The sequence below is a fragment of the Pseudotabrizicola algicola genome (assembly GCF_010915705.1).
Classification (GTDB): Bacteria; Pseudomonadota; Alphaproteobacteria; order Rhodobacterales; family Rhodobacteraceae; genus Pseudotabrizicola; species Pseudotabrizicola algicola.
Genome location: NZ_JAAIKE010000001.1, coordinates 1 through 111,580 on the forward strand (window position 1 = coordinate 1; position 111,580 = coordinate 111,580).

Consider the following 111,580-nt stretch of genomic DNA (forward strand, 5'->3'; position numbering starts at 1 on the left):
CACCCGGCAGGTGCTGATCAACGACGATCTCGACGCCTTCACCCGGATCCCGGCCATGTACGGCAACTCCATCGCCCAGCTGGAAAGTGACGTGGTCTGGGGCATCATCACCGCCAACCCGGCCATGGCCGATGGCACGGCGCTGTTCCACGCCAACCACAAGAACCTGGCGGGCACCGGTGCAGCGCTGGCCGTCGATGCGGTGGGGGCGGCCCGTGCGGCGATGGCGCTGCAGACCGGTCTCGACAAGAAGACGGTGCTGAACATCCGTCCCGCTTTCCTGATCGTGCCCGCCGCGCTGGAGCTGAAGGCCGAGCAACTGGTCGCCCAGAACCTGGTGCCCGCCGCGACGTCCAGCGTGGTTCCCCAGTCGATCCGCACGCTGGCGCCGATCAGCGAGCCGCGCCTCGACTCGGCCAGCGCCACCGCCTGGTATCTGGCCGCAAGCCCGAACCAGATCGACACCATCGAATACGCCTATCTCGAGGGTCAGCAGGGCGCCTATATCGAGACCCGCAACGGCTTCGATGTCGACGGCGTCGAAATCAAGTGCCGCCTCGACTTCGGCGCCAAGGCCATCGACTGGCGCGGCCTCTACAAGAACCCGGGCGCGTGACGCCCGCTTCCTGAACCCTGACACGCGGGCGGTCCTGATGGGCCGCCCTTCGTCTTTCCACGAGGATCACCCCCATGAAAAACTTCGTCCAGCCCAGCAATACCATCACCTTGACCGCACCCTATGCCGTCGCCTCGGGCGATGGCCTGCTCGTCGGTTCCATCTTCGGCGTGGCGGCAGGCGCCGCCGCCCTCGGCGAGAGCGTCGAGACCGCGCTCACCGGCGTCTTCGACATCACCAAGATCGGCTCGCAGGCCTGGACCGCGGGAGCCCGGATCTACTGGGACGATACCAACAAGCGCACCACCAACGTGGCCACCTCAAACACGCTGATCGGCGTCGCCACCGAGGCGGTCGCGGGCGGGGCCGGTGACACCATCGGCCGGGTGCGATTGAACGGCGCGTTCTGATGAACGCTTTCGCCGCCGCCGTCAGCGCGCTCTTTTCCGATCCGAACATCGGCAGGGATGCGGCCTACACGCCCGAGGGCGGCGCGCCCGTGCTGGTGCGCGTCGTCGCCCGGCGCGCTGACGCCATCACCGACTTCGGCGATGCGAGGCTCTGGTCCGAGACCACGCGGATCGACCTGCGCGTCGCCGAGGTCGCGAACCCGCGACCGGGCGACCGGATCGAAGTCGAAGGCGAGGCCTTCCTCATTCAGGGCGAACCCGTCCGCGACCGTGAGCGGCTCGTCTGGACCGTCGATCTGAGGTCCGCGTGAAACTGAAGCTCAACATCGATCCCGACATCGTCGCGATGATGCAGGCCGAGGTGGCGGCGGGGGAACGCGCGGTGACCGCTGCCATGCGCGAGGCCGGGACCGGGTTGAAGGCCGCGTGGCGCTTGCAAGTCACCGGCGCAGGGCTTGGCACACGCCTTGCCAACACGATCCGAAGCCAGACGTTTCCGAAGGCTGGCGAGAGCCTCGACGCCGCCGCGCTCGTCTGGTCCCAGGCCCCGGTCATCGTCGGTGCGCATGACACCGGCCCGCTGATCCGCTCGAAGACCGGCTTCTGGCTAGCCATCCCGCTGCCCGCCGCAGGCAAATCTCTGCGCGGCGGCCGGATCACCCCCGGCGAATGGGAGCGGCGACGCGGGCTGCGCCTGCGCTTCGTCTACCGCCGCACCGGCCCGAGCCTGCTGGTGGCGGAGGGACGGCTGAACACGAAGGGCCAGGCGGTGGTATCCCGCTCGAAGACCGGGCGCGGCAAGGTCACCGCGCCGGTCTTCCTGCTGGTGCCGCAGGTCAAGCTGCCGAAGCGGCTGGATCTGGCGCGGGATGCGGACCGGGCGCTCGACAGCGTGCCGGGGCTGATCGTGGCGAATTGGGTGGACGCGAAGCTATGACTAGCGCCCAAACAAGAGCAGCCTCAGGTCAAGCCCATGGACGCCAGCGCGACACCGGCCAGCGCGCAGCCCGCAAGGACCGTCACGGCGCCCAGCCTGAAGCGGAACACCGCCACAAGCGCGGCAAGCACCAGTGCCGCAGCCGCGAGGTTCACCGTCGACCAGACGGGCACATCCAGATCGAGGCCGTACGCTGTAACGGTCCGCACCTCGTCGAAGACGACATGCAGACCGAACCAGACGGCAAGGTTCAGGATGACGCCCACCACGGCCGCGGTGATGGCGGTCAGGGCGGCGGTCAGCACCGCGTTGTCGCGCAGACGCTCGATGAAGGGCGCGCCGAGGAAGATCCACAGGAAGCAGGGAACGAAGGTCACCCACGTCGTCAGCAGCCCGCCGAGCGTTGCCGCCATCAGGGGCGACAGGCCGCTCGCCTCGCGGAAGGCACCCATGAAGCCCACGAACTGCGTCACCATGATGAGCGGGCCGGGCGTGGTCTCCGCCATGCCGAGCCCGTCCAGCATCTCGCCGGGAGCAAGCCAGCCGTAGTACTGCACCGCCTCCTGCGCGACATAAGCCAGCACCGCATAGGCGCCGCCGAAGGTCACCACGGCCATGACGCTGAAGAAGCCCGCGATCTGCGAAAACACGTTCTCCGGCCCGAGGGCCGCGAACAACAGCGCCACAGGGGCAAGCCAGAGGACGAGGAAGACGCCGGAAATCCGAAAGGCCCACCCCCGGTTGACCTGCGTGTGAACCGGCGATTCCTCACCCAGCAGGGTGTCGGCGTCGTCGACCTGGACCGTGCCGACCTTGCCGTGTCCGTCGCCGCCATGGAATGCGGGCAGGCCCGCACGCGCGCCGAAGAACCCGATCAGGCCAGCAACGAGGATGATGAGCGGAAACGGAATGGCGAAGCCGAAGATCGCCACGAAGGAGGCGGCGGCGATGGCGACCATCGCCCCGTTCTTGAGCGCGCGCGATCCGATGCGGATCACCGCCTGCACCACGATGGCCAGCACCGCCGCCTTGAGCCCGAAGAACAGTGCCTCGACCGGGCCGACATTGCCGTAGAGCGCATAGATCCAGCTGAGCGCCATGATCGCCACGACGCCGGGCAGCACGAACAGGACGCCCGCGATGATGCCGCCGAGCGTGCGGTGCATCAGCCAGCCGATATAGACGGCGAGCTGCATTGCCTCCGGCCCCGGCAGGAGCATGCAGTAGTTGAGCGCATGGAGGAACCGTTTCTCGCCCAGCCAGCGCTGCTCCTCGACGAGGATCCGGTGCATGAGCGCGATCTGTCCGGCCGGACCGCCGAAGCTCAACAGGCCGATGCGGGCCCAGATGCGGGTGGCCGCGGCCAGCGTGGGGTATGCGCGGTCCTGCATCAGTCTGCCTTCGGCTTGTTGGTGGGCCAGTTGTGGGTCTCGTCGGTGGCGTCCCGCGCCCAACGAAAGAAGGCGTCGTAAAGCAGCATCCCGGCCTCCAGCTGCTCCAGATCGTCGGAATACATCCGCGACAGGCCGAGCGACGCGGCAAGCAGACCGGCCGCCTCGGGCGCGAGGTCGAGCCGGGCGGTATCGGCGCCGCGCACGATTGTGGCGAGCCGGTCGAGGGCGGGAATGCTCAGGCCGAACTCGGCCAGCATCACGTCGAAGGTGCAGAGGTCGTCCCGGTGGCTCCAGAACACGCCTTCGATGTCGAAGGGCGATGCGTTGTAGCGTTCGGCGACGCCGATCACCTCGGCGGGCGCCACGAACAGGATGATCGCCCGGGGATCGAGAAAGCGCCGGATCAACCAGGGACACGCGATGCGGTCGATCTTGGGGCGCGAGCGGGTGACCCAGATGGTGCGGCCCTGCGCGTCGCGCGCGGGCAGCTTCACCGGATCGATCAGCGGCAGGCCGGCGGAGCGCCATGCCTCGAACCCGCCCTCGAGATACTCGGACGGGCAACCTTCGGCGCGAAGCAAGGCGGCAGTGCCCTGACTGCGCCGGTGACCGGCCTGACAAACGGCGATCGAAGGCTGGCTGCCGAGCTGTGGCGCGAGGGCGGCGAGCGCCTGGTCGTCGATCCGGACAGAACCTGGGAGCAATCGTGGATCGGCGGCGAAATCTTCCTCGGACCGCACGTCGAGCAAAAGCGGTGCGCGGGGGGTTCCGATGATGCGGGTGAGCTTGTCGAACGAAATGGCATTGGGCGCAGGCATGTGCGTTCCTCCGTCGCCGGGGTTGAACAGGAACGCGATCTTCAGCTGGCGCCTCGTGGGGAGCTCGCAATCCCCATGGGTCCAGTTACCGGAAGTGCTCTGAAACTGTCAAGAATTGCAAAGGTCAAGCTGCCCATGTTCGGGCGCTTCGGACATCGAAGAGACCCTCCATGCCCACCCCTCGTGAAACCATCCTCGCCGCGCTGCATGCGCGGCTCTCCGCGCTGCCCGCCACTGTCCTGCGCGGCGAGGTGCTGCCCGAGCGCGTGCCGGCCGAGGGCCTGCTGATCCTGCGCGACGGCGAGCCGGGGGAGCCCGAAGTTACTCTGTCGCCGCTCGCCTACCACTACCAGCACCGCGCCGAAATCGAGGCGGTCGTGCAGGGCGCCGCCCGTGACATTGCCTTCGACACGCTGACCGCCAGCATCGGCGCGGCACTCGCCGCCGACCGCACGCTGGGCGGGCTCTGCGACTGGGTCGAGGCGGAGGCTCCGCGCCCGGTCGATCTGCCGGTCGAGGGCGCGGCCAGCCTGAAGGCCGCGGTGATCCCGGTCGTGCTGCACTATTCCACGGCCGACCCGCTCGGCTGACCCCGACAACCCGAGGAGAACACCATGGCACGAGCCCAAGGGGCGCGGGCGCAGATGGCGCTTGCGTTCGAAACGACCTATGGCACTCCGCCGGCAGGCGGCTTCACGAAGATGCCCTTCGCCAGCACCACGCTCGGCGCGGAGCAGCCGCTCTTGAACTCGGAACTGCTCGGCTACGGCCGCGACCCACTGGCACCGATCAAGGACGCGGTCACGGCCGACGGCGACGTCGTCGTGCCGCTCGACGCGGAGGCCTTCGGCTTCTGGCTGAAGGCGGCCTTCGGCGCGCCGACGACGACGGGCACCGGTCCCTGGACGCACGAATTCCGGTCCGGCGCCTGGACTCTACCGAGTCTCTCCATCGAGACCGGCATGCCGGAGGTGCCGCGCTACGCCATGTATTCCGGCTGCGTGCTCGACCAGATCACCTGGCAAATGCAGCGCTCGGGGCTGCTGACCGCCACGGCGCGCTTGGTTGCGCAGGGCGAAACGGTCGGCACGACCACCAGCGCCGGCACGCCCGCCGCGCTGGAGCTGAAGCGCTTCGGCCATTTCAACGGGTCGATCACTCGGAACGGCACTGCCCTCGGCAATGTGGTCTCTGCCGACATCACCTACGCCAACAACCTCGACCGGATCGAAACCATCCGCTCGGACGGGCGCATCGATGGCGCAGACCCGTCCATCGCGGCTCTGACCGGCTCCATCGAGGTCCGCTTCGCCGACAGCACGCTGGTCACGCAGGCGATCAATGGCGATCCTTGCGAGCTCGAGTTCGCCTACGTCCTGCCGTCCGGCGAGAGCTTCACCTTCACCGTGCATGCCGTCTACCTGCCGCGCCCGCGCATCGAGATTTCTGGGCCGCAGGGCGTGCAGGCGACCTTCGACTGGCAGGCCGCGCGCGACAGTGTGGTCGGCCGTATGTGCACGGCAACCCTGATCAACGACATCGAGGTATACTGAGAATGCTGACGCTCGACCTGACCAATGCGCCCCGCTGGCATGACCTCGCGCCCGGTGTGCGCGTGCAGCTGCGCCCACTGACGACCGCGCTGATGGTGACAACGCGCAGCGATGCCGCCGTCGAAGCGGTGTCCGAGGAGGCTTCCGACGAGGAACGTGCCGTCGCCTTCGCCAAGGCGCTGGCGCGGCGGGCGGTGCTCGCCTGGGAGGGTATCGGCGATGCGGACGGCAAGCCGATCGATCCCAGCCCTGAGGCCATCGACGCGCTGCTCGACATCTGGCCGATCTTCGAGGCGTTCCAGTTGACCTACGTCTCCAAGGGTCTGCTTCTGGAGCGGGAAAAAAACGCCTCCGCGCTCTCGCCGAATGGTCCTTCGGCGGGGGCGAGCGGTACTGCGAAGCCTGTACGCAAGCGTGCGAAGACTGCCCGGCGCGGCTGAACCGCCCGCTCACGTATGAAGGCTGGCAGGTCTGGGACCTGGTCGGCCGTCTCGGCGGCCAACTGCGCGTCCTGCCCGGTGCGGTGATCGGCTGGGACATGTCGGCGGCACTAGCGCTCGGTGACGCCCTCGGCGTGCCGCCGCTCGCCATGGCCGAACTGCTGCCCGTCATCGAAGCGGTGATGGTCGCCAAACTCAACGAACAGATGGAACGCCCCAATGGCTGAAAAACGCGTCAGCGTCCGCCTTGCGGCAGTCGGTGGTCGGCAGGTGCGCGCCGAACTGGAAGGCGTCGGCGAAGCCGGTGCTCGAGGCCTCGGACGGCTGAGCCGCGAGATGGAAGCCGCAAACGCCCGGCTCGCAGCCTTCTCGCGCCGGGTGCGTGTGGCCGCCGCAGCCGCCGTGGCAGCGGCCACCGCCGCTGGCGTGGCGATGATCCGCTCCGGCCTCCAGACCGTCGATGCGGAGGCCAAGCTCGCGCAGTCGCTGGGGACCACCGTCGCCTCGATCCAGACGCTGGAGCGCGCGGGCGAACTGGCGGGCGTGTCCATGTCCGGCATCGAGCAGGCCACCAAGGATCTGACGCGCCGTCTCAGCCAGGCGGCCGCCGGGACCGGTCCCGCCGCCGATGCGCTGGACCGGCTGGGTCTTTCGGCCAACGACCTGATCGCGCTGCCGCTGGACCAGCGCGTCGGCGCGATCAACGCCGCCATCGAGAATTTCGTGCCTGCCGCCGAGCGTGCGGCCGTCGCGGGTCAGCTTTTTGGCGAGGAAGGCTCCATCGCCATGTCGCGCATCGACACTGCGACACTGCGCCAGGCGACCGAGGACGTGCTTGCCTTCGGCGTCGCCGTTTCCGAACAGGACGCCGACCAGATCGAGCGCACGAACGATGCCATCTCCCGGCTTGGGCTGATCTGGCGGGGGCTGTCGAACCAGCTGGCCGTTGCCGCTGCCCCCGCGCTGGAAGCCGTCGCCAACGCCATGGCGGCGGTCGCCAGCCGGACCGGCCCGCTCGGTATCGCCATTCGTGGCCTCTTCGACAATATCGGCCGCCTGACCACCTATGCCGTGACCTTCGCGACCTTCCTCGCGGGCCGCTGGGTCGCCGGGCTGGCCGCCGCCGCGCTGTCGGTCCGTGGGTTGGCCACCGCGCTCGTCGTGTTGCGCGGGGCGCTGATCCGCACCGGCATCGGCGCTCTGATCGTCGGCGTCGGGGAGCTGATCTATCAACTTTCCCAAATCGTCGCCCGCGTGGGCGGGGTCGGCGAAGCGTTCCGGCTGCTCTCCGATCTGGCCTCCGAGGTCTGGTCGCGCATCGGGCTCGCGCTCGACGCCGCGCTGGCCCGCATGGCGGCGGGATGGGAAGGGCTGAAGGCCGCCGCGCTCTCGGCGCTCGACGGCGCCGTCGCAGGCGTCGTGGGTTTCGGGGATCACACCGTCGCGACCTTCCAAGGGGCCTATGACGGCGCGGTGGCGATCTGGGGCAGCCTGCCGGGGGCTATCGGCGATTTCGCCTACCAGGCCGCGAACGGTCTGATCGGCGGGGTGGAGGCCATGCTGAACGGCGTCGTCACCCGCATCAACAGCTTCATCGAGACCCTGAACGCCGCGCTGGCCCTGCTGCCTGAATGGGCGACCGGCGAAGGCGGCGTGCGGATCGGCACGCTCGATGCGGTGGACCTGAGCCGGATCGACAATCCGTTCGAGGGGGCCGCGACGGCGGCGGGTACGGCGGCGGCCGATGCGTTCTCGGCGGCGCTTGCCCGAACCTACATCGCGCCGCCCGATCTCGGTCTCGGCGCCATGTCGGAGGACGCACGCGCCCGGGCCGATGCCTATCGCGAGGCCGCGGGCATGCTGACCGATGCCGCGACCCGGCCCCTCGCCGCCTGGCAGGCGCTGAAAGATGCCGTGACCGGGTCCGGCACGGAGGCCGAGGCCGCGCTGGCGGATGCCGCGACCTCCGCCGATGCGCTCGCGACCGGGCTCGACGGCACCACTGCCGCTGCCAATGGCGCCGGAGGTGTTGCCCGCGATGCCGGAACCGCCGCTGGCGAAGGGGCCGAGCGTGCGCTGACCGGATGGCAGGCGGTGACGGCGGCGCTCTCGGACTATGCCAGCCGGGCGCGGGAGATCGGTGGCGATATCGGCCAGAGCCTTGTCAGCGCGTTTCAGTCGGCCGAGGACGCGGTCGGGGAATTCGTGAAGACCGGCAAGCTGAACTTCCGCGATCTTGTGACCTCGCTTATCGCGGACCTCGCGAAACTGGCGGCGCGGCGGTTCATCCTCGGCCCCATCGCCAACGCGCTCTCGGGCGCGCTCGGTAGCACGGGCGGGATCTTCGCCAATATCCTGCACGCGGGCGGCATCGTCGGATCGTCCGGCCCCTCGCGCATGGTCCCGGCCATGGCCTTCGCCGCCGCGCCCCGGATGCATTCAGGCGCTGCGGTCGGTCTTCGCCATGACGAAGTGCCTGCAATCCTGCAAAGGGGCGAACGGGTCCTCTCGCGCCGCGAGGCGCAGAGCTACGGCACGAGCGGCGGGGTCAACGTCACCATCATGGCCCGCGACGCCGAGAGTTTCAGGCAATCCCGGACGCAGGTCGCGGCGGACATCGCACGGGCGGTCTCGCTCGGGCGGAGGGGGATGTAAGCCATGGCGTTCCATGAGGTCCGGTTCCCGGACAACATCAGCCGAGGCGCGCGCGGTGGGCCCGAGCGGCGCACGCAAATCGTCGAGCTGGCCTCGGGCGACGAGGAACGCAATGCCAGCTGGGCCAACTCGCGCCGCCGTTACGACGTCGCCTACGGCATCCGACGCGCCGACGATCTGGCGGCGGTCGTGGCCTTCTTCGAGGCGAGGAACGGTCGCCTCCATGGCTTCCGGTTCAAGGACTGGGGCGATCACAAATCCTGCCTGCCCTCGGACACGCCTTCGCCGACCGATCAGTCGATCGGCACCGGCAATGGCGCGACGACCGCCTTCCAGCTGGCGAAGCGCTACGCCTCGGGCAGCCAGACATGGGTGCGGACCATCGCCAAGCCGGTCGCAGGTTCGGTCGCGGTCGCCTTGAATAGCGCGCCCCAAGCGTCCGGCTGGTCCGTCGATACCACGACCGGCGTCATCACCTTCACCACCGCGCCGGGTTCTGGCGTCGCGGTCACCGCAGGCTTCGAGTTCGATGTCCCGGTCCGCTTCGACACCGACGTGCTCGACGTGACGCTCGACCTCGAGCGGCTGGGCTCGATCACCTCCATTCCGCTCCTGGAGATCCGACGATGAATGACGAAACCGGATTTCTGGCGGCGGCGCTGAAGGAACTGCTCGCCTCCACGGCGGTGATCCTCGCCGCCTGGGGCGCGCTCGGGGGCGCGACCAACGCGCTGACCACGAAGATGCGGCTGCGCGACGCGCTGCGCCACATCCTGCTCGGCGGGCTGATCGCGGCCGGGATGGGCAGCCTCTCGATGGCGATCATCACCCGCTGGCTTGGCCTGCCGCCCGAGGCGATCCCGGCCGGGGGCGCGGCGGGTTCGGCCGCCTATCTGGTCGGCGTCTTCGGTCCCGCCTTCATCGAGGTGCTGCTCGCCCGTCTGCGCCATGCCGGGAAAGGCGATGGCGATGCATGACCTTCTCCGTCTCGCGCGCTCCCTGCGCTGCGACCCGGCCGATCCCGGCCAGGCCTTCCGCCACCGCCTGGGCATCGGCATCGCCGTCGCCGCGCTGATCCTGATCCTCTCGCTTCTGGGGTAACTTCCATGCAGATGACTGACCGGGGCCTTCTGGCCCTCGTCCGGCACGAAGGCATCGTGCCCGGACCCTACCGTGATGTGAAACAGGTCTGGACCTTTGGCATTGGCCACACCGCCGCTGCCGGGGCACCCGATCCGGCCGCGATGCCGCGCGGCATGCCCGCCAATCTAGATGCAGGGATCCGCGAGGCTTTTGGGGTCTCCCGCGCCGACCTCGCGCGTTACGAGGCCGCCGTCCTGCGCGCCGTGAAGGTGCCGCTCAAGCCGCACGAGTTCGATGCGCTGGTTTCGTTTCACTACAATACAGGCGGCATCGCCAAGGCTGCGCTGACCCGGCACCTGAACGCGGGCGACCGGGTTGCAGCTGCAGCGGCTTTCATGGGCTGGCTCAAACCCGCCGCGATCCAAGCGCGGCGTGAGGCCGAGCGCGACCTCTTCGCCACGGGCCGCTATCCCGCCGGCACCATCCCGGTCTGGTCGGTCGACCGCAACGGCCGGGTCGATTTCTCGCGACCGATCCGGCGTCTGACCGAGAACGAGGCGCTGGCGCTACTTCGGCCGTCGACTGCGTCGGTGCCGACGCAATCCGTTGTCGCTCCGCCGTGGTGGCGGAGGCTGTTGGACCACTTCAAAGGAAAGGCAACATCATGAACTGGAACCTTGCGCGTGGGCTGATCTACCTTGCCTGTCTGGCGGCCTCTGGTCTGGCGATGGCCGGGCTGGCGGATTTCGATCTGGCGACCGGCACCTTCGACTTGAGGCCCTTCAACATCTACGCGCTGACCGGCGCTGGCGGCGGTGTCGTCTCGTCCGCACTGGCCTCTCTGGCGTTGCTTCGCGGCTGGGGGCGGAAGTGAAATCCCTCTCGCCCGAGCTTCAGGCCCATCTCGACGAGGGCACGACGACGCTCGCCTGGTGCTGGCGGATCACCCGGGCCGATGGCGTCACCTTCGGCTTCACCGATCACGACCGCACGCTCAGCTTCGATGGCACGGACTTCGAACCCGAGAGCGGGCTGACGGCGTCCGAGGTGCGCTCGGGCTCGGACCTGTCGGTCGATGCGCAGGACGCGGAAGGCGTGCTGACCTCGGACCGCATCACCGAGACCGACATCCTCGATGGCCGCTGGGACAACGCGGCGGTCGAGGTCTGGCGCGTGAACTGGGCCGACACCGGACAGCGCGTGCTGATGCGGCGCGGAGCCATCGGTCAGATCCGGCGCGGGCGGCTGGCCTTCGTCGCCGAGGTGCGCTCGCTCGCCCATGTCCTCGGCCAGACGGTGGGGCGGACTTTCCAAGCGACCTGCGATGCCGCGCTCGGCGATGCGCGCTGCGGCGTCGATCTGGCGGAACCGGCCTTCAAGGGAACCGGCGCCGTCATCGATCTTCTGCGCGACCGCGGGTTCACCGCCTCCGGTCTCGGCACCTTCGAGGTTGGCTGGTTCACATTCGGCACGCTGGACTGGACGAGCGGCGCGAATGCTGGGCGGCGCACCGAGGTGCTGGGCCATGACGTCACGGACGGCATCGCGGTCCTGACCCTGCTCGAGGCCCCGGTGCGGGCCATCGCCGAGGGCGACGCCTTCACCATCCGCGCGGGCTGCGACAAGCGGATCGAGACCTGCGGGGCGAAGTTCGCGAACACCACCAACTTCCGCGGCTTTCCGCACATCCCCGGACAGGATGCGGTCCTGCGCTACGCGACGAAGGATGGCGGGCATGACGGGGGTGTGCTGTGAGGCCGGCCGACCCCGACAGGGTGATCGCGGCAGCGCGGTCGTGGCTAGGCACGCCGTACCATGACCAGGCGAGCCTCAAGGGCGTTGGCTGCGACTGCCTCGGGCTGGCGCGCGGCGTCTGGCGCGAGGTTGTCGGTCCCGAACCGTTCCTGATCCCGCCCTATAGCCGCGACTGGGGCGAGACCGGCCCGCTCGAGGTTCTGGCCGAGGGCGCGCGCGCCATGATGATCGAGGTGTCGCCCTCCGAGGCGGGTCCCGGCGCGTTGGTCCTGTTCCGCATGAAACCGCGCGCCATCGCCAAGCATGTCGGCATCCTGACCGGGCCAGACAGCTTTCTCCACGCCTACGAGCGGCTCGGCGTGATCGAGGAGCCGCTGACCCAAGCCTGGCGGCGGCGCATCGCCTTCGCCTTCCTCTTCCCGCAACGCTGAGACCTCGACATGGCCACCCTCATTCTCGGCGCCGCCGGTGCCGCCATCGGCGGCTCGATCGGTGGCGCGATCCTCGGCGTCAGCGCCGCAACCATCGGCGGCTTCATCGGCTCCACCATCGGCTCGGTCGTCGACAGCTGGATCGTGTCCTCGCTCGCACCGACGCAAAGGATCGAGGGCGCGCGGCTCGACAGCTTGCGCATCACGTCTTCGACCGAGGGGGCCGTGATCCCGCGCCTCTACGGCCGGATGCGGATCGGTGGCAACATCATCTGGGCCACCGATTTCCGCGAGGAAACCAAGACCACCACGCAGGGTGGCGGCAAGGGCGGCGGGGGCGGCAAGGTCAAGACGACCGAATATCTCTACTACGCGAGCTTCGCGGTCGCGCTCTGCGAGGGGCCGATCACCGGCATTGGCCGCATCTGGGCCGACAGCAAGCCGATGGACCTCTCCGGCGTCACCTGGCGCTGGTATCCCGGCGACGAGGCGCAGACCGCCGATCCGTTCATCGCCGCGAGGATGGGCGCGGCCAGCACGCCGGCCTATCGCGGCACGGCCTATGTGGTCTTCGAGGAACTGCCGCTGTCGAGCTACGGCAATCGTCTGCCGCAGCTCTCCTTCGAGGTGTTCCGGCCGCTCGCCGACCCCGACACCGCCGAAGGCCTGACCCGCGCCGTCACCCTGATCCCGGCCTCGGGCGAGTTCACATATGCCACGCAGGCCATCCGCAAAACCTCCGGCGGTGCGACGCAGGCCGAGAACCTGAACGCGCTCTCGGACACCGCCGACTCGGTGGTCGCACTTGACCGACTGCAGGCCATGGCGCCCACCGTCGAAAGCGTCAGCCTCGTCGTGGCCTGGTTCGGCGATGACCTGCGGGCCGGATCTTGCAAGCTGCGCCCCGGCGTCGAGGTCTCGGCCAAATCGACGACGCCGGTTGGCTGGTCGGTCAATGGCGTCAGCCGCGCCGATGCCTTCGTCGTCAGCCGCGACGCCGAGGATCGCCCGGTCTATGGCGGCACGCCGGCCGATTTCGCGGTGGTGCAGGCCATCCGGGAGATGAAGGCGCGTGGGCTGCGCGTCACCTTCTATCCCTTCATCCTGATGGACGTCCCGCCCGGCAATACGCTGCCGAACCCGTATTCCGATAACGCCGCCGAGACCGGCCAGCCCATGTTCCCCTGGCGCGGCCGGATCACCTGTTCGCCCGCGGCGGGCTATGCCGGGAGCGTGGACAAGACAGCCACCGCGTCGAGCCAGGTGGCGGCGTTCTTCGGCAGCGCCAGCCCCTCCGACTTCGCGATCTCCGGCGAGACCGTCTCCTGGACCGGCCCGTCCGGCGACTGGGGTCTGCGCCGGATGATGCTGCACTACGCGCATCTCTGCGCGGCGGCGGGCGGGGTCGATGCCTTCCTGATCGGCTCGGAAATGCGCGGCCTGACCACCATCCGCTCGAGCGCCAGCACCTATCCCACCGTCACCGCGTTCAAGGCGCTCGCCGCCGACGTTCGGGCCATTCTCGGTGCTGGCACGGACATAGGCTACGCGGCCGACTGGTCGGAATACTTCGGCCACCATCCGGGCGACGGCAGCGGCGACGTCTATTTCCACCTCGACCCGCTCTGGTCGGACGCCAACATCGATTTTATCGGCATCGACAACTACATGCCGCTCTCCGACTGGCGCGACGGCTTCGGGCACGCGGACGCGGCCGAGGGCTGGCCCGCGATCTACGACCGGGCCTATCTGCAGGCGAACATCGCGGGCCGCGAAGGCTTCGACTGGTTCTACGCATCGGCGGCGGATCGGTCGGCACAAGTGCGCACGCCAATCACGGACGGCGCGGCGGCTAAGCCGTGGGTCTTCCGCTACAAGGATCTGCGCAACTGGTGGAGCAACCTGCATCATAATCGCCCCGGTGGGGTGGAGAGCGGCACGCCGACCGCGTGGTTGCCGGAGTCCAAGCCCATCCGTTTCACCGAACTCGGCTGCCCGGCCATCGACCGGGGCACCAACCAGCCCAACGTGTTCTTCGACCCGAAGTCGTCGGAGAGTTTCACGCCCTATTTCTCACGGGGCTGGCGCGACGACACCATCCAGCGCGCCTATCTCGAGGCAACCTATCTCTTCTGGGGTGAGGTCGCGAACAACCCGCTGTCCTCGGTCTACGGCGGCCGGATGGTCGACGTGCCGGAATGCGCGGCCTGGACCTGGGACGCGCGGCCGTATCCGTTCTTTCCCGAACTGACCGATGTCTGGACCGATGGCCCCAACTGGCGGCTCGGCCATTGGCTGACCGGACGGCTGGGAGCCGTGTCGCTCGCGGCGCTTGTCCGGCACCTCTGTCTGCGCGCGGGATTGCCCGAGGATCGCATAGACGTCACCGGGCTCTGGGGCGCGGTCGAGGGTTATGCCATCGGGGCGCTCGAGAGCCCGCGCGCCTCGATCACCACGCTCGCGCGGCACTTCGGCTTCGATGCCGTCGAGACCGAAGGCGTTATCCGTTTCGTCATGCGCGGCCGGGCGGCGGTGGCGAGCGTCGAACCGGACGATCTGGTCGCCGCGCGCGAAGGTGACGTGCTGGAACTGACGCGCGGCCAGGAGACGGAACTGCCCCAGGCCCTGAAGTGGCAGGTCGCCCGGGCCGACGAGGATTACGAGGCGGCTCAGTTCGAGGCCCGGCGGATCACGGTCGATACGACGCGGGTCGCCTCTGAAAGCTTCCCCATGGCAGTGCCGCCCGATGAGGCCGAGCGCCGCTGCCGCCGCGCGCTGATGGAAGCCTGGACCGGCCGTGAGAGCGCAACCTTCCGCTTGCCGCCCTCGCGGCTGGCGCTCGACCCTTCAGATGTCGTCATGCTCGCCCATGACGGCCGGTCCATCCCGCTGCGGCTCATCTCGATTGCCGATGCCGACGCGCGCGGCATCGAGGCAGTGCGTCAGGACCGAGAGGCCTACGACCTGCCACCTGGCGCACCGCGACCCTCGGCGCTGGCGCAGGCCGTGGTTTTCGGCGCGCCCGAGGCGGCCCTCCTCGACCTGCCGCAGCTGAACGAGGACCAGCCCGCGCATCGGCCCTTCGCGGCGGCGCATGCCGTGCCATGGCCCGGTGAGGTCGCAGTCTACCGCAGCCCCTCGACAGATGACTTCGACCTGCTGACCACGTTTGGCACACGCGCCCGGTTCGGCACACTGGTCTCGGACTTCTACGCCGGGCCGACGTCACGCTTTGATCTCGGCAATGCGCTGGTGGTCGATCTGCTGACCGGCACGCTGGAAAGCGTCACCGACCTGACCCTGTTCGGCGGCGCCAATGCGGTGGCCATCGAGAGCGCGCCCGGTGTCTGGGAGATCGTGCAAGCGGGCGCGGCCGAACTGATCGCCCCCGGCCGGTATCGCCTGACCCGGCTCCTGCGCGGCCAGCGCGGCACCGAGGGCGCCATAGGCAACCCCGTGTCGGCGGGGGCCCGGGTCGTGGTGCTCGACGCAGCGCTGGCATCGCTGCCGATCGCCGAGGCCGATCTCGGCATTCCGTGGAACTGGCGCATCGGCCCCGCGAGCCGCCCGGTCAGCGACGAGACCTATGTGGCGCAGGCCTTCACGCCCGAGGGCGTGGGGCTTCGCCCGTTCTCGGTCGCCCATGTCGAGCAGCCTTGGCGCAGACCGCGCACGGCCGGGGACCTGACCATCCGCTGGACGCGCCGATCCCGCGCACTCGCCGCCGACAGCTGGGGCGGGCTCGAGGTGCCGCTGGCCGAGGAAATGGAGGCTTACGAGGTTGAGATCCTCGACGGTGCAGTTGTCAAGCGATCCTTGACCACTGCCACGACCAGCGCGCTCTACACCGCCGCCGCCCAGACCACCGATTGGGGCGCGCTACTCGGTCCAGGCGACACGCTCGACATCCGCATCTTTCAGCTCTCCGCCCTCGTCGGGCGGGGCGCGCCGAAATTCGTCACGTTGATCTTCTGAGGGCCATCCCATGTCCGACGCCACGACCCATCTGCTGCTGCCCTACATCCTCGCGGCGCAGGCCCAGAAGCACATCACCCATAACGAGGCGCTGCGGATCCTCGACGGGCTGGTCCAGCTCTCCGTTCTCGACCAGAATCTGACCGTTCCGCCGGGAAGCCCCGCCGATGGCGACCGTTTCCTCGTCGCTTCAGGTGCCACCGGCGACTGGGCGGGGTGGGACCTGAACATTGCCCTCTGGACCGACGGTTCCTGGCTGCGCCTGCCGCCCCGGACCGGCTGGCGGGCATGGGTCGAGGACGAGGCCGTACTGCTCGTTTGGACCGGCGCGGCCTGGGAGGTCGTGGGCGAGCCGAGCGACATCTCGGACGCCATATTCAGCCTCGTGAACGACGCCGATCCCACCAAGAAGGCCGTCTTCTCGCTGTCCGGCATCAGCACCAGCACGACCCGCAGCTATACCCTGCCGAATACCTCGTCGGAACTGGCGATCCTGGCAGGTACGCAGACCTTCACGGGCAACAAGACCTTCTCGGGCACGCTGACCGCCTCCGGCACCGTCACGGTCTCGGGCGCGACGGCCACCATCGGCACCGCGACGGGCACGGCGACCTACGGCATGGGCACCGGGGCGACGACGACCGGCCTCACCAAGACCGTGAACCTCGGCACCGGCGGCGCATCGGGATCGAATACCGTCGTCAACATTGGCCCCGCGACCTCGGGCGCGAATGGCACGACAGTGATCAACACGCCGACCGTCACCTTCGCCAATGCCGTGACGCAGGTTGGCATGCCCCAGGCCAACCTGACCGCCCAGCTTCTGGGCCTCGGCGGGGCGACGGCCGACAGCTACAATCGGCTCTCGGTCAACACGCCCGCGGTGCTCCTGAACAACGCAGGTGCCGGGATCGAGGCGACGGTCAACAAGGCCGCGGCCGGAAACGATGCCAGCTTCGCCTTCAAGACCAACTGGTCGGCGCGGGCGCTGATCGGCCTTCTCGGCAGCGACGATTTCAGCTTCAAGGTCAGCCCGGATGGCTCGGCCTTCTACGAGGCGCTCCGCATCGACCGCGCGAGCGGCCGGGTCGAGATGCCCGAGCCCGTCGTGCTCCCGGCGCTCGATGCCGTTCCCGCGCCGCCGCCGACTGGCAAGCTCGCCCTCTATGCGCGGGACCGCGCAGGGGCCGGATGGCTCGACGTCCAGCGCCCCTCGGGGCGGTTCTTCCCGCTCCAGCCGCATTTCGGGGTGAACCGGATCGCGACCTGGGCGCCGTCCACCGGCACGACCGTCAACACAAACGGCATGCCGCGCACCGCTGTCGGCACAGTCGCCACGCCGACGCTCGCCACCACGAACCTCTCGACCTCGATGCGCCGCTGGCGCGTGACCAGCGCCGCGACCGCCGATGCAGCAGCCGAGGAACGCTCGGCCGGCTGGGTCTGCTGGCGCGGTAACGCAGATGGGCTGGGCGGCTTCACCTATGTGAACCGGCTTTCGCTGGTGACGCTGCAGGGGACCGGCATGGGCTTCTTCGGCCTCTATGGCTCGACAGCAGCGCTGGCCACGACCCTGACGTTGTCGGCCGTGGTGAACTGCATCGGCATCGGCTTCCAGCGCGGCACCCACACGAACTGGCAATTGGTGCAGAACGATGCTTCCGGCGCGCCCACGCTCACCGATCTCGGGGCGAGTTTCCCGGTCGCGAGCACGACCAACGTCCTGACGCTCACACTCCTCGCGGCGCCGAACAGCAGCGAGATCGGCGTCCGGGTGGTCGAGGAGGTCAGCGGGGCGGTGGTCGAGGCTATGCTCGACACCGACATCCCGGCCGCGACGCAACTCCTGAGCCCGCGCAACTACATGAACAACGGCGCAACGGCAGCGGCAGTCGCATATGATTGCTCGGGCGTATATGTCGAGACAGATTATTGACTTACGTGCCAAGCAATCATCACACTTGGCCGATTTGAATGGACTAAATTTTGCGGATGACCTTGGTTTCAATCAACGCATGGAGGTGCGCGCGAAGCCCTGTTGGCACATGCCCACCGTTGATCACGACGCCCGCTTCCATGTTCTTTTCTAAGGCATGTCCAGTGAGATTTGCGCTGGTCAGGAACGCGGCTTTGCCGTCTGCTACCGCAACTTTCGCATGAACTCTCCCCTCGGTGAAAGGTGGCGGTCGCTCAGTCCAAACAAATAGCGCTGCCGAAGGCACATAACGCCGCATGGTCGCAATCGGATCGACAGATAGGCTGCCCCCGTGACTCGATGACGTTTCCAAAAGAATTTGAATGTTGACGCCGCGATTTGACGCCGCATTCAACGCGTCTACGACCGAAGAAACGTCGTAGACCACGAAGCTTACGAGAAAGAGGTCGCTTTGCGCTAGACCGATGATGTCTAGAAGGACCTGTTCGGTGCGCCGGGTAGGAACGAATGGCGTAGTCGGACCTGTCCAGACAAGCTCGACTGTACTCTCTCGCTGTGACTTCTCTCGGGCAAAAGTCGCTCCGATCAGTATTCCGGCGAGTACATCTCCTGAGATGTCGGTCTGTTCCCAAACAGCAATGAGGCGATCAAGCGCTGCTCGAGCTGACGGAGTCGTCACAAGTTTGCGCAGGCTCCCAACACTCCCTGTCGCGTCCGATGTGCGGACACGAGCAGCGAGGGCTTCAATCCTAGAGGGTGACAACAGGGTCACGAGGTCTGCGGCAGCAATCAGCAAGGCATCCATCAAATGCTCCCGAAGAATGCCGCATCGGGGTTTTCGAGCGTGGGTACGACAAGCGCGCGATCGAGGTGGCGGTTCCCTCGCTCACACGACGTCTCAGAGACGAACGAACAGGCGTGACATGCTGCTCCGTGAAGAGACTGGTCCTTGCTCGGGTCGTGTTCTGCGCAGAGTGGGTCCGAGGCGCAGATGTGGGCGCGATCCAGAGCTTGGCGCAGAAGTCTTCCGAGATTCTCAGGCTTCCCGAGCTCCACGAGACCACCGAGAGTTCCATCCGAGTCCGCAGCGGCCGTGTAAATGAGAAACCCGGCTTGATCCCTGCCGTCATCTACGTCTGCATAAATGCGCTCACGAATGCTAGCGGCATTGTATCCGCATTCCAACGCCAATTCCCGGATCAGCATGTGGGCTAGAGTGTGCAGCATGACATAGCGCACCCCTGGATAACCTTCGTTTGGATCCAGATTCCTCTTTTGGCGCCAGCCGCGATGACCTTGTCGGAGCCGCGAATCGAGAGCTTTTACAGGATCTTTATCTGCCCAAGCCTTCAAAGCATCCGTGTCGAAGCGAATGAAAATCCCTTCACCGTGAACTTGAGTCGCGGGCACCCAATTCGGCGCTGCACGCGCGAGAGGCGCTCGCGGGGTGGCCTGGTCTCCTGTGCCCTCGTCGGGGGACTCGACCCTCGTGAACCCAAGAAGGGCATTTACCTCACGTAGCCGCTCCAAGAGCAGCACGCGTTTGATTGCCGAACCGAAACCCGTGGGAATCCCAACTTTCGTACTCATGAAATGGGGATAATCGGTGGGAGGATTCTCAGCGGTGAGGACGTCCCATTCTGGTCCTTTCAGGTCACGCTGATCGACGTCCGATCCGCCGTTGCGATGGTTTTCGATAGCAGACCAGATTTGCTCGTCAGTGAACTGCTCGATGCCGGGCAACTGAGCGGTCTTTCTCAGCGTCTTGACGACAAACGCCACTTCCGCTGCTGAGGCGACGTCGTCAAAGAATGTCCAACCGTCCGCGACGAGTTGCGCAATAGGGCTTCCGACTTGCGGGATGGCGAGGACCGAAAGCGTAACCGGAAACCAGCTGTTGGTCGCCCCTAGGAGGATGGCCCGAGGATCATTGGCACAATCATCGTCGTAGCGGTCGATATGCGGGTGTCGGCCACGACAGGCTGGTAGATTGTCGCGTCCTGCTTGACCGAAGGCCTGTGACATATTTTTGGACGCACCGCAGCCATCGCATTTGACCCAAAGGTTTTCAGTCTGCAGAGAAGCTCCGCTCTCGAAGAACCTCAGTGTTGCACGGCAGGTACTGGGCCCACCGTGAACGAACCAGTGCCAGGCAAAGTCATCCAAATGACCGGCGCGACAAGCCATCAGGAAGCGCGCCGGAACAGCGTCCGCATCCCTGGCCCGTTGATCGTTGTTTGACCCCCGGCACCCTTCATGAACGAAACGCGTCAGCTCAGGACGGTATCTATTTTCCTTCAGCTTGAACAAGCCTGCGTCATAGGGCGAAAGCAAACCGCATTTGACGCAGCGAAGCCATCGAGGGAAGGGCTTAACCGGCACGCCGATCAGGGCCGCCGCCGAAAACGGGTCTGTGATTTCCCTCTCGCCCACGGGTGGCATGCGCAGCGACTCGACCTGAGGCCCGAGCACGCTTCTGACATTGGCGAGCAAACGAGCCTCTTGAATCGGCTGGCACCTATCTTTTTCCCAGCGGTCGATCCCCATCGTGACAACCGACATATTCGGTAGGTCGATGAGGGCGCCTGGTCCATAAGTCCAAAGCAACTGGCTCGGACGAATTTCTCCTACGGGTGTCCTACTCATTGCTGATCCTCCTCGGGCTGCGTCACCCGCGGGCGCCAAGTCGGATCACTTGTCGAGCGGTCGTCTTCCATTACGAGCCGAACTCCTGGCTCGACTTCGCGCATGGACATTGGAACCGTCCAATTGGTCCAAGGCTTTGTTCCCGGCACTGACAGGAGCGGATAGGATGTGGGGCCCGCGCCATGCTTTTGATAGACGAGCGTGCGGCCACCGACGCCAGATTCTTTAGCCCAATCGTCAGCACGACTCTTCATCGCGTCTTCAGTGAGCTTCTTCTTTTGCGAGTCCTCGGTCACTTCCCACGTCCGGGCAGCGACGGCGCCTACCGTTTCCAGCATTTCATTGCGACTGGGACTGTTCATGGCGCCAGCGCCGTCATTGGGTGCAAAGGGGTCATAGGCGTGGCGCATGATGGAGAGCATTGCCCCTGTGAGACCGCGATCCAGAGCTCGCGGAGAGAACGGGGTTACGGACTGGGCCTCGACATGTTGATAGAAGGTCGCGTGATAATGCTCGAAGGTCTCATAGTGCGACAGATCACGAGGCCGTGCCCATGTCAGCACGGTGGCTACGAGGCCCGGCGGTGTCCGGCCAACACGGCTGGTTGCCTGAATGTACTCTGCCGTGCCCTTCGGTTGACCATTTACCACCATGACACCGAGACGATTCACGTCGACACCGACAGACAGCATGTTCGTTGCAAGAACTGCATCGATTGGCCGGGCATCTCCGGGGTTCCTGTTGTTTACCCACTTTCCAAGTGACGGGTCGAACATGCCGTCGAAGGGGACCTCGAGCCGGTCAAGGTATCGAGGAATGTCTTGGCTAGAGACGCGAGAAGTTAGTTCGCTGATTTCCTCCACTCTACGCTGCGAAAGCCCGGGCCGGTCCACCAAGCTCATTTCGACACGGAAGGAGCGCGTTTGGACGTCGTCTTCCGCCAAACGCTTCATCCCACCGAGCTCTCGCAGCGAATTGAAGTAGCCTACGAGGGTCATGTAGGGGTCGGCAACCGGGCCGAACCGGTCAAACAGCGCTTGTGCAGCGGTGAGGAATGCAGTGTAGGTCCTGATAAGAACCGCAGGGCGGGAGCTGCCGGGTGCGCAGATTCCCATGTACCGTCGGCCCGGCTTCTCGCCGATAGATCTCTGGACCGAGAAGAAATTGTCCTCGACGTCCAGGCCGGAAGGCGGAAACACGGAAATGCGGCGCATGAACACATTACGCACCTGGTCGTCGGCCCGCCGTACGGTGGCTGTCGAAGCGACGACCTTTGGGCGGACCTTCTTGTCGCCCAGAGCCCAACTGCTCAGCTCGTCGACGGCCGTTTCGTAAAGCCCCACCATGGTGCCCAACGGACCGCTGATGAGGTGGAATTCGTCCTGGATGATCAGATCTGGCGGTCGGATTGCGCGAACCGGCTTCACACTGGCAGCCGGATACATCCCCCTTGCTCTGTGCCCGGTACCACAGTCGTGACTCGGCCAGAGCAAACCATGTCGCCCGCATTCCTGCTCCACGCGGCCGAAAAGATTCCGAACTTCGGGGCGCCACGCCATCATCGCGAACTTGTCCACGGTTGCGATCATCATCGTCGGCGGGCGGTGATAGATCTCCTCGTCGACGACTTTCACGGGAAGACCCGGATGGGGCTGCCCGCTGGATTTGGCCTTCGAGAAATCGCAGCTACCGAGCTTATCGCCGCAGTGAATCAATGTCCGGCCCGCAATCCTGTCGACCTCTATGTCGCGCCCGCCTGAAATCTCCGAACCACACCAAGGGCAGCTCGTCAGCTGCGCTGGTGATGCAATGCCTGACTTGTTGCGGTCGTTGTTTCGAATGGCCTCGACAGCCTGGTGAGACGCTTCGGTCGTGCCCGGTGTCACGCGATTGCCGACCCAGAGACCGAGCGTGAAAGGTTCCGTGCCCCAGGTCTTGTCGTCTGCACGACGGATGACCTCCATCGCGCACAGCAGCGTCGTGGCCCGCTGGAATTGTTGTAGCGTCAGAAGGCGCAGCGTGTAGCGCATGATGACTGCGAGACCGCGTGAAGCGTCGAGGCCGCCTAGATCATTTTTCAAGCGGCGCATGGCCATGGCGAAGGCCGCCACACCGAGATAGGCTTCGGTCTTCCCGCCACCCGTCGGAAACCAGAGGAGGTCCGCGAACGCCTCGACCGGCTTCGTCCGGTCCGGATGAGCGGGATCGGCCAGGGACGGGATCGATAGCAGCAGGAATGCCAGCTGGAACGGGCGCCAAGACCTGTTCTTGGGCACGTCCAATGTGCCCACGTCGACGGTCTCGTTCCGTCTGCGCTTCAGGGCGTAGATGCTTCGGACGCGCTGCATCGCCATGGAGCGGTTGGCGAAGCGGAATGCCTCCAGCGCCTTCGGATCAGCAAAGAGTGTTTCCATCCCATCTCGTAGACGACACAGGATCTCCTGGCAGCGCTCGATGACATCTTTACCTGGATTATCGAAGCCGGTGATCTCCGCACCCAACCGGGCATTCTGTTCGCCGATCCAAACGGCATAATCTTCAACGAGACACGAAAGGGCGTCGCGCAGCGCGTCCGGCGCCATCTCCGCCAGCCGCGTCATGTCGAGCCAGCCCTCGTCAACCATGCGTTGCATGGCTGGGCGATCCCTGGGATCGGAGCCGGGAGTTTCGGTCACGGCTACTTCGTAGCGCGGGATGATCTCGGTTCGGACGCGGTGCGCTTTCGTAGGGTCGTCTGAAGTCGTATCGGCGTGAACGGAAACGCCGTGCCCAACCGAGAACTCCAGCCGGTTACGATAGATGAGGGCGAGACGGTCGCGTTCGGGGTCATCGACGACCACTTCGTTGGAGGGGCGACGCCGGAAGACCGATTTGTCATCCTGATCTTCAGGGGCCTCGACGGTGATCTCGGGCTGGAAGAGCCAGGCGCTATCCTTGTTGTCCTCGGGCTCCAGCTGTCCGTTCACGAGGAACAGAGTGACGAGACGCTCACCCTTGTTGTTCGTCCGAACCGTGCCTTGAAGCCGAACATCCGGTTGGTCGGGGTCGGGGATAGACGGGGGGAGCGGCCCATCGATCAACGGCAGGGGGACGACACCGCCACACGGGACGCGCTGCCATACCTTGACCTTCACCTGTTCTTCTCGGCCGGTCTGGCGATTGCGCCGGGTCTTGGTGATGTCGTGCTCTGCATTGGGGACCCGTTCGTAACGCCCCCACCGGGCGTCTACCGCCAACGATTGAACGTCTGCGGCGACGCAGAAGGTCAGTCCCATGCTCGAAGGCACCAGCGACTGGTTGTTCGTCGTGTCGATCTCGTCGAGCGCGTCGTCTTCTGGCTCCACCCGGCCGGTGGCAGTCGGGAACTCCGCCCCGGGCTCGTGGAGGGGTGCGGCACGCTCTTCCTCGAGGTCGCCCGCCTCATCGGCACCGGAAGCCGGCTCCACATGCGCGGCCTGATCGTCACTCGGGCGTCGGGGTGCCAACTTGCCAACCAGATAGCGATCGCGGACGCTCATGTCCTTGATGAGCTCGTGCGGCCCTTCCGCTGGGCCGAGCAGATCGTCTCGCACCGAGACCTCGAGAAGATCGCGAACGTAGGTCACGTCTTGGATCAGCGGCACCGCGTCGGGTGAAGCAGCGCCGAGCGAAGGCAGTACACGAAGGAAATCATCCCATGGCAAACGTGTCGTCGGGGCGCTCGGCGCGGTCAGGCCGAGCGCGGTCAGGGGAACCGCCGGACCAACGGCATGAGCCTGGTCGAAATGGATGGTGCGACCGCCGGTATCCGACCGGACGCGCAGAATGCGTCCGACGATCCTTACCGCGTCGTCGGACCCGACGATGATTGCCCAGTCACCAGGAGCGACGGCGGTTTCGTGGGTCGGGCCGAGTTCGATCCGGAGTGCACGTCCGTTGCTGGCAGGCTCGCCATGGAGGATCCACGCAGCATTCTGGGGGGCGGCTTGTTCAATCAACTCGGTCATTTTCAATCACTCTCTGAAATGCGGTAGCGGGCGCTGCGGCGTTCGCCCTGACGTTCGACGGTGCCGTGCGCCAACAGATCATTGATCGCGGTACTCCACTGGGCGCCATGAATTTCAACACAAGCGCGAGTGTCCGACTTCCCAAGCCAGCGGCAATTTGCTCCGACTGGCATGGATGCCCATTCTGGTACGGAAAAGAAGTAGGAAATTTGGCTATCTATGCACGCCATCATTCGTCTTCCGTTTCCAATTCAACCCCTTCATTTTCTACGGGTTCGCCAAAGTTTCTAGCGAATGCTGCTGTTACACTGGCGGCGCTCACCGAATACGCACGACAAATTACAGCTTCGATTTCTTCAGGCGAGCTTGATGCGATTTCTCCTAGATCCAACTTCTTAGGCACTGGAAATGCGGAAATTTGTGGCGGCCCAAACCTCAAGTAGCCTCCGGAAAGCGCTAGCCCGCTGTAGAGACCAAAATAAATCAGAGCCGCGATCCTGGAATTCAGGATCGCTGTTATTGCGCTCAAATCTACTGTCTCTTTTGGGTCGTAGACTATTACCGTTGACTTCCCCGAAAGGTACTCCCCATTTGCATCGAGTGCTGCAACAGGACGCTTGGCCATACCCGATATGATTACTTTCGGTTTTTGAGCCTGAGTCCGGCGACCCTCTGGAATTTGGTTGAGGTTGACAACAGGTTTGTCAAACCGACTTTTCAAATATTGGACTGGAGCAACATCCCAAGTAGTGCGGAAAGGCCGAATGTTCCCGCTCACGACAAACCTACAAAAATTGGGTGGCACCTCTGTTCCGCCTAATTCCCTTACCGCAGGCTTTATTTCATAGGCTTCTGCCACGGTAGCCGCGCCAGATACCGTGGCAAGAGATCCAAGCGGTCTGGTATTCAGCAATGCAGCCTCAACAAGTTCCGCAAAGTCCGTAAGAATAAATGCCCACAGATATGACGGTGCTTTCGCAAAGGCTGATTGCTTCACAAAACGGCGCGGTCCCTTTTGCATTACCTCAATTGAGCAGTCGGCATCGGTCTTCTTTCGCCTCAGAACCAAGACCACCGGATAGACGCTCGCTGAAAATACCTTGATCGACGAATAATCTGAAATGGCCTGTATTTCCGCATCCCTGATGAACAATCCCCTGAGGGCTTCTGCATACTCGGCGCTCAATATTTTATTTGGAATAATGAACCCAATTACTCCCTCACGTCCGCAAATGCGAATGGCCTGTTCGAAGAACAGCACATAGAGATCATAAGTTCCCTTCGCCGATTCATAATCCACAGTAAGAAATTTCTTCAAATTCCCGGATTCGTCAGCATCCGATAGCACCACGGCGTTAACATAGGGGGGGTTGCCAATGATCGCATCAAAGCCACAATCGCCATCAAGGAACACCTCAGGGTACTCAAGGGGCCAATGGAAAAAGTCATCCCTCCTCTTCTTTTCAACGCTACCACCGGTCGAGAAAAGCTTGTCGGCGTCGGAAGCTAGAACCTGTAGTGCGGTTCTAAGTTCGCGTGCCTTCTTTGAGTGATTAATCGAAGAGCGAACCAATCTGTCGGCTAATTCGAAGGTCGCATTCAGGATTTCCCTTGATTCCCTGTCAAGCGCGGCCATCGCATCCACATCCCCGATGTCCCGGATGGGGATTGAGCGCAAGCGGGTGCGCAGTTCGATGGCCTTGTCGACAGCAGCCTGAATACTCCGGCCAAACAACCTGAGCTGCTTGGACCCCTTCGGGACCATGCTGAGTTCGGTCAGTTGCCGGATGTCATGGATCCCGAGGAGGCTGTCTCCGCTGCGCAGGTTGTGGTCGAGGAAGCCAAAGGGCCGCCCCTTTGACATGGTGGTGAGCCAGAGCGAGAGCTTGGCCAGCTCCACGGCAAGCGGGTTCTTGTCGACGCCATAGAGGCACCGTTCCGCTACGAGGCGACGTGCGACGATCGCGCGTTCCTCGACGTCCTGCGACAGCGGGTCGAACCCCTCGGTCGCATCATCGAAGATGCGTCCTTCGCTGTCGATCCGCTTGCCGTCGGCCTCGGCCGCCGCCCAGGCCTCGACCAAGCGGTCGGAGAGCCAACGGCACGCCTGCACCAGGAAGGCGCCGGACCCCATCGCAGGGTCGCAGATCTTGAGATCCAGCAGCTCTTCGGCGCTCTTCAGCTCCCAGTCCTCGGGCACCTTGCCTTCGGCCGGGCCGCGGTAGGCGACCGGCGTCAGCGTTTCTGCGACGATCTTTTCGGTCAGGCTCTTAGGCGTGTAGTGCGTGCCGCTCTCGCGCCGGTCGGCACCGAGGACTACGACGAACGCGCCCTTGTGGTGCACGAGCGGATAGCCCCAGGGGTCGGTCCGCAGTAGCGGCGCATAGGGTAGAATGCGGTCGCGCAGACCGACATCACCACGACAGACGCTGAGCAGACGTGCCGCAAGCCGATCGTCGGCCGTCCGTTCGAGGGCGTTGCGGATGGCGGACTCCGATCGTTCGCTCCGCTCCTTGAGCAGTTCGGCCACTCTGACAGCGCCATCGAGTCGCGCCGACTCCATTTCGCCGAGCGTCACACGCGGGCTCTGGCCTTCGATCCGCCATCTAGTTCGAGTGTGACGTCATCGACGCGCTTCACAGTGCGCTCGAGGAGGCCCTCGTAGACATGCCCGATCTGTTCCACGTCGAGCGCGCGGTAGGACAGCGTGCGACCTTCGAAGATCTGGATCGCGTCCAACAGCAGGAGAACGGTGCGATCGTCGATCGGCAGTGGTTCGGCCGGATCGCTTCGCCAACTCGTACCCTTCTTCCGCCCTTCGAGGAAAGGATAGCGATCCGGGTCGAACAGAGAACCTCCGAGCGCCGGTAGCTGCAGGGTCGGGTGATCGATCCCGCCATACACGCCGCGAAACAGGGCGAGCAGCCGCGACCACGCGGACCGACGGCGCTCGAGGATTTCCTCGGAGTCCGCGCGCAACTGCATCCGGAGGCTGGAGATGGCGTAGAAGGCGTCGTAACGCGGGTCGCCGAGCAGCAGTAGGGCGCGTTCCTCGGCAGCCAGCAAAAACACGAGCCGCATCATCACGGTCAGGCCGGCCTCATAGAGCTCTCGCGGATCGACGTCACGCAAGAGTTCGCGATTTCGGTCCTGGTCGGCGCGGTCGAGAGCCTGGACGAGTACTTCGACGGCGCGGCGGACTTGTTCTCCGAGCGCTTCGGTAACGTCATCCTGATGCTTCAGGGATCGTTCATAGAGCGCCGGAAGCTTGCCGTCGTCGGGGCCGAAAAAGCGGCGGACGCCCAGAAGGCTGACGAATGCCCGCAACGTTTCTGGTTCCTGACCCCAAAGGCGCGCATACCAGCTCGCGAAGCTTGCCACGGCGCCTACGGGCGCGTGGACGAGCATCCAGCGCTCGCCATTGGTGACGACGCCAGTTGGACATCCAGTCGCCCGGAGCAGAGCGACCATTCGATCGGCCGGGGTAATCGCCAGGCCATCGAAGCGGCGCGTCGCATCAAGATCAGTATCGGGTCCGTAAACTTGGATGAGCAGGAGCGGCTCGTCGGAGTTCGTGGGGTTCACGATAGCCAGATCGGGCGCGACTTCGACCCCGTGTTCTGGCAACGAGACAGTCAGCTGCTCGGGCAGCGCCACCCCCCTGCGAAGGACCGTCTCGTCCATCTCGAGAGCATTTATCAGCACATCATCTATCCAAGCCGCGTGCAGCGCGGAAAGGTCGAGATCGTCTGTGTCGACTGCATCACGCCATTCCTCGTAGGTGCGCCGAAGTCGCTGAGGTCGTCCCGAGTGCAGCGCCTCGAGGCCTTGAGGAAAGACGTCGCGCAGCACGGGCACCGCGAGGAAGGGCCCTGATACTTCGATCAGGTTCAGCCATTCGTGATCGTTGCTCATCTGCGCTTCTCCGTCGCGAGGGAATCCGGAACCAGCAGCACGACGGCCACGGGGAACGTATGGTCGACGGCATTGGAATGCCGTTCCTCGATCGCCTTCAGCTCCTGCTCGCGCTCGTTCGGGATTCTGGCCAAGCGTGCTTCCAGGGCTGCAAGGTCGCGCTTGAGCTGCGTCCGTTCGTCTTCTGAGAAAAGTGAGAGCTGGACGGGTATTTGCTCTGCGGCGATCTCGGTTTTCAGCGCCTTTTCGAGGTCGTCCAGAACTTGGCGGATGTCCTCGGCTTCCTTGCGCTTGCGGGTCTCGATCGTGTTCACCAGAAAACGGAGACGGTCCTTGGATCGAGCGTCGACGGCCGCCAAAATGCTATCACGCTGCTTGTCGAAACGTGTCCTCAAGGCGTCGAATGTTGCATCCGACAGTGCCGCAGGCTGAGATTGTTCGAGCCAACGCCGAACTTCCGTGACCCCCTCACGTCGGAAACCGGTATCACGCATATAGCCGCCAGCCTCCGTGAGCTCCTCGTGCAGGCGGTGATGGTTCCCGCCGGTCACGACGAGCCGGGACATCACCACCACGGCTGGTCCTTCGATTTCCCCATCCGGGAGAGAGCGTACGGTTGCCCGGTGGAGCTTCTTTACGTCGTCACGGGCCCAGATTTCCGCGCGCAAGAGCCGCAGGCTCATCTGAACAAGTCGATGGTTGAGGTGAATGAGGACGACGTCATCTCGTCCCTTGGCCACATCGTGGTCGAAGGTGATGGGGCGGACCTTCTGTGTATACGGGTGTTCTAGCCCCTCAAGGCAACGGGACCAGGAACCCGAGAGGGGCGGCATTCGGAAAACCGTGCCATCCGGAGCGCCCGTCAGGGAAACGGGTTCCAGGTCAGGTTTGTCCGCAAGACGAAGTGCAGTGCTGACGGCGCGCTGAATGTGGTCGGGCACGAGGCTTTGTTCACGTCGAGTCTCGCTCAGCCGTTCGTGGAGTTTTGCCACACGATCGCGAAGATCGCGTTCAGCCTTCACGAAACGGCGAGACTTCTCCATGCGTATTTCGGCTTCCCTCGTGTCCAGGTCACGGCGGCGTCCTTCAAGCAAATCAGGTAGTTGCGGCGCAATGACTGGATTTACGCTGCCCATGTCGGCGCGCATCGCATCCAGCTTGCGGAGCGCGCGCAGGATGTCGTCGCCTTGGCCGCCTTCGGCATCTACCGGATGCCATATGACGACTTCGCCGGCGCGTTGCCCATGGCGGTCGATGCGGCCGTTCCTCTGTTCCATTACATTCGGGTTGTATGGGATTTCGAGGTGGATCATCAGATGGCAATGGTTCTGGAGGTCGATGCCTTCTGATGCAGCATCTGTCGCCAGCAAAATCCTGACCGGGGATTCCGAGGGGTTCGCTTGGAACGCGGCCTTCACGCTCTCGCGTTCTTTTGGGTCCATGCCGCCATAGATGAGAGCCAACCTGTCGCCCCCGAAGCCGTTCGATGCGAGGATCTCCTGCATCCATTGCTGAGTGGCGCGATACTCCGTGAACAGGATCACTCGTTCATTCGTCCATCTGTCACCGTCCTTCAGGTGACTGGCCAGCCAATCCAGTACGGCGGTGGCCTTGGCGTCGGACCGACGAGCCGCCTGCTGAGCCCAGGATCGCAGCCGGTCAAGCATCCGGCGTTCTTCGTCGGTCGGTGGCCGGACGTGCTTGCCTGCTTCCTCAATCGCTTCCGCCTCGGCGGCGTCGCGCTGCGCGTCGTCCGCGTAGTCCTCTTCGGTCTTGGCTATCGCTCGCCGAAGAATGCGGTCATCGAATTTTTTCTGGCTGCGGTCGCTAACCGAGCGACCTTCGATCGTCGCTATATGCCGCTCCAGCGTGGCGGCGAACGCAGCAGGAGATGATGATAGGCGCTTGCGCAGCAACTGGTGTACGAAGTGATCGACGGCCCGTCCTCCATCAGCACCGCCTTCGCGGCTCTTGATGTATGCGTCGAGTTGGCTCCGGGCATTCCTCTCGTCGCCCTCATATTCTACCGGCAATGCCTCAAGTCTCCGCTCGGGATAGATGCGCTTGCCGTTGGCGTCGACCAGATCGCTCTTTAGCCGACGGACCATAACGCGGGTCAACTGGGGGTCACTCGGAAGGACATTTCTCGCGAACCTCTGATCGTCGAGAAGCTCAAGGAGCGCGGTGAAGGATTCAGTATAGCCGTCATGCGGCGTGGCCGTGAGAAACAGCTTGTGTTGGAAGTGTGGCGCGGCCAGACGAACAAGCCGCGTCCTGAGGCTTTCGACGGCATAGCGGCCGACGGTCGGGGCGACGTTGTGAGCCTCGTCGATGATGAGCAGGTCGAACTTCCTGGGATGGCTCACATGCGGGGGCAGTGCGTCCCGCAGAAGGCGCAATCCTTCGCCCTGTTTGGCCCAGTCCACTGAGGTGATCAGACGGGGAAAAGACGTCCACGGATTAGCGTGGAGACCGCGCTCGCGGCGCAAACGCTTGACATAGTCCGTATCGACGATCCGGAACTCGAGCCCGAACTTCTCCTGCATCTCGACTCGCCACTTTTCCTGCAAGGAGGCAGGGCAGAGCACGAGGACCGTGCGGGCGCGGTGACGCAGGAGCATCTCTTGAATGACGAGCCCGGCCTCAATGGTCTTGCCGAGGCCGACGTCGTCGGCGATCAGAAGATTGGTGCGCGCCATGTCGATTGCTCGCACGAGCGGATCCAGTTGGTAATCTTCGATGCTTACACCGCTGCGGAATGGGGCCTGCAAATAGCCCCGATCAGCGTTCGTCGCGGCACCCCATACGACTGCATCAAGGAAGGCTTGCAGTGTCGAAGGGTCGTCCAAGCCGGTCAAGCGAGGCAAACCGGCCCTCTCGATGACATGAGCTCCTGGCTCGAGCTCCCAGAGGACCTCAATCTCTTCGCCGAGCGCATCCTCGTCGATGGAGGCCAACCGGACGAGATGCCGTTTGGGCAAACCGGGTGCGACCGACCCGCCGTTGACTTCCGAGACCATCCATTGGCGACGACGAGCCTCGACGAGTTGGCCCGGTTCCGGCGCAGCAGAGTGAGCTACCGCGGCCATCAATTCGTCTGCTGTCATGGTCATGGTTGGGCCCCATTCTTTCTGCGTGCGCGTACGAGTTCTGCAATGCGGCTCGCGGCGTGGTTGGCATCTTCATGCTCCCAGATGCGAACCGACTCCCACCCAAGAGCCTGCAGCCGTTGGTCAGTGTCTGCGTCCCGTGAGCGATTGGTTTCGATTTTCTGGCGCCAGAAATCGGCGTTGCTCTTAGGCCAAGAGGCATGCTCGGGACACCCGTGCCAAAAGCATCCATCGACGAACACGGCAATCTTGGTCGCAGGAAACACGATATCTGCGATGCGTCTGGGCTTCGCCAGAAGTGGAACATGGAGCCGATAACGCAGGCCTTGGGCATGCAGAGCCTTGCGGAGATTCAGCTCCGCTCGCGTGCCCTTTTGCCGCACGCGCGCCATTCTACGGCTGGCCTCAGGCGACGAGGGGCTTGCATTCGCCATTGAGCGATTGTCTTTCCGAATTCAGGTCGGCATCAGAAAATTGCTGAAGATGGGCAATGATGCTTCGCCCAATCACTTCGCCCAAGGTTACTGGGACGGCGTTACCAATCATTCGACCCAAGGATTTAAAATGGATAGGCTCGCCCTCAGGCACGAACGAATAGGTCGTAGGGAAGCCTTGGAGGATCGCGCCCTCTCTCAATGAAATTGCTCTGTCTTGGTCCGGGTGCCCAAATCGTCCGTTCCCGAACCCGTAATATTGAGTAGTCAGAGTCGGCGCAGGGTTGTCCCACTCCATCCTGCCGTAAACGCCAGGGTACGTCTTGCCGCTATCTTTCTTATGACACGCGGCGACCAGATGCTCTGGCCAATCACGCCAAGAACCGCCGGGCTTGGAAGCACGAATACGTTCGACGTTTAGCGGCGACAGCCGCGATGCGGTATGTAACGGGTCTGCGGAGCAACTCTCGCCATGGGAAATCGGCGGCAGATCTCCAATTGCATCACGTACGCTTCGCGCATGTTCCAGATCAGGTGCGGCGGTGCGAATGGGCCCAAATTTTGAAGCAAGCAAGACCATGCGTCGCCTCGTCTGGGGAAGGCCGTATTTGATGCAGTCAATGACCTCTCTATGAACGAAGTATCCCTGACTTTCGAGCGAAGCTGAGAAATCGTCGAAGACGGCGTGTTTCGCAACGGTTGGGACATTCTCCATGGTAACGATGTCTGGACGCGTCTCTTTCACCAGTCGGTCGAACTGATAGAGAAGCCCCCAGCGTGGGCTGCTGAGCACGTCGTACCTCTGCGAATATGTAGAGAAGGGCTGACACGGGGCACATCCGGCAAGGACCTTTACCCCGCCATTCCCGAAAAGCTCGTCGAGTCTCGCACCGGACACCTTGCTGATGTCCTCTTTGATGAAAATGGCATCATTATTGAACTCGAAAGGGTGTCGGCAACTTTCCTCGATGTCGACGCCAGCTACGACATTGATGCCCTCTTTCTCGAGGCCGTGGGTCAATCCACCGGCACCGCAAAAAAGGTCAATGCAAGTAACGTCCTTCATTCATCTTCTCACTTTTCGCCTGGTTTGTGATCAGGCGCTTAGGTCGTCGGCGGCCTTTCCGTTTCTGACCCATTCGTCGATTTCGTCAGTCTTGAATTTCCAAAGTCGACCGACCTTGTGCGCTGGCATCTCGCGCTTGGAAATCCACCCGTAAACAGTATCTTTGCTGACACCGAGATAATCAGCGATCTCCTCGACGGAGAGCCAGCGATCAGTCATGGTGCGGCCCTTCCAAGTGCAGCCTGCGTATTTGAGTACAATCTTTACACCCTCCGTCGGCCGAGTAAACCGGATTTAGTCGGATTAGACCTGTTTTGCTGTACTTGCGCTTGAGCTTTCGCTGACGAGATGCCCGGCGTCGGCACTCGCGGTGAAGGAGGCGCGCTGGGAGCGACCGGCGCCCTTTGCCTCGTGGAAGGTGGCACGGCAGTGCGATGTACCCTGCATTGGCCGTGCTGTACTGGTCCTGGCGCACAGGGGATGGCAGGCAATCGGTATGGTTCAGCCCCCGGCCTTGTCCGGTGCGATCTCGCTCAGCTCCCGGTTTTCGAATGCCACGACATCCTCCATCCGGTAGATAACGCGGCGTCCGATCTTGATGAAGCGAGGTCCGTCACCAAGAGAGCGCCAGTATTCGAGGGTCCTGTGGCTGATCCTCCATCGTGCTGCCAGCTCGATTTGGGTCAGACGTGTGTCAAACATTTTTGTTTCCTTTCGTGCGACCTTAACGGCCGAAATGCGAATTCCCTGCGCGTCCGATACGAAGCTTCGCGCAGGGTTTTGCTGACGATGTCCCCCGTGCCAGTTTCGGTGAAGGTGCTGTGCCTGACACTGACCGAGGCGCAACGGTTCGGCCTGATCCCTGCCGACTTGGGTAAGGACGAGACGCTTGAAGGGGACGCGGACCGTCGGCAGTTCGTAATCCGCACCCTCTGGGACATCGTCCGCAACAGCAACCAAGCGAAGCCCCGCGCTGATGCGCTGGACATGCTCAAGCAACTGGGGGCCATGACATGAACGCTGACGATGATGACCTGCGCGGCCAAGCGAAGCGCAACCGCGAGGCGGAGGAACACCGCGCCGCGCTGGATGCCATCCAGAAGCGCCGCGAGGAAGCTGCCGAGACGGAAGCCCTGCGCGGCGAGATGGAGTTTGCCCGGTGCCTCAGTGCAGCCCCATCGCTGGTGGCCGCGTTCGAGAAGCTGAAAGGTGCAGGCCGTGGCTAAGGGTGACCACAGCAAGCCGCAGCCCAGTGCCCGCGCTGTCGCCCGCGCCGTGGACCGCGTGTTCGCGGCGCAGGAGCAGCGCGAGGAACAGACGAAAGCGCTGATGCGGATGCAGCGCACCATCAAGTCCCTGCGCCCCCGCTGGCTCAAGGGCGAAGGGCGTGCCTGATGGCAAGCGCCCAAGCCCTTCTCAAGCGGGTGGCGAAGCTGGAAGCCGCCCGCAACCCGCGCCCGTCACCTATTGCGGCCATCTACGGCAGCACGGAGGCCTTCGCCGCTGAGTGCATGGCCGAGGTGGAGGCGGGCAAGCTGTGCGGCACCGACATGCCCGTGCTTCTCGACTGCCTGCGGCGGTGGGACAGCGAGGGGTCATGGGATGTGCGCCGCGCCACAGGCAACGGGGTCTGGCGGCGATGACCACACTAGTCACCCTTGAGGACGCCAAGCGGCAGGGGCTGGTCCGCTACTTCACGGGCGAACCATGCAAGCACGGCCACGTTGCTGAGCGCTACGTCAATGGCAGGCAATGCGTCGTCTGCGACCGCGAATGGAACAAGGCGTCACGGCAACCCAATGCCCCGAAAGCGGCGCGGGTTGCGCGTGAGCCTGTTATGGCGTCAGCTTCCAAGGCATACGGGTTCAGCGAACCGAAGCCGTGGGAATGGGATGGCGGGAAGCGCCGCGAACCCGTGCTGGACATGGACCGGCATCCGCCCGTTGCGGTTCGGCATGTCGGCTGGCGCTGCTGTATGCGCTGCGCCAAGCCATTCTTCAGTGAGGACGTGAAGGCCCTGCGCATCTGCGACGGATGCAAGGGAGCCAGCACAGCGAATCTCGGGTGATGATGGCAGCCCCCGAGCGTCCTAAGGGAACCGTCGGACGATAAACGAACGGTCTCAGCGCTAGGGTGACCCCATGCCCCGCTAGCGTAGCGCCCTGCACCCCTCGGTGTAGGGCGCTTTGCTATTCGGCACGGGTGAGGTGCTGCCGCTGCTATTGATGAGCTTATGACCCCCAAAAGCAACACTCACCGAGGTCGTTAGACCTTCGGTAAGTTGCTGTTTTTGTAGGGATTTTTGGCTCCGGCGGTAGGGATCGAACCTACGACCAATTGATTAACAGTCAACTGCTCTACCGCTGAGCTACGCCGGAACACGTGGGCCGTATAGCAACTGGTTTTGGGGGCGTAAAGGGGCATTTGGGAAAAATCGTCACTTGGGATCACATCTCGTAAAGATTGTTCCGGAAGCAGGAAGTTCTTGGCAGGTCACAAGGTTTCTTTGCGCAAGATCAATGAGATGGGCGAGCACGTTTCTTTCGGCTGCGGCGTGCAGCGCAGGGGGAATGCTGTGGTAGATCGCGCGGGTCAGGGTGGCAGGTGTGGCGGGTGCGGCGCTCAGGGCTGTCAGCACCTCGGCCTCGCGCATCTGGCGGTGGGTGGTCAGGGCTTGCAGCCGCGCGGCGACCTCTGTCACCTCCGGGCCGTGGCCCGGAAGCATCAATGCCCAGTGCGTGCGGGCGAGACGTGCGAGGGAGGTCATATAGGCCCCCATGTCGCCATCGGGCGGGGAAATCAGGCTCGAGGCCCAGCCCATTGCGTGATCGCCCGACAGGAGCACATCTCCGAGCGCAAGGCAGATGTGGCCTGCCATGTGGCCGGGTGTATGGATGATCCGCAGCAACGTGTCGCCGCATGGCAAGGTCTGGCCATCGTGCAAAGTCCGGTCCGGGCGAAAGCGGGTGTCTGTCCCCTCGCCGCCGCCGGAAAGTCCGGCTTGCGCAAGCTGTTCCATCAGTGGGCTGCGCCCTGCGTAGGCATCGCCGAAGGCCAGCACCGGCGCGCCGGTCTGCGCCGACAGCCGGGGTGCGGCGGCGGAATGGTCTTTGTGGGCATGGGTCACGATGATGGCGGCAATCGCTTCACCCGGGTCAAGGGCTGCGTGCAGCGACGCGAGGTGGGCAGGGTCATCGGGGCCGGGATCGACAAGGATGACCCCTGCACCCCTGCCAAGCAGATAGCTGTTGGTGCCGGGGCCAGTCATGGCCGAGGGGTTGGGGGCCAGAACACGGCGGATGTCTCTGGCTATCCGGTCGACCCTGCCTGCCTGCATCTGTTGCGCGCTTTCCTTTGGCCTGTGCTGCCGCTAGGCTAATCACATGCGCCTGAGCCTCAAGCCCTTTTTGCCCCGTAGCCTGTTCGGCCGTGCCGCGCTGATCCTGATCGTGCCGACGGTGACGATCCAGTTGATCGTGTCGGTGGCCTTCATCCAGCGCCATTTCGAAGGGGTGACGCGGCAGCTTGTGAATGGAGTGGTGATCGAGCTGAGCCTGCTGCGCGATGTGATCGAGGCGGCAGGCAGCGCGGATGCGGCGCTTGCGGCGGTGCAGCCGCTGGCGCAGGCGGTGGAAATGCGGGTGGAACTGCCTGCGGCAGAGGTTGCCGAGGAGGACCGACGCGCGTGGGAGGATCTGACCGCAGGCGCGGTGATTGCCGAGCTGCGCCAGCGCCTGCCGAATGTGGTGTCGATCGATCTGGCCAGTGTGCGCGGCACGGTCTTGCTGACCGAGCAGACGCGCTTTGGCCCCATGCGGGTATCGGTGGCGCGGGGGCGGGTCTCGGCCTCTAATCCGCATCAGCTTTTGGTCATCATGCTGCTGGCGTCGGTTTTCATGACGCTTATCGCCTACATTTTCCTGCGCAACCAGTTGCGCCCGATCAAGCGGCTGGCCGAGGCGGCGGAGGCTTTTGGCAAGGGCGAGGCGGTGCCGTATCGGCCGCGCGGTGCGCTGGAGGTGCGGGCGGCAGGGGCGGCGTTTCTGGACATGCGGGCGCGGATCGAGCGGGCGATCGAGACTCGCACGCTGATGCTATCGGGGGTCAGTCACGATTTGCGCACGCCGATCACACGGCTGCGGCTCGGGTTGTCGATGCTGCCCGAGGACGAGGAAGTAACAGCGCTTTTGTCCGATGTGCGCGAGATGGAGCGGCTGGTCGACGAGTTTCTGGCCTTTGCCCGTGGCGATGCGATGGAAGAGTCGGTCGAGGTGGACCCCGCCGAGATTGCCGCGCGGGTTGCCGACAATGTGGCGCGGTCAGGCGGACAGCTGGAGTGGGAATCGCGCCTGAACGGGCGGATGGTGCTGCGGTTGCGCCCGCAGGCCGTGCAGCGGGCGGTGGAAAATCTGGTCGGCAATGCGCTGCGGCACGGAATGCGCGTGCGGCTGACGCTGTCGGCAAGCGAACGGGCGGTCCGTTTTGTCGTCGAGGATGACGGACCCGGCATTCCAGAGGCGCAGCGCGAAATGGCGATGGCGCCCTTTGCCCGGCTTGGTGCGGCGCGCGACCCCAACCGGGGGGGCGGCGTCGGGCTTGGTCTCTCGATTGCCGCCGATGTTGCGCGCAGCCACGGCGGGCGTCTGGTGCTGGGCCGCTCCGAGACCTTGGGCGGGCTGCGGGCCGAATTGTTGCTGGCGCGGTAGGGCCGGTTCAGAGCGTGACGGGCTGGCCCAGCGGGCTGATGACCGGACCGCCTGCGGCATGGGCATCTTCGGCATCATGCGTCACCAGAATTGCGGCCAGTCCCTTCTGGCGGATGCGCGAGAGCACAAAGCTGCGGATCTGGCTGCGCAGGCTGGCGTCGAGGCGGGAAAACGGCTCGTCCAGCAGCAGGGCGCAGGGTTGGGCGAGCAGGGTGCGCATGAGTGCCACCCGGGCGCGTTGGCCGCCGGACAGCGTGGCGGGATCGCGGCTTGCAAAGCCCGAGAGTTCGGCCTGATCCAGAGCGGCATCGACCAGCGCGCGGCGGGCGGCGCGGCCCTTGATCGTCGGTGGCAGGGCAAAGGCCAGATTGGCCCCCACCGACAGATGCGGAAAGAGCACATCATCCTGAAACAGCAGACCCACCCGCCGTTGATGCGGGGGCAGGGCGGTGATGTCACGTCCGGCAAGGATGATGCGGCCCTGCTGGCGGAAGGCCGGAGCCAGCGTGCCGAGAATCGCCGAAAGCGCGGTGGATTTTCCCGACCCCGAGGGCCCCATGATGGTAAGCACCTCACCGGGTGCGACGCTCTGGTTCAGCGCGACGACCGGGGTTGTTCCCTGATCGATGCGCAGGTCCTGCAAGATCAGCGCGCCGCTCATGTCGCGACCGCCATGCCACGGCGGTTGCGGAAGGCAAGGGCGGGCAGCAGCAGCGCGAGGGCAAAGCCCAAGGCAGGCAGCAGCATTTGCAGCAAGGCATAGGCCCCGATCAGGCGGCGGTTGCCGCCCGAGGACAGCGCGACCGCCTCGGTCGTCAGGGTTTCCACACGCCCTCCGCCGATCAGCAGAGTCGGCAGGTATTGTCCGACCGACACCGCCACCCCGACCGCCGCCGCCGTCAACACCGGACGCAGCAACATTGGCAGACGCAGGCGCCAGAACACGCGCGCGGGGCTTGCGCCAAGGGCCAGACCGGCGGTGGCGATGCGCCCGTCCCAGGCGCGATAGGCGGGGGCGAGCGACAGAAAAACATAAGGAAGCACAAAAACCAGATGCGCGGCGGCCACGGCCAGCCAGTGCCCTTCGACGCCGCTGCGCAATGCGGCGCCTTGAAGGCCCGGCAGGAAGGCCACCTGCGGCACCAGAAGGGGCAGATAGAGCACCCAAAGCGCGGCTCCGCGCGGCGAGAGGGCAAAGCGCTGCTCGGCCTCGAGGCAGGCGATCACCAGCGCCAGTGACAGGGCGGTCGCGGTCGCTGCGATCATCACTGTCACCGCGCCCGTGCTGACCAGATCGGGCGCGGCGCGCATCCATGTGCGCAAGCTGAGGCTTTGGGGCAGCACATCGGGGAACTGCCAGAGCCCCGCCAGCGACCAGACCGCAAGCCCCGCCAGCCCGAGGATAAGCGCGCCCGCCGTGAGCCCCCCCGTCAGCAGCGCCGCGCCCCGCGCAAAAGCGTCCAGCGCATGGGCACGAACCCCCGCCTCGGCAAGGCGCACCAGTGCGCGGCGGGCGACGCGTTCAACCAGCGTCCAGAGCAGCAAGGCGGCAATGACGACGCAGAGTTGCAGCACCGCTCCGGCGGCGGCGGTGGCCTGTGCGGTCAGCATCGGGTCTGCCATCCAGATCACCACCTGCGCCGACAGCGTGGCGGGGCGGGTGGGGCCTAGGATCATCGCCATCTCGACCGCGGTCATCGAATAGGCCAGCACAGCATAGACAGGCAGGCGCAACTGCCGGTAGAGGCCGGGCAAAACCGCAACCGCAAAGGCCGCGATCTTGCCTGCCCCGAGGCTGTGCGCGACTTGCATCCGACGCGCGATATCGGTTTGCGGCAGGGCGGCCAGCGCCATGAGGAACAGGAACGGCACTTCTTTGGCGATCAGACCCAGTGTCAGTGACAGCCCGTAAGGATCATTCAGGATCAGGAGGTCCGGCGGCTGTGTCCAGCCCGTTGCCCAAGGCGACAGCAGCCGTGCGATCCAGCCCGAGGGGGCGATCAGAAAGGCCAGACCAAGCGCCGCCGCCGCATGTGGCACCGACAGCAGGGGCGCGAGAAGGTGCAGGATCAGCGCGAACAGCCGCGTTCCCCAGAGGCTGGCCACCAGCAAAAGCGTGATCGCCAGCGATAGCGCGGTTGCGCCGAGCCCGGTGCCCAGCGACAGCCGCACCGCAGGCCAGAGGCCGGGCCATTCAACAAGCGCGCGAAAGCCCTTGGCATCGTTCGAAAATGCCGGAATGAGCGTGCCAAGCAGGCCCGCCGCGACCGGCACCACCAGAAGTGCCAGGGTGAAGCGGGGCGCCCACCGCAGCGGGCCGCCCCAAATCATTGTGCGACGCCGTAGCGCTGCATCCAATCCTGGCTGATGCGCACCATCCAGCTGGCGTGCGGCTCGAGCAAGGCGGGACCAAGATCGGCAGGCGACAGGGTGGCGATGCCGAGGTCGAGCGCGTCAAAACGGGCCTTGTCTGGCGCATCGAGCGAGGAAAGGTCCAGAACCGTCTGGAAACCCAGCACATTCGGGTCTTGCGCGCGCGCCTGGATCTCGGGGTCGAGCAGCAGGTTTGCCACCACTTGCGCGCCTGCGGCATGCGCCGCGTTAAAGGGGATGGCGACAAAAGAGGCGTTGCCGATGGTGCCGCCTTGCAGGGTAAAGGTGCGCACGGTTTCGGGCAGGTTGCCTGCCCCGATCTCGGCGCTGGCGCGTCCGGGGTTGAAGGCGAAGCCGATGTCGACTTCTGCATCGGCGAGCAGTTGTCCGAGCGCGGGTTCGTTCTGCGGATAGGCCTTGCCGGCGCGCCACAGGGCGGGCGTCACCGCGTCGAGCCATGCCCACATCGGCGCGATGGTGGCCTCATAGCTGGCCTCGTCCAGAGGGGCCTGCATGACTGACGGGTCTGACAGGGTGCCATAGGCCACCTGCTTGAGGAAGGTGAGGCCCAGATAATCGGGCGGTTGCGGATAGGTGAAGCGGCCCGGATGGGCGATGATCCAGTCCTTGAGCGCATCGAGGGTTTGCGGCGGTTCCGGCAGGCGGGCGCTGTCATATTCGAACACCAGCTGCGCCATCGCCCAAGGCGATTCATAGCCCTCGGTCGGCAGGGTGAAATCGGTGACAACAGCGGGTTTGCCTGCGACATCCACATAGCGCCAATTCGGCAGGCTTTCGGCGAAGGGGCCGAAGAGCAATCCCTGATCCTTCATGGCGGCAAAATTCTCGCCGTTGATCCAGATCAGGTCGACCGCCCCGCCGGTCAAGGTGCCTGCGTTGCGCTCGGCCTGAACGCGGGCGACCGCATCGGCGGTGGAGGCGAGCTTGACATGCTCGAGGGTGACACCGTGGCGCTCTTGCGCCTCTTGCCCGACGAAGGCGATGAAATCGTTGATCTTCGGGTCACCGCCCCAGGCATGCCAATACACGGTTTGGCCCCGAGCGGCATCCAGCACCGATTCCCAAGCGGTTTGCGCCTGGGCAGGCAGGGCAAACAGGGCGGCGGTGGCAAGAAGGAAGTGGCGTCTGAGCATGGAAACCCCTGTTTGATGGCCGTCTTGGCGGGCCGGATCTGAGCGTGTCGCAGGATATAGCGCTGGGATAGGCAAGGCATAGTCTTGTGCGCAAGGGATATTCTGTCTGGACAAGCGTTCGTGACGGGCTGACACAGGTGGCGAGGCAGTGCGGCGTTTCGCGCTTTGCCACGCAGGAGGGGGTGAGCATGTTGGACGGGGCCATGCGCCGCTTGATCGATCCGGCACTGAATCGCGGCGGGCGCTGGCTTGCCGCGCGCGGGGCGACGGCGGATGGCATAACGCTGCTTGGCCTCGGCTTTGGCCTGCTGGCGGCGGCGGCCCTCGCGGCAGGCTTGCCGGGCTGGCTGGCTTTGCTGCCGCTGGTGGTCGGTCGCGTGCTGGACGGACTGGACGGCGCTGTGGCGCGCGCGACGTTCAAGACCGATTTCGGCGGCTATTTCGACATCTTCTGCGACTTTGTGTTCTATGCCGCGATTCCCCTTGCCTTCGTGATGCGGGACCCCGCAGAGAATGCCGTGGCGGGGGCGTTTCTTTTGGCGGCATTTTACGCGAATGCTGCCAGTTTTCTGGGCTATGCCATTATCGCCGCCAAGCGCGGGATGACCACGACGCAGCAGGGTGAAAAATCGCTCTATTATGCGGTCGGATTGCTGGAAGGCACCGAGACCATCGCCTTTTTTGTGCTGATCTGCCTGTTTCCGGGGCTGTTCGCCCCGGCGGCGCTGATTTTTGGTGGCTTGTGTCTGGTCACTGCCGCCGCGCGGGTGGTGCTGGCGCGGCGGGTGTTCTTTGATGCGCCTTCGGGGGCCGAGCACGGCACGCGTTGATCAGACCAGATTGCGCGCCGTTTGATGGAACCGGAAAAAGCCATGTGTGGCATGCGGCCAGAGCGCGGCATCATAGGGGCGCATTGCCCGCACAAGGCGGATGTTTTCCGCCGCGAGGCGGGCATCGAGCGAGGCAAGCAAGCCTGCCACCGGCCCGACCGGAGCAAAGGGGGTGACGATCTGCAAGGCTGCGGTTTGCCGCGCCCAGGCCACCAGCGCGTCAACCGCGCCCGGACCCTGGACGGGCCCGTGAATGGTGGCGAGATCGGCCGACAGGCGGCGGCTGCAGTCATCGGTCGCGTGGCGCAGGAAATCCTTGACGAGTGGCGAGACCGGGCGGGGCGAGCGATCGTCGGCGGCAAGCAGGAAGGCCGTGGACAGGGGGCGCAGGCCCGCGTCCAGCAGCCAGTCTGGCGACAGGTCATCCTCGTGCAGCAGCAGCGCGGTGGGCAACCGGTGATCCCACACTCCTCCTTGCGGGCAGGGCCCCGGCTTGGGGTTCGGCGCGCCGTTCACCGGAAAATCCAGTGCGGCCAGCCCCTTGGGCCGATGCCGCCCGTCGCTGAGTCCGGTTATGACGTCGGCTTTGGCAAGGTATGTCTTTCCCGGCGTGTGCAATCCGGCGACCCAGCGCCATGACAGCGTGTTCGAGGCCGGATCGCCATCCAGAAGATGCCGCAGAAAGAAATCGGCCCCCAGTTCCCACGGCAGATGCAACGTGAACACCCAGATCGAGGCAAAGCACATGCGCTGGTGGTTGTGCATATAGCCGGTCGTGACCAGATCCTGCGCCCAGTCGTCAAAGCCGTCGATGCCGGTCTTGCCCGCGCAGGCCGCTTCGTAAGTGCGGGCAAGATCGGCGTCGCGGTCCAGCCGTGCGAGTGCCGCCAGCACGCCGGCACGCGTCTCGCGCCAGACTTGCGGGCGCATTTCGAGCCATCCTTTCCAGTAGGCGCGCCACAGCACCTCGGCCACAAAGGTATCGGCCCCGTCGCCATGCCGGGCGCGGGCGGCGTCGATCACCTCTGTTTCGGTCACGAGCCGGCTGCGCAGGTAGGGCGACAACCGGGACACATGCGGATGGCCGGGGCGGTGAAGGTTGCGGTTCTTTGCGTAGGCGGTGCCAGCGAGCGGCAGAAACTGGCGCAGCAGCGCCAGGGCATGATCGCGCGTCGCGGCGGTTGGGAAGTTGGGCGTGTTCATGGCCCAGTGATGGTAGATCACGCCTTGCCGCGTTCAAGTGCGCAGATCAACACAACCGATCCGCCGTTCCGCGATCCGCGGAAAAAGCCGGCTGCCCTTGCAGCCCCCGCATCGCCCCACTAAGACTCTGTCAATGACCGCCCCGTATTCACCTATCAGACATCCAAGAGGCAGGCCCGATGCGCGACCCCGTTGACCACTACATGAATACCCTCGTTCCCATGGTCGTCGAGCAGACCAGCCGGGGCGAGCGGGCCTATGACATCTTCTCGCGCATGCTCAAGGAACGGATTATCTTTCTGTCCGGCCCTGTGCATGACGGCATGTCGAGCCTGATCTGCGCGCAGCTGCTGTTCCTTGAGGCGGAGAATCCGTCGAAGGAAATCAGCATGTATATCAACAGCCCCGGCGGCGTGGTGACTTCGGGTCTCTCGATCTATGACACCATGCAATACATCAAGCCCAAGGTCAGCACGCTGGTGATCGGGCAGGCGGCGTCGATGGGGTCCTTGCTGTTGACGGCGGGCGAAAAGGGGATGCGGTTCTCGCTGCCCAACTCCCGCGTGATGGTGCACCAGCCTTCGGGCGGCTATCAGGGGCAGGCGACGGATATCATGATCCACGCCCGCGAGACGGAAAAGCTCAAGCGCCGCCTGAACGAGATTTACGTCCACCACACCGGCAATTCCTATGAAACCGTCGAGGCCGCGCTGGAGCGCGACAATTTCATGTCGGCGGAAGATGCCAAGGCCTGGGGGCTGATCGATGAGATCGTCGCCAGCCGCGGCAAGATGGATGACACGACGAAGTGACGCATTGCCCCCCGCAGGATGACTGCGGGGGGCAATTTGACATTGTGGAGGGTTCGGGCTTGGCCTAGACTTTCCTTTGACAAGGCTTGAGGAAACCCATGGCGAACAATTCCGGCGACAGCAAGAACACGCTTTACTGTTCCTTCTGCGGCAAGAGCCAGCACGAGGTGCGAAAGCTGATTGCCGGTCCCACGGTGTTCATCTGTGATGAATGCGTGGAACTCTGCATGGATATCATCCGTGAAGAAACAAAGACCACCGGCCTGAAATCCACCGATGGCGTGCCGACCCCGCGTGACATCTGCAAGGTGCTGGATGATTACGTGATCGGCCAGATCCATGCCAAGCGCGTGCTGTCGGTTGCCGTCCACAACCATTACAAGCGGCTGAACCATTCGTCGAAATCGGATATCGAACTGTCGAAATCCAATATCCTGCTGATCGGGCCGACCGGCTGCGGCAAGACCCTGCTGGCGCAGACGCTGGCGCGGATTCTGGATGTGCCCTTCACGATGGCGGATGCAACCACACTGACCGAAGCGGGCTATGTCGGCGAGGATGTGGAAAACATCATCCTCAAGCTGCTGCAGGCGTCGGAATACAACGTCGAACGCGCGCAGCGCGGCATCGTCTATATCGACGAGGTCGACAAGATCACCCGCAAGTCGGACAACCCGTCGATCACCCGCGATGTGAGCGGCGAGGGCGTGCAGCAGGCGCTTCTGAAGATCATGGAAGGCACCGTTGCCAGCGTTCCGCCGCAGGGGGGCCGCAAGCATCCGCAGCAGGAATTCCTGCAGGTGGATACGACGAACATCCTGTTCATCTGTGGCGGGGCTTTTGCGGGTCTTGAAAAGATCATCGCGCAGCGTGGCAAGGGATCGGGCATCGGCTTTGGCGCCGATGTGAAAGACCCTGATGGCCGCGGTGTGGGCGAACTGTTCAAGGAGCTGGAGCCGGAAGATCTGCTGAAATTCGGGCTTATCCCCGAATTTGTGGGGCGTCTTCCCGTGATCGCCACCCTGACCGATCTGGATGAAGCGGCGCTTGTCACCATCCTGACCGAGCCGAAAAATGCGCTGGTCAAGCAGTATCAGCGTCTGTTCGATATCGAAGGCGTCAAGCTGACCTTCACCCCCGACGCGCTGACCGCCATTGCGAAGCGGGCGATCAAGCGCAAGACGGGCGCCCGTGGCCTGCGGTCGATCATGGAGGATATCCTGCTCGACACCATGTTCGAATTGCCGGGCATGGAGGGCGTGCAAGAAGTCGTCGTGAAGGATGAGGCGGTGAACGCCGGTGCCAAGCCGATGCTTGTCTATACCGAAGCGCCGAAGAAGAAAGAAACCGCGAACGCTGGCTGACGCCTGCGCAGCGGATGGTGAAATAGGGCGCGGGCGGTATTCTCCCGCGCCCTCTCTTTTTGCGAGAATTGCGCGCCTGTACGGGGGCAGGATTTTTCTGCGAAAAATCGCTCACAGCGGCGGCACAGTCGCGTCAGGAGCATGTGCAGGCCCTAGACCTTGCGGCACATTTCCGCCATATCAGGCACAAGCAACCGGAGGCCCCCGATGTATTTCCTCAAGCGCCTGCTCACATGGTGGAACAGCCAGACGATCGGCACCCAGATCTTTACCGCCCGCAAAGGCATTAAGGTGGGAGAGGATGATCAGGGCAACATCTATTACCAGACCGCCGATGCCAAAAAGCGGTGGGTCATCTACAACGGTGAAATGGAAGCCTCGCGCGTCTCGCCCGAATGGCATGGCTGGCTGCATTTTACCTGGGACGAGCCGCCCACCAAGGCCCCGCTGCGCCGCAAGGCTTGGGAAAAGCCGCATCAGGAAAACCTGACCGGAACCGCTGGGGCCTATGCCCCCGCCGGATCGCTGCGCCGCGTTGCACCGGCTTCGGCCGCCCCGCGCGCCGATTATGAAGCGTGGCAGCCGGAATAATGGCCTCTGAACGCGCTGAAATTCTGGCGGGCGCCGCGGTGCTGGCTGTGGCGGTCGGCTTTCTTGCCTATGCGGCCAATTCTGCCGGGCTTATGGCGCGTGTCGGTGACACCTATCCGCTGACAGCCAGCTTTCGCGCGATGGACGGGATCAGCGTCGGGTCCGATGTGCGCATGGCGGGCATCAAGGTTGGCACCATCAGCGAGATCCGGCTGAACCCGCAGACGTTCTTCGCGGATGCCACCATTTCGCTGCGCAAGGACATCTTGCTGCCCGAGGATAGTGCGATCCTCATCTCTTCCGAAGGTCTGCTGGGCGGCAATTTCGTCGAGATCGTCCCCGGCGGCTCGCCTGACAATCTTGCACCGGGCGATGAGATCGAGGATACCCAAGGCGCGGTCAGCCTGATCACGCTCTTGATGAAATTCGTGAGCGGTGGCGGCTCGGACAGCGCCGGAGATACGCCATGATGAAGCGGCTTCTTGTGGCTTTGGCCCTGCTTGTCCCGACGACAGGGGCTGCGCAGGACATGGCCTCTGCGCCCGGTGGCACCTTGCGGTTTCTTGACAAGGTGACAGGGCGGGTGGAGGATCTGTCACTTTCACGCGGTCAGGCTGTGCTTCTGGGGCGGTTGACAGTGCAGCTGGATGAATGTCGGTATCCGCGCGACAATCCGGCGGCGGATGCGCAGGCGCATCTGACGGTGATGGAGACGGAAGGCGCGCGCCAGATGTTCTCGGGCTGGATGCTCGCCTCCAGCCCTGCTTTGTCCGCGATGGACCATCCGCGCTATGATGTCTGGGTCTTGTCTTGCGATTCCGGTTTTGTCGCGCCCGAGGTGACCGAGCCGGACAACGAAGAGCCGCTTGAAGAAATCAACGAAGGGTAAGGGGCATAGCCCTTGGGGGCGAAGGCGGCGTTTTGATTCAGGGCGCGCGCCAGCCTGCGGTGATACTCGGCACGAGGGATCTCTTCCGCGCCAAGGCTGGCCAGATGCGGCGTCAGGAACTGGGTGTCAAACAGGCTGAAGCCGCCCGCGCGCAAGCGATGCACAAGCCATGCGAGCGCGATCTTCGAGGCGTTGGTGCGGCGCGAAAACATCGACTCGCCGAAAAACGCTCCACCCAGCACCACGCCATAGACCCCGCCGATCAGAGCGCCGTCTGCCCAGACCTCCAGGCTGTGGGCGTGGCCTTGCTGGTGCAAGGTCTCATAAAGCGTGAAGATGGCGGGGTTGATCCATGTTTCGGGGCGGTCGGCACAGCCAGCAACCACACCGGCGAAATCGGTGTCGATCGTCACGCTGTAGTCGGGCCGCAGCAAGGCGCGCCGCAACGAGCGCGAGATGTGGAAGCGGTGCAGATCGAAAACGCCGCGCCGCTTGGGGTCGATCCAATGGATGTCGGGCGAAGTCGCAGACTCGGCCATCGGAAAAATGCCCAAGGCATAGGCTTGCAGCAGGAGTTCCGGGGTGATCCGGTCAGAGAGCGTCATGAAAACCATTGCCACGCCAAGACGGGGGGCAAGGATGCCCCCCGCAAGCGTTCAGCCAAATTGTGCGGCCAGCCATTTTTCCAGCCAGTGGATGTTATAGTCACCCGACTGGATGTCCGGCTCGTTCAGAAGCGCATCAAACAGCGGGACGGTGGTTTCAACACCGTCGATGATCAACTCTCCCAATGCGCGGCGCAGGCGGGCCAGCGCCTCGGGCCGGTCGCGGCCATGCACGATCAGCTTGCCGATCAGGCTGTCGTAGTAGGGAGGGATCGAATAGCCCGAATAGAGCGCGCTATCCATCCGCACGCCAAAGCCGCCAGGTGCGTGGAACATCTGCACCTTGCCGGGGCACGGGGAAAAGTTCGGCAACTTTTCCGCGTTGATCCGCACCTCGATGGCGTGGCCGTTGATCTCCAGATCCTCTTGCCCGAAAGACATCGGCAGACCGGAGGCGACGCGGATCTGTTCGCGCACCAGATCGACGCCGAAGATGTATTCGGTCACGGGGTGTTCGACCTGAAGGCGGGTGTTCATCTCGATGAAGTAGAACTTGCCGTCTTCATAGAGAAACTCGATGGTGCCCGCGCCGATGTAATTGATCTTGGCGACGGCATCGGCACAGATCTTGCCGATTTCGGCGCGCATCTTGGGAGTGATTGACGGGCCGGGGGCCTCTTCGAACACCTTCTGGTGGCGGCGCTGCAAGGAACAGTCCCGCTCGCCCAGATGCACAGCCTTGCCCTTGCCATCGCCAAAGACCTGAATCTCGATATGGCGCGGCTTTTGCAGGTACTTCTCGATGTAGACTTCATCGTTGCCGAAGGCGTTCTTGGCCTCGGAACGGGCGGTCCGGAAGGCGATTTCCAGTTCGGCGGCATTCTTTGCCACCTTCATGCCGCGCCCGCCACCGCCTGCCGTGGCCTTGATGATGACCGGAAAGCCGATGCTTTCGGCCACGCCGATCGCCGTTTCAAAATCGGACACACCGCCATCCGACCCCGGCACGACAGGGATTCCCAGATCCTTGGCGGTGACCTTGGCGGTGATCTTGTCGCCCATGATGCGGATATGTTCTGCATTGGGGCCGATGAAGGTCAGCCCGTGGTCTTGCAGCGCCTGTGCAAAGCTGGCGTTTTCCGACAGGAAACCATAACCCGGATGCACCGCCTGTGCGCCGGTGATCTCGCAGGCCGAGATGATCGCGGCCTTGTTCAGATAGCTTTCCGAACTGGGCGCGGGGCCGATGCAGATCGATTCATCAGCCATGCGCACATGCATGGCATCGGCATCGGCGGTGGAATGGACGGCGACCGATTTGATCCCCATCTCGCGGCAGGCGCGGATCACGCGCAGCGCGATTTCCCCCCGGTTGGCGATCAGGATTTTTTCAAACATCGGCGTCACTCGATGATCAGCAGCGGTGCGCCGAATTCAACGGGCGTGCCGTCCTCGACCATGATGCGCTTGACGGTGCCAGAACGCGGGGCTGGGATGTGGTTCATCGTCTTCATCGCCTCGATGATCAGCACGGTCTGACCTTCGGCGACGCTGGCGCCCACGGTGATGAAGGGCGTCGCGCCCGGTTCGGCGGCCAGATAGCAGGTGCCGACCATCGGCGAGGTGACGGCGCCCGGATGCTGGGCCGGGTCGTCATTGCCTGCGGGCGCCGCTGCCGGTGCCGGTGCCGCGCTGGGGGCCGGGGCCTGCGCATAGACAGGGGCGGGGGCCGCCGCCTGCGTGGTGACGATATTCGCCTGTTTCACAACCCGCACTTCGAGGCTGTCATCTTCGCCGTATTCGCGTTTGACGCTCAATTCGGTGAGTTCGTTCTTGTTCAAAAGCTCTGCAAGGGCCGAGATAAAGGCCACATCTGCGTCGGGGGAATGTTTGCTCATGCCGTCCTCTGGTTGGCTTATTTGCCAGTTGGTGACCGTTCTCCCTTGGCGCAAGGGCCGGGTATCGGGGCTGACCGCTTATAGCTTGCGTTTTCCCGCGAGAAAAGCACCCATTCCGCTGTGCAATTTTTGGGCAGGTCTTGGGGCAGTTTCCGAAATTTTGTGGCGGAGTAAAATTTACCGTTTGATAAAAAAACGGACCTGTGCCAGCGTTTTCCTAAAGATCACAAAAATCAGGGAGACCATCGCCGATGACTCACAGCCCGCTGACGCCCGGCATTGTGTCCGGCCGCCTGCCAGCCGACAGGATCGCTGCGAACTTTGCCGATCACACCCCGCCGCTGGATGCGCATGAAGCGCATGTTGCCGCAGACCGGTGTTACTTCTGCCATGATGCGCCTTGCATCACCGCTTGCCCGACCAGCATCGACATTCCGCTGTTCATCCGCCAGATCGCAACCGGCACGCCAGAGGCGGCGGCCACGACGATCTGGACGCAGAACATCCTTGGCGGCATGTGCGCCCGCGTCTGCCCCACCGAGACGCTTTGCGAAGAGGCTTGCGTGCGGGAAGTGGCGGAAGGCAAGCCGGTTGAGATCGGGCGCTTGCAACGTTTTGCCACCGACACGGCCATGGCCAAGGGCCTGCATCCCTTTGCCCGCGCAGCCAGCACCGGAAAAACCGTGGCGGTGGTCGGGGCGGGGCCTGCGGGCCTGTCCTGTGCGCACCGTCTTGCGATGCACGGGCATGACGTGGTGGTCTACGAGCGCCGCGCCAAGGCGGGGGGCCTGAACGAATACGGTATCGCCAGCTACAAATCGACGGGCGATTTCGCGCAAAAAGAGGTGGAGTGGCTGCTGCGGATCGGCGGCATCACGGTGCAGACCGGAGTGGAACTGGGCCGCGATGTGACGCTGGACGCGCTGCTTGCCCGCCATGACGCGGTGTTTCTGGGCATCGGTCTTGGCGGTGTCAATGCGCTGCGTGCCGAAGGTGAAGACCGCGCGGGCGTGGCCAATGCGGTGGATTTCATCGCCGATCTGCGCCAGACGGCAGACCTGACGAAGCTGCCCGTTGGCCGCGACGTGGTGGTGATCGGCGGCGGCATGACGGCGGTGGATGCCGCCGTGCAAAGCAAGTTGCTGGGCGCCGAGAATGTCACCATCGTCTATCGCCGCGGACAAGAGAAGATGTCGGCCTCTGGCTATGAGCAGGAGCACGCCACCAGCGCGGGCGTGCGCATCATCTGCAACGCTGCGCCTGTCGCCGTGCATGGCAATGGCGCGGTGCGCGAAGTGGAATTCGGCTATATGGCCGACACGCCCGAAGGGCTGAAAGCAACCGGCGAGACGTTCCGGCTGAAGGCGGATCAGGTGTTCAAGGCGATCGGGCAAACTTTGGCAGGCGCGCCCGAGGGTGCCGTGCTGGAGGGCGGCAAGATCGCGGCCTTGCCCGCGCGGGTCTGGGCGGGCGGTGACTGCACCGCGGGCGGCGAAGACCTGACAGTGACGGCGGTGGCGCAGGGGCGCGACGCGGCCGAACAGATCAACATTTTCCTGAGGGGGTAAGCAGATGGCCAACCTGACAACCGACTTTATCGGCATCAAATCCCCCAATCCGTTCTGGCTCGCATCCGCGCCACCCACGGACAAGGAATACAACGTGCGCCGCGCCTTCGAGGCAGGCTGGGGCGGGGTCGTGTGGAAAACCCTCGGGTCCGAAGGGCCGCCGGTGGTGAACGTCAACGGCCCGCGCTATGGCGCGATCTGGGGCGCGGACCGCCGCCTGCTGGGGCTGAACAACATCGAACTCATCACCGACCGCCCTCTGGAGGTGAACCTGCGCGAGATCAAGTCGGTCAAGCGCGATTACAAGGACCGCGCGCTCATCATCTCGCTGATGGTGCCTTGTGACGAGGACTCGTGGAAAGACATTCTGCACCGGATCGAGGATACCGAGGCGGATGGGGTAGAGCTGAACTTTGGCTGCCCGCATGGCATGGCCGAACGCGGCATGGGCTCTGCCGTGGGGCAGGTGCCGGAATACATCGAGATGGTCACACGCTGGGTGAAAAAGCACAGCCGTATGCCCTGTATCGTCAAGTTGACGCCGAATATCAGTGACATCCGCAAACCTGCCGAAGCTGCCAAGCGGGGCGGGGCGGATGCGGTCTCGCTCATCAACACCATCAACTCGATCACCTCCGTCAATCTCGACACCTTCAGCCCCGAGCCGATGATCGATGGCAAGGGCACCCACGGCGGTTATTGCGGGCCGGCGGTCAAGCCGATCGCGCTGAACATGGTCGCCGAGATTGCCCGCAGCCCCGACACGCACGGCCTGCCGATTTCCGGTATCGGCGGGGTGACGACATGGCGCGATGCGGCAGAGTTCATGGCGCTTGGCGCGGGCAATGTGCAGGTCTGCACGGCGGCCATGACCTATGGCTTCAAGATCGTGCAGGAAATGATCTCGGGCCTGTCGCAATACATGGATGAGAAGGGTTTCACCTCGACCGCCGATCTGGTGGGCCGCGCGGTGCCGAACGTGACCGACTGGCAGTATCTGAACCTGAACTATGTGACCAAGGCCCACATCGATCAGGACGCCTGCATCAAATGCGGGCGCTGCTATGCGGCTTGCGAGGACACCAGCCATCAGGCCATCGCGATGAAACCGGGCCGCGTGTTCGAGGTGATGGATGACGAATGCGTCGCCTGCAATCTCTGCGTCAACGTCTGCCCCGTGGACAGCTGCATCACGATGGTCGAATTGCCCAAGGGTGCCGTGGACCCGCGCACCCAGACAACCGTGGGTGACTATGCGAACTGGACCACGCATCCGAACAACCCGAGCGTTCAGGCCGCAGAATAAGGCGTGGACAGTCCCGCCTAACCCGAAACAGCATTACCGCGCGCCGGGGGTCATCCTGCGGCGCGCGGCTTGTGTCAGGCGTTTGTGTGTGGTGCCTGTCCGGTTGCGCAGATGCATGGCGGCATAGACAGGTTGACGGATCACGGGGGCATCGGCGACCATCTGGTATCCGCCTGCCGCGACCAGAGAGCGGGCCTGCGTTTCCAGCACATAACCTGCACCGCCCATCTGCGCCAAAAGCAGCGCCACCGCGCTGCTTTGCCCCACTGACAAGGGGGTTGCCGAAAGGTGCGGCAAAAGCTGGCGATGCGCGGCCTCGAAGGCGGGCGAGAAATTGGCGCAGACATAGGTTTCCGGCGCAAGGCTTGCCAGCGTCTCGGCCGTGGTCGAGATCAGGCGGTAAGGCAGTTCGGCCAGCGTCTCGAAATACAGGTCCGGCTGCGGCTTGGGTGTGAACAGCAGTGCGAAATCCAGGGCTCCGGTCACGAGATCGGCGCACATCTGCGTCGAGTAATCCGGTTCGATATACAGGGCCGCCTGCGGCAGCAACGCGCGGAAATCTGCAACGAGGGCACCGAGATGCGCCGGCGCCAGATCATTCTGCACCCCGATCCGCAGTGTCATCGCCGCCGTGCCGCTGGCGAGGACGGCCCGCCGCGCCATCGTCCATTCCTGCCGCAACAGACGCGCATGGGGCTCGAACTTCAGCCCCTCGGTCGTCAGTTGCGCACCGGCGCGCGAGCGGGTGAACAGCCGTGCGCCGACAGCCTGTTCCAGCGCCACCAGCCGCGCCGAGACGGTGGATTGCGTGAGGCCCATGCGCTCTGCCGTGCGGTTGAAGCTGCGGGTTTCGATCAGGTCCAGAAAAGTATCGATCTGGTCCATCTGCATGTGAACAGCCTCCGCCGTGCCCTGATCGGTTTTTTCGATTGATAGCCCCCTCCCTGCCGAATTGAAAGCCAGTTCGCACGGGCGGATAGTGCGGCAAAAGCAGGGGAGTCCGGGGCATGGCAGCACTGCCTTCAAGCGCGCGCGTGGTGATCATCGGGGGCGGTGCCGTGGGGGCCTCCTCGCTCTACCATCTGGCGTTGGCGGGCTGGACGGATTGCGTTCTGCTTGAAAAGAACGAGTTGACGGCGGGCAGCACTTGGCATGCGGCGGGCAATGTGCCGACCTTTTCGTCAAGCTGGTCGATCATGAACATGCAGCGCTATTCGGCCAGCCTGTATCGGGGCCTTGGCGAGGCTGTGGGCTATCCGATGAACTACAACGTGACCGGCTCGGTCCGGCTGGGCCATACGGCGGAGCGGCTGCTGGAATTCAAGCGCGTGGTCGGCATGGGCCGCTCGCAAGGCATGGCGCTCGATATCCTGTCGCCGGAGGAGATCCGCAGCCGCTATCCTTTTGCCGAGACGCATGACCTGACCGGCGCGCTTTACGATCCCTATGACGGTGACATCGATCCGGCGCAGTTGACGCAGGCGCTTGCCAAGGGTGCGCGTGATCTGGGCGCGCATGTGGAGCGGTTCTGCCCGGTCACCGCCGCGCGCTGGACCGGGGCCGAATGGGTGCTGACCACGCCGAAGGGCGAGATCCGCGCCGAATACGTCGTCAATGCGGGCGGCTATTACGCCGCGCAGGTGGGCCGCATGTTTGGCCGCCGCGTGCCGATGATGGTGATGAGCCATCAATACATGCTGTTCGACACAATCCCCGAACTCGACGCTTGGACGCGGGAGGTGGGCCACAAGCTGCCGCTGCTGCGGGATGTGGATTCGAGCTATTACCTGCGGCAGGAAAAGATGGGCTTCAACCTTGGCCCTTATGAAAACCCCTGTCGCGCGCATTGGGCGACGCCGGACGACCCGATGCCGGATGACTTCAGCTTTCAGCTCTTCCCCGATGATCTGGAGCGGCTGGAGTTCCAGATCACCGATGCGATGGCGCGCGTGCCACTGTTGGCGCAGGCCAGTCTGCAAAAGGTGATCAACGGGCCGATCCCCTATACGCCGGATGGCAATCCGCTGATCGGGCCGATGCCGGGGGTGCCGAACGCCTTCGAGGCGACGGTGTTCACCTTTGGCATCTGTCAGGCCGGGGGGGCGGGCAAGGTGCTGGCCGAATGGGTGACGGAAGGCGCGACCGAATGGGACATGTGGTCGTGCGACCCGCGCCGCTTCACCGGCTGGGAGGATCACGATTACTGCGTGAAGAAAGGGATGGAGGTCTATGGCCATGAATATGCCATCCATTTCCCGCATCACGTCTGGTCTGCGGGGCGGATGAAGCGCTTGTCTGCCGTGCATGACCGCACCGCCGCCCTTGGCGCGCAGTTCGGCCCCTATAACGGCTGGGAGCGCGCGCTGTGGTATGCAGAGCCCGGCGATGACACATCCGAGGCGGCGCAGCGCACATGGGCGCGCGGCGGGCCTTGGGCGCGGGCGGTCAAGGCGGAATGCGAGGCGGTGCGCGATGCCTGCGGCATCCTCGATCTGCCGGGATTTTCGCGCTTTGTCGTCAAGGGGCCACAGGTCGCCGACTGGCTGGCGCGCCAGATCACCGGCAAGGTGCCGGGGGTGGGGCGGCTGGGGCTGGCCTATTTCGCCGATGAAAAGGGGCGGATCGTTACCGAAATGAGCGTGGCGCGGCTGGCCGAGGACGAGCTGCTGTTGATCACCGCCGCCACCGCGCAGGAGCATGACAAGGCATGGTTGCTGCGCCATCTGGAAGATGGGCTTGCCCTCGCCGACGAAAGCGATCGGTGGAGCACGCAGATCGTGACGGGGCCAAAGGCGCGGGACGTGCTGGGCGCGGTGTGCGACGGCGATCTTTCGCGGCCGTGGCTGACATGGCAGCACGCACGGATCGCGGGGGCCGAGGTGCTGCTGATGCGGGTCAGTTTTGCGGGCGAACTCGGGTGGGAAGTCCATTCACGCGTGGCGGATACGCCCGCCGTCTGGGATGCGATCTGGGCGGTGGGGCAGGGGCAGGGTTTGCGCCCCTTTGGCATGTTTGCGTTGAACGCGTTGCGGATCGAAAAGGGCTATCGGGCGTGGAAGGGCGATCTTTCTACCGATTACACTGTTCTGCAGGGCGGGCTGGAGCGCTTTGTCGATTGGGGCAAACCCGAGTTTCGCGGACGCGCGGCGCTGCTGGCGGAACGGCAGGCTGGCGTGACCAAGCGATTTGTAACGCTGGCGATCGAGGCGGGGGATACGGACCCGCCCTACATGTCCACGATCTGGCACGAGGGGCGGGCGGTGGGCGAGGTGACTTCCGCTGCATGGGGGCACCGTGTGGGCGTCTGCCTTGGGCTTGGGATGCTGCGGGCCGATCTGGCCGTGGCGGGGACTGCGGTGGAGGTCGAGGTGTTCGGGGAACGCCGCGCGGCGCAGGTGCTGGCCGATGCGCCGGTGTGGGATGCGAAAAACGAGCGGTTGCGCGGCTGACGGGGCGGACCGGGGGCCAGCCCCCGGACCCCCGGGATATTTGGGGACAGAAAATGAGGCGGAGTGGTGGCTGAGATTCCAACCAAGGCGCGGGCGGTCATTATCGGGGGCGGTATTTCGGGATGCTCTGTCGCCTATCATCTGGCCAAGGCCGGGTGGACGGATGTGGTGCTTCTGGAGCGCAAGCGGCTGACCTCGGGGACGACATGGCATGCGGCGGGGCTGATCGGGCAGTTGCGCGGCAGTGCCAACATGACGCGGCTCGCACGGTATTCGGCAGGGCTCTACGTGGGACTGGAGGCCGAGACGGGCATCGCCACGGGGATGCGGCAGGTCGGATCGATCTCGGTCGCGCTGAAGGCGGACCGGATGGAGGAATTGCGGCGGCAGGCAACGCTGGCGCGGATTTTCGATGTGGAAGTGCAGGAGGTCTCGCCCGCCGAGATCAAGGCGATGTATCCCCATCTGAATGTGTCGGATGCGGTGGGCGGGGTGCACCTGCCGCTGGATGGCCAATGCGACCCGGCCAATATCGCGATGGCGCTGGCCAAGGGCGCGCGGATGCGCGGCGCGGTGATTGCCGAGGGCGTGCGGGTGACGCGCGTGACGCAGGCCGCAGGCCAGGTGACCGGAGTCGATTATGAAAGCGCGGAAGGGCCCGGGCATATCGCGGCAGATGTGGTGATCAACTGCGGCGGCATGTGGGGGCGTGATCTGGCGGCGCAGAACGGCGTGACCCTGCCGCTGCATGCCTGCGAGCATTTCTATCTGGTGACCGAGCCGATCGAGGGCTTGGGTCATTTGCCGGTGCTGCGGGTGCCGGATGAATGTGCCTATTACAAATCGGATGCGGGCAAGATGATGCTGGGGGCCTTCGAGCCGAAGGCAAAGCCCTGGGGGATGGGGGGCATCCGCGCCGATTTCGAGTTCGATACGCTGCCCGAGGATTGGGACCATTTCCAGCCGATCCTCGAGGCGGCGATGGAGCGGATGCCTTTGTTCCAGAGCGCTGGCATCCATACATTCTTCAACGGGCCGGAGAGTTTCACCCCGGATGATCGCTATTATCTTGGCCCCACGCCCGAACTGGGCGGCTACTGGGTGGCGGCGGGGTATAACTCCATCGGGATTGCCTCGTCCGGTGGCGCAGGCATGGCCCTTGCGCAATGGATCACCGAAGGGGAGCCTCCGTTCGATCTGTGGGAGGTGGATATCCGCCGCGCGCAGCCGTTCCAGAAGAACCGCCGCTACCTCAAGGAGCGGGTGAGCGAGACGCTGGGGCTGCTCTATGCCGATCACTATCCCTATCGGCAGATGGGGACGAGCCGGGGCGTGCGGCGCAGCCCGCTCCATGCGGCGCTGGCCGCACGGGGGGCGGTGTTTGGCGAGGTCGCGGGCTGGGAGCGGGCGAACTGGTTTGCGATGCCGGGCCAGACGGCAGAATACCGTTATGGCTGGGGACGCGCGAACTGGTTCGACAACCACCGCGCCGAGCATATGGCGGTGCGGACGGGTGTGGGCCTGTTCGACATGACCAGTTTTGGCAAGATCCGGGTCGAGGGGCGCGATGCCTGCGCCTTCCTGAACCGGGTCTGCTCGGCCCAGATGGATGTGGCGGCGGGGCGCATCGTCTATACCATGATGCTGAACGCGCGAGGCGGGATCGAGGCGGATCTGACTGTCACGCGGTTGAGCGAGACGGAATATCTGCTGGTGGTGCCGGGCGCGACACTGACACGCAATCTGGCCTGGCTGCGGGCGCATCTGGGCGACGATTTCGCGGTGGTCACGGATGTGAGCGCGGGGGAGGCGGTTCTGTGCCTGATGGGCCCGCTCGCGCGCGAGGTGATGGCGCGGGTGAGTCCGCAGGATTTCTCGAATGGCGGGCATCCGTTCGGCCAGGCACGGGAGATCGAGATCGGCATGGGCCTCGCCCGCGCGCATCGGGTGTCCTATGTGGGCGAACTTGGCTGGGAGCTTTATGTGCCGACCGATCAGGCGGCCCATGTCTTCGAGATATTGCTCGAAGCCGCGCCCGAGATGCGGCTGTGCGGCCTGCACGCGCTGGACAGTTGCCGGATCGAGCAGGCCTATCGGCACTGGGGTCATGACATCACCGACGAGGATCATGTGCTGGAGGCAGGGCTTGGGTTTACCGTCAGCCGCAAGAAAACCGGATTCATCGGGCGCGAGGCTGTGCTGCGCCGCGAGGAGGCGGGGCTGTCGCGGCGTCTGGTGCAGTTTCTGGTGCGTGACCCCGAGGCGATGATCTTTCACAACGAGGCGATCGTTCGCGACGGGCGTATCGTGGGTCCGGTCACCAGCGGGAACTATGGCCATGCGCTGGGCGGGGCTGTGGGGCTTGGCTACGTTCCGTGCGCCGGGCAGAGCGAGGCCGAGGTGCTGGGTTCGGCCTATGAGATCGAGATTGCAGGGCGGCGCTACCGGGCAGAGGCGAGCCTGCTGCCGATGTATGATCCGGCTTCTGGGCGGATGCGCCTGTGACCAGCGCCGGGGGGCTGTCTGCCCCCCGGACCCCCCGAGGATATTTGGAAACAGATGAAGGCAAAGGCGTTGCGATGACTGATCTGGAAGCTGATCTGGGCGAAGTTTGCGAGCCTGCGCGGGCGCGGAGGTCTGGCGGGCGGGGGGCGAGGGTGGCCTTGCGGGCGGCCCCGCTGTCGGAGGAGATGCGGCCTGTCCGGCCCGGGATGCGGGGCGGGCAGTACCGGCCGCTGACCGAGGCGGGGGTTGCGCGCATCCATCAGGCTGCCTTGCAGGCGCTGGAGGAAATCGGGCTTTCGCAGGCGCCGCCCTCAGGTGTTGAGGTGATGACGGCTGCGGGCGCGGTGCTGGGAAGCGACGGTCGCCTGCGCTTTCCGCGCGCGCTGGTCGAGGACATGCTGGCGGTGGCGGCGCGCGATATCACGCTTTTTGCCCGCGATCCGCGCCATGATCTGCATCTGACGGGGACGCGGGTGCATTTCGGCACGGCGGGCGCGGCGGTGCATATCGTGGACCCGTTCACGCTGGAATACCGCGACTCGACCGCGCAGGATCTTTATGACGCCGCCCGCCTGGTGGACAATCTGGACAACATCCACTTCTACCAGCGCACGATGGTGTGCCGCGATGTGACAGACAACCGCGACATGGATCTGAACACGCTTTACGGCAGCCTTGCGGGCACCGTGAAACATGTAGGCACCTCGTTCAGTGATCCGTCGCATGTGGCCGATTGTTTTGATCTGATCTACATGGTGGCGGGCGGCGAGGAGAAATGGCTGGATCGGCCTTTTGTCAGCAATTCCAATTGCTTCGTGGTGCCGCCCATGAAGTTTGCCGAAGAGTCCTGCATCACGATGGAGGCTTGCATCCGCCGGGGCATGCCGATGCTGCTTCTGTCGGCGGGGCAGGCGGGAGCCACGGCGCCGGCGCCCATTGCGCTGACCATCGTGCAGGCGGTCGCGGAATGTCTGGCCGGCGTGGTCTATGCCAATGCGATCAAGCCCGGCGCGCCCTGCATCTTTGGCACATGGCCCTTTGTCAGTGATTTGCGCACCGGAGCGATGTCGGGGGGCAGCGCCGAGCAGGCGCTGCTGACAGCGGGCTGCGCGCAGATGCACCAGTTCTACGGCCTGCCGGGCGGGGCTGCGAGCGGCATATCCGACAGCAAATTGCCCGACATGCAGGCCGGATGGGAACAGGGGATCACCAATGTGCTGGCGGGCCTGTCGGGGTTGAACATGTGTTACGAGGCCGTGGGGATGCATGCCAGTCTGCTGGGCTTTTGCCTTGAAAGTCTGGTGCTGGGCGATGACCTGCTGGGTCAGGCGATGCGCTGCGTGCGCGGCATAGATGTGACCGAGGACAGCACCAGCATCGAGGCGATGAAAGAGGTCTGTCTGGGCGGGCCGGGGCATTACCTCGGGTCAGACCAGACGCTGCGGCTGATGCAGACCGAATACACCTATCCCGTCGTTGGCAACCGCATGAGTCCCAAGGAATGGAACGAGGCGGGCAAGCCGCTGCTGCTGGAAAAGGCGCTTGAGCGGAAGAACGCGATTCTGGCCAAGGCGGGGTCACGGATCGACCCGCAGATCGATGCGGCAATCCGCGCCAGATACGCGATCCATTTCCGGTGAAGGGGCAGGACATGACAATCGGTTACATCGGTCTGGGCAATCTGGGCGGGCATCTGGCGGCAAGCCTCATCCGCGCGGGGTTTTCGGTTGTGGTGCATGACCGCGATCCCAGCTTGGCCGAGCGCCATCGGGCCATGGGGGCGGGCGTGGCAAGCAGTCCGGCGGAACTGGCGGGCCGGGTTGACCATGTGTTCACCTGCCTTCCGTCACCGGCCGTTTCGGAGGCGGTTCTGGCAGAGGTGCTGACGGCGGCGCGTCCCGGCCTCACATGGGTGGAGAACTCGACGCTCGGACGCGATGACGTGTTGCGACTGGCCGCCCTTGCGCAAAAGGCCGGGGTGCGGATGCTGGAGGCTCCGGTAACCGGCGGGGTGCATCTGGCGGCGCGCGGCGAGATCACGGTGCTGGCAGGGGGCGATGCGGACCTGCTGGATCACCACCGCGCCGCGCTGATAGCGATTGGCAACCGCCTGTTTCACATGGGTCCGCTTGGCTCTGCCGCCGTGATCAAGGTGATCACCAATATGCTCGCCTTCATCCATCTGGTGGCCGATGGCGAGGCGCTTATGCTGGCCAAACGCGGCGGGCTTGATCTCAAGACCGCGTGGGAGGCGATTGCGGCCTCGTCAGGCAGCAGTTTCGTGCATGAAACCGAAGGCCAGCTGATCCTGAACGGCAGTTATGACATCGCCTTCACCATGGATTTGGCGCTCAAGGATCTGGGCTTTGCCATGGGCTTCGGGCAGGAGTTCGGTGTGCCGCTCGATCTGGCGGGGCAGACGATGCAAACCTTTGTCAAGGGCCGCGCGGCCTATGGCGGGGCCGCGCAGTCCACGCAGATCGTCAAGCTGCTGGAGGATGCGCTGGGCACCGACCTGCGCGCCGAAGGCTTTCCTGCGCGGCTGGAGTAGCAGGCGGACGCTGCCACCGCGCCGCTTCCTCCGGAGCAATTTCAGGAGGTGCAAGCGCAGCGGGTTTGCACCTTCCTTAAACATTCGCGCCGGAGGCGTCCGGCGGTGCCGCCTCAGCGCCAGATGGGATTTGACCAAGCTCTCTTGCCGGCGGCGTCTATCAGCGTGACGCGCAACCACGGGCTGTTGCCAAAGCGGGTCAGCTCCATCGAGGACGTGGTCATCGAATGGCCATGCACGGCGCGGGCGGCGGTGCCCTGACCCTGCACGATCATTGCGGCAACAGCGGAGTGGTCGACTTCGATCCGGTCGTCAAACAGGCGGATGTCGCGCAGGTCTGGGCCTTGGCTTGAATAGAACTCGCCTGCCTTGAGTGCAGCGAGCAAGGACCCGGGCGTGTTTTCCGTCGACTTGACCATGACCCAGCCGCCGAAGTGGTCGGGTTCGTAGAAATGCGCGTCATCCGTGGCCACCATCGTCAGGCGCCGCCCTTCGCTCAGCAACAGGTCGGCGATGGCAAAACCGTCGGGTCGGTCGCAGCCGTTCGCGCAGCCGTGGTTGTAGACTTCCACCGCATGCGCGGCGGTGACGCTGCGGGCGTCGGCCAGCGTGAGACCAGACCATTGCGGGTGGGCGATGGCGACGAAGGCCCCCGCTGCCACGGCGCGGGCGGCAAGCTCTGCCGCAGTTTCCTGCCCCGGTTTGGCATGGAAATCCGGGCTGTCCGAGTGTGCGAAATCGGCGGGCAGGCCTACGGCCAGAATGTGCCAAAGCTCGCCGTTTGCCATTGCGCCGGAATGCAGTTCCGCCCCCAGAAGGGTGGTGAAACCCTCCTGCCGATAGGGCAGCGTATCGACGATGGGATAGCCGTAGACGCCGATGAAGTGATCTGTCAGCGCCAGAAAGTCATACCCTTCGTCCCGATAGCGGCGGCAAACCTCCTCGGGGGAGAGCACACCGTCGGACCGCGTGGAATGGGTGTGCAGATTGCCGCGCCAGAAGCGGCCGGGGGCGGTGAAGGCGGTGGGGCGGTGCATGCTGCGTCCTGCAATGACAAAGGCCCCGGAAGGCTATCCGGGGCCTGTGATGCATTCAAGGCGGCGCTTAGCCCAAGGTCACCAGAGCGTGACGTTTCTTTCCGGCGGTCAGCTTCAGCGGTTCGGCCAGATCACCCGCGCCATAGCGCAGCCCGCTGTCGGTCACGATGTCATCATTCACCCGCGCGCCGCCTTCCGCGATCAGCCGCTTGGCATCCTTGCCGCTGGCCGACAATCCGGCACGGACGAAAAGCTGCACGATGCCGATGCCCTCCGATACTTCTTCGGGCGACAGGGTGACGGTGGGCAGATCGTCCCCGATGCCGCCCTTCTCGAACACCTCGCGCGCGGTGGCTTCGGCGGCCTGCGCAGCTTCGGCCCCGTGCAGAAGCGTGGTCACCTCATTGGCGAGGATGATCTTGGCGGCGTTGATCTCGGACCCTTGCAGCGCGCCGAGGCGGTCACATTCCTCGATCGGCAGTTCGGTAAACAGCTTGAGGAAGCGGCCCACATCGGCATCGGTCGAATTGCGCCAGAACTGCCAGAATTCGTAGGGCGAGAGCATCGCGCCATTGAGCCAGACCGCGCCATTGGCCGACTTGCCCATCTTGCGCCCGTCGGATGTCGTCAAGAGCGGCGTTGTCAGGCCGTAAACCTCATGATCCACCACACGGCGCGTCAGGTCCACACCGTTGACGATATTGCCCCATTGATCGGACCCGCCCATTTGCAACAGGCAACCATAGCGGCGGTTGAGCTCGAGGAAATCGTAGGCTTGCAAGATCATGTAATTGAATTCGAGGAAGGACAGCGATTGCTCGCGATCCAGCCGGGATTTCACGGAGTCAAAGGACAGCATCCGGTTGACGCTGAAATGCCGCCCGATGTCGCGCAGGAATTCAAGGTAGTTCAGATGGTCGAGCCATTCGGCGTTGTTGAGCATGATGGCATCGGTTTCCCCGTCACCATAGGCGAGGTAGCGGGCGAACACCTGTTTCATTCCGGAGATGTTCTCGTCGATCTTTTCCGGCGTGAGCAAGGGCCGTTCTTCGGCACGGAAGGACGGATCGCCCACCTTTGTGGTGCCACCCCCCATCAGGGTGATCGGCTTGTGCCCGCACTTCTGCAACCAGCGCAGGACCATGATGTTCAGAAGGTGGCCGACATGCAGCGAGGCCGCCGTGGCATCATAGCCGATATAGGCTGGCACGACTCCCTTCAGAAACGCCTCGTCCAGCGCCTGATAATCCGTGCAATCGGCCAGGAAGCCACGGGTCATCATCACGCGCATGAAGTCTGATTTCGGATGGTAGGTCATTGCGTCCTCGTGTCATACTTGCGGGCGGTATAGCGGTGTGGGGGGCGCAAGGGAAGATGCGAGCTTCGGAGGCGATCTGGGCTTTGGGCGCGATGTCTGGCACCTCGCTTGACGGGGTGGATGCGGCAATGGTGATGACCGATGGCTACAGCCTGTCAGGCTTTGGCCCCGACGCCTATCGCCCCTACAGCGCGGACGAGCGCGCGGTGATCCGCCGCGCCTTTGGGCTCTGGCCCGGAGATGAGGGCGTAGAGGCCGCGGCAGAAGTGGTCGAGGCTGCCCATGCCGAGGTGCTGTCGCGGTTTTCGGGTGTCGATGTGGTTGGTTTTCATGGCCAGACTCTGGCGCATGATCCGCGCGGGCGCGGCACGCATCAGGCGGGCAATGGCGCGCTGCTTGCCGAAGTGCTGGGTGTTCCGGTGGTCTGGGATTTCCGGAGCACCGATGTGCGGATGGGCGGGCAGGGCGCGCCGCTGGCCCCGTTCTTCCACCATGCCTGCGCGCGCTTTGCCGGGTTGGAGCATCCGGTGGCCTTTCTCAACCTCGGCGGTGTGGGCAATCTGACATGGGTTGACCCGCGCGTGACCCGCCCCGAGGCCGCAGGTGCTTTGCTGGCCTTTGACACGGGGCCTGCCAATGCGCCGCTCAATGATCTGATGCTGGAACGGCGCGGCGCGGCGCACGATGAAGGCGGGGCCTTGGCACTGGCGGGCACCGTGGACGAGGGGGTGGTAAGCGGCTTTCTGGCGCATGCCTATTTCCACAAGATGCCACCCAAATCTCTGGACCGAAACGACTTTCCGGCCCTGCTGCCTGCGGTGGCAAATCTGGGCGATGCCGATGCCGCCGCCACATTGGTCGCCTGCGCAGCCGCCGCCGTCGCGCGCGGGGCCGAGCATTTTCCACAGCCCGTGGGACGGGTGCTGGTCTGCGGGGGCGGGCGGCACAACGGCGCGATGATGGCGGCGCTGTCGGCCCGCATGGGCGCGCCGGTCGAGCCGGTGGAGGCGATCGGGTTGAATGGCGACATGCTCGAGGCGCAGGCCTTTGCCTACCTCGCCGTAAGGGTCATGCGCGGACTGCCCACCAGCGCCCCCGCAACCACGGGGGTTGCAGCGGCAGTGGGCGGCGGCCAGATCAGCCGACCCTGATCGCGCGGCGATCCGACGGGCAAGCGCCTATGCGGCGCGCGGTGGCAGCTGCGCCGGGCGGCTAGTCGTCACCCAGCGGCAGTTCGGGCAGGCGGCGCGCGGCCTCCTTGCGGGCAAAGCTCTTGAGGCCCAGACCGGGGCCATCCATGAATTCGGCGGCGCGCGCAGGGTCATGTTTGGCCAGCGTATCGATCCAGTCTGCAATCGCTTTCTGGATGAACCAGTTGCGGTCGGAGACCATATGCTCTGCCCAGATCAGTCCGGTTTCGCGGATATCGTATTCCCTGTCTTTCAGGTTGTTCATCTTGGCGAAGGGCAGCAGCATCTGCAGGGCCGCGCGCCGCGCCCAGAGATTTTCGCTTCCCACCCAAGGCTCGAGATCGCCGATACGGTCAGGCTCTGCCACCACGCGCTTTTGCCCCGCGGTGGTGACCAGATCGGCCAAGGCCCAGACATCCAGTTCTTCGACCCACATGCAGATCACCGTCCAGGCGCGGGCATCCGGGCGGATGCGCGCCTGCGTCAGCAACTTGGCGGCGGCGACGCGGGCATCGTGCACATTGGTGTTCCACAGGCCTTCGGCCAGCGACACCCGGCCTTCGACCGACAGGTCGGCGCGCCATTCGGCGACCAATGCGTCGATTTGCGCCGGCGTCAGGCCAAGATAGCGGCGGCCGGACTCCTCGGGCGCCTTGTGATAGGCGGCGGCTTCGGCGGCGCGGGCGGGGTCGGCCTGAGCCTCCAGCAGTTCAAGGGCCTGGTAGGGGGTCATAGAACCGCACCCGAAGTTTCGTCTTTCACCATCAACCCCTTTGTCCGCGTCAGCCGCGTATTTCGAACCGCACAGACCCTACCGGAAAACCCGCCCGGGAGACAACCGCATCATTTACGATCACCCCGTCGTCACGCAGATAGATCACATCCGCAAAGCCGAGCCGGGTGACGCCCGAGGGGGATCTGAAATCGGCGGTGTAGGTCAGGCGCACCTCGCCGTTTTCTTCGACGACGCTGGCCGTCCCCACTGTATCTTCGCGCCGTCCGGTCCACAGGCCGGGCCCGCTGCGGTCAAACACCCATGTGAGCCGGTCGGTCTGGCCGTCGTCATAGACAAAATCCTCGACCACCGTCAGCCTTTGCCCGCCGCGTGACAGCCGGCCATCCAGCCGCGCATCGAAGCGGCGCTCATCCCCCGTCAGCCAGACGCGGAAGACGCCCTGACCGCGCTTTTGCCCGACAAAGGCGGCGTCGAGCGTTACGGGCCGGGTGGCCACGGTGGGCGAGGCTGGAACAGAGGCGCAACCGCCAAGGGCGGCGGCGCCAATGAGAAAGGATCGGCGGTGCATGACACTCTCCGTAGCGGGGTTTTGTCCTGCGCCGTCAGATAGGCCGCATCACTCCACAGTCACGGATTTCGCCAGATTGCGCGGCTGGTCCACATCGGTGCCTTTGGCAATGGCGGTGTGATAGGCCAGAAGCTGCGCCGGAACAGCGTAGAGGATCGGCGCAAAGATCGTATTGGCAACGGGCATCGCCAGCTTTGCCCAGACGCCGCCGCCCGCCTCGGCCAGTCCCGCCGCATCCGAAATCAGAAGCACCTTGCCATGCCGCGCCATCACCTCTTGCATGTTCGATACGGTCTTGTCGAACAGGGCGTCACGCGGTGCCAGAACGATCACCGGAACGCTGGCGTCGATCAGGGCGATGGGGCCGTGCTTGAGTTCGCCCGAAGCGTAACCTTCGGCATGTATGTAGCTGATTTCCTTGAGTTTCAGCGCGCCTTCCAGCGCCATCGGATACATGGGGCCACGCCCCAGAAACAGCACGTCCTGCGCCCGTGCCAGCTCTTCTGCCAGCTTGGCGATCTCGGCCGACAGGCCAAGCGCGTGGTTCATCAGGCCGGGAAGCGCGTGCAGCGCCTCGAGGTGGGCTGCAAGGCCTGCGCTGTCCAGCCGCCCGCGGTCGAGGCCCGCCTTGAGCGCCATCACCGCCAGCACCATCAGCTGCGAGGTGAAAGCCTTGGTCGAAGCGACCCCCACTTCGACACCCGCCATGATCGGCAGCGTCAGGTCGGATTCGCGCGCGATGGACGAGGTGGGCACGTTCACCACCGACACAACCTTTGCCACCTGCTCGCGCGCATGGCGCAGCGCGGCAAGGGTATCTGCCGTCTCGCCGGACTGGCTGACGAAAATCGCCCATTGCGCGGGCGAAAGGGGCGGTTCGCGATAGCGGAACTCCGAGGCGATATCGATGTCGCAGGGCAGGCCGGCGATGCTTTCGAACCAGTATTTCGCCACATGGCAGGCATAGGATGCGGTGCCGCAAGCGACCAGAACGACACGGTCGACCCCTGTGAAATCGACGGCGGGCGGCAGGTGCAGGGCGGGGTTTGCCCCGCCCGTGGTGTAGTGGCGCAGCCCGTCGGCCAGCACCACCGGCTGCTCGGCGATTTCCTTGGCCATGAAATGCTTGTAGCCCGCCTTTTCGATCCGCGCCGCATCCAGCGGAATGCGGGCCTCGGCGCGGTTCGCGCGGCGATCCTCGGCATCGAAAATCTCGGCTCCTGCCCGCGTGATGACCGCCCAGTCGCCTTCTTCCAGATAGGTCACGCGGTCGGTCATCGGGGCGAGGGCAATGGCATCGGAGCCGACGAACATCTCGCCTGTTCCGTGTCCGATCGCCAAGGGGCTGCCCTTGCGTGCGGCGACCAGCAGGTCCGCCTCGCCATCGAACAGGAAGCACAGCGCAAAGGCCCCGTGAAGCCGCTTGAGCGTCTGGCGCGCGGCATCGACCGGGCCTGCGCCGCCATCCATCGCCTGCTGCACCAGCAGCGCGACGGTTTCGGTATCGGTCTGGCTTTCCTGCGCGTAGCCTGCGGCGGCGAGTTCCTCGCGCAATTCGCGGAAATTCTCGATGATGCCGTTATGAACCACGGCGACAGGACCGGCCTTGTGCGGATGGGCATTGACGACAGTTGCTGCCCCGTGCGTCGCCCAGCGGGTGTGGCCGATGCCCGCCTTGCCCGGCAGCGGGTCATGCACCAAGAGGTCCGACAGATTGACGAGTTTTCCAACGGCCCGCCGCCGGTCCAGCCGCCCTGCGTTTACCGTTGCGATGCCCGCAGAGTCATAGCCGCGATATTCCAGACGCTTGAGCGCCTCGACCAGCAGGGGGGCAACTTCATGATTGCCCAGAACGCCAACAATGCCACACATGGAACAGGTCCTTTTGAGTTCGGGGGCAGAAAAGCGGGGGTTTTGCACCCCCGCACCCCCGCAGGATATTTAGGAACAGATGAAAAAGGTCACTTGCGGCTGGCCTTGAGCTTCAGCAGGTGCTCGCGCAGGCGGGTGGCAAGGCCGGGTTTGTTGACCTGGCGGGCGCGCGCAAGTGCGATCGCTTCGGCCGGCACGTCCTCGGTGATGACCGACCCGGAAGCAGTGAGCGCGTTGTCCCCCACAGTGACCGGTGCGACCAGCATGGTGTCGGAGCCGATGAAGGCGTTCTTGCCGATGCGGGTGCGGTGTTTCATCACGCCGTCATAATTGCAGGTGACAGTGCCCGCGCCGATGTTGGTGAATTCGCCCACATCGGCATCGCCGATATAGGTCAGGTGGCCGACTTTCACGCCTTCGTCCAGAATGGCGTTCTTGATCTCGACGAAATTGCCGACATGCACATCTTCGGCAAGCTCGGCACCCGGACGCAGGCGGGCGAAGGGGCCGACGGTGGCGCCGCGGCTGATGTGGCAGCCTTCCAGATGGCAGAACCCCTTGATCTCGGCGCCGGATTCCACCGTGACGCCGGGACCGAAGATCACGCAGGGGCCGATGATGGAATCGCGCCCCACCACCGTATCCAGACCGAAGAAAACCGTTTCCGGTGCGGTCAGGGTGACGCCGTTCTCAAGCGCTTCGGCGCGCGCGCGGGTTTGAAAGGCGCGTTCCGCCTCGGCCAGTTGCGTGCGGGTGTTGACGCCAAGAGTTTCATCTTCGGGGCAGATCACCACACCTGCCGACAGGCCGCGCTTGCGCGCCAGTTCCGGAAGGTCGGTCAGATAGTATTCTCCGGCAGCATTGGCATTGCCGACCTCGGCCACAAGGCTGAACATCAGTTTGGCATCGGCGCAGATCACGCCGGAATTGCACAGGGTCAGCGCGCGTTCTTCTTCCGAGGCATCCTTGTATTCGACGATCTTGAGCAGGCTGTCGCCATCGGTCACCAGACGCCCGTAGCGCCCCGGATCGGCAGCGTGAAACCCGAGCACCACAACCGCATGCCGGGCGCGGGCGGCCTGCATGGCTTCCAGTGTTTCGGGCCGCACGAGGGGGGTATCGCCATAGAGGACGATCACATCACCCGTGGCATCGGCCAGCAGGGGGGCTGCCTGGGCAACCGCATGGGCGGTTCCCTTCTGTTCGGCCTGCACCACGGTCAGGGCGTCTTCGTCGAAGGCCAGCGCAGCCCGCGTCACCGCTTCGGAACCATGTCCCGTCACCACCACGACCCGTTCCGGCCCGAGGCTGCGTCCGGCCTGCATGGCGTGGTGCAACAGGGGGCTGCCTGCCAGAAGGTGCAGCACCTTGGGCAGGTCGGAGTTCATCCGCGTGCCTTGCCCTGCTGCCAGAATGACCAAAGATACCGGCATGCTGCCCCTTTCCATCTTGTCGCCCCCGTTTTACTTAAGGCGCATCGGGCCGCAAGAGCCGTGTTCCTCACGCAAGGTTACAATCGATGCGCACCGTGGTTTTCGATCTGGACGGCACCCTCGCAGACACCAGCGCCGATCTTCTGGCGGCGGCAAATGCCTGTTTTCGCGGGCTGGGGCACGGCGATCTGCTCGGGCCGGGCGATGCGCTGACCGCGTTTCACGGCGGGCGGGCGATGCTGCGACTGGGGTTTTCGCGTCTCGGGCAGGCGGATGACACCTTGATCGACGCGCAGTATCCCGTGCTGCTGGAGGCTTATGGCGCCGCCATTGCGGTGCACACGCGGCTTTATCCCGGCGTGGTCGAGGCTGTGGAAGCGCTGCGGCGTGACGGGTTTGCGGTCGCGATCTGCACGAACAAGCCTGAAGCTCTTGCGGAGGAGCTGACGTTGCGGCTGGGCATCCGGGGCCTGTTCGGCGCGCTGATCGGGGCGGATACCCTGCCAACCCGCAAGCCCGATGCCGCGCCCTATATCGCGGCGGTGGAGCAGGCGGGGGGCACACTTGGCCGCTCCTTCCTGCTCGGGGATACCGAAACGGACCGCAAGACAGGCATAGCCGCGGGGGTGCCGGTCGCATTGGTCACCTTTGGCCCCGAGGGGCGCGGCGTAGAGCGGCTGCAGCCCGACGCGCTGCTCGATCATTTCGACGATCTGCCGCAGCTTGCCGCGCGCCTTTTGCCCTAGCGGGTTTCGATAAAGGCGCGGCGGCACCAGCGCGCGGTTTCGCTGTATTCGCGCGCCAGTTGCGCCGGGGTGCGGGTGGACATGATCCAGTCAAACCGCTGCACCATCGCGCGCCTGCGCTGGTCTTCGCTGACAGGCACCTGATCGAGCATCACCAATGCGGCGCGCTGCGCGTTGTCACGGGCGTTGCGCGAAATCTCGCCCATGTCGAACAATTCGGTCGAGACGATGAAAAGCATCGCCGCGCAATGCAGCGCTTGCGCGGGGCGACCTTCGATAACGAGATCCGCCTGTGCCGGAGTGGCAAGCATGGCCGCCAGAAGGGCAGCGGCGCGAAGGTGGCGCATGGGGGTGTTCCTTTTTTCTGTGGTTCACCGTGCCACAGTGCGGCGGCCGCGCCAACCCATTGACGATGGGCGCGTTGCGCCGCATGTTCGCAGCTATGGAGAAGTTCACCGGAAGTTTCACCCAGCAAGAGTCGATCCCCGAATCCGGGATCGCGGCAGCGGTGGATATTCTGCGCAGCGGCCGATTGCACAGGTATAACACTGCCGGGGACGAGATCGCGCAAACCCCCATGCTGGAAGAGGAATTCGCGGCCTTTACCGGAGCGCGCTATTGCCTTGCGCTGGCGTCCGGGGGCTATGCGCTGGCCACTGCCTTGCGCGCGCTTCAGGTGTGTCAGGGCGCGCCTGTCTTGACGAATGCGTTCACGCTGGCTCCGGTGCCGGGGGCGATCGCCAGCATGGGCGCGCGGCCTGTCTTCATTGAAACGACGCCTGACCTCACCATCGATTTCGGGCATCTGGAGGTGATGGCGCGGGCGACCGGCGCGCGGGTTCTGATGCTGTCGCATATGCGCGGGCACATCTGCGATATGGATCGCCTGATGGCGCTGTGCGACGGGCTTGGCGTGCGGGTGGTGGAAGATTGCGCTCATACGATGGGGGCGTCGTGGAACGGTGTGCCATCGGGGCGGCATGGCGTGATCGGCTGCTATTCGACCCAGACCTACAAGCATATCAACTCGGGCGAGGGGGGCTTGCTGGTTACCGATGATGCAGGGCTTGCGGCACGCGCGATTCTGCTGTCGGGCAGCTATATGCTCTACTCGCGCCACCGTGCTGCGCCGCCCCCGGAGGTGTTTCAGGCGCTGCGTTTGGATGTGCCGAACGTGTCGGGACGGATGGACAATCTGCGCGCCGCCATCTTGCGCCCGCAGATCGCGCTTCTTGAAGAGCGGGCAGAGCGGTGGAATACCCTTTACCGCACGCTGGAGACGGGGCTGGCGCAGACGAACGGTCTGCGGCTGATCCCGCGGCCCGAGGCAGAGCGCTACGTTGCGTCAAGCTTTCAATTCACTCTGCCGGGGTGGGAGCCTGAACGCGTGGCGGCGCTGATCGCGCGTTGCGCCGCGCGCGGGGTCGAATTGAAATGGTTCGGCGCGCCCGATCCGGTTGCCTTTACCAGCCGGTACGAGCATTGGCGCTATGCGATGCCCACTCCTCTGCCGCAAACCGATGCCGTGCTGGCGGGATTGATCGACATGCGGCTTCCACTGACCTTTACGCCCGAAGACGCGGCGATGATCGCGCGCATCATCCGCGCCGAGGTGGCGGCAGTGGCGCAGGGCGAGGTTGGCCCTGCGGCGGCGCTTTTGATGGGTGACTGAAGGCGGGGCCAGGGCGGGGTTTCTGGCCTGTCCTCCGATTCTGGTGCCGCGCTGCAGCATGCGCGGGGCGCCGCAAGTCCGGACCGGCGTATTCTTTTGCGGCTGCGACGAAATTCAGCATATATCGCCGGGTGTTTTCGGTGCCCACTCCGTTGACCCCGATGGGGGAGCAGAGTAAACGGGTGGCCAAGAGTGCAAGCGGGTCGCCAGCATCCGCAGCTCGCAGTCGCCAGCCGAAGGAGCATCTCGTGGACATACTTCTCCGAGAGTATTTTCCTATAATCGTCCTACTCGCACTCGCGATCGGTCTGGGGCTTGTGCTGCTCCTTGCGGCCGCAGTGATTGCGGTGCGCAATCCCGACCCGGAAAAAGTGTCGGCCTATGAATGCGGCTTCAACGCATTCGACGATGCGCGGATGAAGTTTGACGTGCGGTTTTACCTCGTGTCGATCCTGTTCATCATCTTCGACCTCGAGGTTGCGTTTCTGTTCCCGTGGGCGGTCGCCTTCAGCGAGATCAGCATGACCGCCTTCTGGTCGATGATGGTTTTCCTCGGTGTGCTGACAGTGGGCTTTGCCTATGAATGGAAGAAGGGGGCCTTGGAATGGGAGTGATGGCAGGAGCCAACACGGCGGGCGGCGACATGGAGGTTGCCACCCAAGCCCTGAACCGCGAGTTGCAGGACAAGGGGTTTCTGCTGACCTCGACCGAGGACATCATCAACTGGGCGCGGATCGGGTCGCTGCACTGGATGACTTTCGGTCTGGCCTGCTGCGCTGTCGAGATGATGCACACCTCGATGCCGCGCTATGACGTGGAGCGCTTTGGCGTCGCGCCGCGCGCCAGCCCGCGCCAGTCGGATGTGATGATCGTTGCAGGCACGCTGACCAACAAGATGGCCCCGGCCCTGCGCAAGGTCTATGACCAGATGCCCGAGCCGCGCTATGTGATTTCGATGGGCTCCTGCGCCAATGGCGGGGGCTATTACCACTACAGCTATTCGGTGGTGCGCGGCTGTGACCGGATCGTTCCGGTCGATATCTATGTGCCGGGATGCCCGCCCACTGCCGAGGCGTTGCTCTACGGCATTTTGCAGTTGCAGCGGAAAATCCGCCGCACCGGCACCCTGACCCGCTGAGGAGGAAACCATGTCCGAAGCGTTGCAAGAGCTTGCCGCCCACATCGAACTGCGCCGGCCGAATGATGTGCTGGCGTCGCATATCGCCTTTGGCGAGCTGACACTCGAGGTCGTGGCCAGCCATATCGCCGACTTCAGCGATTTCCTGCGGGTGGATGCCGCCTGCCGGTTCTCGTCGCTGGTCGACATCACCGCCGTGGATCACCCCGCGCGCGAGCGTCGGTTCGATGTGGTCTATCACTTCCTGTCGATGTACCAGAACCACCGCATCCGCGTGAAAGTCACCGTGGGCGAAGAGGACATGGTGCCGTCGCTGGTCGAGGTGCACCCGAGCGCGAACTGGTTTGAACGCGAAGTGTTCGACATGTTCGGCATCCTGTTCTCGGGCCATCCGGACCTGCGCCGCATCCTGACCGATTACGGCTTTCGCGGGCATCCGCTGCGCAAGGACTTCCCGACCACCGGCTATACCGAGGTGCGGTATGACGAAGGCCAGAAGCGCGTGGTCTATGAGCCGGTAAAACTGGTGCAGGAATACCGGCAGTTCGATTTCATGTCGCCGTGGGAAGGTGCGCAATATGTGCTGCCCGGTGACGACAAGGCGGGGGCAAAGTAAATGGCCCGCGACCACAAAGGAGCATTCTGATGGACGGCGATATCCGCAGAACCAGCTATGACGACGGCTCGAGCGATTTCGAGACGGGCGAACAGAAGATCCGCAACTTCAACCTGAACTTCGGGCCTCAACACCCTGCGGCGCACGGTGTTTTGCGCTTGGTGCTGGAGCTTGACGGCGAGATCGTCGAACGCTGCGACCCGCATATCGGGCTGCTGCACCGTGGCACCGAAAAGCTGATGGAATCGCGGACCTATCTGCAGAACCTGCCCTATTTCGACCGTCTCGACTACGTTGCGCCGATGAACCAGGAACATGCCTGGTGTCTGGCCATCGAGAAGCTGACCGGCACCGTGGTGCCGCGCCGCGCCAGCCTGATCCGCGTGCTCTATTCCGAGATCGGCCGCATCCTGAACCATCTTCTGAACGTCACGACACAAGCGATGGACGTTGGCGCGCTGACCCCGCCGCTGTGGGGGTTCGAAGAGCGCGAAAAGTTGATGGTGTTCTATGAGCGGGCGTGTGGTGCGCGTCTGCACGCGGCCTATTTCCGACCCGGTGGTGTGCATGTCGATCTGACCGAGGCGCTTATCGAAGACATTGACCAATGGGCGGCGGAATTCCCGCGCGTGCTCGACGATATCGACTCGCTTCTCACCGAAAACCGCATCTTCAAACAGCGCAACGCCGATATCGGCATTGTCACCGAGGATGACATCCTGAAGTGGGGTTATTCGGGTGTGATGGTGCGCGGGTCCGGCCTTGCCTGGGATTTGCGCCGGAGCCAGCCATACGAGTGCTACAACGAGTTCGAGTTCAAGATTCCGGTGGGCAAGAACGGCGACTGCTATGATCGCTATCTGTGCCGCATGGCCGAGATGCGCGAGTCGACGTCGATCATCCGTCAGGCAATCGCCAAGTTGCGGGTGGAAAAGGGCGACGTGCTGGCGCGTGGCAAGATCACCCCGCCCAAACGCGGCGAGATGAAGACCAGCATGGAAGCGCTGATCCACCATTTCAAACTCTACACCGAAGGTTTCCACGTGCCTGCCGGTGAAGTTTACGCGGCGGTGGAAGCCCCCAAGGGCGAATTTGGCGTCTATCTGGTCGCGGACGGCACCAACCGCCCCTATCGCGCCAAGATCCGCGCGCCGGGTTATCTGCACCTGCAATCCATGGATTATATCTGCAAGGGGCATCAGCTGGCTGACGTCTCTGCCATCATCGGCACGATGGACGTCGTGTTCGGGGAGATCGACCGGTGAAGGAAGCGCATGGATTATTGCACGAAATGGCAGCTTCTGGGCTTTGCTCTGGGATACGCGCCCATTCTGATCGGGTTTGTTATCGCGATCGTGGTTGGAAGGTTGCCAAGGCGGCTGTGGTTGGGCCTGATTGCCGGGCTGCCAGCGGGTTTGGCGTTCTGGGTCGTGACCTATCCTTTCGTGCTTGTTCTTTGGAACGGCATTCGACCAGCTGTTTGTAACGGGATGTAACTGATGCTCCGCCGCCTTCACAAAGACCAGCCTGCGTCGTTCGAATTTACGCCCGCCAATCTGGAATGGGCAAAGGCGCAGATCACAAAATATCCCGAAGGGCGCCAGGCCAGCGCGATCATCCCGCTTTTGTGGCGTGCGCAGGAACAGCATGGCTGGCTGACGCGTCCGGCGATCGAATATGTCGCCAACATGCTCGGCATGGCCTATATCCGCGCGCTTGAAGTGGCGACATTCTACTTTATGTTCCAGCTGCAACCCGTTGGTTCTGTCGCGAATATCCAGATTTGCGGCACCACGTCCTGCATGATCTGCGGTGCGGAGGAATTGATCGCGGTTTGCAAGGAACTGATCGCCAAGCAACCGCATACGCTCTCGGCGGATGGCAAGTTTTCCTGGGAAGAGGTCGAATGTCTCGGCGCGTGCTCCAACGCGCCGATGGCCCAGATCGGCAAGGATTACTATGAGGACCTGACGCCAGAGATCCTGCGCGACCTGATTGCGCGCTTCAGCGCCGGCGAGGTTCCCGTGCCGGGTCCGCAGAACGGGCGTTACGCATCGGAGCCGATCACGGGTCTGACCTCGCTCAAGGAACATGAAGCAGGGCGCAAGCCCTATAACGCCAGCGCGCAGCTTGCCGTGGATCTTGGCGAGACCGTGAAGCGGATTGACGGGACAGAGGTTCCGCTCACGACGCCGTGGATTGCCCAGCCGGAAACGCCCCAAGCCGCCGATGCCCCGCAAGAGCCGGCGCCCGGCGCAGGCATGGTCGCCGACGCGACCGGTGTGACGGTGCAGGAAGCGCCTGCGCAGTCGAAGGGCAAGCCGGTATCGAAGGACAATCCCGCGATGACATCGGCCGAGGCTGCCTCCTCTCCCGAGAACGTCGCGACGGCAAATACCGGCACCGGCGCTGCTCTGCCGCCCGAACCCGGTCTTGCGCCCTCTGCCGCTGCCGGTACCCGTCCTGAAGGGCTGAATGCCCCACGCGGCGGTGTGGCCGATGACCTCAAGCAGATCGAAGGCATCGGCCCCGTGTTGGAAAAGCTGTGCCACGAGCTTGGCTTTTTCCATTTTGACCAGATCGCAGGCTGGACCGAGGCAGAGATTGCCTGGGTTGACCAGAATCTCAAAGGCTTCCGTGGCCGTGTGACCCGCGACAAGTGGGTGGCGCAAGCACGGATCATTGTGACCGAAGGGCTCGATGCGTTTCGCATCCGCGCCAAGACCAACGATTACTGAGAGGCCAGATGCCCGGCCATGACCCAGACCGCGCGCGCAAGACGGCCCTTCAGGCCCGTCTTGTGGCGTTTGTTCTGGCCGGGACGATGTTCTTGTGGATGGGCGCGCAATATCTGGGCGGCAAGATGGGGTGGGAATCCCGCTATGTCTTCCTGTTCGATTTTGCCGCGATTGCCGCGTTCTTGTGGGCGTTGGTTGTGACGTATCAGATCTGGCGCAATCGTCAGGGTTGAAGGAAAGGGCAAGCAATGCTCAAGGATCAGGATCGCATCTTCACCAACCTTTATGGGATGCATGACCGCAGCCTCGCCGGAGCGCGGGCGCGTGGCCATTGGGATGGCACCGCACAGATCATCGCGCGGGGGCGCGACACCATCATCGACCAGATGAAGGCTTCGGGGCTGCGCGGGCGTGGCGGGGCGGGGTTCCCGACGGGTCTGAAATGGTCGTTCATGCCCAAGCAGTCTGACGGGCGTCCGGCCTATCTGGTCATCAACGCCGACGAATCCGAGCCCGGCACCTGCAAGGACCGCGAGATCATGCGCCATGATCCGCACACGCTGATCGAAGGCGCGCTCATCGCGTCGTTCGCGATGAACGCCAACGCTTGCTATATCTATATCCGTGGCGAGTATATCCGCGAGAAAGAGGCGCTGCAGGCTGCCATCGACGAATGCTATGACGCGGGATTGCTTGGCCGTAACGCCGCAAAGTCGGGCTGGGATTTCGATCTTTACCTGCACCACGGGGCAGGCGCCTATATCTGCGGCGAGGAAACCGCGCTGCTGGAAAGCCTTGAAGGCAAGAAGGGCATGCCGCGCATGAAGCCGCCGTTCCCGGCGGGGGCGGGGCTCTATGGGTGCCCGACCACGGTGAACAACGTCGAATCCATCGCGGTGGTGCCGACCATCCTGCGCCGTGGCCCCGAGTGGTTTGCGAGCTTTGGGCGGCCCAACAATGCGGGCACCAAACTGTTTGGTATCTCGGGCCATGTGAACGCGCCTTGCGTGGTCGAAGAGTCCATGTCCATTCCGCTGAAGGAACTGCTGGAGCGGCATTGCGGCGGCGTCCGTGGCGGTTGGAAGAACCTCAAGGCGGTGATCCCCGGCGGGTCCTCGGTGCCGCTGCTGACGCAGGCACAATGCGATGATGCGCTGATGGATTTCGACTGGCTGCGCGAGCAGCGCTCGGGCCTTGGCACGGCGGCGGTGATCGTGATGGACCAGTCGACCGATGTCATCAAGGCGATCTGGCGGCTGTCGAAGTTCTACAAGCACGAAAGCTGCGGCCAGTGCACGCCTTGCCGTGAAGGCACCGGCTGGATGATGCGTGTGATGGACCGTCTGGTGCGCGGCGAGGCCGAGGTGGAAGAGATCGACATGCTGATCTCTGTCACCAAGCAGGTCGAAGGCCATACGATCTGCGCGCTTGGCGACGCGGCGGCTTGGCCGATCCAGGGTCTTGTGCGGGCCTTCCGCGACGAGATCGAAGACCGGATCAAGGCCAAGAAAACCGGGCGCATCAGCGCTGTTGCGGCGGAGTGATGCGAATGGCGGCGGCCATGTCCCTGACGCTGGCGCTTGGCGCCTGCGCACCATCGGTCCCCTCGGGGCCGGTGCAGGATATGGCTTCGCCTTCGCTGGCACCTCTGCGCGTCACCAACAACGGGCAGCCGTTCCGGCAATACGAAGGCGCCGCTGCGCGCCGTGTCGCCGAGGCCGAATGCGCGGGGCAGGGGCTGCGCCTGCGCCCCAGCATCTATGACCGGTTCGAGGCAGGCGCATGGGTCTACGTCGGGGGCTGCGCATGACCGGATATCGGATAGCATCGCACAGCTTGGTGAGGGAACGCGCTTGTCATCGCATAGCGGTGCTGCCAGTGCCTATGTCCTTGGCATGGAATGCCAAGGAGGCCCTGATGAAACTGATCCCGATGACGATTGCCGCCCTGATGATCGCAGCTCCTGCCTTTGCGCTGGTGCCGATCAATCAGGAAAAGACGATCAACGGCACATTGCGCAGCGGTTTCATCGCCGATGCGATTGCCGACAACTGCCCGACGATGCAGCCGCGCAAATTGCGCGCGCTGAACGAATTGCTGAAGCTGCGTGATTATGCCTTGCGCGCAGGCTATAGCGCTGCCGAAGTGCGTGCCTTCGTCGAAAATCCGGCGGAAAAGGCGCGCGGCAAGGCCGAGGCGGCGGCATGGCTGGCGCAAAAGGGGGCTGTGCCTGGCCAGACGGCCGCCTATTGCGCGGTGGGTGAGGCCGAGATCGCCCGCGGCAGCCTGATCGGCAGTCTGCTGAGGTCGACACGATGATGGCGGTGCAACAGAATTTCGGGGCGGCTGGCCGCCCTGACCAGAACACGGCGCTTGGGCGGGTGATCCGTCCGCGCTTGAGGACTGCGGAGTAAGCAGATGACAAACCTGAAGAAGATCAGCATTGACGGCATCGAGGTCGAGGTTGATGGAGCCATGACCATCATCCAGGCGGCGGAAGTGGCAGGCGTGGAAATCCCGCGCTTTTGCTACCACGAGCGTCTGACGATCGCGGGCAACTGCCGGATGTGTCTGGTCGAGGTCGTGGGCGGCCCGCCGAAACCGGCGGCAAGCTGCGCGATGCAGGTGCGCGATCTGCGCCCCGGCCCGAATGGTGAAGCGCCTGTCGTCAAGACCAACTCTCCGATGGTGAAAAAGGCCCGCGAAGGGGTGATGGAGTTCCTGCTCATCAACCATCCGCTCGATTGCCCGATCTGTGACCAAGGCGGCGAGTGCGATCTTCAGGATCAGGCGATGGCCTACGGCGTCGATTTCAGCCGCTACCGCGAGCCGAAGCGCGCGTCCGAGGATCTGAACCTCGGCCCGCTGGTGGCCACCACGATGACCCGCTGCATTTCCTGCACGCGCTGCGTGCGCTTCACCTCGGAAGTCGCCGGGATCACCCAGATGGGCCAGACCGGTCGCGGCGAGGATGCCGAGATCACCAGCTATCTGAACATGACGCTGGACAGCAATTTGCAGGGCAACATCATCGACCTCTGCCCCGTCGGCGCGCTGACCTCCAAGCCCTATGCGTTCACCGCCCGTCCGTGGGAGCTCAGCAAAACCGAATCCATCGACGTGATGGATGCGCTGGGGTCGAACATCCGTATCGACACCAAGGGCCGCGAAGTCATGCGCATCATCCCGCGCAACCATGACGGCGTGAACGAGGAATGGATCTCCGACAAGACCCGTTTCATCTGGGACGGTCTGCGCCGCCAGCGTCTGGACACGCCCTATATCCGTGAGAATGGCCGCCTGCGCAAAGCGGGCTGGGGTGAGGCGCTTGCCGCAGCAGCTGCCGTGATGAAGGGCGGCAAGGTCACCGCCATTGTCGGAGATCTGGCCCCGGTCGAGGCTGTGTTCAGCCTGAAGCAGATGGTCGAGGGTCTGGGCGGCAAGATCGAATGCCGCACGGATGGCGCAAAACTGCCCGCTGGGAACCGCTCTGCCTATGTCGGCAACGCCGCAATCGAAGATATCGACAGCGCCAAGACCATCATCCTGATCGGCACCAATCCACGCGACGAAGCGCCGGTGCTGAATGCGCGCATCCGCAAGGCGTGGAGCGCGGGTGCGGACGTGACCCTGATCGGTGCGCCGGTCGATCTGACCTATGATTATGCCCATGCCGGCAATGACCGCGCGGCGCTTGTCAAGGCAACGTCCGAAGCGGCGGCGACCGCGAACGCGGTGGTGATCGTCGGGCAGGGCGCGATCAACGAGGCCGATGGTGAGGCGGTTCTGTCGCAGGCGATGAAACTTGCCGAGGTGATGGGGGCCAAGCTGCTGGTCCTGCACACGGCGGCGTCGCGCGTCGGTGCGATGGATGTGGGCGCTGTGACCGATGGCGGCATGTCTGCCGCGATGGATGGCGCGCAGGTGGTTTACAATCTGGGCGCGGATGAGGTGGAAATCGCCCCCGGCCCGTTCGTGATCTATCAGGGCAGCCACGGCGACCGCGGTGCGCACCGCGCCGACCTGATCCTGCCCGGAGCCGCCTATACCGAAGAAAATGGCCTGTTCGTAAACACCGAAGGCCGTCCGCAACTGGCCATGCGCGCAGGCTTTGCCCCCGGTGAGGCCAAGGAAAACTGGGCGATCTTGCGGGCGCTGTCGGCGGAACTGGGCGCCGCGCTGCCTTGGGACAGTCTGGCAGCGCTGCGCCGTGCGCTGGTAGAGGCGCATCCGCATCTGGGCCGCGTCGATCAACTGGCCGACAATGGCTGGACACGCATTCCGCTCCGCGATCCTGCGACGGCCAGCTTCCGCTTGCCGATCAAGGATTTCTATTTGACCAACCCGATTGCGCGGGCCTCGCAGGTCATGGCCGAGATGTCGGCCTTGGCGAAGTCGCGCAGCGAAACCCCCTTGGCTGCGGAGTAACCGATGCCGCGCGTGCCCGCTCTTGCCAGTCTGACCGCCGCTTTCGTGGCGCTGTCGGCTTGTGCAGAGAGCGGTCCCGTGGCACAGGGCGACTTTGCCCCCTCTTATCAGGGCATCCAGACCGTCTTGTTGCAAGATGACATGGTGAGCTTTCGCGTGGCGCTGCAAGGCGGGCGCGGCAATGACGATGTAGAGGCCTATGGCCGCTGTGCCGCCGCACAATATGCGCTGATCCGGGGCTTTGGATTTGCGCGCCATGTGCGGACCACGGTGGCGCAGGCAGGAGACACTTGGCGGGGGGACGCGGTCTATCTGATCTCGGCCGCGCTGCCACCCGGGCTACGCACGATTGACGCCGAAGTGACGGTGCGCGATTGCGGTTCGCTCGGGATACCGACGATTTGAAGATGAGAGGCTGAGAATGTCTGACTTTCTGGCAACGCCAATGGGCACGTTGGTTCTGGTCGCGGCGCAAAGCCTGCTGATCGTGGGCTTCGTGATGATCAGCCTGTTGTTTCTGGTCTATGGCGACCGCAAGATCTGGGCGGCGGTCCAGATGCGGCGCGGGCCGAACGTGGTCGGGGCCTTTGGCTTGCTGCAATCGGTGGCCGATGCGCTGAAGTATGTGGTCAAGGAAATCGTGGTGCCCGCAGGGGCGGACCGCCCTGTGTTCTTTCTGGCGCCCATGCTCTCCTTTGTGCTGGCGATGCTGGCCTGGGCGGTGATCCCGTTTAACGATGGCTGGATTTTGGCCGATATCAACGTCGCCATCCTCTTCGTCTTCGCGATTTCGTCGCTGGAAGTTTACGGCGTGATCATGGGGGGCTGGGCGTCCAACTCCAAATATCCGTTTCTCGGCTCGCTGCGCTCCGCCGCGCAGATGATCTCTTATGAAGTGTCGCTGGGCCTGATCATCATCGGCATCATCATTTCCACCGGCTCGATGAACTTCTCGGCCATCGTCGCGGCGCAGGACGGAGCCTACGGCCTGTTCTCGTGGTACTGGCTGCCGCACCTGCCGATGGTGGTCCTGTTCTTCATCTCGGCTCTGGCCGAAACCAACCGCCCGCCCTTCGATCTGCCCGAAGCTGAATCGGAACTGGTGGCGGGGTTCATGGTGGAATATTCCTCGACGCCGTATCTGCTCTTCATGGCGGGGGAATACATCGCCATCTTCCTGATGTGCGCGCTGATGAGCCTTCTGTTCTTCGGCGGCTGGCTGTCGCCCATTCCGGGGCTGCCTGACGGCTTCTTCTGGATGTTCATCAAGATGGCGTTCTTCTTCTTCCTCTTCGCCATGGTGAAGGCCATCGTGCCGCGCTACCGCTATGACCAGCTGATGCGCATTGGCTGGAAAGTGTTCCTGCCGCTGTCGCTGGGCTGGGTCGTTCTGGTGGCATTCCTTGCAAAATTCGAAGTCTTCGGCGGCGCCTGGGCCCGCTGGACGATTGGGGGCTGATGATGGCAAACATCGACTGGAACCGCGCGACCCGCTATTTCCTGCTGCAGGACTTCATCAAGGGCTTTGCGCTCGGGATGCGCTATTTCTTTGCGCCCAAGAGCACGCTGAACTATCCGCATGAGAAGGGGCCGCTTTCGCCCCGCTTCCGCGGTGAACATGCGCTGCGCCGTTACCCGAACGGAGAAGAGCGCTGCATCGCCTGCAAACTGTGCGAGGCCGTTTGCCCCGCGCAGGCGATCACCATCGATGCCGAGCCGCGCGCAGATGGCAGCCGCCGCACCACGCGGTATGACATCGACATGACCAAGTGCATCTACTGCGGCTTCTGTCAGGAAGCCTGCCCGGTGGATGCGATTGTCGAAGGCCCGAATTTCGAATTCAGCACCGAAACCCGCGAAGAGCTTTTCTATAACAAGGAAAAGCTGCTCGATAATGGCGCGCGTTGGGAGGCGGAGATTGCCCGCAATCTCGAACTCGACGCGCCGTATCGGTGAACGGCATGAATGAGGCCTATAACAAGATGATCCAGCAGATGATGGAAAGCGGGCAAGAGATGCTGCGCGCCTTCAACCCTGCGGCAGAAGGCATGAAACTGGGCGGGATGGAAAAGCTGTTCCCCACCATGCCGAAAGATATGATGGAAATGTGGTTCGGCAAGACCTTCAACCGCGAAGGTCTTGATGCCAAGACGCGTCTTCTGGTGACGATCGCGGCATTGACCGTTCTGGGCGCGCATGCCGAACCGCAATTGAAATTGACGGTGCGTCACGCGCTTGCCGCCGGGGCGACCCAACGCGAGATTGCCGAGGTGATCTGGCAGATGAGCATGTTCGGCGGCTTGCCCGCCATGCAAAAGGCGCTCGAGCTTGCCCAGAGCGTCTTTGCCGAGTCCGAGGAGAGCGAGAAATGACCGTCGCTGATTACGCGTTTTACGCCTTTGCCATCGTGGTGGTATCGGCCGGGTTGATGGTGACCATCAGCCGCAACCCTGTCCACTCGGTGCTTTGGCTGATCCTCGCCTTCCTGTCCTCTGCCGGATTGTTTGTGCTCCTGGGGGCCGAATTTGTCGCCATGCTGCTGATCATCGTCTATGTCGGCGCGGTGGCGGTGCTGTTCCTTTTCGTCGTGATGATGCTGGACATCGACTTTGCGGCGCTGAAGGGCGAGATCGCGCGCTATATGCCGCTCGGGCTCTTGATTGGCGTCGTCCTGCTCATGCAACTCTCGCTCGGGTTCGGGGCCTGGGTGCAGGCCGAGGGCGCTCTAGGGCTGCGTCAGGCGGTGACCCCGGCGATGGAGCAGGTGGAAAACACCCGAGCGCTTGGCTTGATCATCTATGACAAGTATCTGCTTTTGTTCCAGCTTTCGGGTCTGATCCTGCTGGTCGCCATGATCGGCGCCATCCTTCTGACCCTGCGCCACCGCAAGGATGTGAAGCGTCAGAACGTGCTGCACCAGATGTGGCGTGATCCGGCCAAGGCGATGGAACTGAAGGACGTGAAGCCGGGGCAGGGGCTCTGAGCCCCGACGCGGCAAAGGTGCGTGCGCGCACGCACCCTACGGAACGATAAACGGGCGCAAAGCCGCCTACGAGGGAACGACAAATGGTTGGTCTGGAACATTACCTGACAGTCGCGGCGGCTTTGTTCGTCATCGGCATCTTCGGCATCTTCCTGAACCGGAAGAACGTGATCGTCATCCTGATGTCGATCGAACTTATGCTGCTGGCGGTGAACATCAACATGGTCGCCTTTTCCAGCCAGTTGGGCGATCTGGTCGGGCAGGTCTTCACGATGTTCATCCTGACGGTGGCCGCCGCCGAGGCCGCGATCGGCCTTGCGATCCTTGTGGTGTTCTTCCGCAACCGTGGAACGATCGACGTTGAAGACGTCAACGTGATGAAAGGCTAAGGCAAATGGCAACGATCATTCTTCTGGCGCCACTGGTTGGCGCGCTGATCTGCGGCTTTGGCTGGCGCATCATCGGCGAGCGGGCCGGACAGGTCATCGCCACGGCATTGGTGTTTCTGGCGGCGCTGCTGTCGTGGATCATCTTCCTGACTTTTGATGGCGAAACCTATCGCGTGGTGTTGCTGCGCTGGATCGAGTCCGGCAGCCTCGGCAGTGAATGGGGCATCCGCATCGACCGCTTGACCGCGATCATGCTGGTGGTGGTGAACTCGGTCTCGGCGCTCGTGCATCTCTATTCCTTCGGCTACATGGCGCATGACGACAACTGGGGCCATCACGAGCATTACAGGGCAAGGTTCTTCGCCTATCTGTCGTTCTTCACCTTTTCGATGCTGATGCTGGTGACATCTGACAACCTTGTGCAGATGTTCTTCGGCTGGGAAGGCGTGGGCGTCGCCTCGTATCTTCTGATCGGGTTCTATTACAAAAAACCAAGCGCCAATGCGGCGGCGATCAAGGCCTTCGTGGTCAACCGCGTGGGTGACTTCGGTTTCGCGCTTGGCATCATGGCGCTGTTCTTCCTGACCGACTCCATCCGCTTTGACGAGATCTTTGCCGCGGCCCCTGCCTTGGCAGAAACCTCGGTGCGGTTCCTGTGGACGGAATGGAATGCGGCCAACCTGATCGGCGTCTTGCTGTTCATCGGGGCGATGGGCAAGTCGGCACAGCTGTTCCTGCACACCTGGTTGCCGGACGCGATGGAAGGTCCGACGCCCGTCTCGGCGCTGATCCACGCGGCGACGATGGTGACGGCAGGCGTGTTCCTCGTGTGCCGCATGTCGCCGGTCTATGAATATGCACCGCAGGCGATGGCCTTCATCACCGTGCTCGGGGCTTGCACCGCATTCGTGGCTGCGACGATCGGCTTGGTGCAGAACGACATTAAACGCGTGATCGCCTATTCGACGATGTCACAGCTGGGCTACATGTTCGTTGCGGCGGGTGTGGGTGTGTATTCGGTGGCGATGTTCCATCTCTTCACCCACGCGTTCTTCAAGGCCATGCTGTTCCTTGGTGCGGGGTCTGTCATCCATGCGACCCATCACGAGCAGGACATGCGCAACTATGGCGGCCTGCGTAAGAAGATACCGCTGACCTTCTGGGCCATGATGATCGGCACGCTGGCGATCACCGGGGTGGGTATTCCGCTGACGCACATCGGCTTTGCTGGCTTCCTGTCAAAGGACGCGGTGATCGAGTCGGCCTTTGTCGGCAATCAGGGCGCGTTCTGGCTGCTGGTTGTGGCGGCGGGCATGACAAGCTTCTATTCCTGGCGCCTGATGTTCCTGACGTTCTATGGCGAAAACCGTGCGGGCACGGTCGGGCATGGTCACGGTCATGGCCACGGGCATGACGACCACCACCACGAGCCGCATGAAAGCCCGACCATCATGCTGATCCCGCTCGGGGTACTGGCTCTCGGCGCGATGTTCTCGGGGATGATCTGGTATAACGTCTTCTTTGGTGATGAAGCCAAGGTGCGCAACTGGTTCGGGTTGGAAGCGGCCCATCATGAAGCTGCGGGCGAGGCGCATGGCGGCACCCACAGCGACGCTGCTGCCGCACCTGAAGTTGCGCCGTCAGAGAGCGACGGCGAAAGCGCGACGGTGGTTGAAGGCGAAGCGACCGCCACGGCCGAGGCCCCCCATCACGCTGCCGTTGCCCCGAAAGGTGCGATCTTCATCGGTCCAGAAAACACCGTGCTGCATGATGCGCATTATGTTCCAAAGTGGGTGAAGGTCAGCCCCTTCGTCGCGATGCTGCTTGGTCTGGCGCTGGCATGGCTGTTCTACATCAAGAATCCGTCGCTGCCCGCGCGTCTGGCGGCGAACCAGCGGCCTCTTTACCTGTTCCTGCTCAACAAATGGTATTTTGACGAGCTGTATGACTGGATATTCGTGCGCCCTGCTAAGTGGCTCGGGGGCTTCTTCTGGAAAAAGGGTGATGGGGCGGTCATCGACGGCACCATCAACGGCGTCGCCTTGGGGATCATCCCGATGCTGACCCGTCTCGCCGGTCGGGCGCAATCCGGCTATGTCTTCCACTATGCCTTCGCCATGGTTCTCGGGGTTGTCGCCCTGATCACCTGGCTCACGCTGTCCGGCGCGCAGTAAGGGGGCGAAAGAGTATCTATGGACAACCTGCTTTCCATCATCACCTTCATCCCCGCGGTTGCCGCCATCATCATGGCGCTGTTCCTGCGCGGCGATGATGTCGCCGCCCAGACCAATGCAAAGTGGCTCGCGCTTCTGGCGACCACGGCGACCTTTCTGGTCTCGCTCTTCGTGCTGGCGGGGTTCGATCCGGCCAACACCCAGATGCAGTTCGTCGAGGAATACGACTGGATCCTCGGGCTGAAATACAAGATGGGCGTCGATGGCATTTCGGTGCTGTTCGTGATGCTGACCACCTTCCTGATGCCGATCACCATAGCCTCGTGCTGGGATGTGAAGGTGCGGGTGAAGGAATACATGATCGCCTTCCTTCTGCTCGAGACGCTGATGCTGGGCGTGTTCTGTGCGCTGGATCTGGTGCTGTTCTACCTGTTCTTCGAAGCGGGCCTGATCCCGATGTTCCTCATCATCGGCATCTGGGGGGGCAAGGAGCGTATCTACGCGGCATTCAAGTTCTTCCTCTACACCTTCCTCGGCTCTGTGCTGATGCTGGTGGCGATGATCGCAATGTATTGGGATGCCGGCACGACCGACATTCCGACCTTGCTGAACCACAGCTTCAGTTCCGACACCTTCAGCCTGTTCGGCTTCCAGATCATCGGCGGTCTGCAGACCATGCTGTTCCTTGCCTTCTTTGCCAGCTTCGCGGTGAAGATGCCGATGTGGCCGGTTCACACCTGGTTGCCGGATGCGCACGTGCAGGCCCCGACCGCAGGGTCGGTGGTGCTGGCGGCGATCTTGCTGAAGATGGGCGGTTACGGTTTCTTGCGCTTCAGCCTGCCGATGTTCCCCATCGGCTCTGATGTGCTGGCGCCGCTGGTGCTGTGGATGTCGGCGATCGCCATCGTTTACACGTCCTTGGTCGCGCTGGCCCAGCAGGACATGAAGAAGCTGATCGCATATTCGTCGGTTGCACATATGGGCTACGTGACGATGGGGATCTTCTCGGCCAATCAGCAGGGGATTGACGGCGCGATCTTCCAGATGATCAGCCACGGTTTCATTTCGGGCGCCTTGTTCCTCTGCGTGGGCGTGATCTATGATCGGATGCACACCCGTGACATCGACGCCTATGGCGGTCTGGTGAACCGGATGCCGGCCTATGCGATGATCTTCATGTTCTTCACCATGGCGAACGTCGGCCTTCCGGGCACCTCGGGCTTTGTCGGCGAATTTCTGACGCTGGTCGGCGTGTTCCAGGTCAACACCTGGGTGGCGGCAGTGGCGACCAGTGGCGTCATCCTGTCGGCGGCCTATGCGCTCTGGCTCTATCGCCGCGTGGTGATGGGAGAGATGATCAAGGAAGCGTTGAAGTCGATCACCGATATGACCCGCCGCGAAAAGGCGATCTTTGCCCCGCTGGTGGCCATGACCCTGTTGTTGGGCGTCTATCCTTCCCTGGTGACCGATATCATCGGCCCCAGCGTCAGCGCCCTTGTGACCGATTATCAGGCCGCGATCCCCGTGACGGGCGCATCGCAACTGGCCCAGCACTGAAGGAGCGGCAAACATGACCGCAATCGATTTCAACACCATCCTGCCCGAGTTCATTCTGGCGGTGTTCGCCCTCGGGGGCCTGATGTTCGGGGCCTATGGGGGCAAGGACAGAACCGCGCCCACGCTGGTCTGGGCGGCTTCGGGCCTGTTTCTGGCGCTGGCGCTGTTCATCGGCTTTGGCATGACGGGCGAGCGCGCTGCTTTCGGCGGGCTCTTTACCGATGATCCCTTCGCGCGCTTTGCCAAGGTCGTCATCCTCGTGTCGGCGGCCTGTGTCATGCTGATGGCGCAGGATTACATGCAACGCCGCGACCTGCTTCGCTTTGAATTCCCGATCCTTGTCACACTTGCCACCATCGGGATGATGGTCATGGTTTCGGCGGGCGATCTGATGACGCTTTACATGGGGCTCGAGTTGCAATCGCTCTCGCTCTATGTGGTGGCCGCCATGCGCCGCGACAGCAACAAGTCATCCGAGGCGGGACTGAAGTATTTCGTCTTGGGCGCTCTGTCTTCGGGTCTGTTCCTTTACGGCGCCTCGCTTACCTACGGCTTCGCCGGAACCACGCAGTTTGCAGGCATCCTGTCGACGCTTGGTGGTGACATTCCCTTCGGTCTGATCATCGGCCTCGTGTTCATGCTGGCAGCCCTTGCCTTCAAGGTCTCGGCCGCGCCTTTCCACATGTGGACCCCCGACGTCTACGAAGGCTCGCCGACGCCGATCACCGCTTTCTTTGCGACCGCCCCCAAAGTGGCGGCCATGGCTCTGATCGCGCGTCTGGTGCATGATGCCTTTGGCAGCATCCCCGCTGACTGGAGCCAGGTTCTCGCGGCTCTGGCCGTTGTCTCGATGTTCCTCGGGGCCATCGCGGCCATCGGCCAGCGCGACATCAAGCGGCTGATGGCTTACTCCTCTATCGCGCACATGGGCTTTGCGCTGGTGGGCCTTGCCTCTGGAACTGCGGCGGGCGTGCAGGCGATGCTGATTTACATGGCGATCTATGTCACCATGAACGTCGGCACCTTTGCCTTCATCCTGTCGATGGAGCGTGATGGCCGTCCGGTGACGGATATCCAGTCGCTGAACATGTTCTCCAAAAAGGAGCCGCTCAAGGCGCTCGCGCTTCTGGTTCTGATGTTTTCCCTTGCCGGTGTGCCTCCCATGCTGGGCTTTTTCGGCAAGTTCTATGTGCTGAAGGCAGCGGTTGATGCGGGCATGATCTGGCTTGCTGTTGCGGGGGCCGTGGCCTCTGTGATCGGCGCCTTCTATTACTTGCGCATCGTGTTCTTCATCTATTTCGGAAAGGACGGCGATCCGGTCGACAGCAACATGGCACCCGTGCAATGGGTCATCATGGTGGGTGTCGCGGTTGTCATGGTGCTTGGCATCGTCAACATGTTCGGGGTCGAGCCTGTGGCCGCCCTCGCCGCCGAAGCCCTTGTCAGGTAACCCGTCGCCTCAGGCCGCATGGCCGGAAGGCACCGCTCGTGTGCTGCTGGCTTCGGTCGACAGCACCAATGCCGAAGGCTTTCGACAGGCCCCGCATCTTGCGGGGCCTGCGTGGATTATGGCGGCCGAGCAGACGGCAGGCCGTGGCCGTCGCGCGCGCCCTTGGGTCAGCCCCCGCGGCAACTTTTACGCAACCTTCGTCATGCAGTCGCATGAGGCTCCGGCGCAGATCGCCCTGCGGAGCTTTGTTGCGGCACTCGCGCTGCATGATGCCCTTTGCCAAGTGACGGGCAGCACAAGGGGCCTTGCGCTGAAATGGCCAAATGATGTGCTGCTTGGCGGCGGCAAGGTGGCTGGCATCCTGCTCGAATGTCAGGCGGCAGGACAGGGTCTGCAAACCCTTGCCATCGGCATCGGCGTCAACCTCATCGCGCATCCACCTGCGGAACTGGTAGAACCCGGCGCGACGCTGCCCGTCTCGGTGCTTTCCGAAAGTGGCCAGCGTGTCTCGCCCGAAGCCTTTCTCGCCAAACTCGCCCCTGCCTTTGCCGCGCGGGAGGCGCAATTCAGCGCCGGGGGTTTTGCTCCTATCCGAGCCGAATGGCTCTCGCATGCCGCGCGGCTTGGCGAACCAATCCGTGCCCGGACCGGAACGCAGGACCGCCACGGAACCTTCAGCACCATCGACGGTTCCGGCAACCTGATCCTGCACATGTCCGACGGGCCGGTCAGCATTCCCGCCGCCGAGGTGTTCTTTTGACGTCCGGCCCCCTTTATCTGCCTGAAAACATCCCACGGGGGGCTGGGGGCTGCGACCTCCGGTCCGCCCTCTGACACAAAGCGCAAGGCCATGCTTCTCGCCATCGATTGCGGCAATACCAACACCGTGTTTTCCATATGGGATGGCACACAGTTCCTCTCGACCTGGCGGATCGCCACGGACCATACCCGCACGGCGGATGAATACTTTGTCTGGCTGTCTTCGTTGATGGCAATGACCGGCACCAAGGCGCAGATCACCGAGGCGATCATCTCGTCAACCGTTCCGCGGGTGGTGTTCAATCTTCGCGTTCTTTGTGACCGGTATTTCGGCTGTCGCCCGCTTGTGGTGGGCAAGCCGGAATGTCGCCTTCCCGTCGCGCCCCGGGTGGATCAGGGCACCACGGTAGGCCCGGACCGTCTGGTGAATGCGGCGGGCGCGCATGACCGGCATGGCGGCGACCTGATTGTGGTCGATTTCGGCACGGCCACCACCTTTGACGTGGTCGATACCGATGGTGCCTATGTGGGCGGGGTGATCGCCCCCGGCGTCAACCTCAGCCTCGAGGCCCTGCACATGGCCGCAGCGGCCCTGCCGCATATCGATGTCGCCAAACCGGCAAAGGCCATCGGCACAAATACGGTGGCCTGCATGCAATCGGGCGTGTATTGGGGATACATCGGCTTGGTCGAAGGCATCGTGCGTCAGGTGCGGCGCGAGCGTGAGCGGCCCACCAAAGTTATCGCAACTGGGGGACTCGCGTCCTTGTTTGCCCAAGGCACAGATTTATTTCACAAGATCGAGGACGATCTGACCATGCATGGCCTCGTCCTGATCCATGAGTTCAACAAGGAAACCGCATGAGCTTGAATCGTCTGATCTATCTTCCCCTTGGTGGCGCGGGTGAGATCGGGATGAACTGCTACGTCTATGGCTATGGCCCGCAGGGTCGCGAACGGCTGATCGTGGTGGATCTCGGTGTCACCTTTCCCGACATGGATGGCAGCCCCGGCGTCGATCTGATCATGGCTGATGTTGCTTGGCTCGAGGCGCGGGCAGATCGGATCGAGGCGATTTTCATCACGCACGCCCATGAAGACCATATCGGCGCGCTTGGCCTTCTCTGGCCCAAGCTGAAGGCACAGGTCTATGCGCGCCGCTTTACGGCGGGCATTGGCCGGATGAAGTTCGATGAGGTCGGCCTGCCGCTTGACAGCATCACTGTGGTCGAGCCGCGTCCGGCGGTCGTCAAGGCGGGGCCCTTCGATGTGCAATTTGTTCCGGTCAGCCACTCCATTCCCGAAGCCAGCGCACTGGTAATCGACACGCCCGCTGGCCGCATCTTCCATTCCGCCGATTTCAAGATCGACCATAACCCCGTCGTGGGCGAGGCCTGGGACGATGAGGCGATCAGGGCAATTGCGGAAGAGCGCCCGATCAAGGCGCTCATGTGCGATTCAACCAACGTGTTCTCCACCCATCCGGGCCGGTCGGAATCCACTTTGGCCGGGCCGCTGCGCGAGTTCATCTCGAAATGCGGCGGCATGGTGGTTGCCACCACCTTTGGCTCCAACGTGGCACGGCTCAAAACCCTTGCCGAGGCGGCGCGTGCCTCGGATCGGTCGATCTGCGTTCTGGGCCGCTCGATGCGCCGCATGCTCAGCGCCTCGGAAGAGGCGGGGGTGCTGTCAGGCTTTCCCCGTCTGGTCTCCCCCGAGGAGGCGCTGGATATCCCGCGTGGCAACCTGATGTTGCTGGTCACCGGCAGCCAAGGCGAGCGGCGCGCTGCCTCTGCCCAACTCAGCCGGGGCAAGTATCTGGGATTGCAGATGAAAGAGGGCGATACCTTCCTCTTCTCCTCCAAGGTCATCCCCGGCAATGAACGCGGCGTGCTCAAGATCATGAACGCGTTTTCAGAAATGGGCGTCGATGTGTTCGACGATACCGGCGGGCTTTATCACGTCTCGGGTCATGCCAACCGCCCCGATCTGGAGCATGTGCATCGCCTGTTGCTGCCAGATATGTTGATCCCGATGCATGGGGAGCATCGCCATCTGCGCGAACATGCCAAGATCGCCACGCAATCGGGGATTGCCGCCGAGGTGGTGACGAATGGCATGATGATGGACCTGACCGGAGAGACGCCGCAGGTTGCGGAATACATCGAGACCGGACGGCTTTATCTTGATGGCAACGTCCTGATCGGCGCGCTCGACGGTGTCGTGCGCGACCGGATCCGCATGGCGCTTAACGGTCACGCCATGGTGACCGTCATTCTGGACGAGGCGGACGAGCCCTTGGGCGAGGCATGGGTCGAACTGTCGGGCCTGCCGACAATCGGGCGCGGTGAGCGCAAGCTGAGCGAAACGCTCGAAGCGGACCTGACCGCCTATCTGGAGACAGCGGGCAGCAAGGTGCTCGGCGATGACTCCAAGCTCGACGAGGCGTTGCGCCGGATCGTGCGTCAGGTCTCGATGGAAGAAATCGGCAAGAAGCCCGAGGTCACGGTCGTTGTCAGCCGCCTACAGGCGGAATAGGGCAACCCCGACGCGCAACGAAACAAGGCCCTGCATCGCTGCAGGGCCTTTTGATTTTTCGCAGAAAAATCGTGACTGTCAGCCGTTGGTGCCGGTTGCCGGTTCGTCCTCGGCCTCTTCCGTGGTGACGGCCGCGATCTTGAAGCTGCGCAGGATGAAATCGGGCACATGGTCGCCCATGCCGACCACCGCATGATCACGACGATCGCGCCGCTCCTCCCGACGGTCGCCGCGCCGCTCTTCGCGGGTCTGGTCATCCCGGCGCTCCGAGCGACGGTCATCGCGCCGTTCGTCACGGCGGGGGGCGGAGGCTGTGAACTCGGCCACCACCTCGACCGGGGCGGCAGGCGCGGCGGGGGCAGCGATCGGCTCCATGCTTGCGGGGGGCGCCGACTCGTCGCGCTTGGGTTTGCGGTTGCGGTCCCGCTCGCGCGATTTGCCGCGCGCTTCTCGCGGACGGTCCGACGAAGACTCGTCAAGCCCTGACAAAGCGCCTTCCGGAACAGCGCCGCGCGGGATCGGCTGCTTTACAAGCGATTCAATCGCCGACAGGTATTTGTCGTCATTCGGAACCGCGATGGTGAAGGCTTTGCCGAGGCGGCCCGCGCGTCCGGTGCGGCCGATGCGGTGAACATAATCCTCGGGGTGGGACGGCACGTCGAAGTTGAACACATGGCTGACTGCCGGAATATCAAGCCCCCGCGCCGCCACATCCGAGGCCACCAAAAGGTGCAATGTCCCGTCGCGGAACGCATCGAGCGTTTTCATCCGCTGCGACTGTTCCAGATCGCCATGAATGGGGGCCGCGTTAAAACCATGGGCTTTCAGCGATTTGGCCACCACATCCACATCCATCTTGCGGTTGCAGAAGATGATCGCATTTGTGCAGCTTTCACCTTCGCCCTTGATCAGGCTGCGCAACAAAGCGCGCTTTTCGGTGAAGCTGCGGTCTTTGCGGCTGGGGGTGAACTGAATCAGCGCCTGTTCGATGGTGGCAGAGGTGGAGTTCTGCCGTGCCACTTCGACCTTGGCCGGATTGGTCAGGAAGGTCTTGGTGATACGCTCGATTTCCGGCGCCATCGTCGCGCTGAAAAACAGCGTCTGACGGGTAAAGGGCGTCAACTGGAAGATGCGTTCGATGTCGGGAATGAAGCCCATGTCGAGCATGCGGTCGGCCTCATCGACCACCATGATCTCGACGCCGGTCAAGAGCAGCTTGCCACGCTCGAAATGATCGAGGAGGCGGCCCGGCGTGGCGATCAGCACGTCTACGCCGCGGTCAATCAGCTTGTCCTGTTCGCCAAAGCTGACGCCGCCAATCAGCAGCGCTTTGGTCAGCTTGGTGTGCTTGGCATAGGTGTCAAAGTTTTCAGCAACCTGCGCGGCCAGTTCCCGTGTGGGACAAAGCACAAGGCTGCGCGGCATCCGGGCGCGGGCGCGGCCACGGCCCAGACGGGTGATCATCGGCAGGGTAAAGCTTGCGGTTTTCCCCGTGCCGGTCTGGGCAATCCCCAGAACATCCCGGCCTTCGAGTGCAAAGGGAATGGCCTGTTCCTGAATGGGGGTCGGGGTTTCATAGCCGGTGTCGATAACGGCCTGAAGAACGCGCGGGTCCAGCGCGAGGTCGGAAAATTTTAGCATCAGCGTCCTTTGGATGCGGGATCGGCCCGCAAATCATGAAAAGGGACGCGTCGATCAGGCGCCCCGGCACAGGCCCGCCGTATGCGGACCGCCTTAGCCCTTATCCCAAAACGCCCCCAAGGTCAATGTGGCGACTGTTGTGCCAGCCATACCCGCCGGAAGCGACGTGGACCTTGAAATGCCTCTGTCAGCCGCGTTGCCCGTGCGGGGCAAAGCGGCGGGAGGGGGGATGCACCGCAGCGCGTCAGACCATCATTTCCTTGGTTGCAGTCAGCCGCAGGTCGGGATAGTCGCGCACGACACGGTCGATGTCCCACTGAAGGCGGGTCAGGAACACCACATCGCCATCATGATCGGTGGCAATATGCTGCTTGTTGACGTTGATCAGCTTGTCCATCTCCGCTTTTGGCCCCCGCACCCAGCGGGCCGAGGAAAACTGGCTGCCCTCGAACCGGACAGGGAGCGAATATTCGGCCTCGATCCGGCTGGCCAGAACGTCAAACTGCAACGCGCCGACCACGCCCACGATGAAGCCGGAGCCGATCATCGGCTTGAACACCTTGGCGGCGCCTTCTTCGGCAAATTGCATCAGCGCCTTCTCCAGATGCTTTGCCTTCATCGGATCGCCGGCGCGCACGCCCTGCAAGAGTTCCGGCGCAAAGGATGGGATGCCGGTAAAGCGCAGCGCCTCGCCTTCGGTCAGCGCATCGCCGATGCGCAACTGCCCGTGGTTGGGAATGCCGATGATGTCACCGGCCCAGGCCTCTTCGGCAAGCTCGCGGTCGGCGGCAAGGAACATCACCGGGTTGGCTATCGCCATCTGCTTCTTGCTGCGCACATGGGTCAGCTTCATGCCGCGTTCGAAATGGCCCGACGCAAGGCGCACAAATGCCACGCGGTCGCGGTGTTTCGGGTCCATATTGGCCTGCACCTTGAACACAACACCCGTCACGGCGGTTTCTTCGGGGGCAACCTTGCGGCTGGCTGTCGGCTGCGGCTGAGGTTCCGGGCCATAGGTGCCGATCCCGTCCATCAACTCCTTCACGCCGAAGGAATTGATCGCAGATCCGAACCAGATCGGTGTCATGGAGCCGTTGAGCAGTGCTTCGCGATCAAAGGCGGGCAGCAATTCCTTGGCCATCTCCAGCTCTTCGCGCAGCTTTGCCAAGGCCTCGGCGGGCACGTGTTCGGCAAGCTTCGGGTCATTGAGCCCGTTGATCTGGATGGTTTCGGCCACGCGGTTGCGGTCGGCGCGGTCCATCAGTTCCAGACGGTCGTTCAGAATGTCATAGCATCCCAGAAAATCGCGGCCCGACCCGATGGGCCAGCTTGCCGGCGACACGTCGATTGCCAGATTTTCCTGAATCTCGTCGATGATCTCGAAAGTGTCGCGCGCCTCGCGGTCCATCTTGTTGCAGAAGGTCAGGATCGGCAGGTCGCGCAGGCGGCAAACCTCGAACAGTTTGCGCGTCTGGCTTTCCACGCCCTTGGCCCCGTCGATCACCATCACGGCGGCATCCACAGCCGTCAGCGTGCGATAGGTGTCTTCGGAAAAGTCGCTGTGTCCGGGCGTGTCCACCAGATTGAAGCGAAAGTCGCGGAAGTCGAAAGACATCGCCGAAGCCGAAACCGAGATGCCCCGCTCTTGCTCCATCTTGATGAAGTCCGACCGTGTCCGCCGGGCCTCGCCTTTGGCGCGCACCTGACCCGCCATCTGGATTGCACCGCCAAACAGCAGGAACTTTTCGGTCAAGGTTGTCTTGCCGGCATCGGGGTGAGCGATGATGGCAAAGGTGCGCCGGCGGGCGATCTCGGGCGGAAGGGTGGGGCGATTGGTCAACATGAGCGCGCCTTTAGCGCAAAGCGGACCGCCCGTCCATCACCGCGTGCAGCTAGCGCTCGTCACCGCCGCGACGGGGCGGAGAATAGAGTGCCTCGCGCCCGACCTCGTCGAGAAACTGGCGGCTGGCTTCGGTTCCGAAATGTTGAACCTGTGCAAGGCCGGGAAAGCGCGCCTTGACGTCTTCGGCCAAGGCAACGGGCAGACGCGAGAGCGTGGCATCATTCACCATAAGGCTTTCGGCGGGAACGCCCTCGGCATAGATGATTTCGTGCTGATCAAAGACCAGAGAGTAATAGTCGACAAACCCGCCCTCGCGCTGGAACACCCGCTCGTCATCGATCAGATGTTTGGCCTGCACCAAGAGTTCCGAGGTTTGCAGCCCGGCGCGTTTTTGCCGCTGATAGAGAAAGATGCGGTGATGCGGGCTGACAATCAGATCGCCCGCATTGCCCAAGGTGCCCGAGGTGATGACCACGGGCGCAAAAACGCCCTGCGCCCGCAAGGTCGCCTTGCCCAGCCAGCGCAGCGGCTGCGGGCCGTGATCGCGGGTCAGAACCTTGTCGCCCGCGCGCAGATCCTCGATCGGGTGCTGGCGCCCGTCGGCAAGGGTGATCATGGTGCCGCGTGCGAAAGACACGCACAACAGTTCGGCCAGTTGCACAGGTTCCGGCGCGTCATCGATTGCGACCAGCGTGTAGTCGGCAAGCGCCGACATCGGCGACATCGGAAGAACGACGCCAAGGCCACTTTGAAGGCGCATCAGCAGCAGATCGATCTTGTCGCCATCGGGGGCCATCAGCGTATAGCGCGCCTCCAGCCGGATCGCATCGCCGGGCTGGCCGATCTGGCTGCCCGCCGCGACGCGCTGCGTATCCTTGGTGCCGCTTGCCTCGTGCGAGAGGATCAGGCGCAGCGGTTGCGCCGCTTCTTCAAGGGCATAGATATCGCCCAGACAGACATCTTGCGCGCCGCCGAGCCCGTCGCCCGCATTCACCCCGTGGATGACATAGATGCATTCCGCAGGAAACACCTGACAGGCATGGCCGGGCGGCGCAGACGGGCTGGAAGGAGGCGGGGTCATGCGTATCTGTCCGTTGTGAAGCCAAGCGACTGCCCCATCAGCCGCCATGTGCAACACTTAGCCCGAAGGCCCCCTTGCGTCAACGCGGCAGCGGCTGTTACGCAAGGGGAGAAACAGGCGTGAGGCAGCAACAATGGATCTGGGCATCAAAGGGAAACGGGCGCTCGTCTGCGCAAGCTCGAAAGGTCTCGGGCGTGGCTGTGCCGAGGCGCTGGCCGCAGCGGGCGTGGATCTGGTTCTGAACGCACGCGGGGCAGAGGCTCTGGAGAAAACTGCCGCCGACTTGCGCGCCACATATGGCGTGGATGTCACCGCGGTTGCCGCCGATATCACCAGTGAAGAGGGGCGGGCACAAGTGCTCGCCGCTGCGGGTGATGTGGATATTCTGGTCACAAACGCAGGCGGCCCGCCGCCGGGGCTGTGGAGCGACTGGAACCGCGCGGATTTCCTCAAGGCGCTGGACGCAAATATGCTCACGCCGATCGCGCTGATGACGGCGCTCTTGCCGGGCATGATCGGCAAGGGATGGGGTCGCGTCGTCAACATCACCAGCCAGTCGGTGAAGGCCCCGATTGCGCAGCTCGGGCTGTCGAACGCGGCGCGCACCGGTCTTACGGGCTATGTCGCCGGCACCGCACGGCAGGTGGCGCCGCAAGGGGTGACGATCAACAATCTGTTGCCGGGCATTCATGACACGGATCGCGCGACCGCCCTTGATGCCGGTGTCATGGCCGCGGAAGGCATCACCGCCGAGGAAGCACGCGCGCGCCGAGCCGCGACCATCCCCGCGCGCCGCTATGGCACGGCGGCAGAATTCGGCGCGGCCTGCGCCTTCCTGTGCTCGGTCCATGCGGGATTTATCGTCGGGCAGAACATTCTGCTGGATGGCGGAGCGACCAACGCCACGATCTGACGGGGATTGCCCTGCGGGGGAGGCGAAAGGAGCGCGCTGCGCGCGCGCTGTTTTTTGTCTCGTCGCGCGCGTATCGCGCGTCTCCTCGGGGGGCCTCCGGCGGGGATATTTGGAAACAGGAAATGCGGCGGGGCTTGCCCTTGCCCTGTGCGGGGCGGCCTGCTAGGGGAAGTTGAGCAAAACCCTAGGATACCCATGCCGACCCAGCAGCCCCGTCTGATTGTCAACCATTTGACCCGGTCCTTCGGGGGCCGCATCGTCGTGGATGACGTCAGTCTCGAGGTGAGTGCAGGGCAGGTGACCTGTTTGCTTGGCCCTTCAGGCTGCGGGAAATCGACCACGCTGCGGATGATTGCCGGAGTCGATCAGCCGCAATCCGGGCAGATCCTGATTGACGGGGTCGAGGTGGCGGGCGCGGCGCGGCATGTGCCCCCAGAGCACCGGTCTGTCGGCCTGATGTTTCAGGATTTCGCGCTGTTTCCCCATTTGAGCGTCAGCGAGAATGTTGCCTTTGGCCTGAAGGGCGACAGGGCGGCGCGGCAACGGCGGGTGGATGAACTGCTGGAACGCGTGACGCTGAGCGGTTTCGGGGCCAAGCATCCGCATCAGTTGTCGGGGGGCGAGCAGCAACGGGTCGCACTTGCCCGTGCGCTTGCGCCGCGGCCGAAGGTCATGCTGATGGACGAGCCGTTTTCGGGTCTGGACAATCGTCTGCGTGACGGCATTCGCGATACCACGCTCGATATCCTCAAGGATGAAGGCACGGCGGTGGTGCTTGTCACCCATGAGCCGGATGAGGCGATGCGGATGGCCGATGAGATCGCCCTGATGCGGGGCGGGCGGATCGTCCAAAGCGGCGCGCCCTACAACGTCTATAACGCGCCAGTGGACAAGGCGGCGGCGGCGTTTTTCAGCGATATCAACGTCATCCGTGGGGTTTCTCGCGGTGCGCTGACCGAGACACCCTTTGGCGCCTTCCTGACACCCGGACAAGAGGACGGGGCGGAGGTGGAGATCGTCATCCGCCCGCAGCATCTGAAGATCGACTTTGACCGTGCCGGACGCGGCCCCAATCCGACCCCGCTGGAGGGCACGCCTGCGCGGGGCAGCGTGATCCGCTCGCGCTATCTGGGGCGGGAAAGTCTGGTGGAATTCCGCATGACCTTTGACGGATCGACGCTGACCGCCAGCGTGCCGGGGGTGTTCCTGCCAAAAGTTGGCACGGTGCTGTGGCTGATGATCCGCCGCGACCGCTGTTTCGTCTTTCCCGCCCGCTAGGCGCTTCAGCGTTCCCCCGCAAGATGGGCGCGGTAATCGGCGAGTGTCTGACCGGGCCTGTCGGAGAATGTCTCGTCCGTTTCGCCGATGGCCATGATCCGGTCCACGCGAAAGCTGCGAAAGCCGCTGCGATGCTCGCACCATGCGCCAAGGGTCCAGACGCGCCCCGTCAGATCGAGGGCCAAGGGCCGGATGTCGCGGTGGCTTTCGCGTCCCTCGGGGTCAATATAGGTGATCGTCAGGCGTTGGCGTGACCTGATCGCACGCCGCAACAGCGGCACATGGGCCGCGGCGCGGTTGGTTTCCTTGCCAGTGAAGACGAACAGATCATCGCTGTCGGCTTCGGGCGGGGCCGGGGTGACGCTGGCGATCTTGGTGGCCAGCACCCGCGCGGCACGGGCAAGCGCCGGGTCCGGGCCTTCTGCCACCATGCGCACGCCGGCGCGCAGGGCATCTAGCTCGGCCCCCGTCAGGATCATCGGGGGCAGGGTGATGGGCGCGCGCAGGATATAGCCCACCCCGCGCTCGCCCTCGACCGGAAGGCCGGAGGCCATCAGCGCGGCCATATCGCGCCAGATGGTGCGCACGGATACGCCGAGCCGCTCTGCCATTTCGCCCGCGCGGTGCAATCTGCCGTCGCGCAGGATCTGGATCAGGTCGAACAGGCGGTCGGTGCGGCGCATGGCGGGTCCGTTCTTGGGGCAACTGACATATAGCTGTCAGGTATCTGGGTGCCTAGGCCCTCTTTGGCCCCGGAATCAGGCTATGAACCGGAGCGGCGGGGGGATAGTGAAGGAAAAGGCGACAGCGGGCGACATGCCGCCCGGTCAGCAGGAGGATTTGACATGCTGAACAACATCGGCCTTCCCGGCCTTCTTCTTATTGCGGTTGTGGTGCTGGTCCTGTTCGGGCGCGGCAAGATTTCTTCTCTTATGGGAGAGGTGGGCAAGGGCATCACCGCCTTCAAAAAGGGTGTGAAGGACGGCTCGGAAGAGATTGAAAATGCGTCGACAACGCCCGTGCGTGATGTGACGCCCGCGCCGGAAAAAGACAAGATCTGATTAGCCGACGCGCCTGAGCGGAAAGGGAGCCCTGCGCCATGTTCGACTTTGGCATGTCCGAATTGCTTGTCATCGGTGTTGTCGCGCTGATCGTGATCGGCCCGAAGGACCTGCCCGAGCTGTTTCGCAGCCTTGGCCGCTTTACCGCCAAGATGCGCGGCATGGCGCGCGAGTTTTCGCGGGCAATGGAGGCTGCGGCCGACGAGGCGGGGGTCAAGGACGTTGCCAAGGATCTGAAATCCGTCACCTCGGCCAAGTCCATGGGTCTTGACGCCGTGCGGGAGGCAACCGCCAAGTTTGAAAAGTGGGACCCGCTGAAGAATGCGGCGCGCCCGACCGCCACAGCGCCAAAGGCCGAAGCGGCGTCAGATGCGACGGCTCCGGCGGCATCTACCGCACATGGGCCTGCGACACAGGCCCTCGCCGAGGCCAAGGCGGCGCGGCACGCCATCGTCAAGGAGGCGACCGAGAAACTGCGCAAGGCAGACCCCGTCGAGACGCCGCTTGACCAAGCCGTTGCCGAACCGAAAAAGCCCCGCGCCCCGCGCAAACCGAAATCCGACCAGACCCCCAAGGCCGACGCATGACCCAGTCCGACGAGATCGATGACAGTTCAGCCCCGCTGATCGAGCATCTGGCGGAATTGCGCAACCGCCTGATCTGGGCGGTTTCGGCCTTTGTCGTGGCGATGGTCCTGTGCTTTCTGGTGGCAGAGCCGATCCTTGCCTTCCTGCTCGGGCCCATCGAAGACGCGATGCGCAATCTGGGGAACCCCAACCCCATCATGCAATACACCGCCCCGCAGGAGTATTTCTTTACCCTGATCCACATATCCGTGGTGGCCGGGCTTGCGCTGTCATTTCCGGTGATTGCCTACCAGCTATGGCGCTTTGTGGCGCCGGGGCTGTATCGCAACGAAAAGAATGCCTTTCTGCCGTTTCTGATTGCCTCTCCGCTGTTGTTCATGCTGGGCGCGGTGTTTTCGCATTACATCGTGACGCCTTTGGCGATGGCATTCTTCCTCGGGTTTGCCGACGCCACTTCGGTGGTTTCCGTGCTGCTGCCGGCGCTGTCCGACGCGCCGATTGCCGATGTTCCGGTGGCGACGCCCTTGACCGAGGCGGTGCAATCGCAGGGCATCGAGATTGTCTTTCAGGGCAAGGTCAACGAGACGCTGGATATCTCTCTCAAGCTGATCATCGCCTTTGGCCTGTGTTTCCAGCTTCCTGTCTTGCTGACCCTGATGGGCAAGGCGGGGCTGATCTCGTCGGCCGGTCTGGCAGGCACCCGCAAATATGCGGTGGTCCTGATCCTGATGGTGGCGGCGCTTGTGACGCCTCCGGATATCATGAGCCAGCTCATCCTGTTTCTTGCGGTCTATCCGCTTTACGAGGTGTCGATCTTCCTGATCCGGCGGATCGAGAAGAAGCGCGAGGCCGAATTGCGGGCGCAGGGCCTTTGGGAAGACCCCGAGGCCGAGGAAGAAGATCACAAGGCATGACGAAAGACGCGCTGACCCGGATTGCCGAGGCGTTGGAGCGGCTGGCCCCTGCGCCGCAGCCTGCCCCCGATTTCAACGCCGCCGATGCCTTTGCATGGCATACCGACCCTGACCGGCTCGAGCCGGTGGCGAAGGTGGCGCGGGTAGACCTGTCCTTGCTGGTGGGGGTGAACCGGTCGCGCGATACGTTGCTTGAAAACACACGTCATTTTGCGCGCGGCCTGCCTGCCAACAATGCGTTGCTCTGGGGGGCAAGGGGGATGGGAAAGTCTTCGCTTGTCAAGGCGGTCCATGCGGCGGTGCGCGCCGAGGGCCTGCCCCTCAAGATCGTGGAACTGGCGCGGGAAGATTTGCCATCGGTCCAGCGCTTGCTTGCGCTGCTGCGCCGTGCTGGGGACCGTTTCATCCTGTTTTGTGATGACTTGTCCTTCAGTCACGATGACCAGCATTACAAATCGCTCAAGGCGGTGCTGGATGGCGGGATAGAGGGGCGGCCGGAGAATGTGCTGCTTTACGCGACCTCCAACCGCCGCCATCTGATGCCCCGCGACATGATCGAGAACGAGCGGTCGAGCGCGATCAATCCGTCAGAGGCGGTGGAGGAAAAGGTTTCGCTGTCAGACCGCTTTGGCCTGTGGCTTGGCTTCCATCCGTGCAGTCAGGACGATTATCTTGACATGATCCGCGGCTATTGCGCCGCACATGGCGTGAGTGTTGCGGAAGACCGGTTGCGCGCGGAGGCGATCGAATGGCAAGCGACGCGCGGGGCGCGCTCGGGCCGGGTCGCCTGGCAGTTTTTCTGTGATCTGGCCGCGCGCGAAGGTATCCGCCTCTGACGTGCTCCTCTCGTCCATGCAAAAGGCCCCGGAATCATCCGGGGCCTCTGCCTGTGTAGATGGTGGCGATCAGTTGGTCGCGGCCGGTGCCTCTTCGCCCTCCACGGCGGGAGAGAGCGAGGCGATATAGGCCCAGACATCAGCCTGTTCCTTGGCATTGCCCAGCTTGAACGACATTTTCGAGCGTGCGCCATTGTCATTCAGACGAGCCTTGAGGAATTTTGCCGGATCGGCCACGTATTCGGCAAAGCTCGCCTCGTCCCAGACAAAGCCGGTTGCCCCGAGGGCGACGAGAGAGTCGCCATAGCCGTTGAAATCGGCTTGGGTGCCTGCCGCGCGTCCGGGCAGACCATAGAGGTTCGGTCCGGTCTTGGCGTTGCGACCGCCCAGCACGTTACCATCGGCATCCGCGATGACATGGCAGGTCTGGCATTTATTGAACACACGTTCCCCGGCCGCAGCATCGCCGGTCGGATCTTGCGCAAACGCGGGTGCAGCAAGGGCGAACGACGCGAAAGTCAGGGCAGTCAAAGCGAGTCTCATTGGGATCCTCCCGGAAGTATTGCGTATGGAAACATGGACCTGCTGTTGGAAAAAGCAAGTCACGCCAGCGTGCGCCCCAAGAAATTCGGCTGCGCAAACGGGTAGGGTGTCGGCTCAGGCAACGGCATGGGCGAGAGCGCATTGCCGCCAGAGCGAGGAAAGAGCGGTGACCAGATGATCGATGTCAGCGTCCGAATGCAGCGGCCCCGGGGTGATGCGCAACCGCTCTGTGCCTTTCGGAACCGTGGGATAGTTGATGGGCTGCACATAGATGCCCCATTCGTTCATCAGGATGTCGCTGATCATCTTGCACTTGACCGGATCACCGATCATCACCGGGATGATATGGCTGCCATTGGCCAGATGCGGAATGCCCGCCGCATCGAGGCGCGCGCGCAAACGGGCGACGCGCTGCTGCTGTTCCTCGCGCTCTGCGGATGACTCCTTGAGGTGACGGATGGAAGCCGTCGCCGCGGCCGCAACTGCCGGGGGCAGGGCGGTGGTAAAGATGAACCCCGAGGCAAAGCTGCGCACGAAATCCACCAAGGGTGCCGAGCCGGTGATATAGCCGCCGACACAGCCAAAGGCCTTGCCCAGCGTGCCCTCGATCAGATCGATCCGGTGCGCCAACCCCTCGCGTTCGGTCACGCCGCCGCCGCGCGGGCCATACATGCCCACCGCGTGCACCTCGTCGATGTAGGACAGCGCGCCATGTGCTTCGCAGACCTCGACAATCTCGCGGATGGGGGCCACGTCGCCATCCATCGAATATACGCTTTCAAAGGCGACGATCTTGGGCCGGTCGCCCACGGCATGCAGCTTGCGGTCCAGATCGCGCCAGTCATTGTGCCGCCACAGCACCTTGTCGGCGCGCGAATGGCGGATGCCTTCGATCATGCTCGCATGGTTCTTTTCATCCGACAGGATGACAGCGCCCGGAATGCGCGCGCCCAGCGTGCCGAGTGCCGCCCAGTTCGACACATAGCCCGAGGTGAACAGCAAGGCCGCCTCCTTGCCGTGCAGATCGGCCAGTTCGCGTTCCAGCAGGATATGGTGGTGATTGGTGCCTCCGATGTTGCGCGTGCCACCCGCGCCCGTCCCGCAGGCCCGCACCGCATCGACCATCGCCGTCACAACCGCCGGATGCTGGCCCATGCCCAGATAATCGTTTGAACACCACACGGTGACATCGCGCAACTGCCCGTCCTTATGGTTGTCCGCGCGGGGAAAGTTGCCGCAGCGGCGTTCCAGATCGGCAAAGACGCGGTAATTGCCTTCAGCTTTCAGGGTATCCAGATGGTTGGTGAAGAGGGCGTCAAAGTCCATGCGGGGTCTCTTTCAACGTCGTGTGCAGGGCGGGCTTGAGCTTGCCTTGCAATTGCGGTTTGCGCTCGGGCAGCATCCAGCGCCAGAGCTTTTGGTCGGGAAGCGGGATCACCATGAACCAGTGCTCCAGAAGTGCGAGCAGGGTCAGGGCAGACAGCAGGGTAAAGCCGATTGTCGCGCCCTCGCTGGTGGCGCTGTAGGCACGCTCCAGCCAGCAATAGGATGCATAGCTGAGCAGGGTGACCGAGATCGGGAACACCCAGTTCATCGGCGCACGGCAGAAGTGGCTGGCCAGATGCGACAGGGGACGCGGCAGAAACTCGGTATGGATGCGCGGCACACCGAAAAACAGGTTCAGCTTGGCCGAGATGCGCGCAAAGAACAGGATGGCAAAGGTCCACAGCCCGAAGATGTTGGGTGCACCGTCCGACAGGATCACGATGGTGGCCAGAAGGGCGATCAGCACCGTCTCGTGCCACAGGATCGTGCCGACCGCGCGGAAAAAGCGGCTGTGCAAGGCGGCGTCGGGAGGGCAAGGGCGGGTGTTGGGCCCGGTGATGATGCCGGAGAGAAAGGCCAACTCCACCCAGCCCCAGACCGCCAGAGCAGACAAAAAGGCAAGATAGGCCCCGAGTGCCGATGTGTCGCGCAGTGTCTCGTTCAGCCCGATGATCCCTGCCAGCAGCAGAGGCAAGCCCAGCAGAACCGACCAAAGATGCGCGTCATGGCCTTCGTTATCGGCCCGGCGCACCCGCCACAGGATCAGCCCCGTGGAAAACCACCACAGGAAAATTGCTGACAAGGCCGCGACCCACGGGTTAGTCAAGGACATACGTGGCCCCCCTGTGTCCAGAGGGGCCACGCGCGGCGGCGGGACGCGCCCATCCCGCTGCCGCAATCACCGCTTTCGCGGCGATATGGGTGATCACGGTCAATACGCCGGCTCCAGCCGCACCGAGGCGGGCGGGGTAGTATGCTTGACCGGGATCAGATAGAGGGAGGCAAAGGCGGTCAGCGCCCGCACCGTGCCCCAGGCTTTGGTCAGACGGCCCGAGAGACCGCCCTGCTTCGCGCCGCGTTCCATGTCCAGCATGGCCGCATTCATGCGGCGCAGACCGGGGATCCAGCGCGGATGGTCGATGTCCAGTTCCACCGGGAAAACCTGCCGCGCGATGGCGCTGGTCTTGCGGAACACTTCCTGGTCATACCAGTCGATGTCGACCCCAAGGGCCTCGTGGAAATCCTTGCGGGCATGATCGCGCACCCACATCGTGGAATAGACCGCCGTAAGAAAGAAGCGGATCCACAGCTTGTTCTGCCAGCTTTCGGTCAGCTTCGGGTCGGTGCGCATCAGCAGGGCAAAGGCCTCGCCGTGGCTGAACTCGTCATTGCACCATTCCTTGAACCATTTGAAAATCGGATGGAAACGGTGCTCGGGATGTGCCTCGAGATGGCGGTAGATGGTGATATACCGCGCGTAGCCGATCTTTTCGCTGAGGTAGGTGGCGTAATAGATGAACTTAGGTCGGAAATAGGTGTATTTCTTGGCCTTGGTCAGAAAGCCGAGGTTCACCGCAACCCCCGCCTCGCGCAGGGCGTCATTGATGAAACCGGCATGGCGGGCCTCATCGCGGGCCATGTAGTTGAACAGCTCGCAGATGTCGGGGTTGTTGCCGCGGCGCTTCATTTCCTTGTAAAGCACACAGCCCGAGAATTCGGCCGTGCAGGATGACACCAGAAAATCGATGAACTCGGCCCGCAGATGCGGGTCCATGCCGGCCCAGTCGACCTGATCCCAGTCGGCGTTCTTCTTGAAATGGCCCTTGTTTGGGTCAGACCGCATCTGTGCGATCAGCACATCCCATTCGGCGCGCACCGGCGTGACATCGATGCGGTCCATCTCGTCAAAGTCGGTGGTGTAGAAGCGCGGGTTCAGCAGCGTGGTGTCGGTGGCCATCGCGGTTGTGTCGAATTTGCCTGCGAGCTCCGCGTGCAATTCGCCATGCGTGGTGTCGTGTGTGGCGTCTTTCATACCGTCAACTCCTCGCTGAAGGAAAACTCACACAGTTCCATGAAGTCGAAATCCCCCGTCAGCCGGACCCACTGGCGCTCGAGCCATGTCGCGCGGGTGATGGTGGCGACGCGGTCTTCGATGACCAGTTCGCCATAGGCTGCCAGCACCGGCGCGCCATGCACCAGCACCTCGTCGCCCGGATGGACGACCGCACCGTTGTTGAAACGCACGTGTGCATGCAGGGCCTCGAAGCGATGGCTCACTTCGACGGTGCAAGGCACCTCCTCCTTAGCTCTTGTAAAAAGTCGCATGATCTTGGTTCCCTTTATTTTGCTTGGTCGAGCAGCCGTTCGAACGCGGCTTTGTTTTCACCCCCGAAGGCATAAAGCTCGGCGCTCCAGCCCGTGGTGGGGTCTTCGGCCACAAGGCGGCCGTTGTCGTAGCGCACGATCCGCATCGGCGGATTGCCCGTGACTTTCGCCACAAGGCGCGCGCGCGCCATTGCGGATTGGATCACGGTGATGAAACCGCCATGCGGCAGATCCAGCAGCAGGGTGCCGTCAGCATCGCGGACCACAACCGCCTGTGCTGACTTGCCTTCGAGAACCAGCCACCGCTCTGAGACGGCGGTTGCGGCTGGCGGGACGCCCACATGGGGGCGTTTGGTGATGACGGACAGACTGACAATCGCCAGCGTGCTGACGGCGAGGGCGAACATCGCCCACAACAGCACGCGGGGGATCATTTCTCGCTCGGGCGAAGGGCGCTCGGCCAGGGTGCGAAGCTGTGCCATAGGGGCCTCCTATTCCGCCGCCATCACGGCACCCGAAGGGGCAGCCGCGGTGACAACAGGTTCGTTCAGCTTGGCTTGTGCCGCATCGGCCAGGAGTCGCGCGACATTCTGCGCATCGGGGATGCAGCGGAAGGCGGGCTGTGTATGTTTGGCGAACCCCGGTCTGAGATGGGGCCAGAGCACCGCGAAAGACAACCGCACCCCGTCGGTGATCTCAAGCGCTATGGTTCCGGTGCCGCCGGGGCGCAGGTCAAGCCGGGCGGTCGCAATGCGCAGGAAGGGGATGGTGTAGGTCACGGGCAGTGCCGCACCGATCCGCATGATGACGCGGGCGGAGGTGATGGTGTAGATCGAGGCCCGAGCCTGCGCCCACGCCAGTGCGTAGATCACGGCGTAACCCGCGCCCGCCAGCGCCAGATAGGGCAGGGCGGTGGCCAGCATCAGGGCGCTGCCGCCGTCTGCATAGGCCCCGCCCGCGCGCCACAGGACGATGACCAGCATATAGGCCAGAATCCAGTTGATCTTGTAGGCCTCCCGCGCAAGCGCCTTCGCCTGCGGCTTTCCTTGCCAGAGGATATCTTCCCCCTTGGGCAATCCGGCGGGAACTCCGGGCATGATCTCGAAGTCAAAATCCCTGTCGATCGGTCTGTCGAGGGCTTTGCTGCTGGTGGTCTGGTCTGACATCTCAGACCCTCCGTATCTGCGGGTAAGACGGGGCGGCGCGGGCGCGCGCCGCCCCCCTTTGCTGTGATCAGTAGCCGTACTTGCGGTTTGTGGCGTACAGCCAGCCCGAGGCGACATAGGCCGAGATCTTCTCTTCCTCGAGTTTGGTCACCGTCGTCATCGACTTGGTCGCCGGGATGGCGGCAAACTGGTCAGAGGTGATCGAGCGCACGCGCACCCGATCTGCCCAGATACGGGCAAGGGTCATCGGGATCAGCCGACGCTCGCCCGAGTTCAGTTCGACCTCGAGGTAGCGGACAAGCTGTTCGGGTGCATCGACCCACATGTCGCTGATGCGGCCCACAACCTCCAGATCGGCGGCTTGCACCGGCAGGCCGCGCGGATCGCGTCCGGCGCTGATCGAAAAGCCCTTGGCATGTGCCATCGGGACGATCTTGGCATGACCGTGGCCGTCAAGCTCCGGCTCATCGCGGCGCGGGGTCCACGAAGCGGGGCCGACGCCATCGAGCATCGGATTGCCGGTCGGTGCGTGGGGGAAGCCCTCGGACACGGCGGTGCGCGCCAGCGCCAGATCGGTGCGGCGATGCTCGGCCTCGTTCTGGGCCGAAGGCACGGTCACGCTGCCCTTGCCGTTCGGCAACAGGAAGGTTTTCGGCTTTGGCACCGGAAACGGTCCCTGGTTCGGCGCGGGCAACCCGTCTTCGGTTTCCAGCGGATAGCCTTCGCGCATGTTTTCGGTTTGCAGGTAATAGATCAGCAGGGCGAAGAAGCCCCAGAACAGCCAGATCGACAGGCTTGCCAGATCAAAGTTACCAAAGAAGTTCACGCCAACCATGGATTGGTCCTCCGTTTATTCAGGTTGGGAATTCGGCAAGGGCCAGTTTGCCCCCGTCGGCGTCCGGTTTCGGTGAGGTCAGAATGCCGACCTTGACCAAGGGGCCAAGGGCAACAAGGGTTGCAAAAAGCAACCCGATTTCAAGGTGATAGACAACAGAATAGCCAAGGCTGGGGTCTGTCAGGGCCCCGAGTTTTCCGCTGGTCGCCATATGGCTGACGACGTCGCGCAACGTGCCGCCGATCAGGATGGCAAGCCCGGCGGCCGTGGCCTGCGCCGCGCCCCATGCGCCAAGGGCCAGACCAGCCCCGGCCAGCCCGCGCGCGGGCACGGTCATGGCTGCGGTCAGGGTGGAGATGCCGAACAGCCCCCCGCCGAAACCGATGCCGAAAGCCCCGGCATAGAACACCAAGGTGCTGTCCAGCGGCGCGGCAAAGATCACGCAGGAAAATGCGGTGATCCCCGCCAGAATGCCCCGTGCCGCCATCCGGTAAGGGTCAAGCCCGTGCATCAGCCAGCGCGCGGCCAGCAGGAAGCCGATCAACGCGCCGCAAGCCCATGCGGCGGTCAGCAAGGTGGTCGCCCCGACCGACAGGCCGAGGATCTCGCCGCCATAGGGTTCCAGCAAGACGTCCTGCATCTGAAACGCCAGCGTGCCGAGCACGACCACAGCCAGCAGGCGCCCCGCCGTGCCGCCCGCCAGCAGATCACGCCACGCATCCCGGAACTGCGGGCGCGGCTCTTCGCGTTGTGCCTTTGTCATCGGCGCAACCTTTTCCTGCTTCCACAGGGCGACGATGTTCAAGACGAGTGTGGCGGCGCCACAGCCCTGCACCACGCGCACCAGCGTGATCGGGTCGTAATCGTGCAGCAGCCAGCCGACGATCACCGCCGAAGCCCCCATGCCCACCAGAAACATGATGTAGAGCAGGGCAACCACGCGGGGCCGCGTCTCGTCGCTCGCACGGTCGGCGGCAAGCGCGAGCCCTGCCGTTTGCGTCATGTGCATGCCGATGCCGGTCATCAGAAAGGCCAGCGCCGCCAGAACCTCGCCCGCCCAGGCCGGGCCGAGGTATTGATCGCCCGACAGCACGATCAGCGCGAAAGGCATCACCGCCAGCCCGCCCATCTGCCACAGGCTGCCGAACCACAGGTAAGGCACCCGCTTCCATCCGATCGCACTGCGGTGGGTATCAGACCGATGGCCCAGAAAGGCCCGGAACGGCGCCACCAGCACCGGAATGGCAATCATCAGCGCGACCAGCATCGCCGGGATCGACAGTTCCACGATCATGACACGGTTCAACGTGCCCAGCAGCAGCACCGTGGCCATCCCGACCGAGACCTGGAACAGCGACAGCCGCAGCAACTGGCCCAGCGGCAGCCCGTCAGAGGCCGCATCCGCGAAGGGCATCCATGCGGAGCCCAGCTTTGCGATGTCCTTCCTGCGCAGGATCATGGCCGAAACTCCAGACATTCCGAGATGTAAAAGCCGCTGTCGATCCGCCCCACCCGTGCCAGCCCGTCCCCTGTCACCTTTGCCAGATCTTCGTAGGCATGAGGGATCATGGTCGGAGAGCGGTCTGCCCGTGGAAACAGCTTTCCGGCCATGAAGAAGGCCATCAGGAACGGCGTGCGGGGGGCAACGGTGAACACCACCTTGCCCTGCGTGCGCAGTGTCAGGCGCTGCAAGATGGCGCCAATATCGTGGGCTCGGTAATAGATGAGGCTGTCCATCGCGATCACATGGTCGAAGCTGCCCAAAGCCTCGTCGGTCATGTCGCCGGCCGAAAACCTTACCTGCGCGGCGTGGCGCGGGTCCAGCCGCTGCTGCGCGATGGCGATCAGCTGCGGCGAGATATCGACCGCCACCACCTCGGCCCCGCGCCGCGCCAGTTCTGCGGTCATCAGGCCTGTGCCGCAGCCCGCGTCCAGAATTCGCGCGCCCGACAGATCGCCAGGCAGCCGCGCCAGCATCATTGCGCGCATCGCATCTCGCCCCTCGCGCACTGTCTGCCGGATCCGGCTGACCGGCGCGTCAGAGCACAGGCGCTCCCACACCTTGGTGGCGCTGCGGTCGAAATAGTCTTCGACCCTTGCACGGGTGGCGTGATAATCCGCCATGATCAGTCAAACCCCAGAAGTTCGAAAATCTCGCGGTCAGGCAGCGGGGACGGGGTCGAGCCGGGGCCCTGCACCGAGCGCCACAGCGTGTCGGCCAGCTTCATGTATTCGGCCCGCGCCATCACCACATCTTCGGCGTCGTCCATCTCGAACAACGTCTTCTTTTTCAGGCGACTGCGGCGGATGGCGTCGATGTCGGGCATATGCGCCAGACGGTTGAAGCCCACACGCGCGCAATAGCGGTCCACCTCATCGGTCTCGCGCGAGCGGTTGGCGACGCAGCCTGCCAGTTGCACCTTGTAATTGCCCGATTTGGCCTGAACCGCCGCGATGATCCGGTTCATCGCGTAAATGCTGTCAAAGTCATTCGCGGTCACGATCACCGCGCGGTCGGCGTGCTGCAACGGCGCGGCAAAGCCGCCGCACACCACATCGCCCAGCACGTCAAAGATCACCACATCGGTGTCTTCCAGCAGATGGTGCTGCTTGAGCAGCTTCACCGTCTGCCCCACGACATAGCCGCCACAGCCCGTGCCCGCAGGCGGCCCGCCGGCCTCCACGCATTTCACTCCGTTGAAGCCCACCGCAACATAATCCTCGGGCCGCAGTTCCTCGGCGTGAAAATCCACCTCCTTCAGAATGTCGATCACCGTCGACTGCAGCCGCCCGGTCAGGGTAAAGGTGCTGTCATGCTTGGGGTCGCAGCCGATCTGGAGCACGCGCTTGCCCATCATCGAAAACGCCGCCGACAGGTTCGACGAGGTGGTCGATTTCCCGATCCCCCCCTTGCCATAGACTGAA

112 protein-coding genes and 1 tRNA gene (1 of these 113 cut by a window edge) are annotated in these 111,580 nt (G+C 63.8%); 68 read left to right on the forward strand and 45 right to left on the reverse strand.

The features are described from left to right. The 4 genes from G3572_RS00005 to G3572_RS00020 all read left to right on the forward strand — a co-directional run. On the forward strand, nt 1–616 hold a 616-nt coding region (locus G3572_RS00005; RefSeq protein WP_205518383.1), incomplete at its 5' end, for a phage major capsid protein. A gap of 74 nt (nt 617–690) precedes the next feature. Further along, nucleotides 691–1,026, forward strand: coding sequence for a DUF2190 family protein (locus tag G3572_RS00010; RefSeq protein ID WP_164608639.1), 336 nt, complete (start codon nt 691–693; stop codon nt 1,024–1,026). Then, nucleotides 1,026–1,337 (forward strand): head-tail joining protein, encoded by a 312-nt coding sequence (locus G3572_RS00015; RefSeq protein ID WP_164608640.1) that lies wholly within the window; start codon nt 1,026–1,028, stop codon nt 1,335–1,337. Before G3572_RS00010 ends, G3572_RS00015 begins: the two co-directional genes overlap by 1 nt. Then, nucleotides 1,334–1,963 carry a DUF6441 family protein gene (locus tag G3572_RS00020; RefSeq protein ID WP_164608641.1) on the forward strand — a complete coding sequence of 210 codons (630 nt, stop codon included), beginning with the start codon at nt 1,334–1,336 and terminating at the stop codon, nt 1,961–1,963. The genes G3572_RS00015 and G3572_RS00020 overlap by 4 nt, the downstream gene beginning before the upstream one ends. 23 nt (nt 1,964–1,986) lie before the next feature. Here the strand turns inward: G3572_RS00020 and chrA are convergent, their stop codons facing one another. Continuing rightward, complete coding sequence (gene chrA, locus G3572_RS00025; protein ID WP_164608642.1) at nt 1,987–3,354, reverse strand: chromate efflux transporter; 1,368 nt, start codon at nt 3,352–3,354, stop codon at nt 1,987–1,989. Beyond that, nucleotides 3,354–4,175, reverse strand: a complete 822-nt coding sequence (locus G3572_RS00030) for a chromate resistance protein ChrB domain-containing protein (RefSeq protein ID WP_164608643.1) — start codon at nt 4,173–4,175, stop codon at nt 3,354–3,356. The genes chrA and G3572_RS00030 overlap by 1 nt, the downstream gene beginning before the upstream one ends. Before the next feature lie 170 nt (nt 4,176–4,345). Here G3572_RS00030 and G3572_RS00035 point away from each other — a divergent pair, with 170 nt between their 5' ends. The 14 genes from G3572_RS00035 to G3572_RS00095 all read left to right on the forward strand — a co-directional run bounded on the left by G3572_RS00035 (nt 4,346) and on the right by G3572_RS00095 (nt 18,003). After that, complete coding sequence (locus G3572_RS00035) at nt 4,346–4,765, forward strand: acyl-CoA transferase (protein WP_164608644.1); 420 nt, start codon at nt 4,346–4,348, stop codon at nt 4,763–4,765. 24 nt (nt 4,766–4,789) lie between these two features. Continuing rightward, the gene (locus G3572_RS00040; protein WP_164608645.1) at nt 4,790–5,728 is read left to right on the forward strand and encodes a phage tail tube protein; all 939 of its coding nucleotides are present in this window, start codon (nt 4,790–4,792) and stop codon (nt 5,726–5,728) included. 2 nt (nt 5,729–5,730) lie between these two features. Next, nucleotides 5,731–6,168 carry a phage-derived protein YdaY family protein gene (locus G3572_RS00045; protein ID WP_164608646.1) on the forward strand — a complete coding sequence of 146 codons (438 nt, stop codon included), beginning with the start codon at nt 5,731–5,733 and terminating at the stop codon, nt 6,166–6,168. 98 nt (nt 6,169–6,266) lie between these two features. Then, entirely contained in the window at nt 6,267–6,395 is a 129-nt protein-coding gene (locus G3572_RS22230) for a DUF7697 family protein (protein ID WP_255453286.1), read from the forward strand. Then, nucleotides 6,388–8,823, forward strand: a complete 2,436-nt coding sequence (locus tag G3572_RS00055; RefSeq protein WP_164608647.1) for a phage tail tape measure C-terminal domain-containing protein — start codon at nt 6,388–6,390, stop codon at nt 8,821–8,823. Before G3572_RS22230 ends, G3572_RS00055 begins: the two co-directional genes overlap by 8 nt. Nucleotides 8,824–8,826: 3 nt before the next feature. Beyond that, nucleotides 8,827–9,453, forward strand: coding sequence for a DUF2460 domain-containing protein (locus G3572_RS00060; protein ID WP_164608648.1), 627 nt, complete (start codon nt 8,827–8,829; stop codon nt 9,451–9,453). Further along, on the forward strand, nt 9,450–9,800 hold the full coding sequence (locus tag G3572_RS00065; protein ID WP_058248933.1) for a hypothetical protein: 351 nt from the start codon (nt 9,450–9,452) through the stop codon (nt 9,798–9,800). Before G3572_RS00060 ends, G3572_RS00065 begins: the two co-directional genes overlap by 4 nt. After that, nucleotides 9,793–9,924 carry a hypothetical protein gene (locus G3572_RS22235; RefSeq protein WP_263740042.1) on the forward strand — a complete coding sequence of 44 codons (132 nt, stop codon included), beginning with the start codon at nt 9,793–9,795 and terminating at the stop codon, nt 9,922–9,924. The genes G3572_RS00065 and G3572_RS22235 overlap by 8 nt, the downstream gene beginning before the upstream one ends. Before the next feature lie 5 nt (nt 9,925–9,929). Continuing rightward, entirely contained in the window at nt 9,930–10,574 is a 645-nt protein-coding gene (locus G3572_RS00070) for a lysozyme (RefSeq protein WP_013654518.1), read from the forward strand. Next, nucleotides 10,571–10,780, forward strand: a complete 210-nt coding sequence (locus tag G3572_RS00075) for a hypothetical protein (RefSeq protein ID WP_041375644.1) — start codon at nt 10,571–10,573, stop codon at nt 10,778–10,780. The genes G3572_RS00070 and G3572_RS00075 overlap by 4 nt, the downstream gene beginning before the upstream one ends. Next, on the forward strand, nt 10,777–11,661 hold the full coding sequence (locus tag G3572_RS00080) for a phage/gene transfer agent baseplate hub protein (RefSeq protein WP_164608649.1): 885 nt from the start codon (nt 10,777–10,779) through the stop codon (nt 11,659–11,661). Before G3572_RS00075 ends, G3572_RS00080 begins: the two co-directional genes overlap by 4 nt. Beyond that, nucleotides 11,658–12,092: an NlpC/P60 family protein gene (locus G3572_RS00085; protein ID WP_164608650.1), complete on the forward strand. Its 435-nt coding sequence runs from the start codon at nt 11,658–11,660 to the stop codon at nt 12,090–12,092. The genes G3572_RS00080 and G3572_RS00085 overlap by 4 nt, the downstream gene beginning before the upstream one ends. A gap of 9 nt (nt 12,093–12,101) precedes the next feature. Beyond that, nucleotides 12,102–16,067: a baseplate multidomain protein megatron gene (locus G3572_RS00090; protein ID WP_164608651.1), complete on the forward strand. Its 3,966-nt coding sequence runs from the start codon at nt 12,102–12,104 to the stop codon at nt 16,065–16,067. Between the two features lie 10 nt (nt 16,068–16,077). Further along, entirely contained in the window at nt 16,078–18,003 is a 1,926-nt protein-coding gene (locus G3572_RS00095) for a DUF2793 domain-containing protein (RefSeq protein ID WP_164608652.1), read from the forward strand. A 43-nt stretch (nt 18,004–18,046) separates the two neighbouring features. Here the strand turns inward: G3572_RS00095 and drmC are convergent, their stop codons facing one another. The 11 genes from drmC to G3572_RS00150 all read right to left on the reverse strand — a co-directional run bounded on the left by drmC (nt 18,047) and on the right by G3572_RS00150 (nt 33,862). After that, nucleotides 18,047–18,808, reverse strand: a complete 762-nt coding sequence (gene drmC, locus G3572_RS00100) for a DISARM system phospholipase D-like protein DrmC (RefSeq protein ID WP_164608653.1) — start codon at nt 18,806–18,808, stop codon at nt 18,047–18,049. Then, on the reverse strand, nt 18,808–20,649 hold the full coding sequence (gene drmB / locus G3572_RS00105) for a DUF1998 domain-containing protein (RefSeq protein ID WP_164608654.1): 1,842 nt from the start codon (nt 20,647–20,649) through the stop codon (nt 18,808–18,810). Before drmB ends, drmC begins: the two co-directional genes overlap by 1 nt. Further along, complete coding sequence (gene drmA / locus G3572_RS00110; RefSeq protein WP_164608655.1) at nt 20,646–24,635, reverse strand: DISARM system helicase DrmA; 3,990 nt, start codon at nt 24,633–24,635, stop codon at nt 20,646–20,648. Before drmA ends, drmB begins: the two co-directional genes overlap by 4 nt. Nucleotides 24,636–24,637: 2 nt before the next feature. Further along, on the reverse strand, nt 24,638–24,868 hold the full coding sequence (locus tag G3572_RS00115; RefSeq protein ID WP_164608656.1) for a hypothetical protein: 231 nt from the start codon (nt 24,866–24,868) through the stop codon (nt 24,638–24,640). After that, on the reverse strand, nt 24,865–27,213 hold the full coding sequence (locus G3572_RS22340; RefSeq protein ID WP_205518385.1) for an Eco57I restriction-modification methylase domain-containing protein: 2,349 nt from the start codon (nt 27,211–27,213) through the stop codon (nt 24,865–24,867). Before G3572_RS22340 ends, G3572_RS00115 begins: the two co-directional genes overlap by 4 nt. Beyond that, nucleotides 27,210–28,550 carry a type IIL restriction-modification enzyme MmeI gene (locus G3572_RS21830; protein ID WP_205518388.1) on the reverse strand — a complete coding sequence of 447 codons (1,341 nt, stop codon included), beginning with the start codon at nt 28,548–28,550 and terminating at the stop codon, nt 27,210–27,212. Before G3572_RS21830 ends, G3572_RS22340 begins: the two co-directional genes overlap by 4 nt. After that, on the reverse strand, nt 28,547–31,663 hold the full coding sequence (gene drmD, locus G3572_RS00130) for a DISARM system SNF2-like helicase DrmD (protein ID WP_240335365.1): 3,117 nt from the start codon (nt 31,661–31,663) through the stop codon (nt 28,547–28,549). The genes G3572_RS21830 and drmD overlap by 4 nt, the downstream gene beginning before the upstream one ends. Continuing rightward, entirely contained in the window at nt 31,660–32,094 is a 435-nt protein-coding gene (locus tag G3572_RS00135; protein ID WP_205518390.1) for a very short patch repair endonuclease, read from the reverse strand. The genes drmD and G3572_RS00135 overlap by 4 nt, the downstream gene beginning before the upstream one ends. Beyond that, nucleotides 32,066–33,160 carry a DNA cytosine methyltransferase gene (locus G3572_RS00140; RefSeq protein ID WP_164608658.1) on the reverse strand — a complete coding sequence of 365 codons (1,095 nt, stop codon included), beginning with the start codon at nt 33,158–33,160 and terminating at the stop codon, nt 32,066–32,068. The genes G3572_RS00135 and G3572_RS00140 overlap by 29 nt, the downstream gene beginning before the upstream one ends. Before the next feature lie 30 nt (nt 33,161–33,190). Further along, complete coding sequence (mads1, locus tag G3572_RS00145; RefSeq protein WP_164608659.1) at nt 33,191–33,379, reverse strand: methylation-associated defense system helix-turn-helix domain-containing protein MAD1; 189 nt, start codon at nt 33,377–33,379, stop codon at nt 33,191–33,193. A 282-nt stretch (nt 33,380–33,661) separates the two neighbouring features. Next, nucleotides 33,662–33,862, reverse strand: a complete 201-nt coding sequence (locus tag G3572_RS00150; protein WP_164608660.1) for a helix-turn-helix transcriptional regulator — start codon at nt 33,860–33,862, stop codon at nt 33,662–33,664. 87 nt (nt 33,863–33,949) lie between these two features. Between G3572_RS00150 and G3572_RS00155 the strand changes: the two genes are divergently transcribed. From G3572_RS00155 to G3572_RS00175, 5 genes are read left to right on the forward strand one after another with little or no spacing between them, the layout of a single operon-like run. Then, nucleotides 33,950–34,177, forward strand: coding sequence for a hypothetical protein (locus G3572_RS00155; protein ID WP_164608661.1), 228 nt, complete (start codon nt 33,950–33,952; stop codon nt 34,175–34,177). Next, a complete protein-coding gene (locus G3572_RS00160; protein WP_164608662.1) occupies nt 34,174–34,386 on the forward strand; it encodes a hypothetical protein in 213 nt (70 codons plus the stop codon). The genes G3572_RS00155 and G3572_RS00160 overlap by 4 nt, the downstream gene beginning before the upstream one ends. After that, nucleotides 34,379–34,555 carry a hypothetical protein gene (locus tag G3572_RS00165; RefSeq protein WP_164608663.1) on the forward strand — a complete coding sequence of 59 codons (177 nt, stop codon included), beginning with the start codon at nt 34,379–34,381 and terminating at the stop codon, nt 34,553–34,555. The genes G3572_RS00160 and G3572_RS00165 overlap by 8 nt, the downstream gene beginning before the upstream one ends. Next, complete coding sequence (locus G3572_RS00170; protein ID WP_164608664.1) at nt 34,555–34,803, forward strand: hypothetical protein; 249 nt, start codon at nt 34,555–34,557, stop codon at nt 34,801–34,803. Before G3572_RS00165 ends, G3572_RS00170 begins: the two co-directional genes overlap by 1 nt. Then, a complete protein-coding gene (locus tag G3572_RS00175) occupies nt 34,800–35,228 on the forward strand; it encodes a hypothetical protein (protein ID WP_164608665.1) in 429 nt (142 codons plus the stop codon). The genes G3572_RS00170 and G3572_RS00175 overlap by 4 nt, the downstream gene beginning before the upstream one ends. 235 nt (nt 35,229–35,463) lie before the next feature. Here the strand turns inward: G3572_RS00175 and G3572_RS00180 are convergent. Beyond that, nucleotides 35,464–35,538: transfer RNA gene (locus G3572_RS00180), tRNA-Asn, on the reverse strand. 59 nt (nt 35,539–35,597) lie between these two features. Next, nucleotides 35,598–36,497 carry an MBL fold metallo-hydrolase gene (locus G3572_RS00185; protein ID WP_164608666.1) on the reverse strand — a complete coding sequence of 300 codons (900 nt, stop codon included), beginning with the start codon at nt 36,495–36,497 and terminating at the stop codon, nt 35,598–35,600. A 46-nt stretch (nt 36,498–36,543) separates the two neighbouring features. On the opposite strand from G3572_RS00185, the gene G3572_RS00190 reads away from it, so the two are divergent. Further along, a complete protein-coding gene (locus tag G3572_RS00190; protein WP_164608667.1) occupies nt 36,544–37,866 on the forward strand; it encodes an ATP-binding protein in 1,323 nt (440 codons plus the stop codon). A 7-nt stretch (nt 37,867–37,873) separates the two neighbouring features. On the opposite strand, the gene G3572_RS00195 is transcribed toward G3572_RS00190, so the two are convergent. The 3 genes from G3572_RS00195 to G3572_RS00205 are packed head-to-tail and all read right to left on the reverse strand — an operon-like array spanning nt 37,874 to nt 41,393. Beyond that, entirely contained in the window at nt 37,874–38,527 is a 654-nt protein-coding gene (locus G3572_RS00195; RefSeq protein WP_164608668.1) for an ATP-binding cassette domain-containing protein, read from the reverse strand. Then, on the reverse strand, nt 38,524–40,197 hold the full coding sequence (locus G3572_RS00200) for an ABC transporter permease (RefSeq protein ID WP_164608669.1): 1,674 nt from the start codon (nt 40,195–40,197) through the stop codon (nt 38,524–38,526). Before G3572_RS00200 ends, G3572_RS00195 begins: the two co-directional genes overlap by 4 nt. Beyond that, nucleotides 40,194–41,393 (reverse strand): ABC transporter substrate-binding protein, encoded by a 1,200-nt coding sequence (locus G3572_RS00205; RefSeq protein ID WP_164608670.1) that lies wholly within the window; start codon nt 41,391–41,393, stop codon nt 40,194–40,196. The genes G3572_RS00200 and G3572_RS00205 overlap by 4 nt, the downstream gene beginning before the upstream one ends. Before the next feature lie 188 nt (nt 41,394–41,581). On the opposite strand from G3572_RS00205, the gene G3572_RS00210 reads away from it, so the two are divergent. Then, complete coding sequence (locus G3572_RS00210; protein WP_164608671.1) at nt 41,582–42,223, forward strand: CDP-alcohol phosphatidyltransferase family protein; 642 nt, start codon at nt 41,582–41,584, stop codon at nt 42,221–42,223. On the opposite strand, the gene G3572_RS00215 is transcribed toward G3572_RS00210, so the two are convergent. Then, complete coding sequence (locus tag G3572_RS00215; protein ID WP_354003969.1) at nt 42,224–43,447, reverse strand: FAD-binding domain-containing protein; 1,224 nt, start codon at nt 43,445–43,447, stop codon at nt 42,224–42,226. Between the two features lie 158 nt (nt 43,448–43,605). Here G3572_RS00215 and G3572_RS00220 point away from each other — a divergent pair, with 158 nt between their 5' ends. The 5 genes from G3572_RS00220 to G3572_RS00240 all read left to right on the forward strand — a co-directional run bounded on the left by G3572_RS00220 (nt 43,606) and on the right by G3572_RS00240 (nt 47,082). Then, nucleotides 43,606–44,238, forward strand: coding sequence for an ATP-dependent Clp protease proteolytic subunit (locus G3572_RS00220; RefSeq protein ID WP_164608672.1), 633 nt, complete (start codon nt 43,606–43,608; stop codon nt 44,236–44,238). 98 nt (nt 44,239–44,336) lie between these two features. Beyond that, nucleotides 44,337–45,602: an ATP-dependent Clp protease ATP-binding subunit ClpX gene (gene clpX, locus G3572_RS00225; protein ID WP_164608673.1), complete on the forward strand. Its 1,266-nt coding sequence runs from the start codon at nt 44,337–44,339 to the stop codon at nt 45,600–45,602. Nucleotides 45,603–45,809: 207 nt separating this feature from the next. After that, a complete protein-coding gene (locus G3572_RS00230; RefSeq protein WP_164608674.1) occupies nt 45,810–46,193 on the forward strand; it encodes an NADH:ubiquinone oxidoreductase subunit NDUFA12 in 384 nt (127 codons plus the stop codon). Then, on the forward strand, nt 46,193–46,663 hold the full coding sequence (mlaD, locus tag G3572_RS00235) for an outer membrane lipid asymmetry maintenance protein MlaD (protein ID WP_164608675.1): 471 nt from the start codon (nt 46,193–46,195) through the stop codon (nt 46,661–46,663). The genes G3572_RS00230 and mlaD overlap by 1 nt, the downstream gene beginning before the upstream one ends. After that, the gene (locus G3572_RS00240; RefSeq protein ID WP_240335366.1) at nt 46,660–47,082 is read left to right on the forward strand and encodes a DUF2155 domain-containing protein; all 423 of its coding nucleotides are present in this window, start codon (nt 46,660–46,662) and stop codon (nt 47,080–47,082) included. The genes mlaD and G3572_RS00240 overlap by 4 nt, the downstream gene beginning before the upstream one ends. Here the strand turns inward: G3572_RS00240 and aat are convergent. The 3 genes from aat to accB are packed head-to-tail and all read right to left on the reverse strand — an operon-like array spanning nt 46,983 to nt 49,585. After that, nucleotides 46,983–47,687 (reverse strand): leucyl/phenylalanyl-tRNA--protein transferase, encoded by a 705-nt coding sequence (gene aat / locus G3572_RS00245; RefSeq protein WP_164608676.1) that lies wholly within the window; start codon nt 47,685–47,687, stop codon nt 46,983–46,985. The genes G3572_RS00240 and aat overlap by 100 nt on opposite strands. A gap of 51 nt (nt 47,688–47,738) precedes the next feature. After that, entirely contained in the window at nt 47,739–49,085 is a 1,347-nt protein-coding gene (accC, locus tag G3572_RS00250) for an acetyl-CoA carboxylase biotin carboxylase subunit (protein ID WP_164608677.1), read from the reverse strand. Nucleotides 49,086–49,090: 5 nt separating this feature from the next. Then, nucleotides 49,091–49,585 (reverse strand): acetyl-CoA carboxylase biotin carboxyl carrier protein, encoded by a 495-nt coding sequence (accB, locus tag G3572_RS00255; RefSeq protein WP_164608678.1) that lies wholly within the window; start codon nt 49,583–49,585, stop codon nt 49,091–49,093. Between the two features lie 251 nt (nt 49,586–49,836). Between accB and G3572_RS00260 the strand changes: the two genes are divergently transcribed. Together G3572_RS00260 and preA are read left to right on the forward strand one after the other, a co-directional pair. Continuing rightward, nucleotides 49,837–51,153 carry an NAD(P)-dependent oxidoreductase gene (locus G3572_RS00260; RefSeq protein WP_164608679.1) on the forward strand — a complete coding sequence of 439 codons (1,317 nt, stop codon included), beginning with the start codon at nt 49,837–49,839 and terminating at the stop codon, nt 51,151–51,153. A 4-nt stretch (nt 51,154–51,157) separates the two neighbouring features. After that, nucleotides 51,158–52,459: an NAD-dependent dihydropyrimidine dehydrogenase subunit PreA gene (preA, locus tag G3572_RS00265; RefSeq protein ID WP_164608680.1), complete on the forward strand. Its 1,302-nt coding sequence runs from the start codon at nt 51,158–51,160 to the stop codon at nt 52,457–52,459. Nucleotides 52,460–52,492: 33 nt separating this feature from the next. Here the strand turns inward: preA and G3572_RS00270 are convergent, their stop codons facing one another. Further along, complete coding sequence (locus G3572_RS00270) at nt 52,493–53,350, reverse strand: LysR family transcriptional regulator (RefSeq protein WP_164608681.1); 858 nt, start codon at nt 53,348–53,350, stop codon at nt 52,493–52,495. 116 nt (nt 53,351–53,466) lie between these two features. On the opposite strand from G3572_RS00270, the gene G3572_RS00275 reads away from it, so the two are divergent. The 4 genes from G3572_RS00275 to G3572_RS00290 all read left to right on the forward strand — a co-directional run bounded on the left by G3572_RS00275 (nt 53,467) and on the right by G3572_RS00290 (nt 60,964). Next, nucleotides 53,467–55,908: a GcvT family protein gene (locus G3572_RS00275; RefSeq protein ID WP_164608682.1), complete on the forward strand. Its 2,442-nt coding sequence runs from the start codon at nt 53,467–53,469 to the stop codon at nt 55,906–55,908. A 66-nt stretch (nt 55,909–55,974) separates the two neighbouring features. After that, the gene (locus G3572_RS00280) at nt 55,975–58,413 is read left to right on the forward strand and encodes a GcvT family protein (RefSeq protein WP_354003970.1); all 2,439 of its coding nucleotides are present in this window, start codon (nt 55,975–55,977) and stop codon (nt 58,411–58,413) included. Nucleotides 58,414–58,487: 74 nt separating this feature from the next. Then, the gene (locus tag G3572_RS00285; RefSeq protein WP_164608684.1) at nt 58,488–60,053 is read left to right on the forward strand and encodes a trimethylamine methyltransferase family protein; all 1,566 of its coding nucleotides are present in this window, start codon (nt 58,488–58,490) and stop codon (nt 60,051–60,053) included. An 11-nt stretch (nt 60,054–60,064) separates the two neighbouring features. After that, a complete protein-coding gene (locus G3572_RS00290) occupies nt 60,065–60,964 on the forward strand; it encodes an NAD(P)-dependent oxidoreductase (protein WP_164608685.1) in 900 nt (299 codons plus the stop codon). Between the two features lie 113 nt (nt 60,965–61,077). Here the strand turns inward: G3572_RS00290 and G3572_RS00295 are convergent, their stop codons facing one another. Further along, nucleotides 61,078–62,001, reverse strand: a complete 924-nt coding sequence (locus G3572_RS00295; RefSeq protein ID WP_164608686.1) for a PHP domain-containing protein — start codon at nt 61,999–62,001, stop codon at nt 61,078–61,080. Between the two features lie 67 nt (nt 62,002–62,068). Beyond that, complete coding sequence (gene tyrS / locus G3572_RS00300; RefSeq protein WP_164608687.1) at nt 62,069–63,319, reverse strand: tyrosine--tRNA ligase; 1,251 nt, start codon at nt 63,317–63,319, stop codon at nt 62,069–62,071. Nucleotides 63,320–63,375: 56 nt separating this feature from the next. Between tyrS and G3572_RS00305 the strand changes: the two genes are divergently transcribed. Next, the gene (locus G3572_RS00305) at nt 63,376–64,470 is read left to right on the forward strand and encodes an anhydro-N-acetylmuramic acid kinase (RefSeq protein WP_164608688.1); all 1,095 of its coding nucleotides are present in this window, start codon (nt 63,376–63,378) and stop codon (nt 64,468–64,470) included. Nucleotides 64,471–64,531: 61 nt separating this feature from the next. On the opposite strand, the gene G3572_RS00310 is transcribed toward G3572_RS00305, so the two are convergent. The 4 genes from G3572_RS00310 to glmU all read right to left on the reverse strand — a co-directional run bounded on the left by G3572_RS00310 (nt 64,532) and on the right by glmU (nt 69,118). Continuing rightward, a complete protein-coding gene (locus G3572_RS00310) occupies nt 64,532–65,242 on the reverse strand; it encodes a DNA alkylation repair protein (protein ID WP_164608689.1) in 711 nt (236 codons plus the stop codon). A gap of 49 nt (nt 65,243–65,291) precedes the next feature. After that, complete coding sequence (locus tag G3572_RS00315) at nt 65,292–65,813, reverse strand: DUF3833 family protein (protein ID WP_164608690.1); 522 nt, start codon at nt 65,811–65,813, stop codon at nt 65,292–65,294. Between the two features lie 48 nt (nt 65,814–65,861). Further along, nucleotides 65,862–67,685: a glutamine--fructose-6-phosphate transaminase (isomerizing) gene (glmS, locus tag G3572_RS00320; protein ID WP_164608691.1), complete on the reverse strand. Its 1,824-nt coding sequence runs from the start codon at nt 67,683–67,685 to the stop codon at nt 65,862–65,864. Between the two features lie 89 nt (nt 67,686–67,774). Further along, nucleotides 67,775–69,118 carry a bifunctional UDP-N-acetylglucosamine diphosphorylase/glucosamine-1-phosphate N-acetyltransferase GlmU gene (glmU, locus tag G3572_RS00325; RefSeq protein WP_164608692.1) on the reverse strand — a complete coding sequence of 448 codons (1,344 nt, stop codon included), beginning with the start codon at nt 69,116–69,118 and terminating at the stop codon, nt 67,775–67,777. An 86-nt stretch (nt 69,119–69,204) separates the two neighbouring features. On the opposite strand from glmU, the gene G3572_RS00330 reads away from it, so the two are divergent. Continuing rightward, nucleotides 69,205–69,864 (forward strand): HAD family hydrolase, encoded by a 660-nt coding sequence (locus tag G3572_RS00330; protein ID WP_164608693.1) that lies wholly within the window; start codon nt 69,205–69,207, stop codon nt 69,862–69,864. Here the strand turns inward: G3572_RS00330 and G3572_RS00335 are convergent. Continuing rightward, nucleotides 69,861–70,211: a hypothetical protein gene (locus G3572_RS00335; protein WP_164608694.1), complete on the reverse strand. Its 351-nt coding sequence runs from the start codon at nt 70,209–70,211 to the stop codon at nt 69,861–69,863. The genes G3572_RS00330 and G3572_RS00335 overlap by 4 nt on opposite strands. Before the next feature lie 83 nt (nt 70,212–70,294). Here G3572_RS00335 and G3572_RS00340 point away from each other — a divergent pair, with 83 nt between their 5' ends. The 24 genes from G3572_RS00340 to G3572_RS00455 all read left to right on the forward strand — a co-directional run bounded on the left by G3572_RS00340 (nt 70,295) and on the right by G3572_RS00455 (nt 92,306). After that, entirely contained in the window at nt 70,295–71,536 is a 1,242-nt protein-coding gene (locus G3572_RS00340) for a DegT/DnrJ/EryC1/StrS family aminotransferase (protein ID WP_240335367.1), read from the forward strand. Between the two features lie 248 nt (nt 71,537–71,784). Continuing rightward, nucleotides 71,785–72,150 (forward strand): NADH-quinone oxidoreductase subunit A, encoded by a 366-nt coding sequence (locus G3572_RS00345; protein ID WP_164608695.1) that lies wholly within the window; start codon nt 71,785–71,787, stop codon nt 72,148–72,150. Beyond that, complete coding sequence (locus tag G3572_RS00350; protein WP_164608696.1) at nt 72,150–72,674, forward strand: NuoB/complex I 20 kDa subunit family protein; 525 nt, start codon at nt 72,150–72,152, stop codon at nt 72,672–72,674. Before G3572_RS00345 ends, G3572_RS00350 begins: the two co-directional genes overlap by 1 nt. Before the next feature lie 10 nt (nt 72,675–72,684). Next, nucleotides 72,685–73,290, forward strand: coding sequence for an NADH-quinone oxidoreductase subunit C (locus G3572_RS00355; protein WP_164608697.1), 606 nt, complete (start codon nt 72,685–72,687; stop codon nt 73,288–73,290). Between the two features lie 29 nt (nt 73,291–73,319). Beyond that, entirely contained in the window at nt 73,320–74,555 is a 1,236-nt protein-coding gene (locus tag G3572_RS00360; protein ID WP_164608698.1) for an NADH-quinone oxidoreductase subunit D, read from the forward strand. A 9-nt stretch (nt 74,556–74,564) separates the two neighbouring features. Further along, nucleotides 74,565–74,786, forward strand: coding sequence for a hypothetical protein (locus tag G3572_RS00365; protein ID WP_164608699.1), 222 nt, complete (start codon nt 74,565–74,567; stop codon nt 74,784–74,786). A gap of 3 nt (nt 74,787–74,789) precedes the next feature. After that, entirely contained in the window at nt 74,790–76,028 is a 1,239-nt protein-coding gene (locus G3572_RS00370) for an NADH-quinone oxidoreductase subunit E (protein ID WP_164608700.1), read from the forward strand. Nucleotides 76,029–76,036: 8 nt separating this feature from the next. Beyond that, nucleotides 76,037–76,261 (forward strand): DUF5337 domain-containing protein, encoded by a 225-nt coding sequence (locus G3572_RS00375; protein ID WP_164608701.1) that lies wholly within the window; start codon nt 76,037–76,039, stop codon nt 76,259–76,261. Between the two features lie 15 nt (nt 76,262–76,276). Then, entirely contained in the window at nt 76,277–77,572 is a 1,296-nt protein-coding gene (gene nuoF, locus G3572_RS00380) for an NADH-quinone oxidoreductase subunit NuoF (RefSeq protein WP_164608702.1), read from the forward strand. 17 nt (nt 77,573–77,589) lie between these two features. Then, the gene (locus tag G3572_RS00385) at nt 77,590–77,838 is read left to right on the forward strand and encodes a hypothetical protein (RefSeq protein WP_164608703.1); all 249 of its coding nucleotides are present in this window, start codon (nt 77,590–77,592) and stop codon (nt 77,836–77,838) included. A 107-nt stretch (nt 77,839–77,945) separates the two neighbouring features. Continuing rightward, nucleotides 77,946–78,347 carry a DUF5333 domain-containing protein gene (locus G3572_RS00390; protein WP_164608704.1) on the forward strand — a complete coding sequence of 134 codons (402 nt, stop codon included), beginning with the start codon at nt 77,946–77,948 and terminating at the stop codon, nt 78,345–78,347. Between the two features lie 99 nt (nt 78,348–78,446). Beyond that, nucleotides 78,447–80,456, forward strand: coding sequence for an NADH-quinone oxidoreductase subunit NuoG (nuoG, locus tag G3572_RS00395; protein ID WP_164608705.1), 2,010 nt, complete (start codon nt 78,447–78,449; stop codon nt 80,454–80,456). 3 nt (nt 80,457–80,459) lie between these two features. After that, nucleotides 80,460–80,861: a YNQ4 family lipoprotein gene (locus G3572_RS00400; protein ID WP_164608706.1), complete on the forward strand. Its 402-nt coding sequence runs from the start codon at nt 80,460–80,462 to the stop codon at nt 80,859–80,861. Between the two features lie 16 nt (nt 80,862–80,877). Beyond that, entirely contained in the window at nt 80,878–81,915 is a 1,038-nt protein-coding gene (gene nuoH, locus G3572_RS00405) for an NADH-quinone oxidoreductase subunit NuoH (RefSeq protein WP_164608707.1), read from the forward strand. 2 nt (nt 81,916–81,917) lie between these two features. Then, nucleotides 81,918–82,412: an NADH-quinone oxidoreductase subunit NuoI gene (nuoI, locus tag G3572_RS00410; protein WP_164608708.1), complete on the forward strand. Its 495-nt coding sequence runs from the start codon at nt 81,918–81,920 to the stop codon at nt 82,410–82,412. Between the two features lie 5 nt (nt 82,413–82,417). Continuing rightward, entirely contained in the window at nt 82,418–82,828 is a 411-nt protein-coding gene (locus tag G3572_RS00415) for a carboxymuconolactone decarboxylase family protein (RefSeq protein WP_164608709.1), read from the forward strand. Next, complete coding sequence (locus G3572_RS00420; protein ID WP_164608710.1) at nt 82,825–83,439, forward strand: NADH-quinone oxidoreductase subunit J; 615 nt, start codon at nt 82,825–82,827, stop codon at nt 83,437–83,439. The genes G3572_RS00415 and G3572_RS00420 overlap by 4 nt, the downstream gene beginning before the upstream one ends. Before the next feature lie 83 nt (nt 83,440–83,522). After that, nucleotides 83,523–83,828 (forward strand): NADH-quinone oxidoreductase subunit NuoK, encoded by a 306-nt coding sequence (gene nuoK, locus G3572_RS00425; RefSeq protein ID WP_100198149.1) that lies wholly within the window; start codon nt 83,523–83,525, stop codon nt 83,826–83,828. 5 nt (nt 83,829–83,833) lie between these two features. Further along, nucleotides 83,834–86,002 carry an NADH-quinone oxidoreductase subunit L gene (gene nuoL, locus G3572_RS00430; RefSeq protein ID WP_164608711.1) on the forward strand — a complete coding sequence of 723 codons (2,169 nt, stop codon included), beginning with the start codon at nt 83,834–83,836 and terminating at the stop codon, nt 86,000–86,002. Between the two features lie 18 nt (nt 86,003–86,020). Beyond that, nucleotides 86,021–87,559, forward strand: coding sequence for an NADH-quinone oxidoreductase subunit M (locus tag G3572_RS00435; protein WP_164608712.1), 1,539 nt, complete (start codon nt 86,021–86,023; stop codon nt 87,557–87,559). A gap of 13 nt (nt 87,560–87,572) precedes the next feature. Further along, nucleotides 87,573–89,009, forward strand: coding sequence for an NADH-quinone oxidoreductase subunit NuoN (gene nuoN, locus G3572_RS00440; protein ID WP_164608713.1), 1,437 nt, complete (start codon nt 87,573–87,575; stop codon nt 89,007–89,009). A 43-nt stretch (nt 89,010–89,052) separates the two neighbouring features. After that, complete coding sequence (locus G3572_RS00445) at nt 89,053–89,769, forward strand: biotin--[acetyl-CoA-carboxylase] ligase (RefSeq protein WP_164609852.1); 717 nt, start codon at nt 89,053–89,055, stop codon at nt 89,767–89,769. Between the two features lie 90 nt (nt 89,770–89,859). Beyond that, nucleotides 89,860–90,633, forward strand: a complete 774-nt coding sequence (locus G3572_RS00450) for a type III pantothenate kinase (RefSeq protein ID WP_164608714.1) — start codon at nt 89,860–89,862, stop codon at nt 90,631–90,633. Beyond that, nucleotides 90,630–92,306 carry a ribonuclease J gene (locus tag G3572_RS00455; protein WP_164608715.1) on the forward strand — a complete coding sequence of 559 codons (1,677 nt, stop codon included), beginning with the start codon at nt 90,630–90,632 and terminating at the stop codon, nt 92,304–92,306. Before G3572_RS00450 ends, G3572_RS00455 begins: the two co-directional genes overlap by 4 nt. 78 nt (nt 92,307–92,384) lie before the next feature. Here G3572_RS00455 and G3572_RS00460 read toward each other — a convergent pair whose 3' ends face one another. The 3 genes from G3572_RS00460 to G3572_RS00470 form a co-directional block, all read right to left on the reverse strand. Continuing rightward, a complete protein-coding gene (locus tag G3572_RS00460; protein ID WP_164608716.1) occupies nt 92,385–93,947 on the reverse strand; it encodes a DEAD/DEAH box helicase in 1,563 nt (520 codons plus the stop codon). A gap of 244 nt (nt 93,948–94,191) precedes the next feature. Further along, entirely contained in the window at nt 94,192–95,790 is a 1,599-nt protein-coding gene (locus G3572_RS00465) for a peptide chain release factor 3 (RefSeq protein ID WP_164608717.1), read from the reverse strand. Nucleotides 95,791–95,839: 49 nt separating this feature from the next. Further along, nucleotides 95,840–96,871, reverse strand: coding sequence for a Hint domain-containing protein (locus G3572_RS00470; protein WP_164608718.1), 1,032 nt, complete (start codon nt 96,869–96,871; stop codon nt 95,840–95,842). Between the two features lie 133 nt (nt 96,872–97,004). Between G3572_RS00470 and G3572_RS00475 the strand changes: the two genes are divergently transcribed. Continuing rightward, nucleotides 97,005–97,784 (forward strand): SDR family oxidoreductase, encoded by a 780-nt coding sequence (locus G3572_RS00475; RefSeq protein ID WP_164608719.1) that lies wholly within the window; start codon nt 97,005–97,007, stop codon nt 97,782–97,784. A gap of 195 nt (nt 97,785–97,979) precedes the next feature. Further along, nucleotides 97,980–99,062, forward strand: a complete 1,083-nt coding sequence (locus G3572_RS00480) for an ABC transporter ATP-binding protein (RefSeq protein WP_164608720.1) — start codon at nt 97,980–97,982, stop codon at nt 99,060–99,062. A 5-nt stretch (nt 99,063–99,067) separates the two neighbouring features. Here G3572_RS00480 and G3572_RS00485 read toward each other — a convergent pair whose 3' ends face one another. Further along, nucleotides 99,068–99,745, reverse strand: a complete 678-nt coding sequence (locus G3572_RS00485) for a helix-turn-helix transcriptional regulator (RefSeq protein WP_164608721.1) — start codon at nt 99,743–99,745, stop codon at nt 99,068–99,070. A 162-nt stretch (nt 99,746–99,907) separates the two neighbouring features. Between G3572_RS00485 and G3572_RS00490 the strand changes: the two genes are divergently transcribed. From G3572_RS00490 to G3572_RS00505, 4 genes are read left to right on the forward strand one after another with little or no spacing between them, the layout of a single operon-like run. After that, nucleotides 99,908–100,123 (forward strand): twin-arginine translocase TatA/TatE family subunit, encoded by a 216-nt coding sequence (locus tag G3572_RS00490; protein ID WP_100198133.1) that lies wholly within the window; start codon nt 99,908–99,910, stop codon nt 100,121–100,123. Between the two features lie 38 nt (nt 100,124–100,161). Then, a complete protein-coding gene (gene tatB / locus G3572_RS00495; protein WP_164608722.1) occupies nt 100,162–100,710 on the forward strand; it encodes a Sec-independent protein translocase protein TatB in 549 nt (182 codons plus the stop codon). Further along, nucleotides 100,707–101,624, forward strand: coding sequence for a twin-arginine translocase subunit TatC (gene tatC, locus G3572_RS00500; protein ID WP_164608723.1), 918 nt, complete (start codon nt 100,707–100,709; stop codon nt 101,622–101,624). Before tatB ends, tatC begins: the two co-directional genes overlap by 4 nt. Next, a complete protein-coding gene (locus G3572_RS00505) occupies nt 101,621–102,460 on the forward strand; it encodes an ATP-binding protein (protein ID WP_164608724.1) in 840 nt (279 codons plus the stop codon). The genes tatC and G3572_RS00505 overlap by 4 nt, the downstream gene beginning before the upstream one ends. A 69-nt stretch (nt 102,461–102,529) precedes the next feature. On the opposite strand, the gene G3572_RS00510 is transcribed toward G3572_RS00505, so the two are convergent. The 11 genes from G3572_RS00510 to bchL all read right to left on the reverse strand — a co-directional run. Then, nucleotides 102,530–103,003, reverse strand: a complete 474-nt coding sequence (locus G3572_RS00510) for a c-type cytochrome (protein WP_164608725.1) — start codon at nt 103,001–103,003, stop codon at nt 102,530–102,532. A gap of 114 nt (nt 103,004–103,117) precedes the next feature. Beyond that, on the reverse strand, nt 103,118–104,329 hold the full coding sequence (hemA, locus tag G3572_RS00515) for a 5-aminolevulinate synthase (protein ID WP_164608726.1): 1,212 nt from the start codon (nt 104,327–104,329) through the stop codon (nt 103,118–103,120). Then, on the reverse strand, nt 104,319–105,161 hold the full coding sequence (gene puhE / locus G3572_RS00520) for a putative photosynthetic complex assembly protein PuhE (RefSeq protein ID WP_164608727.1): 843 nt from the start codon (nt 105,159–105,161) through the stop codon (nt 104,319–104,321). Before puhE ends, hemA begins: the two co-directional genes overlap by 11 nt. A 99-nt stretch (nt 105,162–105,260) precedes the next feature. Next, the gene (gene acsF, locus G3572_RS00525) at nt 105,261–106,361 is read right to left on the reverse strand and encodes a magnesium-protoporphyrin IX monomethyl ester (oxidative) cyclase (protein ID WP_164608728.1); all 1,101 of its coding nucleotides are present in this window, start codon (nt 106,359–106,361) and stop codon (nt 105,261–105,263) included. Continuing rightward, nucleotides 106,358–106,654, reverse strand: coding sequence for a hypothetical protein (locus G3572_RS00530; protein WP_164608729.1), 297 nt, complete (start codon nt 106,652–106,654; stop codon nt 106,358–106,360). Before G3572_RS00530 ends, acsF begins: the two co-directional genes overlap by 4 nt. Before the next feature lie 14 nt (nt 106,655–106,668). Continuing rightward, on the reverse strand, nt 106,669–107,136 hold the full coding sequence (gene puhC / locus G3572_RS00535) for a photosynthetic complex assembly protein PuhC (protein ID WP_164608730.1): 468 nt from the start codon (nt 107,134–107,136) through the stop codon (nt 106,669–106,671). 9 nt (nt 107,137–107,145) lie between these two features. Further along, on the reverse strand, nt 107,146–107,820 hold the full coding sequence (puhB, locus tag G3572_RS00540) for a photosynthetic complex putative assembly protein PuhB (protein ID WP_205518394.1): 675 nt from the start codon (nt 107,818–107,820) through the stop codon (nt 107,146–107,148). A 67-nt stretch (nt 107,821–107,887) separates the two neighbouring features. Next, on the reverse strand, nt 107,888–108,655 hold the full coding sequence (puhA, locus tag G3572_RS00545; protein WP_164608731.1) for a photosynthetic reaction center subunit H: 768 nt from the start codon (nt 108,653–108,655) through the stop codon (nt 107,888–107,890). Between the two features lie 19 nt (nt 108,656–108,674). Beyond that, nucleotides 108,675–110,114: a PucC family protein gene (locus G3572_RS00550; RefSeq protein WP_164608732.1), complete on the reverse strand. Its 1,440-nt coding sequence runs from the start codon at nt 110,112–110,114 to the stop codon at nt 108,675–108,677. After that, complete coding sequence (bchM, locus tag G3572_RS00555) at nt 110,111–110,779, reverse strand: magnesium protoporphyrin IX methyltransferase (protein ID WP_164608733.1); 669 nt, start codon at nt 110,777–110,779, stop codon at nt 110,111–110,113. The genes G3572_RS00550 and bchM overlap by 4 nt, the downstream gene beginning before the upstream one ends. Before the next feature lie 2 nt (nt 110,780–110,781). Continuing rightward, nucleotides 110,782–111,580, reverse strand: the 3' portion of a protein-coding gene (bchL, locus tag G3572_RS00560; RefSeq protein WP_164608734.1) for a ferredoxin:protochlorophyllide reductase (ATP-dependent) iron-sulfur ATP-binding protein. 104 nt of this gene lie beyond the right edge of the window; 799 of the gene's 903 nt are visible here — the last part of the coding sequence; the start codon falls outside the window, past its right edge; it ends in the stop codon at nt 110,782–110,784.

What these genes read in the sequence shown, in the direction of transcription:
- mlaD (WP_164608675.1), top strand. Translation starts at nt 46,193, where the DNA reads ATGGCCTCTGAACGCGCTGAAATTCTGGCGGGCGCCGCGGTGCTGGCT.
- G3572_RS00315 (WP_164608690.1), bottom strand. Translation starts at nt 65,813, where the DNA reads ATGCACCGCCGATCCTTTCTCATTGGCGCCGCCGCCCTTGGCGGTTGC.
- puhA (WP_164608731.1), bottom strand. Translation starts at nt 108,655, where the DNA reads ATGGTTGGCGTGAACTTCTTTGGTAACTTTGATCTGGCAAGCCTGTCG.
- puhC (WP_164608730.1), bottom strand. Translation starts at nt 107,136, where the DNA reads ATGGCACAGCTTCGCACCCTGGCCGAGCGCCCTTCGCCCGAGCGAGAA.
- G3572_RS21830 (WP_205518388.1), bottom strand. Translation starts at nt 28,550, where the DNA reads ATGAGCAACGATCACGAATGGCTGAACCTGATCGAAGTATCAGGGCCC.
- nuoK (WP_100198149.1), top strand. Translation starts at nt 83,523, where the DNA reads ATGGTTGGTCTGGAACATTACCTGACAGTCGCGGCGGCTTTGTTCGTC.
- G3572_RS00480 (WP_164608720.1), top strand. Translation starts at nt 97,980, where the DNA reads ATGCCGACCCAGCAGCCCCGTCTGATTGTCAACCATTTGACCCGGTCC.
- G3572_RS00200 (WP_164608669.1), bottom strand. Translation starts at nt 40,197, where the DNA reads ATGATTTGGGGCGGCCCGCTGCGGTGGGCGCCCCGCTTCACCCTGGCA.
- preA (WP_164608680.1), top strand. Translation starts at nt 51,158, where the DNA reads ATGGCCAACCTGACAACCGACTTTATCGGCATCAAATCCCCCAATCCG.
- G3572_RS00030 (WP_164608643.1), bottom strand. Translation starts at nt 4,175, where the DNA reads ATGCCTGCGCCCAATGCCATTTCGTTCGACAAGCTCACCCGCATCATC.
- G3572_RS00040 (WP_164608645.1), top strand. Translation starts at nt 4,790, where the DNA reads ATGGCACGAGCCCAAGGGGCGCGGGCGCAGATGGCGCTTGCGTTCGAA.
- G3572_RS00415 (WP_164608709.1), top strand. Translation starts at nt 82,418, where the DNA reads ATGAATGAGGCCTATAACAAGATGATCCAGCAGATGATGGAAAGCGGG.
- G3572_RS00035 (WP_164608644.1), top strand. Translation starts at nt 4,346, where the DNA reads ATGCCCACCCCTCGTGAAACCATCCTCGCCGCGCTGCATGCGCGGCTC.
- G3572_RS00230 (WP_164608674.1), top strand. Translation starts at nt 45,810, where the DNA reads ATGTATTTCCTCAAGCGCCTGCTCACATGGTGGAACAGCCAGACGATC.
- tatB (WP_164608722.1), top strand. Translation starts at nt 100,162, where the DNA reads ATGTTCGACTTTGGCATGTCCGAATTGCTTGTCATCGGTGTTGTCGCG.
- G3572_RS00140 (WP_164608658.1), bottom strand. Translation starts at nt 33,160, where the DNA reads ATGAAGGACGTTACTTGCATTGACCTTTTTTGCGGTGCCGGTGGATTG.
- G3572_RS00150 (WP_164608660.1), bottom strand. Translation starts at nt 33,862, where the DNA reads ATGTTTGACACACGTCTGACCCAAATCGAGCTGGCAGCACGATGGAGG.
- bchM (WP_164608733.1), bottom strand. Translation starts at nt 110,779, where the DNA reads ATGGCGGATTATCACGCCACCCGTGCAAGGGTCGAAGACTATTTCGAC.
- G3572_RS00505 (WP_164608724.1), top strand. Translation starts at nt 101,621, where the DNA reads ATGACGAAAGACGCGCTGACCCGGATTGCCGAGGCGTTGGAGCGGCTG.
- accC (WP_164608677.1), bottom strand. Translation starts at nt 49,085, where the DNA reads ATGTTTGAAAAAATCCTGATCGCCAACCGGGGGGAAATCGCGCTGCGC.
- G3572_RS00510 (WP_164608725.1), bottom strand. Translation starts at nt 103,003, where the DNA reads ATGAGACTCGCTTTGACTGCCCTGACTTTCGCGTCGTTCGCCCTTGCT.
- G3572_RS00115 (WP_164608656.1), bottom strand. Translation starts at nt 24,868, where the DNA reads ATGATGGCGTGCATAGATAGCCAAATTTCCTACTTCTTTTCCGTACCA.
- puhE (WP_164608727.1), bottom strand. Translation starts at nt 105,161, where the DNA reads ATGTCCTTGACTAACCCGTGGGTCGCGGCCTTGTCAGCAATTTTCCTG.
- puhB (WP_205518394.1), bottom strand. Translation starts at nt 107,820, where the DNA reads ATGTCAGACCAGACCACCAGCAGCAAAGCCCTCGACAGACCGATCGAC.
- G3572_RS00385 (WP_164608703.1), top strand. Translation starts at nt 77,590, where the DNA reads ATGTCCCTGACGCTGGCGCTTGGCGCCTGCGCACCATCGGTCCCCTCG.
- glmU (WP_164608692.1), bottom strand. Translation starts at nt 69,118, where the DNA reads ATGCCGGTATCTTTGGTCATTCTGGCAGCAGGGCAAGGCACGCGGATG.
- G3572_RS00075 (WP_041375644.1), top strand. Translation starts at nt 10,571, where the DNA reads ATGAACTGGAACCTTGCGCGTGGGCTGATCTACCTTGCCTGTCTGGCG.
- G3572_RS00475 (WP_164608719.1), top strand. Translation starts at nt 97,005, where the DNA reads ATGGATCTGGGCATCAAAGGGAAACGGGCGCTCGTCTGCGCAAGCTCG.
- G3572_RS00095 (WP_164608652.1), top strand. Translation starts at nt 16,078, where the DNA reads ATGTCCGACGCCACGACCCATCTGCTGCTGCCCTACATCCTCGCGGCG.
- chrA (WP_164608642.1), bottom strand. Translation starts at nt 3,354, where the DNA reads ATGCAGGACCGCGCATACCCCACGCTGGCCGCGGCCACCCGCATCTGG.
- G3572_RS00470 (WP_164608718.1), bottom strand. Translation starts at nt 96,871, where the DNA reads ATGACCCCGCCTCCTTCCAGCCCGTCTGCGCCGCCCGGCCATGCCTGT.
- nuoN (WP_164608713.1), top strand. Translation starts at nt 87,573, where the DNA reads ATGACCGCAATCGATTTCAACACCATCCTGCCCGAGTTCATTCTGGCG.
- G3572_RS00490 (WP_100198133.1), top strand. Translation starts at nt 99,908, where the DNA reads ATGCTGAACAACATCGGCCTTCCCGGCCTTCTTCTTATTGCGGTTGTG.
- G3572_RS00135 (WP_205518390.1), bottom strand. Translation starts at nt 32,094, where the DNA reads ATGGCGAATGCAAGCCCCTCGTCGCCTGAGGCCAGCCGTAGAATGGCG.
- G3572_RS00305 (WP_164608688.1), top strand. Translation starts at nt 63,376, where the DNA reads ATGCGAGCTTCGGAGGCGATCTGGGCTTTGGGCGCGATGTCTGGCACC.
- G3572_RS00220 (WP_164608672.1), top strand. Translation starts at nt 43,606, where the DNA reads ATGCGCGACCCCGTTGACCACTACATGAATACCCTCGTTCCCATGGTC.
- G3572_RS00170 (WP_164608664.1), top strand. Translation starts at nt 34,555, where the DNA reads ATGGCAAGCGCCCAAGCCCTTCTCAAGCGGGTGGCGAAGCTGGAAGCC.
- G3572_RS00175 (WP_164608665.1), top strand. Translation starts at nt 34,800, where the DNA reads ATGACCACACTAGTCACCCTTGAGGACGCCAAGCGGCAGGGGCTGGTC.
- G3572_RS00190 (WP_164608667.1), top strand. Translation starts at nt 36,544, where the DNA reads ATGCGCCTGAGCCTCAAGCCCTTTTTGCCCCGTAGCCTGTTCGGCCGT.
- G3572_RS00375 (WP_164608701.1), top strand. Translation starts at nt 76,037, where the DNA reads ATGCCCGGCCATGACCCAGACCGCGCGCGCAAGACGGCCCTTCAGGCC.
- glmS (WP_164608691.1), bottom strand. Translation starts at nt 67,685, where the DNA reads ATGTGTGGCATTGTTGGCGTTCTGGGCAATCATGAAGTTGCCCCCCTG.
- clpX (WP_164608673.1), top strand. Translation starts at nt 44,337, where the DNA reads ATGGCGAACAATTCCGGCGACAGCAAGAACACGCTTTACTGTTCCTTC.
- acsF (WP_164608728.1), bottom strand. Translation starts at nt 106,361, where the DNA reads ATGAAAGACGCCACACACGACACCACGCATGGCGAATTGCACGCGGAG.
- G3572_RS00285 (WP_164608684.1), top strand. Translation starts at nt 58,488, where the DNA reads ATGACTGATCTGGAAGCTGATCTGGGCGAAGTTTGCGAGCCTGCGCGG.
- G3572_RS00055 (WP_164608647.1), top strand. Translation starts at nt 6,388, where the DNA reads ATGGCTGAAAAACGCGTCAGCGTCCGCCTTGCGGCAGTCGGTGGTCGG.
- drmD (WP_240335365.1), bottom strand. Translation starts at nt 31,663, where the DNA reads ATGACCATGACAGCAGACGAATTGATGGCCGCGGTAGCTCACTCTGCT.
- G3572_RS00335 (WP_164608694.1), bottom strand. Translation starts at nt 70,211, where the DNA reads ATGCGCCACCTTCGCGCCGCTGCCCTTCTGGCGGCCATGCTTGCCACT.
- aat (WP_164608676.1), bottom strand. Translation starts at nt 47,687, where the DNA reads ATGACGCTCTCTGACCGGATCACCCCGGAACTCCTGCTGCAAGCCTAT.
- G3572_RS00275 (WP_164608682.1), top strand. Translation starts at nt 53,467, where the DNA reads ATGGCAGCACTGCCTTCAAGCGCGCGCGTGGTGATCATCGGGGGCGGT.
- G3572_RS00340 (WP_240335367.1), top strand. Translation starts at nt 70,295, where the DNA reads ATGTTCGCAGCTATGGAGAAGTTCACCGGAAGTTTCACCCAGCAAGAG.
- drmC (WP_164608653.1), bottom strand. Translation starts at nt 18,808, where the DNA reads ATGGATGCCTTGCTGATTGCTGCCGCAGACCTCGTGACCCTGTTGTCA.
- G3572_RS00310 (WP_164608689.1), bottom strand. Translation starts at nt 65,242, where the DNA reads ATGACCCCCTACCAGGCCCTTGAACTGCTGGAGGCTCAGGCCGACCCC.
- G3572_RS00195 (WP_164608668.1), bottom strand. Translation starts at nt 38,527, where the DNA reads ATGAGCGGCGCGCTGATCTTGCAGGACCTGCGCATCGATCAGGGAACA.
- accB (WP_164608678.1), bottom strand. Translation starts at nt 49,585, where the DNA reads ATGAGCAAACATTCCCCCGACGCAGATGTGGCCTTTATCTCGGCCCTT.
- G3572_RS00350 (WP_164608696.1), top strand. Translation starts at nt 72,150, where the DNA reads ATGGCAGGAGCCAACACGGCGGGCGGCGACATGGAGGTTGCCACCCAA.
- G3572_RS22235 (WP_263740042.1), top strand. Translation starts at nt 9,793, where the DNA reads ATGCATGACCTTCTCCGTCTCGCGCGCTCCCTGCGCTGCGACCCGGCC.
- hemA (WP_164608726.1), bottom strand. Translation starts at nt 104,329, where the DNA reads ATGGACTTTGACGCCCTCTTCACCAACCATCTGGATACCCTGAAAGCT.
- G3572_RS00090 (WP_164608651.1), top strand. Translation starts at nt 12,102, where the DNA reads ATGGCCACCCTCATTCTCGGCGCCGCCGGTGCCGCCATCGGCGGCTCG.
- nuoF (WP_164608702.1), top strand. Translation starts at nt 76,277, where the DNA reads ATGCTCAAGGATCAGGATCGCATCTTCACCAACCTTTATGGGATGCAT.
- tyrS (WP_164608687.1), bottom strand. Translation starts at nt 63,319, where the DNA reads ATGACCTACCATCCGAAATCAGACTTCATGCGCGTGATGATGACCCGT.
- G3572_RS00205 (WP_164608670.1), bottom strand. Translation starts at nt 41,393, where the DNA reads ATGCTCAGACGCCACTTCCTTCTTGCCACCGCCGCCCTGTTTGCCCTG.
- G3572_RS00185 (WP_164608666.1), bottom strand. Translation starts at nt 36,497, where the DNA reads ATGCAGGCAGGCAGGGTCGACCGGATAGCCAGAGACATCCGCCGTGTT.
- G3572_RS00550 (WP_164608732.1), bottom strand. Translation starts at nt 110,114, where the DNA reads ATGATCCTGCGCAGGAAGGACATCGCAAAGCTGGGCTCCGCATGGATG.
- nuoH (WP_164608707.1), top strand. Translation starts at nt 80,878, where the DNA reads ATGTCTGACTTTCTGGCAACGCCAATGGGCACGTTGGTTCTGGTCGCG.
- drmB (WP_164608654.1), bottom strand. Translation starts at nt 20,649, where the DNA reads ATGAGTAGGACACCCGTAGGAGAAATTCGTCCGAGCCAGTTGCTTTGG.
- G3572_RS22230 (WP_255453286.1), top strand. Translation starts at nt 6,267, where the DNA reads ATGTCGGCGGCACTAGCGCTCGGTGACGCCCTCGGCGTGCCGCCGCTC.
- G3572_RS00295 (WP_164608686.1), bottom strand. Translation starts at nt 62,001, where the DNA reads ATGCACCGCCCCACCGCCTTCACCGCCCCCGGCCGCTTCTGGCGCGGC.
- G3572_RS00530 (WP_164608729.1), bottom strand. Translation starts at nt 106,654, where the DNA reads ATGCGACTTTTTACAAGAGCTAAGGAGGAGGTGCCTTGCACCGTCGAA.
- G3572_RS00455 (WP_164608715.1), top strand. Translation starts at nt 90,630, where the DNA reads ATGAGCTTGAATCGTCTGATCTATCTTCCCCTTGGTGGCGCGGGTGAG.
- G3572_RS00465 (WP_164608717.1), bottom strand. Translation starts at nt 95,790, where the DNA reads ATGTTGACCAATCGCCCCACCCTTCCGCCCGAGATCGCCCGCCGGCGC.
- nuoI (WP_164608708.1), top strand. Translation starts at nt 81,918, where the DNA reads ATGGCAAACATCGACTGGAACCGCGCGACCCGCTATTTCCTGCTGCAG.
- G3572_RS00070 (WP_013654518.1), top strand. Translation starts at nt 9,930, where the DNA reads ATGCAGATGACTGACCGGGGCCTTCTGGCCCTCGTCCGGCACGAAGGC.
- G3572_RS00370 (WP_164608700.1), top strand. Translation starts at nt 74,790, where the DNA reads ATGCTCCGCCGCCTTCACAAAGACCAGCCTGCGTCGTTCGAATTTACG.
- G3572_RS00450 (WP_164608714.1), top strand. Translation starts at nt 89,860, where the DNA reads ATGCTTCTCGCCATCGATTGCGGCAATACCAACACCGTGTTTTCCATA.
- G3572_RS00330 (WP_164608693.1), top strand. Translation starts at nt 69,205, where the DNA reads ATGCGCACCGTGGTTTTCGATCTGGACGGCACCCTCGCAGACACCAGC.
- G3572_RS00240 (WP_240335366.1), top strand. Translation starts at nt 46,660, where the DNA reads ATGATGAAGCGGCTTCTTGTGGCTTTGGCCCTGCTTGTCCCGACGACA.
- G3572_RS00420 (WP_164608710.1), top strand. Translation starts at nt 82,825, where the DNA reads ATGACCGTCGCTGATTACGCGTTTTACGCCTTTGCCATCGTGGTGGTA.
- G3572_RS00160 (WP_164608662.1), top strand. Translation starts at nt 34,174, where the DNA reads ATGAACGCTGACGATGATGACCTGCGCGGCCAAGCGAAGCGCAACCGC.
- G3572_RS00290 (WP_164608685.1), top strand. Translation starts at nt 60,065, where the DNA reads ATGACAATCGGTTACATCGGTCTGGGCAATCTGGGCGGGCATCTGGCG.
- G3572_RS00065 (WP_058248933.1), top strand. Translation starts at nt 9,450, where the DNA reads ATGAATGACGAAACCGGATTTCTGGCGGCGGCGCTGAAGGAACTGCTC.
- G3572_RS00435 (WP_164608712.1), top strand. Translation starts at nt 86,021, where the DNA reads ATGGACAACCTGCTTTCCATCATCACCTTCATCCCCGCGGTTGCCGCC.
- G3572_RS00155 (WP_164608661.1), top strand. Translation starts at nt 33,950, where the DNA reads ATGTCCCCCGTGCCAGTTTCGGTGAAGGTGCTGTGCCTGACACTGACC.
- G3572_RS00260 (WP_164608679.1), top strand. Translation starts at nt 49,837, where the DNA reads ATGACTCACAGCCCGCTGACGCCCGGCATTGTGTCCGGCCGCCTGCCA.
- tatC (WP_164608723.1), top strand. Translation starts at nt 100,707, where the DNA reads ATGACCCAGTCCGACGAGATCGATGACAGTTCAGCCCCGCTGATCGAG.
- G3572_RS00390 (WP_164608704.1), top strand. Translation starts at nt 77,946, where the DNA reads ATGAAACTGATCCCGATGACGATTGCCGCCCTGATGATCGCAGCTCCT.
- nuoL (WP_164608711.1), top strand. Translation starts at nt 83,834, where the DNA reads ATGGCAACGATCATTCTTCTGGCGCCACTGGTTGGCGCGCTGATCTGC.
- G3572_RS00270 (WP_164608681.1), bottom strand. Translation starts at nt 53,350, where the DNA reads ATGCAGATGGACCAGATCGATACTTTTCTGGACCTGATCGAAACCCGC.
- mads1 (WP_164608659.1), bottom strand. Translation starts at nt 33,379, where the DNA reads ATGACTGATCGCTGGCTCTCCGTCGAGGAGATCGCTGATTATCTCGGT.
- G3572_RS00360 (WP_164608698.1), top strand. Translation starts at nt 73,320, where the DNA reads ATGGACGGCGATATCCGCAGAACCAGCTATGACGACGGCTCGAGCGAT.
- G3572_RS00485 (WP_164608721.1), bottom strand. Translation starts at nt 99,745, where the DNA reads ATGCGCCGCACCGACCGCCTGTTCGACCTGATCCAGATCCTGCGCGAC.
- drmA (WP_164608655.1), bottom strand. Translation starts at nt 24,635, where the DNA reads ATGACCGAGTTGATTGAACAAGCCGCCCCCCAGAATGCTGCGTGGATC.
- nuoG (WP_164608705.1), top strand. Translation starts at nt 78,447, where the DNA reads ATGACAAACCTGAAGAAGATCAGCATTGACGGCATCGAGGTCGAGGTT.
- G3572_RS00015 (WP_164608640.1), top strand. Translation starts at nt 1,026, where the DNA reads ATGAACGCTTTCGCCGCCGCCGTCAGCGCGCTCTTTTCCGATCCGAAC.
- G3572_RS00010 (WP_164608639.1), top strand. Translation starts at nt 691, where the DNA reads ATGAAAAACTTCGTCCAGCCCAGCAATACCATCACCTTGACCGCACCC.
- G3572_RS00355 (WP_164608697.1), top strand. Translation starts at nt 72,685, where the DNA reads ATGTCCGAAGCGTTGCAAGAGCTTGCCGCCCACATCGAACTGCGCCGG.
- G3572_RS00210 (WP_164608671.1), top strand. Translation starts at nt 41,582, where the DNA reads ATGTTGGACGGGGCCATGCGCCGCTTGATCGATCCGGCACTGAATCGC.
- G3572_RS00045 (WP_164608646.1), top strand. Translation starts at nt 5,731, where the DNA reads ATGCTGACGCTCGACCTGACCAATGCGCCCCGCTGGCATGACCTCGCG.
- G3572_RS00365 (WP_164608699.1), top strand. Translation starts at nt 74,565, where the DNA reads ATGGATTATTGCACGAAATGGCAGCTTCTGGGCTTTGCTCTGGGATAC.
- G3572_RS00060 (WP_164608648.1), top strand. Translation starts at nt 8,827, where the DNA reads ATGGCGTTCCATGAGGTCCGGTTCCCGGACAACATCAGCCGAGGCGCG.
- G3572_RS00400 (WP_164608706.1), top strand. Translation starts at nt 80,460, where the DNA reads ATGCCGCGCGTGCCCGCTCTTGCCAGTCTGACCGCCGCTTTCGTGGCG.
- G3572_RS00460 (WP_164608716.1), bottom strand. Translation starts at nt 93,947, where the DNA reads ATGCTAAAATTTTCCGACCTCGCGCTGGACCCGCGCGTTCTTCAGGCC.